Source organism: Clostridia bacterium, from assembly GCA_017405765.1.
GTDB lineage: Bacteria > Bacillota > Clostridia > Oscillospirales > RGIG577 > RGIG577.
In genome coordinates this window covers 1-87,591 of record JAFQZS010000007.1, presented here as the reverse complement: position 1 = coordinate 87,591, position 87,591 = coordinate 1, and the positions used below count along the sequence as shown (strand labels likewise).

Genomic DNA, 87,591 nt, shown 5'->3' with positions numbered 1-87,591 from the left:
GCCGCCGCCCTTGACATGCATTCCGTTCCCGCTTATACTGCAAGAAAGGGAGGCCGGAATAATCCGCCCTCCCGCAATATATTATTTTTGCTCTGTTTTACACCATGCTTCGGGCTTTACACAAATTTTGGGACAGACCCTACGCAGAGGAAGAGCGCTCCTCTGCGTGTTTTTTGTTTACGTATATAATTCTAGTTTACTGCGCTGCCGCAGTATTCGCAGCAGTTCGAAGCTGTAGGCACGGTCTGAGCGCCGCAGGCGGGGCACTTTACGGGGCCCTTGGGAGCAGCATCCTCGCGGGCGATGTTTCTTACCTCGGTGAGGGCTTCCTTTATCTCCTTTGCCATATCCTGAAATTCGCGGTAATCAAGGTTATTCTGCGGATCGGGCGCGCGGTCGGCAGTTACGGGATTGTCGGGATTTATATCAATGCTCAAGGGGTTCAGCCTGAATCTTATAGTATCGAAGTAAGGCGTGTTTACTCGTATTATCATATCGAAATCATAGCTGTATGTAAAGCGCGGAGGAACATAGCTTACAAGCTTTCCCTCTCTGTCCTTGCGTTTTTCCTCGCTGCGGTGCTCGTTTATATCAAGGTCGCAGCCCGTCACCTGAGAAAACGATATAACGTCGGGATTTGCTTTTATCAAATCTCTTTCGCGCGTTACGACAAACTTTTTTGCGTCCTCGTCTATAATAAGCTTCGTATTGACGCCGAATGTGCGCGTAGCGTTGAATGCGGCCACGGCCTCTTTGTTTGCCTCACGATAGGCAAGCTGCTCCTCGATCTCTGCAACGGTGCTTCTTCTTCTGTCGGAGAACCACGGCGAAAGCTTTGCCGCGCAGTTTTTGCACATATTTCCGTCTTCCAGCTTTCTGTTGCCCAAAAGGCCTATCTCGCCGCCGCATATAGAGCACGATTTCTTACTGAATAATCCCATTTTAATATCTCCTTTCTTTTTTGCATATAGTATTATTCTCTGTATTCGTAAAGTATGCTTCTTATCTCATATAAGATCCCCGTCCCGCTTTCGGGGAATTCTTCATCGCTTGAAAGCACGGTTTCTTTGCCGTCGGCAACAAAAGTTACGCAGATCGTAGGCGCATCCAAAGCGACGAACTCGCTGTCACCAAGCTCTCCCCAGAGGGGTACTTTGCGCTCGGCGTAAACAGCCTTTATCCTGCCAAGCGCCTCATACGGTACAACAAGCGTCTCGTTTGTCTCCTCGGCTCCGTTGAAGAGTGTTTCATGAACGGTAAGAAGCGCCTGCCCGTCGGGCGAAGGCTCAAGCATTATGTCGATATCCTCGCCCTCCATGCCGCCGTAAACACGGTATTCGACTTTAAAATCTTTTATATCTTCCGGCGAAATTTCGGGCGTTTTAAGGAAGTTTACCGCTGCAAGGGCGGCCGCAATGATAATGAGCGCAATAAAGACTGTCAAACATATTCTTTTAGCTTTCGATTTCATGATATCATCTAAGTCCCAAAAAGCTTTATTTTTCGCTTATGTGCTTTCTTTTTCTGTATTTGTTTAAAAGCTTATATGTATCTTCAAATATCTTTTTCTTGCCCTCGGGAAATACCATATTGCTGTAAAACGTGGTGCGAACGTAAGGCGTTTCAAACTTCACCATTTCGGTAGGCGCATTATCGTCAGGCTCCTCGCTGTAGGACAGATTGCCCCAGCTCTCCACATCGTAGGACGTATAAAGATGCTTGAATTCGTCCATTACCTCAAGAGGGAGGTGATAGCTTTCGTATATTTCGCGTCCCGTTTCTTCGTCTATGCCATGGGCATTCAATATGAAGTCATAGTCAAGAGTACGCTTTAAGCTTATCTCAAAGTCGCGCTTATCGGGGCCGCCGTGTATCGTATATTCGCATAAGTTTATATCGAATTCGTCTACAAGCGGCTTGAACTTGAGCAATCCCTTTGCCTTGAGAATTGCGGCTGCGGCAACAATTATGCCTACTACGATAAGAATGTTTAGTACGGCTTGATTCATTTGTTTATGCTCCTCCTATTTTGATTTATTCATAAACTGTGAGATCGTATACGTATTTAAAATCAGAGACGGTAACGACACGGCCGTCCATAAGGCTTATAGACGGACTCCACACAAGCGTTTCGCCGTCGGGCGCAAATATGCTCACCTGCGTGTCGGGCATTATGTCGCTTGCGTTGCACTTTAAGAGAAACGGCGCGCCGTTTCGGCTTTCATATATCATTTCTCCGACCTCGCCCTCAGAACCGTTTTCTTCGCCGATATAAAGCTCGTTTACCGCAACGGGCGCATCCGGGTCGCACGGTATCACAAGATAAAGCTCTTCGCCGTCGGGCGTACATACGAAATGATCGGCGGGAACGGATAAGAGAAATTCAAAGTCGTCGGCATATCCGCTTTCGGTAAACAGCGAATTGTAATAAGCGCGGTATGCATCGAGATCGTTTGCCTCTCTGTCAACGCCTCCCAAGTAGACTACTCCGCACATACATCCCTCGTCGAATATAGCTTGGCGCTGTATAACGACCGGGTTCCACTGCCCGCCGGAAAGATCGCTTCCCTCGCTTGTTTCGTCGTCCTCATATTCAGGGAAATACGGCGCAAATACCGCATTGGCAAGCGCATCGCCGAAATAATTTCCGTCGCTCTGAGTTTTAAAGTTTGCTCTTACGACCGTCTTGTTATCGGACAAGCAAAATTCGCTGTATGTCTCGTCGTCTGTTCGAACGCGCGTCACAATGTCGCCCCTCTCAAGCGTCATGGTTTCCGATTCCTTGCCGCTCGTCTCATCTATGACAGAGACCGAAAGAGCAGAAAGCACCTTATAGCTGTCGGGCAGTGTTATCGTAAAGAAGCCGTTCTGAGCCTGCGGCATACCGTTTTCGTCTACAGAGAAAACATCCCAGCCGCGTCCCATCGTTATATCATAAACTATCGTATCGAGCCTGAGGGCGCTCGGGTCAGTCGGTATCTCGTCCATTTGACGGTATATTTCATCATCATCGGCTTCGGCTCCGGAGTATATCGCCGCAAATCCTAATGTCGCTTCTTCAACTTTTTTAGGCTGACTTGAGGAAACATCATATATTACGAGCGTCGGAAAGCCGTCAAGCGTATTACCGAACATGTAAATATAATTTTTGCCCTCGCCCGTGTGCATTAAAACGGGATCCCACGAGTAAGACTCTATATCTTCAGTCACGCTTTGATCGTCAAGCGTCAGCATAAAGTCTGTGTATGAGCCGTATTCATTGGTATCGCCGGTCACAGTGATCGTATTGAGCGCGCCGTCGCCGTCCGTGTCAAAGTAGAAAGTCTGGTATTCCACAAGCTGCACGGCGTAAGCGTCGGGCGTATTCGTGTATTCGCTTTTAACGAGATCGGGATACTCGCAAAACGGCAGCTTTACCGTGATCTCGCCGTAGGCGTAGGGCGCTATCTCGTAGGGCGAGAAGTATAGCGTTACGGCGTCGTAATCCAATGTCCACGAAAGCGTATCGATATGCTCTGCAACGTAATCGCCTATTTCAAGGTCGTCGAAAAACTCGGCGTCGCCGCATTGCTCGCTCATCTTTTCGCGCACGGCGTCGGGAAGAAGTGATGTATCGGCAATAACGTCGGTCAAATTAAGCTCCTCGCCGCTTTCCGGGTCGTAGTTCACGCCGTAGTAGGCGTACATGCCGTGTGCTCCTCCGGTGTAGGAATAGGCAAAGCAAAGAAGGCTTAAAGCACGGCTGTCCGCGCGGCGCACGTAGAATTCGTTTTTAGTCTCGTTTCTGTAAAAGTCGTCGCCTAAAAGTTCTATGAGCTCGAGCGCCATTGCGATATTGCTTTCATATTCGCTCGCCATGTTTTCTTTCATAAGCTCGTTGTTCTTTGAAAGGGAGGCCGCAAGCTTCGGATAGGCGGCGGCGCATTCGTCGGTAAGCGCGGGCAGAGAATACTCGCACGTTGCAAGGACGGTAAAATAATCGTCGCTCCATTCAACGAACGAAAAGCTTTCGCTCGTTATATGAAGAAGCTCGTCGAACGAAGGCTCTGCGGAAGCCGACATGTCCGGCGCGTCTTCGCTTTTCGTATCGCCGCCGGAACATGATGCAAATAAAAAGATCATGAAAGCCGCAAGCATAATAAGTGATATAGTTTTTTTCATAATAAGCCTCTCTATGATTTGCTTCGTTTGCAGGAAGCTTTTTTTCGCGTGATTTTGCACAGAAAATACTTTATTTATATAGTAATATAAATAAAACGTATTATCAAGTGCGACTTTTATCGGGCAGAGCATGAAATATATTATTTTATATTTGACAAGATTTTCGGGAGAGGCCTCTGTAGTGGAATCGGGTTCAAAAAGCGTAAAGCCGTCCGTGGGCATGACGCTGCATGACAGCGACGTCATCTCTACGGGAAGGGATGCTCAGGTTTATATCAGCCTGGGAGAGAAAAATGTGGTGAAATTGTCTGAAGGAAGCCGCGCAAGCGTTAAAAAGAGCTAAAATAAGCTTAAGCTTATGCTTGAGACAGGCAATATGTACAAGGGACTTGAAGCCTCCGAGCTTAGCGGCATAAAGACAGCGAACACAATAACGTGAGTGCGCGGATAAGAAAGATAATGCAATTTTGCCGATAAACAGCGGGGGGCTGCAGCGATTTTTTATTTCGCTGCAGCCCCTTTTCTCAGTTCTGCGTCTTTGCGCGTCGGATCGGCTTTATTTCAGCGTGATGTCCGCGCACCATACGCCGTTTTCATCCAGATAGATTTTGTTCACGGTCATGGTCATCGACGACGCACTGGAATCCTCCCCCCATGTGAAGGTATAGGAATCACCCGGCAGATACAGATCATCGTCGCTCGCCAGGGCAAGCCTATCGTCTCCCAGCGTGTCCCGTCCGTTGTTTTGGATGAGCCGGATCAGGGCATTGTCAAGATGATTGCTGCGGTTGGATGCTTCGAAATAGCTTGTTGACGAGATATATTCTTCCGACAGCTTGCCTCTGACATGGTATATAACAAGGCCGGGTTTTGAGAAAAGCCCTGTTTTCTTGTCCTTGAAAGCTTCGTTGACTCCCTCCGGCGTATACAGCGACACGGTGTAGTACTCCTTGAAATAGCTCTGCTCTTCATCGGGGGAAATGATCAGCGCGTCACCGGTCGTCGTATAGGACCGAAGTTTCAGATGCTCCTGAGGGCTTGCGTAGTCAAAAGCCGGCTGGATCCAACCGAGGATCATCTTCGACAGCGGGTCGTGGTCTCCCAAATTGGAGCACATCATCATCGTATCGCCGGTCGGGTTGCACGTGTTGCCGTACAGGTCCTCGAGTCCAAGCGCGTGGCCGGTTTCGTGGATAAGTGTTCTGCAGTTCAGCGCAACGCCGTCAGTATCCTCGGCAGGCGCATTCGTCGCGCTTAAGGTCCAGAAATCGCGCAGGAAGGTCTCCTCGCTGATCCAAATGTACTGATCAAGCTTTTTCCCGTCAAACTCTCCTCCGACAGTATAACTGGAGTAGCTCCACCAATCGCTCCACGAATCGACGAGCGGAGCGTCATAAACAAGATAGACGCAATCGATATTGCCGTCTTCGTTCTGGTCATACCGGGAGTAATCAAACCCCTCGCTGTCAATGTGTGCTATTGCCAGCTTTGCGATCTCTCCCGGCATGTCATACTGGTAGGTGCTTTTGGCGGTTTTCGTATCCATCCCGGTCTCAAAGGGCGACGTGATCGTGGCGTTTAAACGGAGTTTGCCAAAGGATACCTCCTCATAATACTCCCGCAGCGAGTACCAGCCGGTGGAGTGGTCTGTTGAATTGAACGCGGTTTCGAGATCGACGTCATACGCGGGCGAATCGTTGAACCGAATCGGAATGACCAGAATGTTCACGTTTTTATCGGCGGGGAGGCTCGCTCCCGGATATATCCCCTGATATTTCAGATCCTTCAGTGTGTCCGCGGCCATTTTGTCCAGATACACCCCGTCTTTTGCGTCGAGTATCCGGATCGTGCAGCTAAGTTCGATCCCTTTGTATACCACGCGGACTTCATAGTCGCCGGGCGTTTCGGGATCAAAGCCGCCGGGGCAGTCGTAATCCAGTTCAAGGACGGGCGTTTTTTCACCGCTCCCGCTCTTGTGTTCTACGGCAACACCGGCGAGCGCTTCCTTAAGAGTAGTCTCTGAGTTCGACCGTATCGTTAGGACGGCGGGGGATATGATGAGAGCCGGTCCGTCGGACTTTCGGTACTGGGTTTCGTGGATGGGAGCGAATACGGAGCTGTCCATAAGAAGGATGGACGTAAAGTCCAGTTCGCACACGGATCCGCCCGAAGCTTCGAGCAGTTCATGGACATATGCGCGAAGCTCAGTCCGGAACCGCGCGGCATTCCCATCCGGATACTGCTGCGCCGTGTCGGGATCGCCGAGGTAGAGGAAAGCCTCATGTCCGTACGCGTCGCTGACACAGAGCATATAATCCGCTTTTTTTAGTTCCTCTTCGTCCGGGATATCCGGAACGACCAGACACGTAAAGTCCACCAGATCGAAACCGGATTTCGTCAGAGACTCCAGATCGTCGCCGGAGGTCGGGATACCGTAAAGATAACCGTAATAAGCTTCCGCCAAATCGGGATCGTCGACTGCGATAACAGGTACGCCGCCGCGGAAGCGGCCGCAGTCGACCGTGCCGATCAGATCCAGGCAGTCTCCGATCTCAATAGAGGAGGGATCGATCCCTTCGATATACACTGGGATCACGCGATTGGTCTTGTCTATCAGGATGAGGCAGTTATCCATGAAACCGATGATATATCCGGAGAAAGAAACCGTCATACCGTCTATCGATTCACCCTTACGCCAGCTGTCCAACAAATCGGCAGCCGTGATAGTTACGGCATAGTTTTCGGGGAAATCGAGTGCGACGTTTTCAAAGTCGGAGAATTCGAAAGTGTCGGTATGGGTCGTGGTACCGTTCCACACCTCGTTTGTATAAGAGAGGAACATCGCGCAAACGCGTCCGTCCTTCACCTGGATCCGGAAGTCTTCGACCGTGTAAGTTCCCGCTTCGTATTTGTCCGACAGATACTTTATCACACGGGTGGCTTCATCGTTTCGCGACGACTCTGACGCCTGATACCATCCGTCCCCGATATCTGCATAGAGAGAAGAATCGATATCCGACGGGAAAACGGGGAAATCGAAGCGGGTGTACTTAAAAGCCAACTCGTCCATTAAGCACCACGTACCGAACTTGTTTATCAGACCGTATTCCAGTTCACCGCTGTCATTCCTGAAGAAGTACTTTTCCTCCGAAAAATCGTCGTCGCTGTGATAAACAGCGCGTATGAACTGCCCGTCATAATCATAGTCATACTGTTCCACCGACGTTTTGTAAATCAACACGTTTTCCCGTGTATCCTTAAGATGGTAGTTGGTCTGCTCTTTGACCAGCTTCCGATAGGCTGCCGTCAGCTCGTCGACAGGATCTTCCGGCTTCGGGGGCCAGTCAGACGGAAGCCCCCCGCCTCCGCCGCCCCCGGAGTATGTCGAACCAGACGTCAGATTTGAGGGCTATACCGAAACGGGGAGGGTGATGTTCTTTCGCAGGGGCTTATCGATGATCCGAGTCAGTATAGCCGCGACCTCGCTCCTCTTCACATCGGAATATGGAGCGAATGTTCCCGCTTCATCGTTCCCGACCATGATCCCGGCGCGATACAGCCGATAAACCGCCGGTCCGAAGACATCGTCCGCAGCCACATCCGGGATCGATCCGTCCTTTACGCTGTTGATCGCCTCATATTCTGTCTGAGGCAATGCCGCGCAGAGAATTTCGGCGACAAGACCGCGCGCGGCGGGGGCGTTCATTTCCTCCGGAAGAGAGGAGACGATCCCGTTCTCCACACAGTACGCGGCATAACAGGCATACCACGGATCCGTCGGAGCGAAAGCGTCGCTTCCCGTATGGTAAACCGCATGCAGGCGAGCGGCTACGGTCAGTATTTCGGCGACGCTGACACTGGCGGAGGGGGCGAAACTTCCCTCTCCCTTACCGACCATCAGACCGTATTCATAGACTGACCGGATGTTTTCGTTAAACCAGTCCGTTTCCGCCACATCATCAAACAGGGAATCGTTCCAAACGTTATTCTTTGCAAAATTTCCGAGACTGCCGGATCCGTCCGCGGCGACAGCGGAGACCGAAACGAACCCGAAGCATAGGCAGAGGGCCAAAAACAGGCTGAGTATTCTTTTGAAATGTGGCATAAATACCTCCTGAATCGTTTCTTTCGCGCTTTCCTATACGAAACCCGAACAGCGCCGGAAAGCAGAATTATGTTTTTTATATTTTATCACATTCCACAAGAATGAATCAAGTTCTTGTAAATATCCACTTCAAATCACGATCCCGGCTATGTATCCGATCGTTTGCTTATGCCCGTCAACAATGCGGTTTTCTCGCGTGTACTGAACATTTCTGACCGGTCGTGCGGGACAAAAAACCGGGAGCGATGGACTAATATATTTAGTCCTGTTTAAAGATGATTTAAAACTCTTTATGAAAATGCACTGACATTTTCATCGTTCGCCTTTTTTGAAAGCCAAAGGCGCAGGAACTTTCCTGCGCCTCCCGCATTCGCTTTGTTATTTAGACAGGCTTTCCTCGTAAGCCTGTATCATCTTCTTGACCATCTGGCCGCCGATAGAGCCGGCCTGTCTTGAAGTAAGGTCGCCGTTATAGCCCTGATTTAAGTTTACGCCGACCTCGTTTGCCGCTTCCATCTTAAATCTGTTCATGGCGTCCTTGGCCTTCGGGACCGAAAGCTTATTGCTGTTGTTACGGGACATAATATCTCCTGTCCGCCCTTTTGGGGCTTTGTTTCAAACATATTATTTAATCCGTCATCGGATTACACGCATATTATCTGCGCGAAAAATAAAAGATATGCTTGGAAATATATATCGAAAACGGGGGAAAAGCGGATTTTGCCGAGGTCTAGGCCGACAAAGCGAGCGTATTTTTAATATTCTGCGTATGTATATGCAAAAACGGAATTATTCGGTATAATTATTTAAAGATACAAACATACCCCAGAGGAGGCTTCCCCATGGAATTTATAAAATGTACGATGCGCGAGCTTGCGGCCGTGTCCGATTTATACGAAAAGACGCTTTCGCATCTTGAGGCGACGGTAAATTACCCGAAATGGACAAAGGAATATCCGAGCATTAAAAGCGTAGGCGAAGCCATATCGCGCGGCGAACAGTACGCCTGCACAAAAAACGGCGAGGTGCTGGGAGCCGTTGTATTAAACGACGACCCGCGGGGAGATTACGGCGCGGGCGACTGGAGCCGCGAACTTAAAGAGGGCGAATATCTTGTCATACATACGCTGGCCGTTTCGCCGCAGGCTTCGCGCAGGGGCATAGGCGCTTATATGGTGGACTGCGCCGTTATAGAGGCGCGCAATGCGGGATACAAAGCCATACGCATAGACGTCGTGCCCGACAATACTCCGGCGATAGCGCTTTACATGAAAAAAGGCTTTAAGTTTGCGGGAGTGAAGGACCTTAAAAGAAATATTAAGGAGATACCGCTGTTCGCCCTGTACGAATTGAATATTTGACATTGTTTGGCGAAAAAATACGTCCGTATAAAAAAATACGGACGTATTTTTTTATATTTTAAAATTTTCCTTGCTTTTTTTAGAATATGGGAGTAAAATGCTATTTAACACGACTACTTATTATCAGAGTCAAGTTTTATCAGAGTCAAGTTTTAAACTGATAAAGTGTTAAAGTAAAAATAAATACAATGGAGGGCATGACATGCCGCAGATAAAATTCTATAAGCGCGACCCTATACCGGTCGAGATGCACAAGGTAAAGATAGTACAGAAGCTCGAGCTGCTTCCCGCAGACCAGAGGCTTAAAAAGATGTACGACGCCGGATTCAACACGTTCCAGCTCCACAACGGAGATATTTTTATGGACATGCTCACCGACTCCGGCGTAAACGCGATGAGCGACAATATGCAGTCTGCTATGCTTCGCGCCGACGACGCTTATGCGGGAAGCGAGACGTTCTTCCGCATGAGGGACAAGCTGGAGGAGATATTCGGAATAAAATACTTCCTGCCCGCGCATCAGGGACGCGCCTGCGAGAATATTTTGGCAACGTACTTCGTAAAGCCCGACAGCTGTGTCATAATGAATTATCACTTCACGACTGCCAAGGCTCATATAACGAGACTTAAGGGGCGCGTTGAGGAGCTCGTAGCAGACGAAGGGCTTATCGCAAAGAGCGATCTGCCGTTCAAGGGCAATATGGATCTTGATAAGCTCGAGGCCTGCATAAAGAAGGAGACGCCAGAAAACGTGGCGTTCATACGCATAGAGGCGGGCACCAACCTTATCGGCGGACAGCCCATATCGTACGAGAACATGAAGGCTGTGACGGAGATAGCAAAAAAATACAACATAGTCACCGTAATGGACGCTTCGCTTCTTCAGGACAACATATACTTCAATAAAATACGCGAGGAAAGCTTAAAGGACAAGACGCCCGCCGAGATATTAAGAATGATAGCCGACCTTTTTGATATAATCTACTTCTCGGGAAGAAAATTCGGCTTTGCGCGCGGCGGCGGCATACTCGTGCGCGACGAGGCGCTGTTTCACTCAATGGAGGACCTCGTGCCCATGTTCGAGGGCTTCCTTACATACGGCGGTATGTCCGTAAAGGAGATGGAAGCCATGACGGTAGGCTTCGACGAGTCGCTCGATATGGACGTGATCTCCCAGGGCCCGCAGTTCATAGATTACTGCGTAAGAAAGCTCGACGAATACGGCGTGCCCGTTATAACTCCCGGCGGCGGCCTGGGCGCGCATCTTAACGCGATGGAATTCGTCGGTCACATCCCGCAGCAGCAGTATCCGGCAGGCGCGCTCGTATGCGCTATGTATCTGTGCGGCGGCATACGCGGTATGGAGAGAGGCACGCTTTCCGAAGAGAGAAACGCCGACGGAAGCGAGCGCTTCGCGTCGATGGAGCTCGTTCGTCTTGCTCTGCCGCGCAGAGTGTTCACGCTTTCGCAGACAGAATATGTTATCGACCGCGTGAAGTGGGTGTATGACCACAGAGAGATGATAGGCGGCCTCGAATTCGTTCACGAGCCGGCGACGCTAAGGTTCTTTACGGGAATATTAAAGCCCGTATCCGATTGGCCCGAAAAGCTCGTTGCGGCTTATAAGGCTGAGTTCGGTGACGATCAATAAGAGGAAAGAAATTTAGGGACGGGTATTTCCCGTCCTTTTTTTTTATAAATACTGACAAATTGAAATTTTTAAGGTATAATAAAGCAAATGCCGTATTTACTGCGAAGGGGTGTTTTAAGTGAGAAAGATATTATTGATCGCTTTTTTTGTTCTTTCGGTGATGCTTTGCGGTTGTACGGACAGCGAAAAAAACGACGTGCCGGGTAAAAAGGATAACGACAGCCTTATACAGGAAAGCGCAGGAGACTTCCTTCCCGTAAACGATACGAAAGACGGCGTGATCATCGATGACCTGATAGGCTGCGGCAGCCTATTGGGGCTTACCGCCGACGAAGCGGGCATACCGCGCGCGGTGATCGACGATTCTTCGGGGACGATCATAAAAACATATGCCGACGGTAATATTTTCGGAGTCAAGGATTATGCGGTCATATATTTTGAGCGCGGCACGGACAATGACGATCATATCATATCCTCGATATGGATACATATAAAGGGCGTTGGCTTTGATAAGTGCAAAGAGGAGCTTTCGGCGCTTTACGGCGAGCCGTACTCACAAGGCGAGGAACCGTATGTAGAGGCAAACGGCGGCGCGGTGATGTGGGCGGATTTTAGGGACGGAGACACGTTGATACGTCTCTCCAATGCAAGCGAACGCGAATATGACGAAATAGAGTTTTATAAAGCCGTGCAGTAAGATCTAAAATGTGCGGAACAAAAAATACATATTATATTCTAACAGTATAAAACGCCTTTTTGGTCTATGGCTTTGAGGCGTTTGAATAATAACAAAAAAGGAGAAAAACATATGAAAAAAGTAATTGCATTAGCGGTGGCGGCGCTTATGCTCGCAGGGCTTCTTTCGGCCTGCAGCTCCGAGTCGTCGTCTGTATCGGCCGAATCGACCGATGAGAACACCATTATGTTCATCGCCGAGAACGGCAGCGTTGATTCTTCCGTGAACGGAAACATCACGGTTTCGGAGGGCGAAATTCTTGTCATCGCACCTAATCTTACCGAGGGCAAGGTAAACATAACCGTATCGCGCGAGGGCAGCGAAAGCGAAATGCCTTCGATAGAGTGGGAATTTGAGGGTGTGGAGCCTACGGAGTATATGCCAAATGAGGGCGAATATGAAGTGGTATTCACAGTGACACAAAAGGCAAACGGCATTATAGAGATCTACACAAAGTCGGGAAATGAAAACATGACGGGCATGCCCAATCCGTGGAGGGAAGCCGACGCGGCGGAAGCAAACGGCACGGTCCCGCGTCTCTTTAAAGCTCCCGACGGCGCCGAAGGCGAGCATTGGTCGATAATGAACGCTCAGACGGGAGAAGACGAGCTCGTAGAGCTTGACTTTGCTAAGGACGGCATATCTTACAACGCGAGGGCACAGGTGACGGGCGACGACTATGCGGATATTTCCGGCATGTACTACGAATGGGGCGAACCCGAGGAAGTATCGCTTCCCGCATGGGGATTCGGCAATATGACGGGCAAAGTGTATACGTTCGACAACGGCGACGAAGCGGCTAAGCTCTGCACCTGGTACGACGTTGAGATAGGCATAAGCTACAGTCTTTCCGTGGCGGCAACACCCGAGGATATTGCCGCCGGGAGTATTTCCATCGAGGATATTGCCGCCGTTGATATTGCGGCCATGGCAAATTCCATGTACGAGCCTGCAAACGAGCCTCTTTCGGATATGCCCGACGAGGAGTAAGGCTTATAGCCATAAACGAAAAAAATTATGAACCTAAAGGAGAAGAAAAATGAGGAGAAGAAAAATGGGACAGAGCGAAAATAAATCCGGCAGCAGAAAAATGCTTAAATTCTTCGGCGTCCTCGATATTATTTTCGGTATATTGGGGTTGATATTCGGTATTATAGTGGCGGCAACCGGCGGTATAGGAGCCGCGGCGCCCGAAACGGCGGCAGATACTTCGCTTCAGATGGGTGTAGCGGCTTTGCTCGTGATAGGCATATTCCTTATCATTGCCGGGCTTATAGACCTTATCGTAGGCATACTCTCCGTGAGAGCGTCGAACAATCCCAAGAAGATAGGACCCGTTTGGATGCTTGCGCTTATATCACTTATTTTCAACCTGATAAGCGTTATCTATACTATCGCACAGGGCGGCGGCTCAAATGTGTGGTCCGCTATAGTAAGCCTTGCGATAGCGGCTATCGTATTCTTTGTTGCAAACAGCGTAAAGAAGGAAGCGCAAAACCTATAACCACTTAAAGCGTAATAAAAAGCAAAAAAAGCCCGAGCGGCGTAGGTTCCGTTCGGGCTTTTTATAAGGCACGACAAAAGAAGGAGAAATCTCAATGGAGGAAAACAAAAAAGCAAAAAAGCCGAAGCATAAGCTTGCAAACAGGCATCCGTTCATAGCAAGCGTGCTGTTTTCGCTTGTAGCGTTTTTTGCGATACAGTTCCCGCCGATCGTCGCGGGAAGCGTCGCGGGCAATACTGATATAGGCATGATTGCCGCGGCCGCCTTTTCGTTTATAGCGATGGCGGTATATAAATTCCGGTTCAGGCCCGATTTTGAGGGTATGCTTCGCGGCGGACGGCCGCTTTTGGGCTTTTGGCTGCTTTCGCTCTTTTTAGTCGTTTGGGCGCTTCATATCGTCGGCACGCTCGCGCTTGGCGAGGATGGGCTGATCCCTCCCCTTACGGGCTTTTGCATCGCGCTCATGGCGGGTTTTTGCGAGGAGACGGCTTTTCGCGGCATAGGCTTATCAATTCTTCTGCGCGGCATGAGAAGCGAAAAAAGGATACTTCACGCGCTTTTGTTCACGTCGGCGGTATTCGCCGTCGTTCATGCGGCCAACGCCGCAGCCGGCGCTGACATAAGCATGACGGCGGTTCAGGTAGCGGCCGCGTTCTGCATGGCGCTGCTTTTGGGCGCGTCGTATATACGAAGCGGAAACATATTGCCTGCAATAATATGTCACGTACTAAACGATGTAGTCGCCTTTATGGGGAATCCCGATACCGCGTCAAGCGGTATTTATACGGAAAGCGCGACGTGGACGTCGCTCGTCGGTCTTTCTTTGTACGCCGTTATGGGCGTGATAGGCCTGTGGCTCGTGCGTCCCGAAAAGCGCGCTGAGATACGCGCTCTGTGGGCAATGAAATGGAACGAGCAAAGCGAGGCAAATTCGTGTGACGAGGTTTTATAAAAAAGCGTATATCCGACCGCAAAGAAGAAAAAACATACGCTTTGCGGTCTTTGTTTTTTCAGTCTGCAAAAAACTTTTTGCGATGGTGGAAAAACGTAAGATTCTCCATTATAATAAGCATTAAGGATAATACTTTTTCCGCAAAAGGGAGGATCAAAATGGCTTCTGATAAGAAAAATGAGAATTTCAAGCTCGGCTTCGGGCTTATGCGCCTTCCGAGGCTTGAAAACGGCGAGATAGACGTAGTACAGACTTCTGAGATGATTGATCTTTTCATGGCGGCGGGCGGCACGTATTTTGATACCGCATACGTTTATCCCGGCTCGGAGGAGGCGGCGAAGAAGGCTCTCGTGGAAAGATATCCGAGAGAAAGCTATACTCTTGCGACAAAAATGATCATAAATCCCCAGATAACGGACAAGGACAGCGTGCTCAAAGAATTTGAGACAAGCCTTGAGCGCACGGGCGCGGGCTATTTCGATTATTATCTGCTCCATGCTCTCCAGGTGGCCAATTACAAAAAATACGACGAATACGGCCTTTGGGATTTTGTGAAGGAGCAAAAAAAGAAGGGACTTATAAGGCATTACGGCTTTTCCTTCCATGCCGATCCGGATATTCTTGAAGAAGTGCTTTCGAAGCATCCCGACGTTGAATTCGTACAGCTTCAGATAAATTACGCAGATTGGGACAATCCCGGTGTAAATTCAAGAAGGAACCTTGAGATATGCCGTGCTCACGGCAAAAAGGTAATAGTGATGGAGCCCGTGAAAGGCGGTATCCTTGCCGACCCGATAGACAGTGTAAAGGAGATATTCGACCGCGAAAACAACGGATTTTCCTATTCGTCGTGGGCGATAAGGTTCGCCTCAGGGCTTGACGGCGTATTCATGGTACTAAGCGGCATGAGCAATACGGCGCAGATGAAGGACAACCTAAGCTTTATGAGCGATTTTAAGCCGCTTTCCGAGCATGAACACGAGGTCATAAAGGCGGCGCAGAAGGCGCTCGGCGAAGACAAGTCCATACCGTGTACGTCGTGCCGTTACTGCACGAAGGTATGCCCGAAGAATATACCGATACCGGATATATTCACCGTTGAGAACAGAAAAAAGGGCAGCCCCGAATTTCGCACGATACGCGAATATACGATAGCTACCGTGGGAAAGGGCAAAGCAAGCGACTGTATAAAGTGCAAAAAGTGCGAGGAAGCCTGCCCGCAGCATTTAAAGATCACGGACCTTTTGGAAAAGTGTCTGTGGATGGAACAATAGGCGCTTACAATAATTCCGATAAAGAAGCGAGGTTCTAAAATGGCGCTTGCATGGAAGGATTATGAGCTTTCGCCCGAAGCGGTGGAGGAAATATCGGCTGATCTGCAGTCGTATATTTCGTCTCTCGGCGCCAAGCGGCGCGAGATACTGCGTATACGTCTTACGGTCGAGGAGATCCTCATCCGCATAATGGAGGGGAAAGAGGATACGCCGCAGATAAAGGTCGGCATGGGAAAACAGTACGGCAGGTACGCGCTGGATATACGATACGGAGGGGAGCCGTTTGACCCGACGGAGTCGGAGGGCGACGAGTGGAGCGGAAAGATCCTTTCCGCCCTGGGACTTTCGCCCGCATGGTCATACAGACGAAAAGCGAACAGGGTAACACTTACCCTAAAGGAGCGCGGAAAGAAAAGCACGCTGTTTTATCTTATCACGGCCATTGCCGCCGCGGTCGTTTTGGGCTTTTTGGGGCGCTTCATACCCGAAACGGTGACAGCCGCGCTTGACGTACAGCTAATAACGCCGCTCATGACGGCGTTCTTGGGACTTTTAAATACCTTTGCGGGCTTTATGATAGCCTTTACTGTCTGCAGCGGCGTTATGGGCGTGGGTGACTCGTCCGCTCTGGGCAGAATGGGCAAAGGAGTAATACTGCGCTTTCTTTCGCTTTCAGCCCTGGCAAGCGTATTTGCAATGCTTTTTTCGCTTCCGTTCGTAGCTCTTAAGATCTCCGTATCTTTGGACAGCGCCCTGTCTCAGATAGACAAAATAACGGGAATGATATTCGGCATACTGCCAACCGACCCGATATCGCCGTTTTCGCAGGGCAACACGATGCAGATAATCGTAATATCCGTATGCGTCGGAGCGGGGCTTTTGTCGCTGGGCGAACGCACAGCACACATCCGCACGTTCATCGAAGAGGGAACGCTTATTTTGCAGCGCATAACGGAGGCCGTATGCTCGCTTATACCCGTGTTCGTATTCGCCGCACTGCTTCATCAGTTCTGGGCGGGAGACGCGTTGCTCATACTGTCGGTTTGGAAGCCCATATGCCTTTGTGTTGGGCTGTCGCTCGTGTGGTCGGCAGCAATGTACATTTTCGCTGCTGTAAGATTGGGCTGTTCGCCTGTGCTTTTGCTTAAAAAGACGATGCCGCCCTTTTTTGTGGCGTTTTCAACGGCGTCGAGCATGTCTGTATTTACGATGTGCATGGACATATGCCGAAAAAAACTGGGCGTAGGCGACGCACTTGTAAAATTTGCCTATCCCATCGGCATGGTAGTATATAAGCCGGCGTTCGTTGTGGAATTATGCGTTTTTTCGTGCGTGTTCGCACAGACGTATTCGCTTGATGTAAGCGTGCCGTGGCTTGTTTTGGCCGCGCTTACGGCCTTGTTCTTAGCGGTTGCAGTGCCGCCTATACCGGGCGCGGCGCTCATAGTATACAGCGTGCTGTTTGCGCAGCTTGGCATACCGGCGGAGGCGCTTTTGCTGGCGGCCACGATTGAAATACTCATGGACCATGTAAATACGGCCTTCCACGTGGGATTTCAGCTTGTGGAGATCGCGCGTATGGCGAAGGTCATGGGAAATATCGACCGCGACGCGCTTCTTCGCAGGGAATGAGACGCGCGGAAAATATCGTTTATAAAAAAGGAGGAATTATTGTGACTTCGGATTTTAAGCGTATGGTGACGATGGACCCGTCGGGATTCGTGCTTTTGTCGGATTACGTGCCGGGGATATTGCAGGAGATAAGATATTTTTCCACATACAATTTTATCGGGGACCGTATAGACGGAGACGAGGAGCCGTGCGCGCTTATAACGAAAGAAGCGGCAAGAGCTCTTAAAGCCGTGAGCAACGAATTGAACGTGCGCGGATACAGGCTGAAGGTGTTCGACGCTTATCGCCCCGTAAGCGCGGTAAAGCAGTTCGTTTTATGGGGGATAGAAGATACGGATATACGCATGAAGCCGTATTTTTATCCGGAGCTTGAGAAAACGGCGCTTTTTAAAACAGGATATATAGCGGCTCAGTCTACGCACAGCAGAGGCAGCGCGGTCGATCTTACGCTTCTTGATATGGCGACGGGCAAGGAGGTAGATATGGGAAGTTCCTTCGACTTTTTCAGCGAGATATCTCATCCGACGTACAGGGGAATAACAGAAGAACAGTATGAAAACAGAATGATATTAAGAAACGCCATGATTAGAAACGGTTTTAAGCCTTACGAGTGCGAATGGTGGCATTTCTCACTGAACGAAGAACCCTTCCCGGATACGTATTTTGAATTTCCCGTATCTTCAGCATATCTGAAGAGATAAAGTATGCGGGATCTTAACCTTAAAACGGAGGTTTCGGTGCAGTATATTTATTATTACGATTCGCCTTTGGGAGGAATAACGCTTCGATCGGACGGGGAGGCCCTTACGGGACTTTGGTTTGACGAGGAGCTGGGAATTGCCGAAGAGATGAAAACGGGCGTCTTAAAAAAGCTGCCCGTTTTTCTGGAAACGGGAAAATGGCTCGACATTTATTTTCAGGGCAGAGAGCCTGACTTTACGCCGAAGCTTTGCCTTAAAGGAAGCCCGTTTCAAATGACTGTATGGGAGACGCTTCTCGGCATACCCTACGGACGCACAAAGACGTATAAAAACGTGGCCGAAGCCGCAAGGGAGCGCATGGGCGCGCTGCGAATGTCGGCGCAGGCCGCAGGCGGCGCAGTTGGAAAAAATCCCGTTTCGATAATCGTGCCTTGCCACCGCGTCGTAGGCTCGAACGGAAGCCTTACGGGATATGCCGGAGGCCTTTTTAGAAAGGCCGCGCTTTTGCGGCTTGAGGGGAACGATATGACGCGGCTGTTTATGCCGAAAGAGCGATAATAACAAGCGGTATGCATTGCCTGAGGGCAGCACATACCGCTTTTATATTTATGCGCCGTATCCTTTTAATACTTCTATCGAAGCGGCAAATTTTTTCTGTTCGTCGGGCGTAAGGTGGTACGTCACAAGTTCCTTTATTCCTTCCAAAGCGACGACTGCCGGAACTCCGGCGTATATGCCGGACACGCCGTATTCTCCGCGAAGCATACACGAAACGGGGAGCACCTTGTTCTCATCGAAAAGTATCGCGCGGATGACCTGCGCCGTAACAGAGGCGATGCCGTAATAAGTGGCCCCTTTGCCCGCGACTACTTCGTAGGCGATATGCGCGATCTCGCTTTGTATATTGTCAAGGTCAACATGGCCGAACCGCTTAGGATCGTCGGCAAGGATATCGAGAAAGGGCTTTCCGCCCACGGTCGCCTGGCTCCACGGTATCATCTGCGAATCGCCGTGCTCGCCCATGCACAGCGCGTTCACGCTTCTGGGGTCAACGTCTAAAAGGTCGGCAAGATACATCCTCAGGCGCGATGAGTCAAGAAGCGTGCCCGTGCCTATAACTTTTTCATACGGAAGCCCCGACCGCTTCTGTATATACTGCGTCATAAGATCAACGGGGTTTGAAACGACGACAAAAATACCCGAAAAGCCCGAAGCCATAACGGGCGGTATTATCATGTCTATAACAGCGCGCGCCTTTTCGTACATATCGAGGCGCGTCATGCCTAGCTTATAGGGCGCGCCTATCGTTATAACAATAATGTCGGCGTCGGAGCAGTCGTCATACTCGCCGTCGTGTATATATACCTTGCTGTTTGAAAAACCAAGAGAATGTTTAAGGTCGGTCGCCTCCGCCCAAACTTTTTTCTTGTTTATGTCTATTAAAAGAAGCTCGCCGCAGAGCTGATTGGAAACGATATTGTAAGCAAGCGTGGAGCCTACGCTCCCACATCCGATAACGGCCACCTTCGTTCGGCCTAAAGACATTTAGCTCATCCCCTTTTTTATGTTTCTTTTATTCTATCATATCACAGCGTATATCTGTTATGAATTTTTATAAAGAGACGTATTTTATTAAACGACGTTTTTTTGAATGCGAGACGTTTTTTGGTTGAACGCCGCGCCGCGTGATCGTATAATTAAAAACAGATATTAAATCGGCAGACGGACTTCATTACAATACATACGGAACAATACATACAGATCAAAAAGGAGGAAACGATATGAAACATTCTTATCGGATAAAGGCGCTTATGCTGGCGTTCTGCCTGCTTGCGGCGATGGCCGCGCCGGGTGCGGCTGCGGCGCCCGATGTGTGGGACGGGAGCGTTGCCTCATCATTTGCCAAAGGCTCGGGCACTGAAAGCGACCCGTATCAGATAGCCGACGCGGCGCAGCTTGCGCTCCTTTCTAAGCTTGTTAACGAAGGGAACGAGGATTATAACGCCGCATGCTATGAGCTTACGGCGGACATCGACCTTGGCGGGAGCGAGGACAACCAATGGACGCCGATAGGCAAAGATGAAGGGTCGGATTATTGTCCGTTCCGCGGCCAGTTCGACGGTAAGGGCCACAGTATCACGGGACTGTATATAAGCGGTTGGGATGACAATGTCGGTCTCTTTGGATGCACCGCACGCAGTACGGTTCGGAATGTCACCGTCGGCGGTTTTGTCAGAGGCAAAGCCAACGTAGGCGGTATTGTCGGAAAGAACGCGACCGGTAAGGTGATCAACTGCCGAAACGACGCCGCTGTGGACGGCGCTTATCAGGTCGGCGGAGTGGTGGGATATAACCATGCGCAAAATGCTTCGGGAGCGGTTGCCGAAGTGACAGAGTGCGTGAATACCGGCTGTGTGACCGTATCAAGCTCTAAGGCAGGCGGGGTAGTCGGAGAAAACTATACCTACAAGGGAGCGTCAAGAGTTACCCGGTGCGTAAATACCGGACAGGTGGCCGCAAAATCCTCGAGCTGTCAATACATAGGCGGTGTTGTGGGTTACAGCTCTGCCGACAGCTATGGCACAGCAGAGGTGGCAGACTGCTATAATACCGGCGTTGTCGCCCGCCTTGACCGCACGGGACTTCCATACGGCAAATATGTGGGCGGTGTAGTGGGACGCAACCGTGCGACAGGGTCATCATACGTTTTTTCAAGCGGATACGTCAGAGCCGCCGCATCCGTAGTGAACTGCTACAACGTCGGCGTCGTGGAAGGCGGGGATTATGTCCGCGGCGTGATAGGCTCCACATCATTTAATTCGGGCGTAGTTGACGGATGTACGGTTAAGGGATGTCGTTTTCTTAAAACAGATTCCATAAATGCCGACCTTACCGCCCTGTACCGAAGCGGCGGTACAGGCAGTGTAAAGGTGGACGATGAGACAGGTCCGATCTCAGAAGCGGAATTCGGAACTTGGGACAGCTTCGTAAACTGGGACAGAGACATTTGGACGATGGGAACGGACCTTGATCCCGGGATCAGCGGCGTCACCGCTCGACCTGTGCTCATAAGCGTGGACGAGCCCGAAATGTCGGTGCCCGTAACGGGCGTGTCAATAGACATAGAAGAGCTTACGCTTATTTCAGGCGAGACCGCAGTACTTACAGCCGAGGTTACGCCCGAGGACGCCTCGGACAAGACCGTTTCGTGGGAAAGCAGCGCCCCCGACGTCGTCAAAGTGGATGAAAGCGGCAGACTTACAGCCGTTGCTTCGGGCAGCGCCAAGATAACCGCTTCGGCCGGAGGGAAGAGCGCATCATGTGATGTGACAGTGGTATCTGCAAAGATCGAGGGGCTATCTTATTCTCAAGGGAAGGCTGCCGTGCGCGTCACTTCATCTGATCCCGCAACCGCAGTCTTCGCCGCATATGAGGAAGGACGCTATATCGGCGGGATGGTAAAGATGCTCTCTGCCGCGACTCGGACGGAGCTTTCGTTTGATGTGCCAGAGGGGGCGGATACCGTCAGGGTATTCGTGCTTGACAATGATTATAGACCGCTCATCCTCTGCGGAGAGCTTTCGGTTAAGTAAACACAGGACCGCAAAACAAATGTGACAGCGGGATATAAAAAACAGATCATTTTGAAACGCAACAGGAATAAACTTATCCGTACATTGAAAACGCATATAGGATAGAGTATAATTGCAATATGTAGAAAAATCGGAGGGGCAGCGTTTATGCTTCGATACAGCAAGCTGCCAAAGAGCCGGATCGTGCTGTTTCCGGACGAACAGATATCTCCGGAGCAGACAAAAGGCGTCAAGAAACTGCGTAAGACGCGCCTCATAGACGGCTTTCTCCACGCCTCGATCCTAAAGCAGTGGGGGTATCTTGCGGATACCTTGGAATCAATTTGAAAGGTTGTGTCGCAAATGAAAGGAAAAAGAGCGTTTTCTCTGCTGCTGTCTTTCTGCCTGCTCTTGGGGCTGCTGCCTGCCCTGACCGCGCCGATGGCCGCCGCCGCAGGCACTGTGGAGGTTTCGGATATGGAGACCTTCAAGCAGCTCATGACGCAGGACGGGGACGTGGATATCCGGCTGACCACCCATCTCTTCGAGCAGCACGGCTGGGTCCAGTCCTGGGGAGGCGACCTGCCCTTATGGGCGGAGATCCTGTTCCCATGGTTCATGGCCATCGAACACTCGATCCCGAAATACTACGACCCGAGTGGGGAAGTGGTCGCCTGTCCGACGGGAGAGCGCAATGACGATTACGGTTACAAGCTGCCCTACTGGCTGATCGTCGGCAGCGGCACGAAAAAGGTGGATCTGAACGGGTTTTCTATCGTCGTAGACTATCCCAATATATACGAAGGCACGTCCACCATGTTCCGCATCGACGAGGGGACGTCCCTCACCATCAACGATTCCACCGGCCAGGCGGGCTACATCCACTATGAGGGCTATATTTTCGACGTGGAGGACTACAGCAACGAGATCTATTATTTCGCCACCGACATGACCCGCCACCTCTTTGAGGTGAACGGCGGAAACCTGACGATCAATGGGGGCACTCTGGAGGCGGGCCGCTCCAAAAAGCAGTGGATCACCAACGCCCACCCTCGGGAGACGCACGGACTCAACGAACACTGGATCAATCAGAACAAGTCCTACACGGGCAACGTAACCAAATCCGTGAACGGCGACGCGATCATTGTGCGTTCCGGCGCTCTGAGGCTAAACGGCGGCGTGCTCCTGGGCAGGGGCGAGTATCGTGAGGTCATTTGGGCAGGCCGTGGGACTGTTCAGATCGTAGAGGCCAACCTGGATGCCCGGGGAGGCGCCGACTGTCTCAGCGTGTTGCAGGATGCGGAGCTTACCATCTTTTCCGGCGTTTTCTGCATCCACGCGAACGACGTCGTTTACGAAGGCCGCAGCACGGGTATTGAAGGCTATCCCTACGTCTATCACTATGGGAAGGCAGGCGCCCTTGGTTTCGGCAAGGAGGATTTCAACTACGATCAGGTGAGCGTATCTTTCATGGACCCCAATCCGCCACGCCATTGGATGGTGCCCAACAGCATCGTCAAGGGGGATGGCTTCGATCTCTGGAATGCGCTTGTGTCCCCCGGTCAGGAGACCTTCATGATGGTCAAGCCGGTGTCGCACGAGGCGGATATCGATTTTATGGCCGACCCCGGGCATTTCCAACCGACACTCAATACCGACAGCGTCGTTGTGAAGACCAATTATACGCCGCTTTTCGGGGAGGCCGCCGAGGCCCGGAACAAAGAGGTGTACGTCTGGTGTTTCTATGACGTATATGAGTTCGAGACCATGACGGTGCTCGGTCACTGCAACGCTCCGGTCAATGCCGCGGTGGATCTTTGCGAAGTGATGCCGGGCCTGTCGGAACAATTCGAAGAGGGCAAGACCTATGCCGTCTTCGCGACGGTCATCGAGCAGTACGAGGGCGCCTGCCGCTACGAGCCCAGGACGGTATGCTGCAATCTTTTCAACGCTACAAGTCACCGGCCGATCACGATCACAAAGCAGCCGGACACGGTAAGGTATGTGGCGGGCCGCAAGGGCGGACAGGTGACACTCACGGCGGAGGCCGCAAACGCGACGGACGCTTACTGGGAGATGACCGCGCCCTATTACAGAAAGCTTAAGCCCACGACCTTCCAAAACGGCAAGGCCACGCTGACCGTGCCGGTGGAATATGAGGCGACGTACCGCTGCCAGTTTACAAATCCGTATTATTACAGCGCTGTTCACGATACCTACACCTATATACCTACGAATGAGGCGGAAGTGGCCTATATGCCGGCCTTTGAGTTGGGGTACGACCAAACGAATGACCAGTTTGCGGTCCAGGGCTACGATACGGAGATCGTTCTTTGGCATAACGGCCAGGAAGACAGAGGGCAGCCCTTTTACGGCTGGGACTACGGGCAGGCGGGCATGTATGCCTGGTATAAGGACGGCGAAAAGCTGACGATGGACGGAACGCATTACGAGGCGGTTGCCTACTGGGGCGGCGGCCTGGGATTAAGGATAAAAAACGTTACCAAGACAGATGCCGGCATGTACGAGTGCAGGTGCGGTCTGGAGGATATGCCGTTCGGAAGCGGCAAAGTAGATCTAGATGTTTTGGAGTCAGCCGGCTGGGTCTATGACGTCTCGCTGACAGGCATGAAGGACCGCTATGTGGGTGATCTGCCGCCTGAGGCAAGCACGATACGGACGAACGATATACGGGTCGGAGTGACCGACGTCGAGTGGGCCAACCTGGACGCCGGGGGACATATCACTGCGGAGTCGTACTACACCATAACTGTTGAAGCAAAGTACGGGGCGACATTCGACGAAACGATGACCTGGAACATGGACGGCAGTTACATGGACGTTGCGCTCGTTTCTGCGGACGGCAAGGAAGCTTTGCTCGTGGACACCCACAAATACGAGGGCCGAGGCGATTATGTCGAAGAGGACGATACGGTCGTCCTCAATCAGACTTCGTTTACGGTCTATCAGGGCCTTTACAGCCCGCTGAACGGACAGTTCAGGGTCAGCAGGTTCATCTGTCCCTCTGCGCATTCTTCGGTGCTGGGTCATACGCACGAGATCGGCAGCGTGGAATTGGCGAAAGGCTCCCTCCCGTATGGGCTCAAATTCCTGCACGACGGCTTCTGCGGACAGGTCTTTGCAGATCCTGGGGTCTACAAGGCTACGCTCCGCTATGCTATCGTCGACGCCGACACCGGGGAAAAGCACAACAGCTGCGACGTTGAGATCACCTTCAATGTGATGCCGGCGCAGGGCGACCCAAGCGAACCCATTGAGCATATCCATGACTTCTGCGATTGGACATCCGACGGTCCGAATACCCACTCCGCCGTCTGCATTGACTGCGGCGAGAGCATGTGGTTCCCCCATGACTGGGACGAGGGGACCGCCACGAAGATCCCCACACGAAGCACGGACGGTATAATGACCTACACCTGCTCGATCTGCGGGGAGACTCGAACGGAGGCCCTGCCCTATGAGGATTATATGCCGCCCTTCCCCGAGGTGGGAGAAGTGAGCTATGAGGACGGCACGCTGCAAATCAGCCTGACCGAATACAGCGGCGACGCCGCCGACGTCCGGCTCTGCATTGCCGCCTATGATCAGAGCGGCAAGCTGCTGCGCGTCATCATCACCACACCTGACAAAACCGGCAAATTTGAGACAGAGCTGGGCCTTGGCGCGAAGCGCATTTCCGTTTTCGTCCTGGATAAGACGACCTTTACGCCGCTTACCGACCTCTTCTCCAAGACCGTGGGCTGATCCCTATCCGGTTGACGGAAAAGAGGTAAAACACGCCATGACAGAAGAAAGAGTACTCCTCTTCTCGTTTATTGCAAAAAATGCGGCGCTCCCGCAGGCTTTGACATCATCTGGCAGACCTACCGCTGCGCAAGCTGCGGCGAGGTGATCGGGATCGCGGAGGCAAAGGAGCAGGCATATCACCGGAGGGGACGGCGGTCAAAATTTCTCGCCGGTTGGACGATCAGGAGCTCAATGACATGGAGCCCTATGACCGATCGGCGGCGCAGCCCATTGAATATGGTTTTATCGCCGGCAGCGGCGCCGCGATTTTGATGTGATGCTGCCCGTGAGACCGAGGGTATCTTCGCTGGCCGGAAGGATATTACGCTCAAGGATGGGAATATGGTTTGCAGCGACTGCACAAAGAAGGTGCGGATCCTTTTATCCCCTGCGCAGTGTCAAGACGTTTGTGTAATCCGGGTCTTGTTTTGGCTATACATACATCGGGGGGAAAAGTGTGCCGAAAAGAGGATGGATCAATTCGCTGGAAGGACTGACGCTGGAGGAACTCAAAAAGGCAGAGAGGGACGTGCAGCAGGCGGCGCTTTAAGCAAAAGTCCCCCAAAAAAACAAACAGACCGAGGAGGCTTAAAAAAGCCGCCTCGGTTTCTCTGTTTGATTTCCGCAGGGGTTTGAAAATGACGGCCAAATGATTTACAATAATACGTGTATGATAAAATACGCGGCGCGCTTCGCCCCATACGGCAAAGCGGCAGATCTTATCTGAGCCTTCAAAGGACGCGCGGACGTTTGTCCCTGCATAGTTCGAAGGGGAACTAAATAGATCTGATTTGGGACGAATACGGTTTTTTGGAAAATAATTTTTGAAAGGATAATTCTTATGAAAAACAAAGGCAGGTATATTGCGGCGGTCGTCTTCGGCGTACTCACGGTAATATGGATAATTCTTGTTCGCGCCGTTGACGTGCAGGCGATCGGTCCGGAGAATACGAGCATAGGACTGTCGCACTTGAATCAGTATATCTTTGATTCGCTCGGAGTAAACATGACGTGGTACAAAGTCACACAGGGGCTTGGCGTTTTAGCTATCTTGATTGCGCTTCTTTTCGTATTGGCGGGAGTACTTCAGTTCATCAAAAAAAAGAGTGTCGCCAAAATCAACAAGGACCTTCTTGCTCTTTACGGACTTTACGTTTTGGTGATATGCGTCTATATCCTGTTTGAAGCCGTGATCGTTAATTACAGACCCATAATCATGCCGGACGCCCTGCATCCGGAGGCGTCGTTCCCGTCCTCGCATACGATGCTTGTCTGCGTCGTCATGGGCAGCGCCGCGGCGTTTGTCGGAAGGCACTTTAAAAGAAAGCCGCTGTGCGGCGTACTTAAGATCGTCTGCGTCGTTATCATTGCAATAACCGTGATAGGAAGACTGCTTTCGGGCGTTCATTGGTTTAGCGATATAATCGGAGGGATACTGATAAGCCTGACGCTACTTTCGCTGTATTTGGGATTTACGAAAAAAAGACGCAACCTCAGTCAACGGGAGCGCTCTTTGAAAAAGAAAGGCGCTTGACGGCCGACAGTCTTCACAGAGGAAACGCTGGAGGCGTCCGTTTTTGCAAAATGTGTCGATATATGATACAATATAATATAAATCTTAATTTGAATGGAGAACGTATGATAGCGATAATTGATTACGGCGCCGGAAACTTAAAGAGCGTACAGAAGGCGTTTTCATATTTGGGCTTCGAGTCTGAAATTACGAGCGATCCCGAAAAGATACTTTCGGCTTCGCACGTGATCCTGCCGGGCGTGGGCTCGTTCGGAGAGGCCATGAACAAGCTGAACGCGGCGGGACTGCCGCCTGTGATACATAAAGCGATAGATGCGGGCGTGCCGTTTTTGGGCATCTGCCTCGGACTTCAGCTCCTCTTTGAGGAGAGCGAGGAGTCGCCGGGCGCAAAAGGTCTCGGAGTATTTCGCGGCAGGGTGGTAAAGATACCGCCGAAGGCGGGCTTTAAGATACCGCATATGGGATGGAATTCGATAAAGATAAACGACGCCTGCCCTCTTTTTTCGGGGCTTTCGGGCGAGCCGTACGTATATTTCGTTCATTCGTATTATCCCGACGCGGAGGACGACGGGGTCGTATGCGCGCGCACGGAATATACGGATACGCTCAAAGTGGGCGCGTGGAGAAAGAACGTCTTTGCCGTGCAGTTCCATCCGGAGAAAAGCTCCGACGTGGGGCTTATGATGCTTAAGAACTTTGCTGGACTTAAAAAGGGGGAACTTTGATATGCACGCGAAACGTATCATACCGTGCCTTGACGTACACGCCGGGCGCGTCGTCAAGGGCGTGAATTTCGTTAATCTTACAGATGCGGGCGACCCCGTGCTCATAGGCGCGGCCTACGACAAGGCGGGCGCGGACGAGCTGGTGTTCCTCGACATTACGGCTTCAAGCGATAATCGTTCGATAGTGCTCGATATGGTGCGACGAGTGGCCGAAACGGTGTTCATACCGTTCACCGTGGGCGGCGGCATACGCACGGTCGAGGATTTTCGCGATATTTTAAGAGAAGGAGCGGACAAGATATCGATAAACTCTACGGCCGTTAAGAACCCGCAGCTCATAACGGACGCGGCGCGCATTTTCGGCAGCCAGTGCGTCGTCGTTGCGATAGACGCAAAGCGGCGCGATGCGGGCGGCTGGGACGTTTACGTTCACGGCGGCCGCACGAATACGGGCATAGACGCCGTAAAGTGGGCGAAGCGCGCCTGCGAGCTCGGCGCGGGAGAGATACTGCTTACGAGTATGGACTGCGACGGCACGAAGGCGGGATACGATATCGAGCTTACGCGCGAGATCGCCGAAACGGTCAGCATTCCCGTCATAGCCTCCGGCGGCGCCGGCACGATGGAACATTTTAAAGAGGCTTTAACAGACGCGAAAGCGGACGCGGCGCTTGCCGCATCGCTGTTTCACTACAAAGAGATGGAGATAATGGATCTAAAGCGATATTTGAACGAAGCGGGCGTGCCCGTAAGGATATAAAGGGAAGAGGAGAGATCAAAATGAAGCACGAGCTTGTGATAGTTCTCGATTTCGGCGGGCAGTATAATCAGCTAATTGCGCGCCGCGTAAGAGAAAACAGCGTTTACTGCGAGATAAAAAGCTATAAAACTCCTATTGAGGAGATACGCGCCCTTTCCCCCAAGGGCATAATATTCACGGGCGGTCCGAACAGCGTTTACGACCCCTCGTCGCCGCACATCTCGAAGGAGATATTCGAGCTGGGAGTGCCGATCCTTGGCATATGCTACGGCTGCCAGCTTATGGCGTACACGCTCGGCGGCGAGGTCTCGGCCTGCGAAAAGAGCGAATACGGCAAGATAGACGTGACGGTAGACGACAGGGAAAGCCTGCTGTTTCGGGGGATACCCGCTCACAGCATCGTATGGATGAGCCATACCGATTACGTAAGCCGCCTGCCCGAGGGCTTTAAGGCGTCGGCCCATTCGGCGGACTGCCCCACGGCGGCTTTTGAGAATGAGGAGAAAAAACTCTATTCCGTGCAGTTCCATCCCGAGGTCACGCACAGCGAATACGGTAAGGAGATACTTCGCAACTTCCTCTATAACGTATGCGAATGCCGAGGCGACTGGGTGATGGACGATTTCATAGAAACAACGGTCGAAAAGCTGCGCGCGCAGATAGGCAGCCGCAAGGTAGTGCTTGGACTTTCGGGCGGCGTCGATTCGTCCGTTGCAGCGGGGCTTTTAAGCCGTGCCGTGGGCAGTCAGCTCACGTGCGTATTCGTCGATCAGGGACTTATGCGAAAGGACGAGGGCGATTTTGTAGAAAACACCTTTACGAAGCTGTTCGACATGAAATTCGTGCGCGTTAATTGTGAGGAGCAGTTTCTTGAGAAGCTGAAGGGCGTCACCGATCCCGAGGAAAAGCGAAAGATCATAGGCCGTGAGTTTTACAAGGTGTTCTGGGACAAGGTGCGCGAGGAGGCGGACGGCGGATTTTTCGCGCAGGGTACGATATATCCCGACCGAATAGAGAGCGGCAAGGGCAACGAGGCCGGAAAAGGCAGCACCGCGACGATAAAGACGCATCACAATATGGTTGAGAAGCCTGCCGATATAAAATTCGACGGCACTATTGAGCCGCTAGGCGATCTCTTTAAGGATGAGGTGCGCGCCGTGGGCGAAAAGCTGGGCATCCCGCGCGAGCTCGTATGGCGCCAGCCGTTCCCGGGGCCGGGGCTAGGCGTTCGCATTATAGGCGAGATAACAAAGGAGAAGATAAAGGTGCTGCAGGAGGCCGACGCCGTATTCCGCGATGAGATACGAAAGAGCGGCATCGAAAGCGAGCTTAAGCAGTTCTTCGCAGTACTGCCCGACGTTAAGACCGTCGGCGTCATGGGCGACCACAGAACGTACGACCACCTTATAGCGATAAGAGCAATAACTACAGACGACTTTATGACGGCCGACTGGGCGCGCATACCGTACGACGTGCTCGCGCGCATCTCGAACCGCCTCACGAACGAGGTGGAGCACGTAAACAGGGTGGTATACGATATTACGTCCAAGCCTCCCGGAACAGTGGAGTGGGAGTGATCATCAGACGCCTTTTTCACGAAAACGTGCCCCCGGCCTGTTCTGCGGCGGCGGTTCTCGCAGCAGGCAATATTGCAGATGCTGTCGTTACCGGGTAATGTCTCTAAAAAACAGTAGAAGCTGCTGAATACATCACGCTCAAGGTCTGGTCCATGGGCGCAGGGGTCGTGTTCTATAAAGAACACGTTGCGGCGCCTTTCCGGGCAGTCTGCTTCCCGAACAGCACGCACATACCGGTCAGCGATCACCCTGAATAGTTTGCCAAAGAAGTCAAAAAAACGCTGCGAAACAATAAATAAAGGAGAATGACAAATGAAAAAACTGCTCGCACTTATCCTTGCCTTATCCATGATCTTCGCCCTCGCGGCCTGCGGCAGCAACGACAGCGGCGAAAAAAACGATTCCCCGGCAGAACAGACACAGGATCAAGTAAGCGAAACTTCAGGACCGGCAGAAGATTCTCTGGAAAGCAAGCCAAAGATCGTTGTGCTGGCGACGGGAGGAACCATCGCCGGAGTTGGCGAAGCAGGAAAAACCGCAGGGTATAAACCGGGTTCTCTGACGGCAGAAGAATTGCTTTCTGCGGTGCCGCAGCTGGCAGATGTCGCTGAAATTGAAGCGATCCAGATCTGCAACGTCAATTCCGACGATATCACAGCGGAAGTTTGGATCGAGCTGGCCAATACGATCAATGAAATGGCTGCAGATCCGGATGTAAAGGGCTTTGTGATCACCCATGGAACCGACACGATGGAGGAAACCGCTTATTTTCTGAATCTGACGGTGAAAACAGACAAGCCTGTGGTGCTGACCGGCTCCATGCGTCCCGCAACCTCCATCTCAGCCGACGGCCCCATGAATCTGTATGAATCCGTCTGTGTCGCCGCTTCGGATGAAGCGGCAGGACAAGGCGTACTGATCGTTTTCTCCGATCGGATCTACGCCGCCCGTTCCATGACAAAAACCAGCACCTACAGCGTGATGGCTATCTCAGCCGGAGAGACCGGCAGCATCGGCATTGTTCGGGACGGAGAGGTCTATCTGTATGAGCATGCGTCCCAGAAACATACGACAAACTCTGAGTTTGATGTGTCAGGGCTTACGACCCTTCCGAAGGTATCGATTATCTATTTTGCCGTGGATGCGGACCCTGAACTGCTGCGCTACGCCGCCGAGCATTCCGACGGCCTGGTGATCGCCGGAGCCGGGGCAGGCGAATTCAGCGAGGAATGGATAGAGATCATCAAAGGCCTTCAGATCCCGGTCGTCATTTCCAGCCGGATTGACGACGGCGTCATCACAAAAGGAAATCTGCTGTGCGAAAACACAGTCGCCGCGAACAACCTGTCTCCCCAGAAGGCGGCCATTCTGCTGCGGCTGGCCCTGACGGGTGAGGTAAGTCAGGAAAGGCTGGAAGAACTGTTCCTGCAATACTGATTTATGATTCCCAAAGGACGATATCCCAAAACAGTGAACGGAGAAATATGTGTGTTGAGTCATAAGACTGTCTGCAAATGTCGGCAAATCGTGTTTTAAGTGAGAAAAAACAATGCAGAAATTGCTGTTCACTTTTTTGCTTTTGTTCTGATCGCGGTGAGCGTTGTCTCTATAGGCTGAAGAAACGATTGTGCAGTTTTTGCCCATGTCGGTGAAAGTATTGCTGCTTCCCAAATTTGAGATCGGTGAAATGGCCGGTGATTTTCCCGGCGAGGCTCAGTATTACGCGGCACGAAATTAAGCGGCTTTGGGATAAACCGTCCTGCTGCGGGTCGCTTAAGAAAAGACCTGTGAATGAAATGTAAAAAAGCGTAAAGCCGAAAGCGGAGGCTTGAAAACATGAAAAAAATCATCGTATCCATCGTTCTTATGCTCTGCATGAACGCAGTATTCTGCCTGCCGGTATATGCGGCGGACACAGTCGCCGGCGGGACGTGCGGCGCGGACGGGGACAATGTGGTCTGGACGCTGGACAGCGACGGAAAGCTGACCATCAGCGGCAGCGGCGCGATGGCGGATTACAATTATTATACTGAGTGCCCTTGGTATGACTACAGAAGATCCGAAATCTCCATAACCTCCGTTGAGGTGATGCCCGGGGTCACGAGTATCGGGGATCATGCTTTTCAGTACTGCTTTAACATGGAAAGCGTGTCGCTTCCTTCCGGCATCACCAAAATCGGAGATAACGCCTTCGAGAGCAACTTTTACGTGCGGGAGATCACTATCCCTGACGGGGTCACGTCCATCGGCAAAGAAGCGTTTTACAAATGCGGAAGTCTGGAAAGCGTCACTGTCCCGGACAGCGTCGTCACCATAGGCGTATCTGCGTTCAACGAATGCTACGTACTTAAGAGCGTTACGCTTCCGAATACGCTCACGACCCTGGAATCCAAGCTTTTCAGGCAATGCTGGGAGCTTAAGCACGTCACGATCCCCGACAGTCTCACCTCGATCGGAAGTTATGTGTTCTATGAGTGTTTCGAGCTTACCGATATCCATATTCCCGATGGAATGAAGACGATCGGGAATGGAGCCTTCTATGCCTGCCTAGCGCTGGACGGTATAACATTGCCCGACGGACTTGAATCGATCGGAGAAGAGGCTTTCTGCGATTGTAAAAGCCTGACGGAAATCGACGTGCCGGACAGCGTCGCTTCTCTTGGGGAAGACGCTTTCCTCGGGTGCGAATCCCTGACCCGCGCGAAGGTATCTAATCAGATCACTGCGCTTAACGGGACATTCTATGCCTGCAGAAGCATGACCGATGTGACGATCCCGGACAGCGTCACCTATATAGGGAACGGGGCATTCAGCGAATGCGACAGCCTCGAGCATGTGGATCTTCCCGCTCATCTTGAGACGATCGGAGCAAACGGGTTCTCCGGATGCGATAGCATTACGGAGATCTCTTTTCCCGAAAGTCTTACTCTCATAGGAAATTATGCTTTTGCCGGCTGCTCGAATCTGACCTCCGTTATCCTTCCGGAGGGCCTTTGGAAGATCGGCTACAGAGGCTTTTTCAAAAACGAAAGCCTGCACACGGTCTATCTTCCGGAAAGTCTTGAGGTGATCGGGGAAGATGCTTTCCGGGGATGCGGGCAGCTTGGCGGGATCGTTATTCCCAAAAACGTGACCGATTTCGGAGATTATGCTTTTGCGGACTGCAGCAGTCTGTCCGGCCTTACGCTTTCCGACGGGCTTAGGACCCTCGGCAAAGCTGCATTCTGGAATTGCGTAAGCCTAAAAAACGTAACGATCCCGAACAGCTTCTCAAAGCTTCCGGTTTCGGCGTTCAATAACTGCATTTCGTTGACCACCGTAACGATCCCCGACACTGTTACCGTCATCGGCCAAAGGGCATTCAAGGACTGCGGCCGCCTGTCCGACGTTTATTACGGCGGAGATGAGGACAAATGGGCCGAGGTTTTTGTCGATACCGATAATGAACCGCTTAATAGCGTCGTGATCCACTATAACTCATCTGCACATACCATGTCGGAAGGCATAGCTGCCGTTACGACGGTCTCCGGTTCTGACGTAAAGCGCATAGTGGAAGATATTCAAAAAGGCGAAAAGCTTGTTGTGGACGTGAACGTTTCGAGGAAGGCATTCTGTTTTGCGGCAGTCTGCGATTCGAACGGCAGGCTGCTCGCGCTGCGAATGGCGGAAGCGGTCCCATATGACAGCGGAATGACGCTCACATTTACGTTTGATAATGCCTTCGGGGCAGCATCCCTTAAAGTGATGCTCCTTGATGAAACCATGAGGCCTTTGACAGAATGCTTCGGTACTGCCGGATAGTCGGTACGCCGACCGATCCCGAAGTGGAATTTGTTTTGCGCTTTAAACATTACTTATTCACGATGGATTTAAAATTACAAACAAAATGAGCCTGTGAGGGAGTAAGCTGCCGAAACGACATTGCAAACCGAAATTATGCCTTGCAGCTGCAGGAAGCTGTAGCTGCAAGGCTTTTTTATATCCTGACGCCTTGAAAATACCCAAGGAACGACACTAACGTAACGCCGCTTATCGGGCTATAAGGGTTCAACGAGAATGTCATTTTGAACTTGAATTATGTTCAATTATGTACTTGCGCAGAAAAGCGAAAAAATCATACCACATCTCAAAAAATCCCCGACCATCACAAGAACAACGAAAAAACGCCGTCATAGCCGCGGCAGTTAGCCAAAAAGCTTTACAATGCGGGTCTTGGTACGCTATAATCAGATTGTATCATTATCGGGAGGATATACTTTGGCATCATCATATAAGGCAGCCCTGTTTTCGCAGGGGATAAAAGACGGAACATCTATTTGCATAGGCTACTTTTCGGTAGCCTTTGCTTTTGGCATTTTTACGGTAGCAAGCGGGCTTTCTCCGCTTCAGGCAACGCTCATATCCGCAACGAACGTCACCTCTGCGGGGCAGCTTGCCGCAGTGCCGATAATCCTTTCGGGCGGAACGCTGTTCGAGCTTGCAGTCGCGCAGTTCATCATAAATCTAAGGTATGCGCTTATGAGCATATTGCTTTCGCAAAAGTTTGACGAAAGCATAAGGCTTTCAGACCGCTTTATCATAGCGTTCGTCAACACGGACGAGGTGTTCGCTGTCGCGTCGTCGCATGAGTCGGTCAGTCGGCAGTATATGTTCGGGCTGATACTTACGCCGTTCTTGGGATGGACGGCGGGAACGGCGGTCGGAGCATTTGCGGGCAGTATCCTTCCGACGATGGTGATATCCGCGCTGGGGATTGCGATATACGGCATGTTCATAGCCATCGTCGTTCCTCCGGCGAAGGAGAACAGGCACATCCTTTTCTGCGTTTCGCTCGCCGTAGCTCTTTCATGCCTGTTTAAGTTCCTGCCGCTTCTTTCGGGCGTGCAGACGGGCTTTGTGATAATCATATGCTCGGTGATCGCGGCGGCTGTAACGGCGGCATTTTTCCCGATAGAGCAAAAGGAGGACAGCCATGGATTTTGATGCGTTTCTCCCTTACCTTATCACAATGGCGCTGGTTACATACTTTATCAGAGCCGTGCCGCTCGTTCTATTTAAGAAAAAGATAGAGAACCGCTTCGCGCTCTCGTTCCTTCATTATATGCCATACGCAGTCTTGAGCGTTATGACCGTCCCCGCCGTTTTCTTTGCAACGGATCACGTGCTCTCCGCTGCGGCAGGCGTCGCCGCCGCGCTCGTGCTTGCGCTTATGAAGCGGAGCCTTATTTTGGTCGCCGTAGGCGCGTCGGCCGGCGTATTTATAGCGGAGCTTGCAATACGCGCAGTCGGCGGGTAGATCTCATGTTCTGAGCTGCATTTTGTCGGCAATGAAAACAAAGATCAAAATAACGCCGGCTTTAGAACGCTTGAAGCATGATCTTTGGGCGAAAATCGAATATTGTGAAAGAGTCTTGTGCCGCAATTAAGAACGCGCCGCAAGGCTTTTTTATACATTGACGTTTTATAATATGCAAGGCGCGCTTTTTTGCAAAACGGCCGCAATATGCGTCATGCCATTTTCGGATTCAAAAGAGGCCGTATTTTCGTTGATATTAAACTGTCGATATGGTATAATATGCGCGTAAAGCCTGCCCAAAGAGCAGCCTTTCGGCGCGGACGCGCCGGCCATACTTGCGTATGGCACGCTTTATTGAATCACGTCGCAAAAATGCCTTTGCGAGCAAGCATTTTTGCTTGCGGTATAATGGCTTGATCAAATGCAATCTCTTTGCTCGGATGATTTTAAAGAAACCGTACAGTTGGCTTTTAGATCCGGGACAAAGATATGCGTGTCTGTTGGGGGGCAAGGATGAAGCCCTTTTAATAGTATTTAAAAACGCATCGAGTCATGAAGAACATACAGCCCCTAAAGCGAGAATCGCAAATCAGGCAAATAAAGGGGAGGCCTTATTTATGGTTGGACAGCAGGAAAAAACAAAAGCTCTGGACAGGTATCTTTCACCGCTGGACGTTTGGGCAATGGCGTTCGGCGTTATGGTCGGCTGGGGTGTGTTTGCCATGCCCGGAAATACGTTCCTGCCTGTTGCCGGACCGGCCGGAACGCTTATTGCCATGGTCATAGGAATGGCTATCATGTTGATAATAGGCAGCAATTTCTCATATCTCATGGGCCGCTCATCGATAACGGGCGGCATATATTCATATACGAAAGAAGCCTTTGGGCGCGATCATGCCTTTTTGAGTTCATGGTTTCTTTGTCTTTCGTATCTTACTATCGTATTCTTAAACGGCACTGCTCTGTTCTACATAATTAGGATGCTGCTTGGAAGCACACTGCAGACAGAGTTTCACTATACGATAGCGGGAAACATAATATATCCCACGGAGACGCTTGTGTCGGCGCTTGTGCTTGGCGGCGTTGGCGTTCTTTTCATAGTGGCAAAGCCGCTGCTTCAGCGCCTCCATACTCTCCTTGCGCTTTTGCTTCTTGCCGGTGTTATCATAACGGCAGTCATATGTTTGCCTCATGCCTTTTCAAGCGGAGCGCTTACATCATTCGGAACGAGCGGCGTAAGCAAGGGATACGCAGTTTTCAGCCTTGTGATACTTGCACCGTGGGCATTTGTCGGCTTCGAAGTCACATCCTTTGATACGGCGCATTTTAAGTTCCCGATAAAAAAGTCAAGCCTTCTTATCGGACTCTCGATCATCGTAGCTGCTATTGCCTATCTGTCCATGGCGATTACGAGCGTGGCTGCCGTTCCTGACGGTTTCGATTCGTGGCAGGAGTATATTTCTTCTATAGATACGCTTGGCGGAGTCACCGCAGTACCGACTTTTTATGCCGCAGGACATTATATGGGCACTGCGGGGATATTTATAATGGCTATAACTGCAATTTCCGCAATATTGACGGGTATAATCGGAGGTTATCGCGCCACAACGAGAATATTGTCCACCATGGCGGAGGACAAGATACTTTCGGAGAAGTTTTCAAAAACGACCTACAGTATTTTGTTCATCATGCTGATCTCTATCATAATAGCATTTCTCGGCCGAAACACGCTGACGTGGTTTGTCGATATTACCTCTTTCGGAGCTATCGTGGGATTCGGATACACATCTGCCGCCGCATGGAAGATAGCAAAAACAGAAGGAAAGAACAAAAGAGTCGTGCTTGGCATAATAGGCACGGCGGTTTCCGTTCTGTTTGCCATTGTGCAGCTCGTTCCCAGGCTTACGGCTATGGAAGCCATGAACAGCTGGGCGTTTCTTCTCTTGTCGCTTTGGTGCCTTGTAGGTTTTGTATTCTACTGGCGCACCGTGCGTCACAGCACATTGACTGAATACAGCGGTATTTCCACTTCTGGTGTCGTGCTGTTCGCGCTGCTTATATATTCCTCGCTTATGTGGCTTGCAAAACGCATTGTTTACGCCGAAAGTATGGAAGAAGTGCGTTCTTCTCTTGTATGGGGCGGAGCAATACTTATGATAATAATCTTTGTCGGTATGACGGTAATGCTGTATGTGCAGAATTTTGTGCGTAAAAAGCATGAGACGGCAGAACGCGAAAAGATACGCGCCGTAGAAGGAAGCCTTGCAAAAAGCCAATTTTTATTCAATATGTCTCACGATATTCGAACGCCGATGAACGCTATCATCGGCTATACGAACCTTGCTTTGAAGGAGCCTGCGTCAAAGAATGTACACGAATACCTTGGGAAAATAGAGCTTTCCAGCCAGCATTTGCTTGCTTTGATAAATGATATTCTTGAGATGAGCCGTATTGAGAGCGGAAAAATCGAGCTTGAATATATACCCACCGATCTGTGTGCGGTATTCGATGGTATGAGAGATCTGTTTTCGGAGCAGATGAAACAGAAGCAGATAAGTTTTGCCGTACACACCTCTCAAGTGAAGAACCGATACGTCTGGTGCGACAAGAAGAACTTAAACAGGGTGCTTTTGAATATTATAGGCAATGCTTATAAATTTACTCCGACCGGAGGCGAGATCTCCGCTGCGTTATGGGAAATAGGAAACGGTGAGGACGGCTACAGCTCTTATGAAATGCGTATCCAGGATAACGGCATAGGCATGTCAAAGGAATTTGCGGAAAAGATGTTCAATGCTTTTGAGCGGGAACGCACATCCACCGACAGCGGTATAGAGGGCACGGGTCTGGGCCTCTCTATCACAAAGAGCATAGTGGATCTTATGGGAGGTACCATTGAGGTTATGACCGCTCCGGGAAGCGGAACGGAAATGATAATACGCTTAAAGCTTCGGCTGGCAGAACAGGGTGATATCTCCGAGGCTTCAATGTCGGATACTCATGAAGAAAGCTATGATTTTGCAGGTACGCATATTTTGCTTGTAGAGGACAACATGATAAATATGGAAATTGCGACCATGATCCTGGAGCAGCTTGGCTTTGAGGTCGAAAAGGCTGAAAACGGACAGATAGCCGTTGAAAAGATAACCTCTTCCGAGCCGGGGACGTATGATCTAGTCTTAATGGATATTCAAATGCCCGTTATGGACGGCTACACCGCCACAAAAGCGATACGCGCGCTCGATAACGTGGAGCTTTCGGGTATCCCTATTATAGCAATGACTGCCAATGCTTTTACCGAAGATGTTCATGCGGCAAAAAAAGCAGGCATGGACGGACATATCGCAAAACCCATCGATATAAAGGTGGTGCAGAAAACCATTGCGGACGTATTAAACAAACGACATAAGAATTGATCCGGCACAAATAACCTGCCGGGTAAGAATTGCAGGGAGGACCATAATGGACAGTATTATTGCGCGAGTCGCCACAGCTTTGCTTATCGATTACTAAGTGTTTATTACATAGACTTAAAATCGGGCAGATATGAATGTTACAGCACGAATTTAGGCTACCAGAAGCTGGACCTTCATTCTTCGGGAGATGATTTCTTCGGCGACTGTCAGCGCGACGTGCTTACCGCAGTTTATATCGACGACCAAAAGATGGTGTCTGAAGCGCTGAAGAGGGAATCTCTTTTGCGGCAGCTTCGGGATAACGCCACTCTTTCCATTGTTTACAGGCTTATGATCGGCGGCAGGCCGGTATATCATACCATGCGCATTTTAAGAGACCCCTCCGATGAGGAGGACAGCCTTGTTTTGGGCGTGCTGAATGTTGACGAGTCTATAAGGACAGAGCAATCGACAAGAACATACAACGCCATTGCGAAAACTTTGGCGAACCGCTATGCCACGATATATTATGTAGACCTCTCCTCGAACCATTATGTTGAATACTCTTCAAGCAACGATTACAGGGAGCTTGAGGTGCCTCAGGAGGGAAGCGACTTTTTTGAAGAGACGCGCAAAAACGTTATGCGCGTTATACATCCGGAAGATCTGGAAAAGGTGCTGCACATATCAGATAAAGATTTTATGATATCGGTGACCGGGCGCGGAAGAAAGTATATTTTAGAGTATAGGCTTATTATGAGCGACGGAGCTCACCATGTACGTTTGATGGCCGTGAGGGTAGACGATGATAAACACCTTATAATCGCGATCGAGAATATCGACGAAGAGATAAAAAGCCAGGAAGCGATGAAGGATATCTCCGAGAAGAATATGATATTCTCGCAGATAGCGGAGAGCCTTGCAAAGCAATACGGCATGATATATTACATAGACACCGAGACTAACAGCTATATTGAGTTTACCGCATACGATGAATACAAAGATTTCAACATAAGCCCCGTAGGCAGCGATTTTTTCGGCACGTCTCAGCGCAATGTGGGCCCATTGTTCATCCCGACGACCGCGAACAGGTGTTTGAAGCGCTCGACAAACAAACGATGCTTAAAGCCCTTGAACAAAACGATACCTTCACTATGACGTACAGGCTCCTCATGGGGGGAGAAAGCTGTTATACAAGGATGACGGTCTTTTGGGCAAACGACAGAAAGCACCTTATAATGGGCGTTATGAATATCGAACGCGAGATACAGAAGGAAAACGCCATAAAAAAGACTCTTGCCGAGAATGCGACCTTCTTCCAGATTGCAACAAGTCTTGCAAACCAGTATGACACAATATACTATGTCAACATGCTGAACGACCATTATATAGAATTCTCTTCCACGGATACTTATAAGAGTCTTGATGTGCGCCCGTCGGGAGACAATTTCTTTAAGGAATCTCTCATAAATATCGACAGGGTAATACATCCTGAGGACAGGGATGCTTTTCACAGAATACTTGAAAAGCCGACGATGATACAGATGCTGCAGGGAAAGCATATGATCACACATACATATCGCCTGATCGTAGAAGGAGGCGTCATGTATGCGCGCCTGTCCGTTATCTGGGCTTCGGACAACAAGCATCTTATCATAGGCGTTATAAATATCGATCAGGAGATCAGAAAAGAGCAGGAGATCGAAAAGAAGCTAAGCATTGCAAACGAGAAAGCCTATCGCGACGAAATGACGGGAGTAAAGAACAAAGCCGCTTTTATCGAATATATGGAAAATCTGAATCAACAGGTGCGTAAAGGACGGATAAGTGAATTTTCTGTTGTTATATGCGACGTAAACGGTCTGAAAAAGATAAACGACAGCCTTGGGCATATCGAAGGAGACGCATATATAAGAAGCGCCTGCCAGATCATCTGTCATAATTGGGAGCACAGTCCCGTGTTCCGCATAGGAGGCGATGAATTTGCGGCGGTGCTTCAGGGTTCCGACTATGAGAAAAGACATGCCTTAAGCGTGCGCTTCAAAGAGCAGATACGGGAAAACCTCAGAACAGGAAAAGTTGTGATAGCGCTGGGAATGGCTGACTTTGACGCCGCTTTGGATACCTCGGCAGACGAGGTGTTCGAGCGCGCCGACAATCTTATGTATGAAGACAAAGCGGCGCTTAAAGGTTAACGCCTGAAAGCCGCACACTGCTTTTGACAGTAAATACTAAATGCGAAAAAAGACAGGAGGCAAAAGAACTATGCCGGAAATAAAAGCAAGATTCCGACCTTCCGTTGAAAAGAGAAGGATATTACTGATAGAGGACGAACTTATAAATCAAGAGATCCTTAAGATGTATCTTGAGGACGTTTATGAGGTCATAACGGCGGAAACGGGCAAACAGGCTTTGGAGATGATCTACACTCACTTTGAAACGCTCAGCCTTATACTTCTCGACTTGAATCTGCCCGATATCCACGGCCTGGATGTGCTGCGCGAGGTCAAATCCGACATGCGGTATGCACGTCTTCCCGTAATAGTAATGACGGCGGACAGTGACGCGGAGGTGGAATGCCTTACGCTCGGGGCGATAGACTTCATTCCGAAGCCATACCCTCAGCAGGAAGTCGTTCTCGCGCGCATACTGCGCACTATCGAGCTTACGGAAGATCGCGATATACTTCGCTGGACCGAGCGCGATCAGCTTACCGGACTTTATAACAAGGACTTTTTCTACCGTTATGCCGTTCAGCTCGACGCCCATCACAAGGACTTCCCCACAGACGCGATCTTTATGAATATTAACCAGTTCCACACGATAAACGACCGCTACGGCAAGTTGTACGGGGACGAGCTTTTAAGGCGCATAGGTGAAAGGACGCTTGAAATAGTTCAGGAAACAGGCGGTATCGCATGCCGCAGCGAAGCGGACACCTTCCTTATTTACTGTCCTCACCGCACAGATTACGATTCGCTGCTTAAACAAGTGTCTGTGTGCATGAACGATGAAGACAATACTCCCGGCGAAAGCCTTGTCAGAATAAGAATGGGCGTTTACGCCGGAGCCGACAAGTCGCTTGATATCGAGCGGCGTTTTGACCGCGCAAAGATAGCTGCAAATACAGTAAAGGGAAGCTTTTCTCGCTCCATAGGTATTTACGACGACTCCATGCATGAGGCGGAGATCTTGGAAGCGCAGCTTATCGAGGATTTTCCGCGCGCTATACGAGAAAAGCAGTTTGAAGTATATTATCAGCCCAAGTTCGACGTGCGTCCCGATAAGCCGGTACTAAGCAGCGCAGAAGCGCTGATACGCTGGCGTCATCCGAAGCTCGGCATGGTGAGCCCGGGAGTGTTCATTCCCATTTTTGAAAACAACGGCCTCATATACCGTCTTGACAGCTATGTCTGGTCGGAAGCCGCAGCCCGGATACGCGACTGGAAAACAAGGCTGGGTATAAGCTTGCCTGTGTCTGTCAATGTTTCGCGTATAGACCTCTATGAACCGAGAATTGTAGATATGCTGGGTGAGATCATAGAGAAAAACGGACTCAGTCATCAGGAGCTGCTTTTGGAGATCACCGAGTCTGCGTATACGGAGGATTCCACGCAGATCGTCGAGAAGGTGCTGCATCTGCGCGAAATGGGATTTCGCATTGAGATGGACGATTTCGGTTCGGGATACTCCTCTCTCAACATGCTGTCCACGCTTCCCATAGACGCGCTGAAGCTTGACATGCATTTCATACGAAACGCCTTTAAAGCAAGGAAGGACACGCGCCTTCTTGAAGCGATGATACAGCTTGCCGACTCCTTTGAAGTGCCCACGATCGCAGAGGGCGTTGAAACAGCCGAGCAGGTATTCACGCTAAAAACGATGGGATGCGATATTATACAGGGATATTATTTCTCGCGGCCGCTTCCTGTGGCGGAGTTTGAGAAATTCCTTTTGGAGAACAAGCCGAATCCTGCTAAAGTTTCTATAAAGGAGACAAAATTCAGGAGAGACAGATTTACATATAACGCTCTGCACGACTCCCTGACGGGCCTTTATAACTACAGCGCGTTTGATATTCTGTTTCATGATTCTGACCATGACCACATCGCGGTCCTTATCGCGCAGATAGACGAATATGAGGAAATTCGCCAAAAGCACGGACGCGAGTATGCAGACCGTATAGTATGCCGCGCCGCAGACGTGTTAAGAAAGAGTTTCCGCTCTGTGGATCATATTTGCCGTTTGCGCGAGGACGAGTTTGCCGTGATAATGACGCGCGTAACAAGTGCGAAAAAGGGCTTGGTTTCCGCAAAGATAGAACAGGTGAACCGTGCGCTTCAGGAAAAGAAAGAGCCGATGCCGTCAGTTCTTTTGAACGTGGGCGTTGCTTTTTCCGACAGAGAAGCTCCGATAGGCGATATTTTTGAGGACGCAGACGCCGCGCTGAAACGACTGAAGAACAAAAAGCAGACGGGTTATGCGGTTTTCTAAAGAAGAATAAAGATTTTGATATAATAGGGCGCAATACAAAACAGGCTCCATGCGTGTTTCCGACACAAATTTTATGGCGGGAGGTAACGATATGAACGCAAAGAAAAAGAAAGACCGGATCTATATACAGAACTTAATATGCGTCATCTTGCTTATTTGCGGTATCGCACTCTCGTTCGTTTTTTTCTATCGTTCAAATGTGACGCGCATTTCGCACCAGAACGAAAACTATATTGCGGATATCGCGACGCAGCGAACGTCGCTTATAGGCGATATGTTCAAAGAAAATATAGCTTATATCGAATCGTCAGCCCTTGTACTTGAAACTGCCTTTCAGAATTACGGTGTGGACACCTCTAAGCTGAATGTAAAGAGTGATGAGGATATAGACCCTTCTGAAGTGGATAAAGTAGGGCAAATACTCAGAGATTGCGAAAACCGCTTTGCATTTAATTATCTTAGGTTCATCGACCTTAGGGGACGCGACTACACAACGGGAGATAAAATTATCGCGGCAAATGTAGCGGAGCGCGCGTATTTCAAGGAAGGCATAAGCGGCAAGACGGGAATGACGTACATTCTTGATTCAAAGGTAACTAGCGAACGTCAGATAGGGTTTTACAGTCCTGTATATCAAAATGATGAGCTCGTCGGGATCGCAGTGGGATTTTACGGAGAAGATTTTATAGACAATCTGCTCGAGGTATCCGTATTTGGGCAAGATTGTGATGTTCTGCTTTGCGATAAGGACGGCACTATCATATACAGTACGGATGATGATATAGGCGCCTCGAATTTTTTGGAGGACCTTTCCGCATTTTCGTTTTCACATGAAGAAGATGAAAAGAATGTGCGCGAGGCCTTTTTGCAGCGCGACAACACGCTTTACAGTTATCTGGTAAACGGGGACAGGACCGTAGGGATAGTATCTTATATAGGCGGGTATTCCGATTTCTTTCTGGTGCTGAATTTCCCCGCACAGACATATAAGAGCATGATTAGCAACGCGAGTATGAACGGCGCCGTTTTGCTCATCTGGCTCATCGTGCTGTTCGTGTCTGTCGGAGTGTTCTACATAGTCAGGTTCTTCCTTCAGAAAAAAAGACTTTTGGAGGAGACAAAAAACTCAAACGATATACATTTTGCAATGTCGAGGCTCTTTGAAAACTTTGTCATCGTGAACGCCGGCGCGCGCACCTATCATTATATCGAGGGCATGCCCGACGTAGGACATATCCCGAACGACGGCGCATACAACGTCTTTGCCGACGATTTGTTAGACCGCTTCCCAAATGAGGATGAACGAGCGGATGCGGCTAAGCTTATCGACTTTGACAGGCTGACAGAGCAGATGAACAGCGGGCGCGATATAATCTCCTGCAATCTGCACGCGCCTATCCGTGAGGAGGAGTGGTTTACATACAACTTTATCGTAGTTTCTCGCGATAAGGCAGGCAAGGTGTCGGAATTTATCATTGCCAGACAGGATATAACGGCGCTCCAGAAAAAGGAGGAGGAAACAAGAAGGATATTAGAGCATGCAAGAGACGAGGCCGAAAAGGGCAACAGGGCTAAAAGCAACTTCCTCTCAAGCATGAGCCACGACATAAGAACGCCGATGAATGCCATAATCGGTTATACCAACATCGCCCTTGACAAGCTTAACGACAAAGATATGGTAGAGGATTCTCTTAAAAAAATTGCGGCTTCGAGCCACTATCTTTTGTCTCTTATAAACGACGTGCTTGATATGTCAAAGATAGAAAGCGGAAAAATACAGCTAAACGAGAACATGTGCGATATTGGCCGGATCTTTGAACGTATCGCCGATCTTACCCGTTCACAGGCAAGCAAGAAGTCTTTAAGCCTTTCTTTCAACACGGATAAGGTCGCTCATCCGTGCATCATTGCCGACGAATTGAGACTTGAACAGATCTTAATAAATATAATCGGAAACGCAGTCAAGTATACGCCGAACGGCGGGTCTGTCTATATTGCTGCGGAAGAGATAGAGGAGCTTTCGGACAATAAAAGCAGATACTGTTTTTCAGTGCGGGATACCGGCATCGGCATGAGCGAAGACTTTCTGCCGCACATTTTCGAGAGCTTCTCGCGCGAGACCAACTCCACCATAAACAAGATACAGGGTACCGGCCTCGGCATGGCGATAACATCGAGGCTTGTTAAGCTTATGGGCGGAGAAATATCGGTTGAAAGCAAGCTTGGCGAGGGCTCGGTATTCTTTGTCAATTTAGAGTTTGCCTACCGGGAAAATACGCCAAAGAGCGATGTTGCTTCTTCGGATGAGGAGGCCTTTGATAAAGACGAGCTTGCAGACAAAAAAATACTTCTTGTAGAGGACAACGACATAAATGCGGAAATTGCAACGCTTGTGCTTTCCGAATACGGCATCGAAGTAGAGCGGGCGTCAAACGGGCAGGAAGGCGTAGATATGCTTGTAAAAAAGGGCAGCGGTTTTTATGACGCTGTGCTTATGGATATTCAAATGCCTATAATGAACGGCTATGAGGCGACAAGGCGTATCCGCAGCCTTGACAGCGAATATGCAAAGCGACTGCCTATAATTGCCATGAGCGCCAACGCATATGAGGAGGATGTACGCGAATCGCTTGCATCCGGCATGAACGGACACATTGCCAAGCCGTTTGAACCGCAGATGCTTGCTTATGAGCTGTATAAAAAAATAAATGCGAAGTGAAAAAACTGCGCCGTCAACTGATATGAGGGGGTGAAAGAGTATGACATACTCAATTATCGGAATATTGTCAACTATACTGCTTCTTATTACCAACCGTGAGCTTATCTGGAGCAGAGAAGTAAAAAAACTTACGAAAACACAGCGCGAATACCGCGGTTTTCTTCTGGGGATAATGGCATATCTCATAACAGATATGCTGTGGGGCATTTTGGAATCGCATAAGCTTACGGCTGTTCTTTACGCCGATACGTCGGTGCATTTTATCGCCATGGCGGCAGCCGTCATGCTCTGGACTCGATATGTCGTATCATATCTCGGTGAGAAAAATGTATTTGCGCGGTTTCTCTCATATGCGGGCATACTTTTTCTTTGCTATGAGGCGATAGTCGTTGCGATCAATTTTTTCCGTCCCATACTGTTCTGGTTTGATGAGAGCGGAGCGTACTATGCCGGTACGGCAAGGTACGTTACGCTTGCCGTACAGATAGTTTTATTCGTTTTGACGTCTGCATATACGCTGTGGGTCACCGCAAAGGAGAAGGGCGCGGCAAGGCGGCGTCATCTTACGGTAGGCCTGTTCGGTATCGCCATGGCTCTGTGTATCGCCATACAGGTGTTTTATCCGCTGCTTCCGTTTTACGCTATGGGATATATGCTGGGAACAAGCCTTCTTCACAGCTTTGTTATGGAGGACGAGAAGGAAGAATACAGAAAAGGTCTTGAAGAGGCTGTTGCAAGGGAACAGCTGCAGAAAGCCGAGCTTGCCGAAAGCAGGGAAGCGCTTAAGGACGCTCTTGCTTCGGCCGAACATGCAAACAGGGTGAAAACCGCGTTTCTCTCCAATATGAGCCATGAGATACGCACGCCGATGAACGCTATAATAGGGCTTAACAATATCGCTATGAACGATCCGACGGCAAGCGATAAGGTGAAGGAATATCTTGAGAAAACAGGCGCCTCCGCGCAGCATCTGTTAGGTATCATAAACGATATTCTCGATATGAGCCGCATCGAATCGGGACGCATGACGATAAAAAAAGAGGAGTTTTCTTTTTCCAAAGCTCTGGAGCAGGTAAATACCATAATAAGCGGTCAGTGCAGAGACAAGGGACTTACATTTGACTGTCATATAAAAGGTCACGTCGACGATTATTATATCGGCGATGTTATGAAGCTTAAGCAGGTGCTTATAAATATTTTGGGAAATGCCGTAAAGTTTACCCCCGAAGGAGGTACGGTACGGTTCATTATTGAAGAGGGACCGAGATTTGACAAGAAGGCAACTCTGAAATTTATAATAAGCGACACAGGCATAGGCATGAGCAAGGAATACCTGCCTCATATTTTTGAAGCCTTCAGCCAGGAGGATTCGTCTTCCACGAACAGGTACGGAAGCACGGGACTCGGTATGCCTATCACAAAAAGCATTGTTGAGCTTATGAACGGCCATATCGAAGTGGAGAGCGAGAAGGGCAAAGGGTCTGTCTTTACGGTAACGGTGACTCTCGGCGAATCCGAAAGAAAAAGCATAAATACGGAAGACGGCGACTTGAACCCGCACGAACTGAGCGTTCTTGTAATTGACGACGACCGCATCGCGCTTGAGCATGCCGAGATCATTTTGGGACAGATAGGAATCGGCTGCGATACGGCGGAATCCGGCTGGGAAGGCGTGGACAAGGTGAGGATACGTCACGGGCGCAGAGAGGATTACGATCTCATTCTTATCGACTGGCGAATGCCCGAAATGGACGGTGTTGAAACGACTAAAGAGATACGCTCCATAGTCGGAAACGATACGCCAATAATAATCCTTACGTCGTTCAATTGGGATGATATAGCCGATGAAGCAAAAGCGGCGGGCGTAGATACGTTCGTAGCAAAACCGCTCTTTGCAGGAAACGTTATGGACGAGTTTAGAGAGGCGTTTAGGCGCAAGAACGAAGCGCTCGAGAAGAAGACGGCAGACCTCAAAGGCAAACGTGTTCTTCTTGCGGAGGACGTGGCGATAAACGCGGAGATCATTATGATGGTGCTTTCCATGCGTGAGATGGAAACAGACCTTGCACAAAACGGTAAAATAGCCGTGGAATTGTTTAAAAACCATGAAGTCGGCTACTATGACGCTGTTCTCATGGATATGCGTATGCCCGAAATGGACGGACTTGAGGCTGCGCGGCGCATTCGTTCGATGGACAAAGCAGACGCAAAGTCTATACCTATTATTGCGCTGACTGCCAATGCATTTGACGAAGACGTTCAGCGAAGCATGCAGGCGGGGCTGAATGCGCACCTGAGCAAGCCTGTGGAGCCCGACGCTTTATTTGAGACGCTTGAGTCGCTTATAAAGTGATATGCGATCAAAAGAGCGATATTACGGAATTTTTTAATAAGAGAGATCGTCGCGCGCAGATTTGTGCCGTCGCGTACAGAGGTGATCACACAGTGAAACAATATATAGTAGACGCATTTTCCGATAAAGTATTTAAAGGGAATCCGGCTGCCGTATGCGTAATGCAGCGGTGGCCGGATGATGATTTGATGCAGAAAATAGCGATAGAGAACAATCTTTCCGAAACGGCGTTTGTTGTTTGGGAAAAAGATCGTTATCGTCTGCGCTGGTTCACGCCACATGCAGAGATAGATCTTTGCGGACACGCCACCTTGGGAGCGGCATTTGTACTTGCAAATTTTTATAAGCCTGAAGAAAACATATTTGAGTTTGATACCATGAGCGGAAGACTCACCGTTGCAAAAAAAGACGATCTTTATGAAATGGATTTTCCTTCGCGCATGCCAGTTCCCGTGGAAGTGACCGAAGATATAATAGACGCGTTAAACGGGCAGAAGCCGATGGGCGCATATCTTGGCAGGGATCTAATGCTTGTGCTGCCGGATGAAAAAAGCGTTCGAGATTTTACACCTGATTGGAATAGAATACGCGCTGTTTCAAAAGGGATGGGATTTCTTATAACGGCCAAAGCCGACGGCGGAGAGTATGATTTTGTATCAAGGTGCTTTTTCCCGAAAATCAATGTAAATGAAGACCCTGTAACAGGATCCGCACATTGCAATTTTGTACCTTATTGGGCCATGAAATTGGGAAAAGAAGAAATGACGGCGCATCAGATTTCCGCACGAGGCGGCATACTTTATTGCCGCAACGATAAAAACAGAGTGATACTCGGCGGAAGAGCCGTTTTATTTTGCGAGGCCGAACTTCACATTTAAACAAAGATCGCGTGGTTGCGTTTGCAAAATGAAGAGGAACTTGCAAAACGAGGATTTGAGCTGCCGCCAGCGCCTCTTATGAGGTGTTTGAAGCCTAGCTTTTGATGCGCGCAGCAGGCGGCCGACGATTCTATTTCGCATTTTTGAAAAAATATTGATTTTGCGAAATAGAATGGGGTATAATATAGATGAGGTGATATACCATGCGGCTGATCGAACGAGATTTCTACCTGAACAAACTGAAAGATGTGATGGGAACTCCGGATATTAAAGTAATTACCGGTGTCAGACGCTGTGGAAAATCCAAGCTTTTGGAGTCGTTCATGTCTTATGTTCGTGCCAACGATCCGAACGCGAGCATTATTCATATCAATTTTAACCTAAATGTGTATGAGGATTTGACAGAGTATCATGCGCTGAATGATTATATTGAAAAGGCTTATATCCCGGGGAAAAGCAACTTTGTTTTCATAGATGAAGTTCAGATGTGCAAAGGATTTGAGAAAGCTATCAACAGTTTGCACGCATCCGAAAAATATGATATCTATATCACCGGTTCCAACGCTTTTCTTTTGAGCAGCGACCTTGCAACGCTGTTTACGGGACGTACCTTTGAGATAGAGGTTTTTCCTTTTTCGTTCGCGGAATTTATGAGGTATTTCGCGCTTACGGATCAATATGCCGCTTTTAACCGCTATATCCGTGAGGGCGGCATGTCCGGCTCTTATCTTTATAAAACGCCGGAATCGAAATATGACTATATCTCCGATGTGTTCAATACATTGATCGTTCGGGATATCCGGCAAAAATATCGCGTGCGCAACATGCCCTTGATGGAACGCCTCTGCGATTTCCTAATAGACAACATTTCAAATCAGACTTCCACTCGCAGCGTTGCCGCGGCCTTTACAGGGGAGCATGTAAAAACAAATGATCGTACCGTCAGCGCATATATAAAATACCTTTGCAATGCGTTTGCGTTTTACAAGGTCCGAAGATATGATATTCAGGGCAAACGGTATCTTTCGTCGAATGACAAATATTATCTTTGCGATCATTCCTTCAAGTATGCGAAGCTGGGCACGAAAAACGCCGATCATGGCAGGATGATAGAAAATATCGTTGCCATTGAGCTTTTGCGCCGAGGATACGAGCTGTATGCCGGCGTGCTGTATAAGAAGGAGATCGACTTTGTTGCAATAAAACGAAGTGAAAAGCTGTATATACAGGTTTCCGGCAGCATAGACGACCCCGACACCTTCCGGCGCGAAATAGATCCGCTGCTAAAGATCAAGGACGCATATCCCAAAATGATACTTACCCGCACCCGACAGGAAGCTTATCAGCATGAGGGCGTGCAGATCGTCGATGTGGCCGATTGGCTGATAGAAGGCAATGCTTGAAGTGCGTAGCTGATATGATTAAGTAACGCGAGATTATATAATAACCGGGAGTACGAAAGCAACTGATAGAACGTTCGATTCCCGAAAACGAAGCCCCCATACTGCGCATTGACATTGCGCTCCAATGGTAATATCGTTAAATTGTTGACATAATATGTAAAAATAGCAGATGCCGCAAAGGGACGACCGTGCATAGACAAAGGAGATATGATAATGGGCTTTATATATTTTACTAAGGGAAAATACCCAGCATTTTTAACAATAAACAAACTTAATGCTGTGTTAAAAGAATTGGAGCGTTTAGGTTTATATGACCCTAATAATACGTTTGAGTTATTTGGCGGAAAGGAAGTAAATGCAGTAAATAAAACCATTATTGGTTATCTAAAAAGACTTGAAAAAGTGGATATAACTTCTTATTTAGAACTATTCTATGAATTTGAATGTGAGGGTAAAGAAGCAAAGGATAATTTGTTTGCGTTATTGGATTCGGCTGCATGTGTGCATAAGTTTTTTGGGTTTCAACAAACCGAATCAAGTATGTTTGATGTGCGGTTCCCTATGGGGCAAAGGTATACTTATGTTATTTCCAGGTCAAGAAAAGGAGATGTGTTATTAGATATTGATACAGACGAATTGATTGCGTTTAAGGGTAATTTGAATTGCTTTGTTATTCTGTTTCGAACATACTGGGTTATAGTTGATCATGGAAGTATACGCATTCATATAATTTCCGAAAACGATTCAATGGAAAAAAACAACAATAAAGAGATATCTGTGCTTGATTTTTGGGAGTAATGCAGTTTAAGATAAATATCCTAGACGTTTTGCAAATATATTTACAAAAACTATAACAAATTATAACAACGAAAAGCGACAAATATATCCGATGAGAAGCGCATTGTCGCAGATTGAGAGAACTCTTGCATCTGTGTGAGAAGTTGAAATGAGGTGAGTGTATATGCCCAAGAGCCAGATCATTAAAGATATTGTTGAGGAAAGAGTTGCTCTTGAACAATCCTTGAATAGATTATATATACTTGCTGTTGATGTTAAAAATGAAACGCTGGCAAGATGGGTTAAGAAAGAATTAAATGGATATAGTACCGCAGATGACTTGCCAGAATACCGCAGAAAAACTGGATTAGAGCTTAAATATTCAGGAATAAACGGAAGCTTGCAAGTTACGAATCAACCATTGCCACTGTATTATGTTCGAGAAAATCATCGCGAGAAACTTAAAAGAATAGATTTACACGATGGAATTCGGTATATATCCGAATTGGCATCTGCGAACAGTCCATCAATTAGGGATGTAAGTTATTTAGCTAGTGATGTTGCAGAAATCACAAATAATGAAGTGCAATGTATTTCAATTAAGCAAATCATTTCCCAATCCGTATTTCAGAATGTCTGCGCTAATGTGAAGCACTTAATGATTCAGGCCTTGTTAGAGCTTGAAAGCAAATACGGAAATCTGGATAAACTTGGTATTGATATTTCAGGTAAAAGGCCAGAACAAATTGAAGCAAATAATGAAGAACTCAATCGAATAGTGTTTAACATAAATATCTCTAGAGCAGCTGCTCAAAAAGAAAAATTGACAAGCAAAATTGTGTGGAAAATTTTATTCCCGATTTTTACCGCAGTAGTTGGAGCTATAATTAGCGCAGCGGTTGTAACACATTTGGGACTTGGTTAATTCCAATAAAGTCAATCTGACCCAAATAATCAGTCGCACCCCTCACCCCCCATATTTTCATTGACAATACCCCGCTTCGGTGATATCGTTATAATATTACAGCAAAAAATCTGCGGACGCCGCGTATGACGCTCGGCGTCCGCGTGAACATACGGAGTAAGACGATGATATACAACAACATTCTTGACGCGGTGGGCAATACGCCGCTTATACGCTTAAACCGCATGCCCGAGCCGGACAGCGCGGAAGTGCTCGTAAAGATGGAGGCCTTGAATGCGGGCGGCTCCATAAAAACGAGAACGGCGCTCAACATGATAGAAGCGGCCGAAAAAGACGGCCTTATAAATAAAGATACGATAATCGTCGAGCCGACGAGCGGCAACCAGGGCATAGGCCTTGCGCTTGTGGGCGCGGTGAAGGGATACCGCACGATAATAATAATGCCGGACTCCGTAAGCGAGGAGAGAAGAAAGCTTGTTCGTCACTACGGAGCGGACGTAAAGCTTATCCACGACGCGGGCGACATAGGCGCATGCATAGAGGAATGCTTAAATACCGCGCTTCGTATGCAGAAAAAGGATCCGAGAGTTTTCGTGCCTCAGCAGTTTTCCAATATAAACAATGTCATGGCGCATAAAAAGCATACGGCGCTTGAGATAATGGCGCAGGCGGCAGGCCCGATACACGGCTTTTGCTCCGGCATAGGCACGGGCGGCACGCTTACGGGCATTGGCGAGGTATTGAAGGCGCAGTATCCCGAGCTTGTTATATGGGCGGTAGAGCCGGAGAACGCCGCGATACTTGCGGGCGGCACGATAGGCACGCATATGCAGATGGGCATAGGCGACGGCATAATCCCCGATATTTTAAACCGCAATATCTACGACGACATCTACGTCGTGAACGACGACGAGGCGATAAATACGGCCAAGCGCCTTGCGCGCGAGGAGGGCCTTATGGTGGGCATTTCGAGCGGCACGAACGTCGCCGCCGCGCTGAAGCTTGCAAAGAAGCTCGGCCCCGGAAAGCGCGTAGTGACGATACTGCCCGACACGGCGGAAAGATATTATTCGACGCCGCTTTTCGGAGAATAAACTAAAAACGGAGGCAGACAGGCTGCTTCCGTTTTTTTGCGCGACGCACGGTTTGACGGAATATGTAAAGTATAGTAAAATTAAAATAAAAAAATGAAAGGCGGTTTTAAAATGAAGGTTGCGGTCCGCTATTATTCGCGCGGAGGAAATACGAAGAAGCTTGCGCTTGCCATAGCCGAAGCCGTGGGCGTTGAGGCGCTCGGCATGGATGAGCCTCTTACGGAGGACGTTGACATTTTGTTCATAGGAAGCGCAGTTTATGCTCACGGCGTGGACGAGGCCGTAAAGCGCTTCGTGCGCGGCATAGACGTAAAAGTGGGCAAGGCGGTGAATTTCAGCACTGCGGCCATCGTGAGATCCACGTATAAGCAGGTGGGGAAGCTTCTTTCGGAGAAGAATATACCGCAGGCGGCGGAGGAGTTCTACTGCCGCGGCGCGTTCGGAGCGATGCATAAGGGCAGGCCGAACGCCGACGATCTAAAGGCGGCGGCGGAATTTGCAAAGAAGATAATAGGATAGGCGTTCGATAAGGGAACTGAAATGGAACGGGATCTGAGGGAAAGGACCATCATAAAAACGAGCGTCACGGGAATAGTCGTAAACGTGCTGCTTGCGGCATTCAAGGCTTTGGCGGGCATTATGTCCAACTCCATTGCCATCACGCTGGACGCCGTGAACAATTTAAGCGACGCGCTCTCGTCCGTGATCACCATCGTGGGTACGAAGCTTTCGGGCAGAGCGCCCGACAAAAAGCACCCCTTTGGCTACGGCCGCATCGAATATTTAAGCGCGATGATAATATCGGTCATCGTGCTTTACGCAGGTATAACGTCTCTTGTGGAGTCGATAAAGAAAATAATATCGCCCGAGCCGCCCGATTACGGCGCGGTTTCGCTTATAATCGTCGCCGTGGCCGTAGGCGCAAAGGTGGCGCTTGGGATGCACGTGAAGCGCACGGGCAAACGTGTAAATTCGGAGTCGCTCGTAAACTCCGGGGCGGATGCGCTGCTCGATTCCGTAATATCGGCCTCCACGCTTGCAGCCGCCGCAATTTTCATATTCACGGGGCTGTCTATAGAGGCGTATTTGGGCGCTGTCATATCGGCGTTTATTATAAAGTCGGGCATAGACATGCTTAGAAGCACCATAAGTCAGATATTGGGAGAACGCGCGCAGAGCGAGCTTTCGCTTGCGATAAAAAAGACAGTCGCATCTTTCGACGAGGTACACGGGGCGTATGACCTTGTACTGAACGACTACGGCCCCGAAACGCATATCTGCTCCGTCCATATCGAGGTGGACGACACGATGACGGCCGCCCGCATAGACGAGCTTACACGCAGGATAACGCGCGAGGTATACGATAAGCACCGCGTTATAATGGCGGCCGTGGGCGTATATTCGATGAATACGCTCGACACGGGTGCGGTGAATATGAGAAACGAGATAAGAAAAACAGTTATGTCCCACGACGGCGTACTTCAAATGCACGGCTTTTATTTGAATGAGGCCGAGAAAACGATCACGTTCGATGTGGTGATAGACTTTGCCGTAAAGGAGCGCGAAGCGCTTTATCGAAAAATATACGATGAAGTCAAACGGGCTTATCCCGATCATAAGGTAACTATAGTTCTCGACACGGACGTAAGCGATTGACAAGCGAGGAAAAAATGAGGCGTTTTAAGATCATAAAGGCCGTATATTTCAGCCCGACGGGAGCGACTGAGATGACGGCAAAGCTTTTGGCCGAGCGTTTGTCCGCAGAATTGGAAGTCCCCTATGAAACGGCGTCTTATACGCTGCCGGACGAACGAAGGCAGGGCTTTTCATTTGGCCGAGACGAGCTCGTAGTATGGGCGACGCCCGTTTATGCGGGTAGAATACCGAATAAGACGCTTGAATACGTTAAAGGAGCCATAAAAGGCGACGGAGCGCATATTATAGCCGTGGCGGTGTACGGAAACAGGAGCTTCGGCGATGCGCTTTGTGAGATGTGCGGTATAATAAAAGACGGCGGATGCCTGCCCTTGGCCGGGATCGCGGCCGTGGCGCGCCACGCCTTCTCGGATACGCTGGCCTTGGGCCGTCCCGACGAGGCGGACATGAGTAGGCTTACGCTTTTTGCCCGTAAGATCGCGCAGAAACTTAAAAGCGGGGACGATATCGCGCCCGCAGCAGTACCGGGATGCGAACGCCTGGAAAAGTATTACACGCCTTTGCGAGAGGACGGCGCGCCCGCGAAGTTCTTAAAGGCCGCGCCAAAGGTGCGCGCCGAAAAATGCACGCGCTGCGGCTTGTGCGAAAGCGTCTGTCCGATGGGAGTAGTGACACTGGACGATCATCCGAAGGTCGTCGGCGCGTGCATAAAATGCATGGCCTGTGTGAAAAAATGCCCCGAAGGCGCGCTGTATTTCGACGACGGCGACTTTCTTTCACATATAAGGATGATAGAGAAAAGCTTTGCCGAAAGAAAGGAGCCGGAGCTGTTTTTATAAATATGGATCACATAACGCGGCAAAACTGCCGCGTTATGTTCATTTTCATATAAAAAACCGCGTCCTTTCGGACGCGGCTTCGGATCAAATTTTATGCGTTGTCTTTATGATGCGCTGCCGGTGGCGTCGATGTGCATAGCTTCGGTTTCGGGCGCGTAGTCGCTGTTGTCAAGTAAGAATACGGCGCACGTGCCCTTTTTTCCGGACGCGTGAGTATCGAACGAAACGGTTCGGTCTTCACCGATAGTCACAGCCTGTATCGAGAAGCCCGTCATGCGTCCCTCTTGGTCGTAAACGGCGATGGCCGCTTTATACGTGCCCGCCGAAACGTCTGAATATGTCACGGTGACCGACGCCGGAATACGCGAAAGCGTCACCGAGGCGTTGCTCGGCAAATTAACGGCGCTTATGCGGGAAAGAAGCTTTTTCCACGGCGTGCTCCATGTGCTGTAATTGGGGAGAGTGCCGCTGCCGCCGGGGATCGCGGCTACGGTAAGATCAATGGGCTGACCGATGACGAGCGTCTGAGCGCCGTAACTTCCCTGTATCACCTGCCACGTGAGACCGCCCAAGCATACGCCGTAATTTTGGGGCGTTTTTTCCTGCCATACGTTATCAAAGAAGGAGCAGTTTTTGAATATCTCACCTTCGGTATACGGGCCGCTTTCGTTTATAAGGGCATACGAGTAATTATTGAAAATCTGCGAATCCTCCACTACGAACGACGGCTTGTGAGTAGTAAGGTAATTGTAAAGCCTGAAGCAGGTCTGATCGCTTGCCTGCCCCGCCTCACTGCCGTTGTAGCTGTAATACGAGTTGCCGCTGAAAACGCAGCGTGTGAAGGTCGCCTCGGTGCTCGTTGATAAGACTGCGTTTTTCATACAGTCGCGCACGACGGTATCGCTTACCTTCACGCCGTCGCAGGAGCTGAATGCAAAGCCTATGACGCCGCAGCCCCACAGATCGCAGCGGGTGACCGTGAGATCGTGAACGCCAAACGCTTCGAAAACGTAGGCCTCGCCGTCGCACCCCGCGGTGCTCCTTGCGGCAACGTGGCCCATTATAAGGCCGTCGACGTTTATGAAGCGGCAGGGAAGCGAATTCGGGTAGTCGAGAGAGTTGCTTGCCGAGATAACGGGAGCGTTGTTTGCTCTCAGCACAAGCTCGGCCATACCGGGATTCTCCGCCTCAAGGGAGAAGTCGTACACGCCTCTCATATAAAGCGTGCTTTGAAGCATATATATGCCGTCCGCAAGGATCACGCGGCGGTTGGGAGCTATGGCTGCTCTTATCTCGGCCTCGACTTGCGACTCGCTTCGTTCGCCGCCCGCAGGCTCGATGCGGATGACGGTCACTTCGGCGCGCCGACCCGTTAATTCGAAGTTTAAGCCCATTTCAAGCGCGTACATATGGGCGTAAGTCATCTCGTCGACCGAGTATACGGCGGCGGGGCTTTCCTCGGCGTAACTTCGTACAGACGTAAGCGACGCGGGTAGGTTAATACTTTCAAGCGACGTGCAGCCCTCGAATGCAAAGCTGTTTATAAGAGTCAGTCCCTCGGGAAGCTCGATTTTACGGGCTTCGTTAAGTCCGTAAAAGGCGTATTGTCCTATCGAGATCACGCCGTCTTTTACGACGACATTTGTGATAATGTCGTGCCATTTATACCACGGAACGATATTGCTGTAACGGGCGCCGTCCTTCATCGTGCCCGTGCCCGATATCGTAAGCACGCCGGAGGCGTCCACCGTCCAGTGGAGTTTGCCGCTCACCGTACCGGAGGTCTCGTCGCCGCCCCAGTCGCCCTCGTCTATTATGCCGGTGACAATGTAGGGCTCAAGCGTATATGCGTCGTCCCATGCGGTGCCCGTCCAAAGTATCTCAAGATAAGAGGGATAGCGGACGGTAACGGATTTTCCGCCGGGGAAAAGGGCGGACGGGTCGCTTATCTGCGGCGGACGCGATGCAAACGTGACCGTTTTGAGCGCAGGAAGCTCTACGCCGTCGGAAGCCGATATCGTAGTGAGCTTATCTGAAAACGTGATGCTTTTAAGCGACTCGCAGTCCTTGAGAGCAGAAGTGGTGAAAGAGGTTATGCTGCTTGGAACATCGAGAGATTCCAACGCGCTGAAGCCTTTAAGCGAGTAAATGTACGTCATCGTGTCGGGCAGCACGAGCTCTGTTATCGTATTTGCCGAAAAGCCCGTCGGGTATGTGCCGTAGTCATTAAGCTTCGTCATGGACTTGGGGAGTATAAGCTTTTTAAGATAGGGGTGATCTTTAAACGAGCAGCCAAAGCTCGTAGTGCCCTCCAAAAGCTCGTACGTATCGCCCTCGCGCATGGCGGGATAGCATACGATACTTTGGCCGGAGTCGCGCTTTTCATATACTACGCCGTCATCGGAAAAATAATTCTCGCCGCCCTCGGCTACGTCCACGCGGCGAAGGTTCGTCATCTTTTCAAAATCGGAAGCCGAAAGAGAGGTGAGCGTATTCGGAAGAGAAACGGTTTCAAGCGCGGTGCAGCCGTTTATTGCGCCTTTAAGATAAGTTATGTTTGCTTCTACATTTATGGACTTAAGGCTTGTGCAGTCTCGGAAAATGTTTTCGCCGAGGCCCTCCTGCGTAACGGAGGCGGGAATAGAGGCCGAAACAAGGCTTTTGCATTCGGAAAAAGCGCCGCTTCCGATCTCGGAAATGCCGTTGGGGAGTTTTATTTCCGTTATGGCTGTATACGAAAAAGCGCCGCTTCCTATGGTTTTAAGAGTCGAGGGAAGAGATACCTCCGAAAGCGCATGCTGCCATCTGAACGTATCGTCTCCGATGCTTACGAACCCTTCGCCGAAGGTCACGCTCTCTATGTTTTTGCAGTCATTGAAAAAGTCGCGGTCTATAGATTTAAGACTTCCGGGCAGACGGATACGGGTAAGCTTGTTGCACCCGTAGAAGGGCATCTCACCAAGCGTTGTCGTGCCATCGGCGATCGTAATATTCGTAAGACCGCAGTTTGCAAATATGCGGCCGCCGACATTAACAAGCGTAGACGGCACGCTCACATCCGTAAGATCCTCGCAGAGGTAAAAGGCGAGGCCGCTTATATCGGTGACGCCCTCGGGGATTACAATTTTTGTAAGGCCGCTGCCCCTGAACGCTTCCTGCCCTATGCTTTTGAGCGTCGACGGCAGGGAAACGGACGTCATCGATTCAAAGTGGTAAAAGATCTCGTCGGGAAGCGAGGTTATGCCCTCGCCTACGACGACGTTCTTAACGTCTCTGAAATTGTAGTCGCTTTCGTACCACGGCCAGCCGTCCTCGGGCTTTACGATATCGCCCGTGCCGGTTATGGTAAGCGTCGTCTCGGTCATCGACCAGTGAACGGAGCCGAAATCGCCGCTGTTTACGCCCTCAGCAAGCGACTGCACATTAAGCGACAGAACGATAAGAAGAAAGAGAACAAATGGAATAAGCTTTTTCAAAACGTGATACCTTCTTTCTTTTAAGTGTGTATGGGATATGACGTCCGCTTTTTATAACGACTCGACGGATGCGCCCTTCATTTCGTAGCCTTCGTCTGCTATGACGGCCGCAAGCTTCGCCTCGTCGAGTTTTTCTTCGGAGATTATTTCCGTAGCGCCGTTCTTATGGGATGAAACGACTTCTTTTACGGAAAAGTTTTTATTCACCGCGCGGTTTACGTGCGCCTCGCACTTTTCACACATCATACCTTCAATTTTTAAAGTGGTCTTAAACATTTTTGCCTCCGTAATTTATTATTTGCATATATTGTACCACAAAATGACGATATAGGAATATATAATCTATTGACTTTTGATAAAAACGTGATAAAATACAAAGTACAAAGCCATATGAAGGGGCACACCACCTCGGGTGTGAACTTCATATGGCTTTTTTGATTATCAGAAATAAAAATACGGGAGGCGATATCGTGATATTCATTAACGGGAAAGAAGAGTCGTTTGCGGGCGCGACTGTTGCACAGTGCCTGAAGGCTCTTAACTATTCGACGGATCGCATCGCCATAGAGTATAACGGCGGCATACTGCCGAAAGCGCTGTATGATTCGACCGTGCTTTGTGACGGCGACAAGATAGAGATAGTACATTTTGTGGGGGGCGGCTGACAATGGTACCTACTAAAGAAGAACTGCTTGCCGCTGCCGACAGCAGATTCACGCCCGAGATACACGAAAAACTTCAAAACGCGCGCGTCGCCATAGCGGGGCTAGGTGGCTTGGGATCTAACGCCGCCGTGATGCTTGCGCGCTGCAATGTCGGGCATATGCTGCTCGTCGATTTCGATGAGGTTGACATGACCAATCTGAACAGGCAGGCGTACGGCATAAAGGATATAGGACGAAAAAAGACGGACGCGCTTTTTGAGATAATAAAGGAGATAAACCCGTATCTTGATATAAAGACATGCTGCGTCAGGGTGACGCGCGAGAACGCGGCGGAGCTTTTCGGGGATTATCCCATAGTCTGCGAGGCGTTCGACCGCGCTTCGGAGAAGGCCATGCTCGTAAATACGCTGCTGGAGCAGTGCCCGCGCACACGCATAGTTTCCGGATCGGGACTTGCGGGCTACGGCGACAGCAACGAAATAAGAACGAAAAGACGGTTTAAAAATCTTTACGTCTGCGGAGACGGTGAGAGCGACGTTGAACGCGGCATTGGGCTTATGGCTCCCCGCGTTGCGATAACCTCGGGACACGAGGCCAATATGATAATAAGAATGATCTTGGGAGAAGAATAAAGGAGTGAAAATGATGCAAAAAGAGGATAAGTTCATTTTGGGCGGACGTGAATTCACGTCGAGATTTATTCTGGGCTCGGGAAAATACGATCCGGAGCTTATAGACGCGGCCGTTAAGCACGCGGGCACGCAGATGATAACGCTTGCCGTGCGCCGCGCGAACAGCCGCGGCGACGGAAATATAATCGAGCACATACCGAAGGGTGTAACGCTCCTTCCTAACACCTCGGGCGCGAGGAACGCAGAGGAGGCCGTGAGGATAGCGAGACTCGCGCGAGAGCTGGGATGCGGCGACTTCGTAAAAATTGAGGTAATACACGACTCGAAGTATCTTTTGCCCGACAATTACGAAACGATAAAGGCGACCGAGATACTTGCGCGCGAGGGCTTTTTAGTTATGCCGTATATGTACCCCGACCTAAACGCCGCCCGTGCGCTTCGCGACGCGGGAGCCGTATCCGTAATGCCGCTTGCGGCTCCGATAGGCTCGAACAAGGGTCTTGCGACGCGTGAGTTCATCCAGATACTCATAGATGAAATAGACCTTCCTATCATCGTTGACGCGGGCATAGGCCGTCCGAGCCAGGCTTGCGAGGCGATGGAGATGGGCGCGGCGGCCATAATGGCGAACACTGCCATAGCGACGGCGGGCGACATTCCGGCGATGGCCGGCGCATTTAAGGCCGCAATAGAAGCGGGACGCGCGGCTTATCTGTCGGGGCTCGGCAGGGTGATAAGTAAAGGCGCCGTGGCGTCTTCGCCGCTTACGGGATTTTTGGAGGAATAGGAGCGTATCGTGATGGAAAAAAGAACGAATCATATGGAATATATGCCGGGTATGGAGATAATAGATTCCGATATAGGCGACAGGGTGATTGCGGCGATGAATAATTACGACCCGGATGCATATACGGCTGCGGACGTTAAGCTCGCGCTGTCAAAGGACAGCCTTTATCCCGAGGATTTCGCCGCGCTCTTATCGCCGGCCGCAGATGCGTTTTTGGAGAAGATGGCAGAGCGCGCCCGCGAGGAGACGAGAAAGCATTTCGGCAACGCCGTATATCTTTTCACGCCGATATATATTTCAAACTACTGCGAAAATTACTGCATCTACTGCGGATTCAACTGCCGAAATAAGATAAAGCGCGCAAAGCTCGATTTCGAGGCGATAGAGCGGGAGATGGCCGCCATTGCAAAGACGGGTCTTGAGGAGATACTCATACTTACGGGCGAGAGCCGCAAAATGTCGGACGTAAAATATATAGGCGAGGCGTGCCGCATAGCCCACAAGTATTTCAAGAACGTAGGTATTGAGGTATATCCCATGAATACCGACGAATACGCGTATCTTCACGAATGCGGTGCGGACTTCGTGACCGTGTTCCAGGAGACGTACAACTCCGATAAATACGAGAAGCTACACCTTGCGGGACATAAGCGCGTGTTCCCGTACCGCCTGAACGCGCAGGAGCGCGCCATTCGCGGAGGTATGCGCGGAGTGGCGTTCGCGGCGCTTTTGGGACTCGATGATTTCAGAAAGGACGCCTTCGCCACGGGCATGCACGCGTATCTTATACAGAGGAAATATCCCCATGCAGAGATATCGTTCTCGTGCCCGCGCCTTCGTCCCATCGTGAACAACGACAAGATAAATCCGAAGGACGTTCACGAGCGTCAGCTTCTTCAGATAATGTGCGCCTACCGCATATTCATGCCGTTCGCCGGCATGACGATATCGACGCGCGAGCGCGCCGAGTTTCGCGATCACGTTATCGGCCTTGCCGCAACGAAGATATCGGCGGGCGTCAGCACAGGCATAGGCGAGCACTCGAACGACGAGGCGCAGGGCGACGATCAGTTCGAGATAGCCGACGGCAGAAACGTGGACGAAGTTTTCGCGCGCATACGCGAGATGGGGCTTCAGCCCGTTATGAACGATTATGTCCTCGTTTAAGCTTATAGCAATATCGAATAGGACGCAGTGCCCGGACCTTGCGGCGCAGATAAGGCGCATCGCCGCATTAAAGCGGCCCGATATGCTAATACTTCGCGAAAAGGATCTTACACAGGCCGAATACGAGGCGCTTGCGCGAAGGGTGATCCACCTATGCGAAGACGAGGGCATAGAATGCGTGCTCCACACGTTCATCGGCGCGGCGCGTCGCCTTGGCCATAAAAAGATACATTTGCCCATGCCTCTGTTAAGAGAAAACTACGATATTCTTAAAGAATTTTCGATTCTCGGCGCGTCGGCGCACGATATAGAGGAAGCGCGCGAGGCCGAAGCCCTGGGTGCGTCGTATATAACGGCGAGCAACGTATTTGAGACCGACTGCAAACCCGGGATGCCGAAAAAGGGCACGAAGTGGCTTGAAACGATATGCGAAAGCGTAAAGATACCCGTTTACGCGCTCGGAGGCATAAACGAGGGAAATCTGGAGCTTATAAAAAAGACTTCCGCGGCGGGGGCCTGCATGATGTCGGGATATATGAAGATGTAATAAAAAGCGCCTTGTTTTTTCTAATAAAGCAGAAAGAACAAGGCGCTTTTTTTATTGGATCGTTTTGTTTTCGATTTAGATTTTTCGGGGCGTTTATTTATTTTTGAACTGCGGCTCGCGTCTTTCCAGAAAGGCGCGCATGCCTTCCTTTGCGTCGTCGGAAGAATACGCTATGGCGAGGGCGTTCGCCTGCATCTGCGCGGCCGCCGCCTGACCCGTAGTTACGTCGGAGAGCATGACCTGCTTTGCAAGTCCCATGGCGATGGGCGCGTTCTTTGAAAGAAGCGCGGCCTCCTCAAGCGCGCGCTCGAGCACTTTATCTTTGGGCGCAAGATAATTTACGAGACCTATGCGCTCCGCTTCGGCGGCGTCAACGTTACGGCCCGTGAGAAGTATCTCCTTTGCGCGTCCGAATCCCACGAGACGGGCAAGTCTTTGCGTACCGCCGTAGCCGGGGATTATGCCCACCTTCGTTTCAGGCAGGCCGAAAACGGCGCTTTCCGACGCTATTCTTATGTCGCAAGCCATCGCAAGCTCAAGCCCGCCGCCGAAGGCATAGCCGTTCAATGCGCAGATATAGACCTTTTGCGAGTTTTCTATCGCACGGCATACTTCTATGCCCATAGCCGAGCAGGCGCGCTCCTCGACAACGGAAAAGCTAAGCAGCATATTGAGGTCGGCTCCGGCGGCGAACGCCTTGCCTGTCGCCGTTATTATGACCGAGCGGATCTCGCGGTCGGCCTCAAGGTCTCTTACGATCACTGAAAGCTCCGCCATAAGCTCATTAGTTATCTGATTTCTCACCTCGGGGCGGCAGAACGTGATTATCGCCGTTCTTTCGCGCTTTTCAAGCGTCATGTACTCATATGCCATTATTACGCCTTCTTTCATTATATTATTGAATATCGAGCTCCATTATGTAGTCGTCCATATAAAAGCCGCCGCCTATGTCGGTCTTTACGCTGTCTATGGTCTTAAAACCGAGCGCCGTATATACGTCCTTTGCGAAGTTATATTTATTCACCGTAAGATAAATGGAGCGAAGTCCTTTTTCTTTGCATATTCCTTTATATTTATCAACGGCCTTTCGGGAGATACCCCGTCCGCGCGCCTCTTTTTTTACGTAAAGCTTACTAAGAAAGAGCCTGTCGCCGTGAACGGCTATGCCGGAATATCCGACGTATTCGCCGTCCCATTTAAAAAGATAGTAAATATAGCCTTCGCTTTCCCTCTGGCGCTTCATCGCGGTGAACGACTGGAACTTGTCGAGCATATATAATACCTGATCGCGGCCTATTATCGGCGTAAAATGCTCGTGCCATATTTCTTCGGCAAGCGAGGCGACTGTTTTCAGTTTTTCGTCGGAAGAAACTTCTTCTATTATAAGACTCATTTTAAACACATCCTTTTAAAAAAGCTCCATTGTTTTAAGCTCGGGCGATACCTTTATCGGCGCTTGTGTCGCAGCCTTTACGTCTTCTATACTCACGCCCGGAGCAAGCTCCGTAAGCGTAAGCCCGTGCTCGTGATCGACATCTATAACGCAGAGGTCCGTTATTATCATATCCACCTCGCGCGCTGCCGTAAGCGGAAGCGTGCATTTTTTAAGTATCTTGGGTCTGCCCTTTACAGTATGCTCCATTGCGACGATTATGCGCTTTGCGCCGACTACGAGATCCATTGCGCCGCCCATGCCGTTTACGCTTTTGCCGGGTATCATCCAGTTTGCTATGCTTCCGAACTCGTCCACCTCGAGAGCGCCCAAAACGGCTGTCTTCACTCTGCCCGAGCGTATCACGGCGAACGACATGGTGTTATCGAATACCGACGCGCCGGGAATAGCCGTGATAAGCGCGCCGCCCGCGTTAGTATAAGTATCGTCGGCGTTGTCGGATGTGGGCGCGGGGCCTATGCCCAGCATACCGTTTTCCGATTGGAATATTACCGTAACGCCCTCCGGCACGTAATTTGCCGCAAGCGTGGGAGTGCCTATGCCAAGGTTTACAACGTCGCCGTTCTTAAGCTCTTTCGAAACGCGCCTTGCTATTATTTCTTTTTTGTCCATTTTACTCGTTTCGCTCATTTCAATCACCGACCTTTACAACTGCATCAACGAAAATACCGGGTACTATGACGTCGTCAGGCGATATTTCTCCGGCTTTTACTATATGCTCAGCCTCGGCTATAACGAAATCGGCCGAATACGGCATAACGGCGTTGAAGTTGCGCTTCGTGCCTCGAAATACCAGATTTCCCATCTCATCAGCCATATATGCGTGAACTATGGCAAAATCGGCGCGTATTGGAAGCTCCAAAAGATAGTCGCGCCCGTCGATATTTATCTTCTGCTTCCCCTCCTCGACGAGCGTGCCTACGCCCACGGCCGTAAGTATTCCGCCGAGACCCGTGCCGCCCGCGCGTATCCGCTCGGTAAGCGTTCCCATGGGAAGAAGCGTCACTTTTTTCGGGTCGTTAAGTATCATATTTATGCTCACCGGATTGAAGCGTATATAAGAAGCTATGATCTTAGATACCTGCCCCTGGGTGAACACTCGGTAGAGCTCGCTTTTTTCGGTGCCGGTGCACATGGAGATTATCGTAAGATCGCGAACGCCCATATCGGCAAGACGCCGTTCAAGCATCGAGGGACGGCCAGAGTCCAAAAAACCGCCGACCATTATCGATGCGCCGTCTTTTATGTCTTTCATTGCGTTTTCAAGCGTTGTTACTTTATTTATCATTTTATAATGCGTTTCCTCCGTGTTTACAGTCATTGTCATTATGCGCTTATAATTATACAGAAACGACGCGCCTTTTTCAATTATTATCAATAATTTTTTAAAATGACTTTACTTTAAATAAAAAAGGGTGTATCATTAAGAAAAATCCTTTAAATCGGTCCCGTGAGGCCGATAAGGCTGTTATACAAACGCTTCTTTGCGTGTCTTTGCGGATGTTTAACCCCTTGTTCCTTGCGGACAAGGGGTATTATTTTATGAGGGAGGCGAAGTCGTGGGCGAAAAAATATTGATGGACGCTCAGGCGATAGACCGCGCCGTAACGAGAATATCGTATCAGATAATAGAAAAGAACCGCGGAGCTTCGGGCCTTTGCCTTATAGGTATATACAGCGGCGGAGTGGCTTTGGCGAAGATGCTTGCCGAGCGCATATCAATAAGCGAGAACACCTCCGTAATGGTAGGAACTATAGATACTACGATGTTCCGCGACGACATGAAAGGACGCAGCGTGCCGAAGGACACCAATACGAATATTGCTTTCGATATAGACGACAAGACGGTAATACTCGTGGACGACGTGCTTTCGACCGGACGCACGGTGCGCGCGGCGATAGACGCCGTAATGCATCTGGGAAGACCGCGTCTCATTCAGCTTGCGGCCCTTATAGACAGAGGACACAGGGAGCTTCCCATTCGCGCCGACTTTGTGGGAAAGAATGTGCCAACGTCGGCGTCGGAGGACGTAAAAGCGTATCTTTTAAAGGACGGCGAAATGAACAGAGTGGAACTGAGATCATAAAAAGAAGGAGGGCTTTATATGACTATACTTATCAAAAAAGCGCGGGTCATAGACCCTACCCAGAAGCTTGACCGCATTTCCGATATTTTCATAGAGGACGGAAGGATAAAAAAACTGGCGGCTTCGATAAACGAAAAGGCAGACACGACGATAGACGGCTCCGACTGCATAGCCGCGCCGGGCTTTATCGATATGCACGTGCATTTCCGCGATCCGGGATTTGAATATAAAGAAGACATTTATTCGGGCGCCGAGGCGGCATTAAAGGGCGGTTTCACCTCGGTCGCGTGCATGGCGAATACAAAGCCCGTCATTGATACGCCGGAGCTTGTAAAATATATAACGGATAAGGCGGCGGACACGCATGTACACGTTTATCCCGTCGCCGCGATGACGAAGGGCTTAAAGGGTGAAGAGCTCGTCGACATAAAGGCGCTCAAAGAGGCGGGCGCGATAGCCGTGTCAGACGACGGACGCCCCGTTGAGAACTCGAAGCTCATGCTCGACGTATTAAAGGCGGCGGACGCGAACAACATTCTGTCGATAGCCCACAGCGAAGACCTTGACCTTGTTGACGGCGGCGTTATAAACGAGGGACGCGTGTCTTACGAGTACGGACTTAGAGGAATGTCACGCATGGCCGAATATATGGCGGTGATGCGCGACGTAATGCTTTCTCTGCCGAAGAAAAACAGGCTCCACATCGCGCACGTAAGCTGCAAGGAATCCGTTGAGGCTGTACGCTGGGCCAAGAAGATAAATCCGAATATAACGTGCGAGACCGCGCCGCATTACGTTTCGCTTACGGAAAACGCGGTTGTGAAGTTTGGTGTGAACGCAAAGATGAATCCGCCGCTTCGCACCGAGGAGGATATAGACGCGGTAATAGAGGGATTGAGAGACGGAACGATAGACGTGATAGCGACAGACCATGCGCCTCATTCCGTTGAAGACAAGGGCGAGCTTAAAAAAGGCGCGTTCGGCATAGTGGGACTTGAAACGGCGCTGCCCGTATGCTATACGTACCTCGTTGCGGCGGGGAAAATGAGCATAAGAAAGCTCATTCGCCTTATGAGCACGAATCCCGCGGCCATTTTGGGCATAGAAGGCGGCAGCCTTACTACGGGAAGCCGCGCCGATATAGTTTTGTTCGACACGGAAGAATATAAGGTAAATAAATCAAGCTTCGCGTCAAAATCGAAGAACACGCCGTTCGACGGTATGACGCTTCGCGGCCGTGTTCTCTGCACGATATCAAACGGAGAAGTAGTATATAAAAGTGATTTTATTTAGGAGGACATATGTCGGCAGATATTCTTATCAAAAAAATAAAAGAGAAAAAGAATCCCACAGTCGCCGGACTTGATCCGCTTCTTTCATATGTGCCCGAGCATATAATAAACGAATGCTTCGAGGCGCACGGAAAAAATCTTGAAGGCGCAGCGGCGGCCATATTCAAATTCAACACCGCGCTTATAGACGCGCTTTGCGGCGTGGTGGCGGCAGTCAAGCTTCAGTCGGCGTATTACGAGCTTTACGGCTGGCGAGGAGTGAAGGTGCTTGACGAGACGATAAAGTATGCGAAAGACAAGGGCCTTTACGTTATAGCGGACGTTAAGCGAAACGACATAGGTTCTACCGCGAAGGCATACGCGGGCGCTTATCTTTCGGGCGCAGACGTGGGCGGCGAGAACGTGGCCTCGTTCGACGCCGACAGCGTGACGGTGAACGGATATCTGGGAACGGACGGCATAACTCCGTTTGTCGAGGCGTGCCGCGAGCATAAAAAGAGCATCTTCGTGCTCGTTAAAACGTCGAATCCCTCATCCGGCGAGCTTCAGGACAAAAAGATAGGCGGTGACGCCGTTTACGAGGTCATGGCCGATATGGTGAACGGCTGGGGAGAAGGGCTTATAGGCGAGAGCGGCTATTCTTCCGTCGGCGCGGTAGTGGGAGCAACGTACCCCGAAATGCAGAAAATATTAAGAAAGCGTATGCCCAAGGCTTACTTCTTGGTGCCGGGCTACGGCGCGCAGGGCGCGGGCGCGGCCGATATAGTGAACGCCTTTAATAAGGACGGCCTGGGCGCGGTGATAAATTCTTCGCGCGCCATAATGTGCGCCTACAAAAAAACTGGCGACGATATAAACTTTGCCGAGGCCGCGAAAGCTGAGGCGATACGCATGAGAGACGAGATAACGGCGGCGATAGGCTGAAAACTGACAGCCCGCCTTATATAAGTATAAAAGATATAAAGGAGTGTAAACGGTATGCAGGCGGTTTTAGTGCTTGAAAGCGGAGAAAGATTTTACGGCCGTTCATTCGGAGCGGAGAAAAATGCTGTAGGTGAGCTTGTCTTTTATTCCGCAATGGCAGGATATCAGGAGATTTTGTGCGACCCTGCTCATCAGAACAAGCTGGTGATAATGACTTATCCCATAATCGGAAGCTACGGCGCCAATGAAGAGGACGGTATGGATTTTTGCGCAACGGCTCTTGTAGTTAAAGAATACGTTGACTTTCCGAGCAACTTCCGTTCGGAGCGCACATTGTCCGATCTGATGAAGGAAAAGGGCATTGTCGGGATAGAGGGCATAGATACGCGCGCGCTTGTAAAGCGGCTGCGCAGCGGCGACCGCATTCGCGCAGCGGTACTGGCTACGGACGATAAGATAGATTACGAGGATGTAGGCTTTGTTTTGGAATGTACGCCGCTTGATTTCGGCGTGCTTGGAGCTACGGGCATATTCCCCGAGGTATATAAGCCCGAGGGCGAAACGAAATACCGTATAGCGCTCTATGATTTCGGCACGAAAAAGAGCGTTATAAAGGCGTTCACCGAGAAGGGAGCCGAGATCACCGTTTATCCGCCGAGAAGCGACGTCGCGGATATAGCCCGCATGAATTTTGACGCAGTCATAATTTCGGGCGCGGCGGGAGAGCTTGAGGAGAATATAAAGAAATATACGGGCAGAGTAAAGGAGCTTACAGAGCTAGGCCTTCCCATGCTGGGCATAGATATGGGTCATCTTATGATAGCAAGCGCGCTGGGCGGCAAAACGGAGCAGATGAAAAAGCCGCACAGGAGCGCGTCGTGCACCGTGCGCGACAATACGATATCGCGCGTTTATCCCACGCAGCAGAGCCACGTATACGCAGTAAGCGCGGATGCGCTGCCCGAGGGCGCGAAGGCGTCGTTCATATGTCAGAACGACGGTACAATAGAGGGCCTCGATTATCCCGATAAGAAGATAAGGACAGTGCAGTTCTATCCCGACGCTTATCCCAAGGAATACGGTACAGGCTATATTTACAGTGAGTTTTTAGATTCGCTTAAAGGTTAGGAGGAAAGAAAAATGCCACTTCGTAAGGAACTTAAAAAAGTGCTCGTTATCGGCTCCGGCCCGATAATCATAGGTCAGGCGGCGGAATTCGACTATGCCGGCACTCAGGCGTGCAAGGCGCTCAAAGAGGACGGCATCTGCGTTGTTTTAGTAAACTCCAATCCGGCCACGATAATGACGGACAAGCATATGGCGGATAAAATATATCTTGAGCCGCTCAATATAGATGTTTTAAAGCGCATAATAGAGATAGAAAGCCCCGACGCCGTACTTTCAAATCTCGGCGGCCAGATGGGACTTAACTTAAGCATAGAGCTTGCCGAAAGCGGATTTCTTGACGCACACGGCGTTAAGCTGCTTGGTGCAAAGGTAGATACCATAAGAAAGGCGGAGGACCGCCAGGCATTCAAGGACACGATGGAGGAGATAGGCGAGCCGTGCATCGCGTCGAAGGTCGTAACGACTATAGAGGACGCCGTCGAATTTGCCGGCGAGATAGAATATCCCGTAATAGTGCGCCCTGCGTATACGATGGGCGGCACGGGCGGCGGCCGCGCGAACGACGAAGCGCAGCTTAGAGAGATATCGGAAGCCGGCATCCGCGCAAGCCGCGTAGGCCAGATACTCATAGAAAAGTGCGTGGCAGGCTGGAAGGAGATAGAGTATGAGGTCATGCGCGACAGCGCGGGAAACGCGATATCCATATGCAATATGGAAAACGTGGACCCCGTAGGCGTACACACGGGCGACAGCATTGTAGTTGCTCCCACGCAGACGCTTTCCGCCGTGGAATGCGCGCGTCTTAGGGCTTCGGCGCTCAAAATAGTGTGCGCTTTGGGCGTTGAGGGCGGCTGCAACGTACAGTTCGCCGTAAATCCCGACAGCTTTGAATACGCCGTGATCGAGGTAAATCCGCGCGTATCGCGCTCAAGCGCGCTTGCATCGAAAGCTACGGGCTATCCGATAGCCAGAGTCGCGTCGAAGATAGCCATAGGCTATAACTTGGACGAGATAAAGAACTCCGTAACGGGTACTACGTTCGCATCAAGCGAACCGTCGATAGACTACATCGTTTTGAAATTCCCCAAATGGCCGTTTGATAAATTTGTTTACGGCGACAGAACGCTCGGAACGCAGATGAAGGCTACGGGCGAGGTAATGTGCATAGCCGACAGCTTTGAAGCGGCGCTTATGAAGGCTGTAAGGTGCATTGAGTTAAAGCTTGACCGCATGTATATGCCGCACATCGAAGAGATGGAGCTTCCCGATATAATCGAGGACATTAAAAAGTGCAACGACGAGCGCATATTCTACATCTGCGCCGCTTTGAGACGCGGTGTGAAGATCGACGAAATATACGATATAACGAAGATGGACCGCTGGTTCATAAACAAGCTCCAGGGCCTTATCAATATGGAATACCTGCTTGAGGAAGAGCTTTTAACGCCCAACATTTACCGCGAGGCAAAGAAGATGGGCTTTTTGGACAGCACGATAGAGGCGCTTTCCGGCGAAAAGATAAAGACCCCGATAAAGCCCGTATACAAAATGGTAGACACCTGCGCCGGTGAAATAGAGGCGAAAACGCCGTATTACTACTCAACATATGACGAGGACAACGAGGCGCGCCCCTCCGATAAAAAGAAGATACTCGTATTCGGTTCGGGTCCGATAAGAATAGGCCAGGGCATAGAATTCGACTACTGCTCCGTACACTGCGTATGGGCGCTTAAAAATCTGGGATATGAGACGATAATCGCAAACAACAACCCCGAAACGGTATCTACGGACTTCGACACCTCCGACAGGCTCTATTTCGAGCCGCTCACGCGCGAGGACGTGCTTTCCATTCTCGAAACGGAGAAGCCTGACGGCGCGATAGTACAGTTCGGCGGTCAGACGGCCATAAATCTTGTTCAGCATATAAAGGATTCCGGCGTAAAAATCCTTGGCACTCAGCCCGATATGATAGACGCGGCCGAGGACAGAGAGATATTCGACGGCGTGCTTGAGCGCTGCGGCATACCGAGACCGAAGAGCGCAAGCGTATATAAGCTTGACGAGGCGCTCGCGGCGGCGAACGATATTGGATATCCCGTGCTCGTGCGTCCGTCATACGTGCTGGGCGGCAAGGGCATGGTCATCGCCTACAACGATGACGACGTAAAGGAGTTCATGGGCATTATAAACCGCGAGGTACAGGAGCATCCGATACTTATAGATAAGTATATGATGGGCAAGGAGGTCGAGGTAGACGCCATAAGCGACGGCGAGGACATTCTTATCCCCGGCATAATGGAGCATCTCGAGCGCGCCGGCGTCCATTCTGGCGACTCCATATCGGTATATCCGGCGTACAGCCTCTCTGACGAAATAAAGAAGACGATAGTCGAATATACGGCCAAGCTTGCAAAAGAGCTGAAAGTTTTGGGACTTATAAATATTCAGTACGTCGTATATAACGGCGAGGTATATGTTATCGAGGTAAACCCGCGCTCGTCGCGCACGGTTCCGTATATCTCCAAGGTAACGAACATCCCGATGATAGAGCTTGCGACGCGCTGCATCTTGGGCGAACCGTTAAAGAGCCTCGGCTACGGCACGGGCATATATAAAGAGAGCGATTATTTTGCGGTCAAGGTACCGGTATTCTCGTTTGAGAAGCTTCACGACGTTGATACGCAGCTCGGCCCCGAGATGAAGTCGACCGGCGAGGTTTTGGGTCTTGCGCGCACGTTTGACGAGGCGCTCTTAAAGGGACTTACGGCAAGCGGATATAAGCTTAACAGTAGCGGCGGCGTTCTCTTCTCGATAAGAGACAAGGACAAGCCCGAGCTTCCCGAGCTTGCCCGCAAATTCGTTGATATGGGCTTCGCGATCTACGGCACAGGCGGTACGGCGAGATACCTTCGTCAGAACGGCATTGACGCCACCAGCGTAAAGAAGATAAGCGAGGACAAATACGACAATGTCTTGAATTTCATCGAGAGCGGCAAGGTAAATTACGTTATCAGCACCTCGACTCACGGCAGACAGCCCCAAAGAGAGGGCGTGCGCATCCGCCGCAAGTCGGTAGAGCGCGGCGTTGTATGCCTTACGTCGTTCGATACGGCCAACGCCGTAGTCGAGTGTCTGAAGCTCGACAAGAAGGCGCATGAGCTTGAAATGGTGAATATCGCGGACGTATAAGATGTGAAAGACAAACTCCCCGAACGGAAAATTCCGTTCGGGGAGTTTTTTGTTTATGTAGAAATGGGGAAAAAAGTATACTTTAGTCACCACTTAAAACTGACTATATTTTGACAATACGAGTATAGCACACTACTACTTGTTGTGCAAGAAAGCGTGGGGAAAAAAGTATACTTTTTTCCCCACCTTTTTATGGTAAAACAATAGGAAAACGAGGGAAAAACGGGCTTTTTTCTGTCGAAGAACAGTAAAGAGAATTAAAAAATGGGGGGCCGAAAACACTGCTTTTTTGTGAATTTGCGTTAAACAGCCCTTTTGGCGGCAGGGTAAGGTAAAAGCTGTCGTCTTGCGCATCAGAGAAGCGGCGCGGCAATTTGCACCCGCTCTCCGGCCGCCCCAAGACGCGGCGATCCGTATTCCCCAGCGCCATCCCGTGCGCCTCCGTCCTTTGTCATCCTGGGCTTCTTTTCAGTGTCATCCTGAGCGAAGCGAAGGATCTTTCAGCATTAAGATCCTTCGTCGCTTTGCTCCTCGACAGTGATATAGGGGGCAGGCTGATCTAAAAAACCGGAAAACAACGGCGAGTATTCGCGTTTATATAGATAAATAAAACAAGGAAGGAATGAGCAATTTTGAAAAAGAAGATATTGAGCCTTATCGTGGCGATAGTCATGGTCATAACCATGCTGCCCATGATGGGCTTGGCGGCAGACGGCACACAGATAACGGCGCAGCTTCGCCCTGATTTTACGATAATTATAAATGATGAAGTTAGGACGTTTACCGATGCAAATAATACAGTCGTATACCCTGTATTATATAACGGTACGACATACCTACCGCTTCGCGCAGTTGGCAATTCGCTCGGCATGGATGTAGGATGGGATGGCGCGACACAGACAGTAACGCTCGTTTCATCCGATAAGAAGAAATCTACGTCTGCTGCAGCATTTGATTCTGCAATAAGCAATACACAGATAACGGCGCAGCTTCGCCCTGATTTTACTATAATCATAAATGGCGTGATACAAGAGTTTTCCGATGTGAACGGCAATGTCGTATACCCCGTATTATATAACGGTACGACGTACCTGCCGCTTCGCGCGGTTGGCAATTCGCTCGGCCTGCACGTGGACTGGGACGGTGCGACGCAAACCGTGGTTTTAAGCGGAGAGATTCCAGAGTTTCACACAAATATAAAGACCTCGGCTCAGACATATACGAGCAGACTTTACAGCGCGTCTAAAAAAGAACTGATAGATACCTCAGAACTCACTATGTCATATTACTGTCAAAAATACGATGTTAAAGAGGGAGAACGCTTGCACGTTATAGGATATCAGCCGAGCTCAAGCGCATATGACCTATATACCATACTTGACAGCAATAATAATATTCTGGTTCGCGGAAACTATCTTCCGGATTGGCATGAAAAAGAGGCTTACATCATAATACCTAAAGATGCAGCGATAATGTACGTAAATGGCGCAGTTGGATATTCTGCAAGCGTTATTGAGTATGCAGCGGGAAGTGAGATAACAGAGATAATGCCAAAAGCAGCTCTGAGCGCAAAAAGGATTCAGGATGGCATTATTGTCACAGACGGCGATTTCACTTTTACATGGCGCAAGTGGGGATATAACAATATAATGAATTTTGCAGGTGCGGCGTATAAAGGTAATACGCTGTTTTCCACAATGACTGACTGGATAGGCCCGTATGATTTTAGCGCGGAAAACAATGCGGATGGCGACAGGCTCAACCCCGCGAAGGGTGTTATAACGTCAAATACGACGGGAGGCAATCATAATATATACACAGATACGCCTAAAAATGGAACACCGACAGCGCGTACCATTTCGTGGGAAGTCTATGCAGATGGTATAGAAACGAACGAAATCGACATTGAGGGAAAAGTCATTGAGATACGATGGGTAAACCGTGTACAAGCAGGCAATACAGCGAAGCTTGATAAAAATGAAAATGGATACGGTACGGGACGCGAGTGCTTAGAGGAACACGGTTTTGCAAGATTTTTAGGCGATGGCCTTATAGAAGTGGGCGTAGAGTTTACTCCACTTGAAGATATCCGTATGAATTGGTATTCGGGACTGCAATTTGCGGGAAGCTCGTTTGCACCTGATATTTATATTCCCGAATATAATAAGGAGACTATGACGACGGCAGAGATAGACACATATAAAAACGCCGCAGTCGTAGAATATGCGGTGGCGAAAGGTAGAGAGGTATGCCTCGAAATGTATCTTGACAGAAATTTCGGTTGCGGCAAAAACGTAGTGGATTACTACTACGACGGGAATGGGCTTAAGGGTTATTTCGTTTTGTTCAGCAGAGGCAATCCTTCGGTTGATATGATCGCAAATGAAAAGTATGCTTGGCGTGGGCATTACAGGTTTTATTTGACTGAGTGATACGATTAGTGTAAAAAAGAGACGAATATGACCATTGCAGGTTAATGAAAAATAAAACTTTTACAGAGCAGCGGGACTGAGATTTAGCAGTCCCGCTTTTGCGATTATATTCCCCCGCATATCTTCCCGTATAAAAGCGTACATATTAAAAACCCTGCCGCCCGAACCCTATATTTTGTGCGTTTCGCCAAAAAGATGCGTCGATATTGCAAAGCGCAAAGCTTAATGATATGCTTATTAAGGCAAAGAGCATACTTTGCTTTTTTGTGAAGGGAGTTATCCGTTTAATGTCAAAATCAACATATAACGCAGAGATCGCGGCAAAGCGGTGGCATGCGGGAAACATCTATGAAATAATAATCGAATGCGAGAATCTTGCAAAAGAAGCGCATGCGGGACAGTTTGTGCAGGTGGCCTGCGGCGACGATACTTTTTTAAGACGACCGATAAGCATACACGATGTGAACGGCTCGCGCGTGAGCATGATATTTGAAGTAAAGGGGCAGGGCACGCGATATCTTTCGCAGCTGAAATCTGGCGACTTTTTAAATGTGCTCGGTCCTTTGGGCAACGGTTTTAATACGGATATACAGGGCGACGTTCTGCTTATAGGCGGGGGACTCGGCGTGTTCCCGCTTTACATGGTGGCAAAGGCAAAGGGAAATTCGTGCGACGCGCTGCTCGGATATAAGTCGAAGCGCGTGCTCGTGAGCCACAACAGATTTGCCGACGTATGCCGCGAGGTAGTAATAACTACAGACGACGGCTCATACGGTATACAGGGCACCGCGGTAGGAGCGGCGCACAGCCTTGTTGTTAATCATCATTATAAGGCGATATATGCATGCGGCCCGCTGCCGATGCTCAAGGCCGTTCATACGCTCGCGTGCAAATACAACATACCGGCGTGGATATCGCTTGAGGAGCGCATGGCCTGCGGATTCGGCGTATGCCTTGCCTGCGCCGTAAAAAGCGCCGAAAATGAAAACGAATATCTGCATGTATGCAAGCACGGCCCCGTATTCAACTCAAAGGAGGTAATCCTGTGAGCAAGTTAAATACAGCGGTAAACATAGCCGGCGTAGAGCTTAAGAACCCGATAGTCACGGCTTCGGGCACATTCGGCTTCGGCCGCGAATTTTCGGAATTTTTCGACCTTTCCCAGCTCGGAGCCGTATCGGTAAAGGGACTTACCCTTAAGCCGAAGGCGGGCAATCCGCCGCCGCGAGTTGCCGAATCCGCCTCGGGTATGCTCAATTCCGTGGGGCTTCAAAATCCCGGCGTTGAAAGCTTTATAAAAGACGAACTTCCGTTCCTTCGCGGGTTTGACGTAAAAATAATCGCCAACATGGCGGGCAATACCGTCGAGGATTATGTGGAAATGGCGCGCATCCTTTCGGACGCCGACGTCGATATGCTTGAGGTAAACATCTCCTGCCCCAACGTAAAGGAGGGAGGCGTTGCCTTCGGCGTGGACGAAAGGGCCGTATACGAGGTGACGAGCCGCGTAAAAGCCGTTTCAAAGAAGCCTGTGATAATAAAGCTTTCGCCGAACGTTACTGATATTAAAAAAATAGCTAAAGCAGCCGAAAGCGGCGGCGCGGACGCGCTTTCTTTGATAAACACGCTGCTCGGCATGAGAATAGACATAAAAACGCGCAGACCCATACTTAAAAACAATACCGGCGGCCTTTCGGGTCCGGCAGTCTTCCCGATAGCGGTGCGCATGGTACACGACGTATATGAAGCCGTGAAGCTTCCCATAATCGGCATGGGGGGAGTAGCGCGCGGGGAGGACGCCGTGGAGCTTATGATGGCGGGAGCCTCGGCCGTAGCCGTGGGCAGCGCCGCGCTCGTAAATCCTTTGGCGCCTATCGAGATAAAGCGCGGACTTGAGAAGTTCATGGAGGACAACGGCGTTGCGTCCGTATCGGAGCTTACCGGTTCGGCGAAAATGTGGTGAGCGTATTATGACGAGGATATATCTTATACGTCACGCCGAAGCGTCAGGCAATACGTCGATGCGCTATCACGGCCATTACGACAGCGAGATCACAAAAAAGGGGAGGATCCAGCTTGAAAGGCTGGGCGAACGCTTTAAGGATATCGTGATAGACGCGGTCTATTCGTCTGATCTAAAGCGCGCATATGAGACGGCCAGAGCAGTTGTCGGAGACAGGGATATACAGATAATCCGCGACGCACAGCTAAGAGAGCTTAACGGCGGCGAATGGGAAAACCTCGAGTGGAAGGAAATAATGGAGGACCGAAAAGAGGAGTTTAAAAGATTCAACGACGCGCCCGATATTATAAGCACTCCGGGAGGCGAGAGCGCCTCGGACCTTCAGATACGCATAGCGAATAAAATCTTTGAAATAGTAAAGAATAATCCCGAAGCATCCGTATGCATAGTAAGCCATGCCATAGCGATAAAAACGTTTTTATGTTATGCGCGCGCCATACCCGTAAAGTATATGGGCTTTCATGTGTGGTGCAAAAATACGAGCGTAACGACTATGGATATTGCCGAAGACGGCCGCATTCGCATTTTGGCCGAGAACGACGCAAGCCATTTGATAGGCCTGGAATAAATAATTTTCGGACAGTTTGTACTTTTTATCTAAAAGCGAGTTGACGCTTTTCGTTTGGTGTAGTAAAATATAAGCGTAAACAAGTGATGCTTGGGCCTTTTGCGGGAGGTAAGAATAATGAACGACGATTTTGGCAATGATTTTATTACGCTGATAGACGAGAACGGCGAAGAGGCCGAATATGAGCATCTTGATACGCTTGAGTTTAACAACAATACGTATTTTGCAATGGTAAAAGCCGATCTTGACGAGGAGGATGTGCTCGCGCAGGAGGATCTGCTTCTTATATTGAAGCTTATGGTCGATGAAAGCGGCGATGAGATACTTGCCACTATCGAGGACGACGACGAGTATGAAGAAGTACTGTCCTTGTTTGAGGAGAGATTGGCCGATTATTATGAGCTTGAAGATCATTACGATATAGAGCATTGAAAAGTGAATAAAATATCCCTGCCTGGCGCGTGATAGTCGTCATATTTTTGAACCTACACTTCAAAAATACGGGATTCCGGCTCTGTCGGTAAGATGTAGACCTCCCGCTTTGCGGACGAAGGGAACGTGGCGACCACAGGAGGATACCCACCTGCAATTAGCAGGGTCAAAGAAATGATGATTACACGGCGTGGCGGGGTATTATTTGAGAAAAAGCGATGAAGCAAAAGCTTCGTCGCTTTTTTGTTATGTAAAAGCAAGAAAGTCGTACAGCACAGGATGTTTTATAAACGAAAAAGGAAACAGCGAGGGCCATAGAAGGAAATAAGCGAGGGTCTTTTGTTGCTGCGCGCCCCGGCATAACCCACCCACACAGAAAAGCAGCCCCGACGTGCGGTCGGGGCTGTGTTTGTCATGTATATACCTTGAACGTGGTCATACGGTCTATTATTCGGACATTTCCTTTATGCAGTCTTCGCATACGATCTTATTCTTGAAATTGGTAACATTCTTTGCATTGCCGCAGAATATGCAGCCCGGCTGGTACTTTTTGAGGATTATGGTGTTGCCGTCAACATAAATCTCAAGCGAGTCCTTTTCGGCGATGTCGAGCGTGCGGCGCAGCTCGATGGGGAGAACTATGCGTCCCAGCTCATCGACCTTTCTAACAATACCTGTAGATTTCATTTTTTTGTCCTCCTATGATAAATATGAAAAATCAACGAAAATTTTCGATATGTGTCTTTTCTTATGTTATTTTAGCATACATTGGAAATTCTGGCAAGTACTAATCAATGTGGTATGTATCAGCAAGATTTTTACAAAAAAGCATATTTCTAACCACATGACATATATAATACTATATATATTCGGGGGCGATGCTATATGATGAATAAGCTGTTCGCCGCTATGATAATCATGGGGTGCGCCGTGGGCTTTATATGCGGGCGCGGCGCGGCCGTGTCAGAGGCGGTCTTTAACGGCGCGTCAGAGGCGGTAAGGCTTTTAATAACGATAGGCGGCGCGGTCTGCCTTTGGTCCGGCCTTATGCGCATAATCGAAAGGTCGAATATGCTGGGCGGAGTGTGCCGTGTTATTTCTCCCGTGATGAAGCGGCTTTTTCCCGACATACGGCCCGAAAGCCCTGCCATGTCAAGCATTGTTATGAATATAGCGGCAAACCTTCTGGGGCTTGCAAACGCGGCGACGCCGATAGGCATAAGGGCAATGGAGCAGATGAAGGAGCAGGGCGGCGGAAGCGACACGGCCGACCGCTCTATGATAATGTTCGTAGTTATGAATACGGCTTCGTTTCAGCTTATGTCGTCGTCGCTTATTGCGCTTAGGATAGAGGCGGGATCCGAAAATCCGTTCGAGGTGACGGCTCCCATATGGCTCGCCTCCGCCATATGCCTTTTTAGCGCGATACTTACGGCAAAGGTGTGCGGAGCGGTGAAAAAATAACGCGGAGGTGCAAAAAAATAAAGATACTCAGCGAAAACATTATGGCGGCGCTCGTCGCTGCCGTGATCATATACGGCATATATAAAAAAGTGCCCGTATTCGACGAATTTTTAGAGGGAGCGAAAGAGGGCATTTATACGTTAAAACAGATACTTCCGTCGCTTTTGGGGCTTTTGTTTGCGATAGAGATATTTAAAGCGTCGGGCACGCTCGACCTTCTTACGTTCGCGCTCGAGCCGGTCTTGTCAAAGCTCGGGATACCGAAGGAAGTGGTGCCTTTGGGGCTTTTAAGGCCCGTGTCGGGCAGCGGCTCGCTTGCCATAGTGTCGGATATTTTTGAAAAATCGGGCCCCGACAGCTTTGCGGGACGATGCGCCTCCGTTATGATGGGCTCGACGGAAACGACGTTTTATACGATAGCTGTTTACTTCGGCGCGGCAAAGATAAGAAAGATATCATATGCGCCGTTCGCCGCGCTTTTGGCCGATTTTGTCGGCTTTGCGGCAAGTATAGTAATAGTAAGCCGCTTTTTCGGAAGATAAAAGGCTGCGGCGACTGCCGCAGCCTCGAAAAGCTATTCCTCTATAAGTCCCTGCTGTGTCAAAATATCCTGACACTTGTTTATTGAAGCGCGGATAAGATTGCCGCATGAATAACGCTCGTCTTCGCGTTTCAGCTTTAAAAGCTTTCCGCAGGTCGAGGTGCCGTATTCCGCCTCGAACCAGTTGTCAAGCTCTCTTACCATCGCGCCTGTTTTCGGCGCGTCCCAAAGCCCCAGAAGAAGCGCCCCGCCTGCAAGCGCGCCGCACGTCTTCTGATTTTGCATACCGCTGCAAAGCGTACGCGCCGCGCGAACCATTTGAGGATTTTCCTCGCCGCGTATCTCAAGCCCTGCGTTTAAAACGATCTGCGCACAGCACATGCCTGATTTGCGAAGCTCGCCCACCTTGTTGTCATAGTCTATTCGTTTCATTATTTGACCCCCTTCGGTTTTACAGTATCTATATCAGCGCAAGCTGTTTTAATATGAATACAAAAACAAATATAGTGATTATCGACAGAAACGCCGAAAACACAACAAGCTCTCCCGCAAGCTCGGCGTCCGCGCCCATTTGCTGTGCCATAGTGAACGAGGCTATGGCGATGGGAGACGCGAATATCGACAGGCATACTACGAGATCCACGCCGCGAAAACCGAGAGCGGCCGCTATGGGAAGCATTATCGCGGGCACGGCTATAAGCTTTGCCGCAACGCCGAATATAAGGGCGCGTTTGTTCTTTTTTGCCGATGAAAACTTAAAAAGTCCTCCTAACACGACGAGCGAAAGCGGGGTCGCCACGGCGGCAAGGTCGTCTGCGACGGAAATAATAAGCTCGGGCAGCTTTACGCCCGTTATAAGCATCAGGACCCCGAAAAGCGAAGCCAGCACGAGCGGGTTTTTTGCCACCTGTAAAAGCGTTTTCTTTAAGCTGAACGTACTCTCAGAAAACAGCGAAAGCACGAATACCGACAGCACGTTATACATCGGTACAACGAGCGCGCTCGTTATCGCGGGAATGCCGGCGCTTGCCTCGCCGCAAAGCGATATGGCTATCGGTACGCCGAATATCACGAAATTGCTTCTGAATATCGCCTGTATCATAACGGAGCGGCGGCGCCGCTGTTTAACGAAGAAGCCCGTTATGAAAAAGGCCGCGGCAAATAAACATAATACGGCGACAAAGGCAAAGAGAAGAAGCCGCGGATTGAATACCGTGCTTATATCCGCCTTGTAAATGCTTACGAACAATAAAAGCGGCAAAAAGACGTGAAAACAGACGCGATTTATCTTTATAAGCACGTCGTCCGTGACCATCTTCAAAAGCCTTACGATATATCCTATCGCCAGCATGATAAAAAGGGGAAGCACTACCTCAAACGATATTATCAAGCTTTGCATTTATCTGCCACCTTTGAAAAAATCCATTTTTATTGTAAATCACGAAGCGGTTAAAGTCAATAAAATGCGCCCCGAAAAGACGCCGGTCCTTTCGGGGCGCGGAGCGTTTAAAGATCATTCTCTGCTTGAAACGAGCATCGTTGCCGTGTCCGCGTCGTAATCGACGTCGAAGCCGAGCGCCTCGCCCATCTCGCGCAGCTTAAAGAAGTTGTTGCCGCCGATGTTATAGGCTGTAAGCGCGGCTGCCTGCCCGTTTATAATTACCGTCTGCGAGCTTGAAACGGCAGAAGCCGAATTGTCCCTGCCGGTGACAAGCTCTCCGCCGACAGGTGAATACGGCGCGCCTGTTACAACGGTAACCGCATTTTGCGAAGAGTCGAAATCAACGCTGAATTCGCTTCCCGTGCCGTTTAAAAGCATTGCGATATCGCGCAGCTTGAAGAAATTGCTGCCGCCAATGTTGTATATCTCCGCTTCCTTTGACTCGCCGTTCACTTTGAGATTTTGGCGCGTGAGTATTACTTTTGCGCCGCTTTGCGGCTGAGGCGCTATAGATCCCGCCACGGTGAACTTAACGTCTTTTTTAACTCCGTTCGAGAATACAACGCCTATCGTATGCTCACCGCCCGAGAGCGCGTCGGCGTTAAGCGTATACTTAAGCGGATAGTTGGAAACGGCATGGACCCACTTTCCGTCGAGGTACCACGACGCGCTTATACGCTCCGAAGAGTAAGTATAAGCCGAAAGCTCTATTCTGCCGGAAAGGTCACTTTTCACGCTTTCAAGCGGAGTATAGAACTTTGCATTGCCGCGCACGCTGTGAAGAAGCGCCGCGTTGCCGCTAACGCCCTTGTCAAAGGATTGTGTCATCGTGGTATTGTTGTATATCGTATAGTCGCGCGGACCGCCGCCGAAGCTGGAGTCGGAGTAGACTATCGCCTTTATCTCGGGATAGAGCATGGGAAGATAGGCCATCGCCTTCTCGACCTGTTCGGATGCGAAGGCCGTAACGTCTGCGCCGTTTATCGTATGCGCCGAGCCGCCCTCGGTCGCGATGAGCGGCTTTTTATGGATGCGCGAAAGATTAACACCCTGCTGCACATTGAGAAGCGCGCTGCCGTAAACGCCCACGCCGTAGAAGGCGTCGCGCGCCGTATCGCCGTTTACGCTGTAGCGGTCATAATAGAGCGACACGCCGACCCAGTCGACAACGTCGTCGCCGGGATAGAAGCTGTCCATATCGAGCTTATACGAGCTTGAATAGTTGGGCGAAAAGACGAGTGCGACGTTGGGGCTAAGCTCGCGCGCGAGAGCGGCGATATGGCGGTAGGCGTCTATGTATTTTGAAGCAAGCGCCGAAGGCGCAGTCTCCGCCTCGCCCCATACGTTCATCTCGCCGCCGATGCGCAAAAACACCGGCGTATCGAGCGTAGAGAGGAACTTAAAATCAGCTCTTAGCTGCTCGTCATACGTGCCGTTTGAAACGGCTGTGCAGTCTTCGCCCTCGCGCTCAAAGTTCAGGTTTATAAGCAGGGCGCGGTTCCCGTCGGAAACATGGCTTCCAAAGAGATACGACCAGTATTCAAGCGAATATGCGTTTCCCAAGCTGTAATAGAACGAGATAATGGATTCGTCTGCAAATTCGCCCGCATTGACAACGCCGTAGCTGCCGCCGGGCAGCGTGCCTGAGGCGAGTATCCTTCCGAAATATACGCCCGACGGCTCATGCTTTGCGCCGAATACGGGATAATTCGGCCCGGGAGCGTCGGTAACGGCGTAGATCTCGGTATTGGGGCTTATGTCCTTATATGCTGTTTGAAATGTGGTTGTAGAGTCGTTGGCAGATGCGGGGAAGTAAAGGGCGCATAATATGAGCGCTGCGGCAATAAGACTTGCTAAAGTTTTTTTCATAATGTCAGCTCCCGAAAAAAGAGTCGTTATTTTAAATATTGCGCGCCCCGTAAAACGAGGCGCGCATATACCGTTTGATCTTGAATTATCGCAATGATCAAAGCTCAATGGGCTTTAATGCGTCTCTGTAAAGCTGCTCTATATCAGCGGCCGTAGAGGTACGAGGATTCATACGCCAGCTGCTTACCTGGCTGCCCTTCATGGCGTCAAGAGCCATTGCGGGGATGTGCGTCTCGTCAACGCCCACCTTGGAGAGCGACTCCGGTATGCCTAAGGATTTTGCGAGGTCTACAACTTCCTCAACGAGCATGGACGGCTCGAAGTATCCTATATCGCTGTTCGATACGCGGATAAAGTCGTATATCCTGCGATAACGGTTGTCCTTGTCGGCGATGGCGTTGAATTTTAATGCATGCGGCAGAAGAATTGCGTTTGCAATACCGTGCGGCACGTTGTAGTATCCGCCGAGCGGGTGAGCCATCGCGTGAGCCATGCCGAGATAGCCCCACGAGAAAGCTATGCCTGCGAAGTTGCTGGCTATCATCATGCCGGATGCGGCCTCGATATCGGAGCGGTCGGCAACGAAGCGGCGAAGGTACTTGCCGATATATTCCATAGCCTTCTGACCCATAGCGTCGGAGAAGGGCGTTGCGCCTCTCGAAACGTAGGACTCTACCGCGTGGGTGAGCGCGTCCATACCGGTGGAAGCGGCAACAAGCGGCGGAAGCTTAGTGATAAGCTCGGGGTCCAAAAGTATAATGGACGGCGTTAATTTGCCGGAAACTATCGAATATTTGAAGTTTGTCTTTCTGTTTGTGATAACGGCGAAAATAGTGTTTTCGCTGCCGGTGCCTGCCGTTGTCGGGATCGCAACGATGGGAGGAATGGGATTTTTAAAAAGATCCACACCGCCGGCATAATCCTCGGGACCGCCGGGATTGGTAGCCATAACTGCCGCCGCCTTGCCGGTGTCCATCGGGCTGCCGCCGCCCAAGCATACGATGGTTTCAAGCTTATTAGCCTTGAATACCTCGGCAGCTTTGAGCACGGTCTCGGAGGACGGATTGGGCTCAACGTCTAAAAACTTTTCATACGTTATGCCCGCGTTTTTAAGTATCTCTTCAACGGTACCCACTACGCCCGCCTTTTCAAGACCGCGGTCAGAAATGAGAAGCGCACGGTTCATATTCTTTGCCTTCAGTCTGTCGCCGAGCGACTGGATGCAGCCTGCGCCGAACGAAACAAGGCCGGGAACGGCAAAATTGAAGTTTTTCATGATGTTTATTCCTCCTTTATTGATGTGTTTTATATTTAGATAAAAATATTCTATATTGAATTATAACCGGATTTTACGTTTAAAGTCAACATTTTGTCCCGAAAATATAAAAAATGATGAAGCGAAAACGATTTCTTTGTATAAAAAACTGAATGATCATAAGAATACGAAAAGGTTTGAGTAAAAAAAGGGAATAAAAAACGTGTCCCGAAGGCGCTGGTCCTTTATGTTGCGGTCTTTTTGTCGCTTAGTCCTAAAATATAATCGGTCGATACGCCATAATAATCGGCGAGGGCGATAAGATGGCGTATAGGAAGTTCGTTCGCGCTCGCAGCGGGCATACATTGTTTGCGACGTGACTCAGAATTGCTGTAATATGCATTGCATAAAAAAATATATAAAGAGAGAGAAAAGCATACATTTTCCCCGCTTTATCTTGTACAAGATGTATTGTTATGATATCCTTGTATTGTCAAGATGCAGATAATACAGTGGTGGTGAAAAAGCGTAAAACGGGGAGGATAATATGAAAAAGAAGTTAATATGCTTCGTTATCGTGCTGTGCATGGTGTTTTCCATGCTGCCTGTGACGGGCTTGGCGTTGGGAGATAGAAACGACACACCTTATGCTATGACGGGAGGCAATATTTATTATGAGGTGTCGTTTTCGGGTAATGAGATTATCATAACCGGCGGGGATTCTTCGATAAAGTCGGCGAATATACCCGAACAGATAAACGGGAAACCAGTAACGACAATAGGAAGTGATGTGTTTCGGAATTGTTATGGACTTACGTCAGTAACGATACCGTCAAGCGTTAGGGTCATCGCCCAAAGCGCATTTCAAAATTGTACCAGTCTTACAGAGGTAACGATTCCTGAGGGCGTTACAACCATAGCTCGCCAGGCGTTTAAGGACTGCAACAGACTCACTTCGGTAACAATACCGTCGAGCGTGACATATATAGGAGATTCTGCGTTTTCTCATTGTAGCGGACTCACTTCGGTAACGATACCATCGGGTGTGACATATATGGGAGATTCTGCGTTTTATCACTGTAGCGGGCTCACTTCGGTGACGATTCAATCAGGTGTGACGAGAATAAGTAGTTCTGCGTTTTCTCTCTGTAGCGGGCTCACTTCGGTAACGATACCGTCAAGTGTGACAACCATAGATAGTTATGCTTTCTTTGTATGTAGTAGCCTTACATCCTTGGAGATACCGTTGAGTGTTTCAAGTATAGGCGACTATGCCTTACCTCTTGGAATAGATATATACTACACTGGTACAGAGGCACAGTGGAAGGCTTTATTTAATGAGAAACTTACTGAAAACTCGAGGATTCATTATAAAAATAAAACGGCGCCTACAGCTGTAAGTATAACCAATATAAGCCGTGCGAAAGGAGCAGTCAGCCTGAATTGGGACGCAATAGAAGGTGTAGACGGCTACCGCATATTTAGAAAGGCCGAAGACGGCAACTGGATGGTCATCGTAGACAGGCAGCTCGCGACCACGTATGTGGACAGCACCATTGAGGAGGGCGAAACGTATTACTACGCCGTAAGCTCATTGCTTGAAGGTATGGACAACGGTGAGAGGGTCAAAGTTTCGGGGGGCATTACAGTGCCGTATACGCCGAAACCCGTAACCATTGGCTCCGTTGAGGCAGAAAACGGTAATGTAACAATCAACTGGAGCGCTATGCCCGGCGCGGACAGCTACAGCGTTTACAAAAGAGTGCGAGGCGGCATTTGGACGACTGTTGTAAGCAACACGACGTCCACCAACTATATTGACAGCAGCGTGGAGCCGGGCAAAACATACGAATACACAGTCCGCTCCTGTGTAAACGGCGTATACAGTACGAGCTACGATGATACTGCAGAAAGCATAACCGTACCATATGATCCCGTTCCGATAACGATAAGCGATATTTCATACGCGAACGGCGAGGTAACGCTTTCGTGGACGGGAGTCACCGGTATGGACGGCTACCGCATATACAGAAAGACCGGCTCGGGCAAATGGACCACGATTGTTGCATCGACGACGGCGACGAGTTACACCGATACGACCGTGACCGAGGGAACAACGTATTCGTATACGCTTCGCTCGAATGTGGGCAGCGCATGGAGCAAGGGATATGACGCGACGGCTGCGACTATCACGGCAAATCCGCCCGCTGACCCGCAGCCCGTGACGATTACCTCGATAAGCTACGCAGACGGCGCGGTAAGCCTCGCATGGCAAGCGCAGGACGGCGTGGACGGCTACCGCATATACAGAAAGACCGGCTCGGGCAAATGGACCACG

75 protein-coding genes and 1 other RNA gene are annotated in these 87,591 nt (G+C 50.0%); 55 read left to right on the top strand and 21 right to left on the bottom strand.

What is annotated here, in order from left to right; translation table 11 throughout:
• Nucleotides 1–191: 191 nt before the first annotated feature.
• From IJG50_02095 to IJG50_02080, 4 genes are read right to left on the bottom strand one after another with little or no spacing between them, the layout of a single operon-like run.
• On the bottom strand, nt 192–941 hold the full coding sequence (locus IJG50_02095) for a DUF4428 domain-containing protein (GenBank protein MBQ3378638.1): 750 nt from the start codon (nt 939–941) through the stop codon (nt 192–194).
• A gap of 32 nt (nt 942–973) precedes the next feature.
• Nucleotides 974–1,444, bottom strand: a complete 471-nt coding sequence (locus tag IJG50_02090; protein MBQ3378637.1) for a hypothetical protein — start codon at nt 1,442–1,444, stop codon at nt 974–976.
• Between the two features lie 52 nt (nt 1,445–1,496).
• Nucleotides 1,497–2,009, bottom strand: coding sequence for a hypothetical protein (locus tag IJG50_02085; protein MBQ3378636.1), 513 nt, complete (start codon nt 2,007–2,009; stop codon nt 1,497–1,499).
• Nucleotides 2,010–2,034: 25 nt separating this feature from the next.
• Nucleotides 2,035–4,161, bottom strand: a complete 2,127-nt coding sequence (locus IJG50_02080) for a DUF3298 domain-containing protein (protein ID MBQ3378635.1) — start codon at nt 4,159–4,161, stop codon at nt 2,035–2,037.
• A gap of 181 nt (nt 4,162–4,342) precedes the next feature.
• Here IJG50_02080 and IJG50_02075 point away from each other — a divergent pair, with 181 nt between their 5' ends.
• On the top strand, nt 4,343–4,504 hold the full coding sequence (locus IJG50_02075; protein ID MBQ3378634.1) for a hypothetical protein: 162 nt from the start codon (nt 4,343–4,345) through the stop codon (nt 4,502–4,504).
• Nucleotides 4,505–4,717: 213 nt separating this feature from the next.
• Here IJG50_02075 and IJG50_02070 read toward each other — a convergent pair whose 3' ends face one another.
• From IJG50_02070 to IJG50_02060, 3 genes are all read right to left on the bottom strand, one after another.
• Nucleotides 4,718–7,402, bottom strand: coding sequence for a hypothetical protein (locus IJG50_02070; protein MBQ3378633.1), 2,685 nt, complete (start codon nt 7,400–7,402; stop codon nt 4,718–4,720).
• A gap of 168 nt (nt 7,403–7,570) precedes the next feature.
• Nucleotides 7,571–8,266, bottom strand: coding sequence for an S-layer homology domain-containing protein (locus IJG50_02065; GenBank protein ID MBQ3378632.1), 696 nt, complete (start codon nt 8,264–8,266; stop codon nt 7,571–7,573).
• Between the two features lie 378 nt (nt 8,267–8,644).
• Nucleotides 8,645–8,848, bottom strand: coding sequence for an alpha/beta-type small acid-soluble spore protein (locus tag IJG50_02060; GenBank protein ID MBQ3378631.1), 204 nt, complete (start codon nt 8,846–8,848; stop codon nt 8,645–8,647).
• Nucleotides 8,849–9,108: 260 nt separating this feature from the next.
• Between IJG50_02060 and IJG50_02055 the strand changes: the two genes are divergently transcribed.
• The 10 genes from IJG50_02055 (at nt 9,109) to IJG50_02010 (ending at nt 18,635) form a co-directional block, all read left to right on the top strand.
• Complete coding sequence (locus tag IJG50_02055; GenBank protein ID MBQ3378630.1) at nt 9,109–9,627, top strand: GNAT family N-acetyltransferase; 519 nt, start codon at nt 9,109–9,111, stop codon at nt 9,625–9,627.
• A 202-nt stretch (nt 9,628–9,829) separates the two neighbouring features.
• Nucleotides 9,830–11,278 (top strand): tryptophanase, encoded by a 1,449-nt coding sequence (locus IJG50_02050; GenBank protein ID MBQ3378629.1) that lies wholly within the window; start codon nt 9,830–9,832, stop codon nt 11,276–11,278.
• A 118-nt stretch (nt 11,279–11,396) separates the two neighbouring features.
• Complete coding sequence (locus IJG50_02045) at nt 11,397–11,975, top strand: hypothetical protein (GenBank protein ID MBQ3378628.1); 579 nt, start codon at nt 11,397–11,399, stop codon at nt 11,973–11,975.
• A 111-nt stretch (nt 11,976–12,086) separates the two neighbouring features.
• Nucleotides 12,087–13,004 carry a hypothetical protein gene (locus IJG50_02040; GenBank protein MBQ3378627.1) on the top strand — a complete coding sequence of 306 codons (918 nt, stop codon included), beginning with the start codon at nt 12,087–12,089 and terminating at the stop codon, nt 13,002–13,004.
• Between the two features lie 49 nt (nt 13,005–13,053).
• A complete protein-coding gene (locus IJG50_02035; GenBank protein MBQ3378626.1) occupies nt 13,054–13,518 on the top strand; it encodes a hypothetical protein in 465 nt (154 codons plus the stop codon).
• A 94-nt stretch (nt 13,519–13,612) separates the two neighbouring features.
• A complete protein-coding gene (locus tag IJG50_02030; protein ID MBQ3378625.1) occupies nt 13,613–14,470 on the top strand; it encodes a CPBP family intramembrane metalloprotease in 858 nt (285 codons plus the stop codon).
• Between the two features lie 158 nt (nt 14,471–14,628).
• Complete coding sequence (locus IJG50_02025) at nt 14,629–15,744, top strand: aldo/keto reductase (GenBank protein ID MBQ3378624.1); 1,116 nt, start codon at nt 14,629–14,631, stop codon at nt 15,742–15,744.
• A 39-nt stretch (nt 15,745–15,783) separates the two neighbouring features.
• The gene (locus IJG50_02020) at nt 15,784–17,376 is read left to right on the top strand and encodes a cation:dicarboxylase symporter family transporter (GenBank protein MBQ3378623.1); all 1,593 of its coding nucleotides are present in this window, start codon (nt 15,784–15,786) and stop codon (nt 17,374–17,376) included.
• Nucleotides 17,373–18,077, top strand: a complete 705-nt coding sequence (locus IJG50_02015) for a M15 family metallopeptidase (GenBank protein MBQ3378622.1) — start codon at nt 17,373–17,375, stop codon at nt 18,075–18,077. Before IJG50_02020 ends, IJG50_02015 begins: the two co-directional genes overlap by 4 nt.
• Nucleotides 18,078–18,113: 36 nt before the next feature.
• A complete protein-coding gene (locus IJG50_02010; GenBank protein MBQ3378621.1) occupies nt 18,114–18,635 on the top strand; it encodes a methylated-DNA--[protein]-cysteine S-methyltransferase in 522 nt (173 codons plus the stop codon).
• Between the two features lie 48 nt (nt 18,636–18,683).
• Here IJG50_02010 and IJG50_02005 read toward each other — a convergent pair whose 3' ends face one another.
• Entirely contained in the window at nt 18,684–19,622 is a 939-nt protein-coding gene (locus tag IJG50_02005) for an L-lactate dehydrogenase (protein ID MBQ3378620.1), read from the bottom strand.
• 236 nt (nt 19,623–19,858) lie between these two features.
• Here IJG50_02005 and IJG50_02000 point away from each other — a divergent pair, with 236 nt between their 5' ends.
• Together IJG50_02000 and IJG50_01995 are read left to right on the top strand one after the other, a co-directional pair.
• Nucleotides 19,859–21,670 carry an Ig domain-containing protein gene (locus tag IJG50_02000; protein ID MBQ3378619.1) on the top strand — a complete coding sequence of 604 codons (1,812 nt, stop codon included), beginning with the start codon at nt 19,859–19,861 and terminating at the stop codon, nt 21,668–21,670.
• A gap of 147 nt (nt 21,671–21,817) precedes the next feature.
• Complete coding sequence (locus tag IJG50_01995; protein MBQ3378618.1) at nt 21,818–21,997, top strand: hypothetical protein; 180 nt, start codon at nt 21,818–21,820, stop codon at nt 21,995–21,997.
• A gap of 819 nt (nt 21,998–22,816) precedes the next feature.
• Here the strand turns inward: IJG50_01995 and IJG50_01990 are convergent.
• Nucleotides 22,817–23,143, bottom strand: coding sequence for a hypothetical protein (locus IJG50_01990; protein MBQ3378617.1), 327 nt, complete (start codon nt 23,141–23,143; stop codon nt 22,817–22,819).
• Nucleotides 23,144–23,224: 81 nt separating this feature from the next.
• On the opposite strand from IJG50_01990, the gene IJG50_01985 reads away from it, so the two are divergent.
• The 23 genes from IJG50_01985 to IJG50_01875 all read left to right on the top strand — a co-directional run bounded on the left by IJG50_01985 (nt 23,225) and on the right by IJG50_01875 (nt 55,881).
• Complete coding sequence (locus IJG50_01985; protein ID MBQ3378616.1) at nt 23,225–25,414, top strand: immunoglobulin domain-containing protein; 2,190 nt, start codon at nt 23,225–23,227, stop codon at nt 25,412–25,414.
• Between the two features lie 883 nt (nt 25,415–26,297).
• Entirely contained in the window at nt 26,298–26,990 is a 693-nt protein-coding gene (locus IJG50_01980; protein MBQ3378615.1) for a phosphatase PAP2 family protein, read from the top strand.
• Nucleotides 26,991–27,094: 104 nt separating this feature from the next.
• The gene (hisH, locus tag IJG50_01975) at nt 27,095–27,715 is read left to right on the top strand and encodes an imidazole glycerol phosphate synthase subunit HisH (protein ID MBQ3378614.1); all 621 of its coding nucleotides are present in this window, start codon (nt 27,095–27,097) and stop codon (nt 27,713–27,715) included.
• 1 nt (nt 27,716) lies between these two features.
• The gene (hisF, locus tag IJG50_01970; GenBank protein ID MBQ3378613.1) at nt 27,717–28,475 is read left to right on the top strand and encodes an imidazole glycerol phosphate synthase subunit HisF; all 759 of its coding nucleotides are present in this window, start codon (nt 27,717–27,719) and stop codon (nt 28,473–28,475) included.
• A 20-nt stretch (nt 28,476–28,495) separates the two neighbouring features.
• Nucleotides 28,496–30,052 (top strand): glutamine-hydrolyzing GMP synthase, encoded by a 1,557-nt coding sequence (gene guaA, locus IJG50_01965; protein MBQ3378612.1) that lies wholly within the window; start codon nt 28,496–28,498, stop codon nt 30,050–30,052.
• Between the two features lie 348 nt (nt 30,053–30,400).
• On the top strand, nt 30,401–31,489 hold the full coding sequence (locus tag IJG50_01960; protein ID MBQ3378611.1) for an asparaginase: 1,089 nt from the start codon (nt 30,401–30,403) through the stop codon (nt 31,487–31,489).
• Between the two features lie 399 nt (nt 31,490–31,888).
• Nucleotides 31,889–33,853 carry a leucine-rich repeat domain-containing protein gene (locus IJG50_01955; GenBank protein ID MBQ3378610.1) on the top strand — a complete coding sequence of 655 codons (1,965 nt, stop codon included), beginning with the start codon at nt 31,889–31,891 and terminating at the stop codon, nt 33,851–33,853.
• Nucleotides 33,854–34,255: 402 nt separating this feature from the next.
• Nucleotides 34,256–35,035 carry an AzlC family ABC transporter permease gene (locus IJG50_01950; protein ID MBQ3378609.1) on the top strand — a complete coding sequence of 260 codons (780 nt, stop codon included), beginning with the start codon at nt 34,256–34,258 and terminating at the stop codon, nt 35,033–35,035.
• A complete protein-coding gene (locus IJG50_01945; GenBank protein MBQ3378608.1) occupies nt 35,025–35,348 on the top strand; it encodes an AzlD domain-containing protein in 324 nt (107 codons plus the stop codon). Before IJG50_01950 ends, IJG50_01945 begins: the two co-directional genes overlap by 11 nt.
• Nucleotides 35,349–35,965: 617 nt before the next feature.
• Complete coding sequence (locus IJG50_01940; protein MBQ3378607.1) at nt 35,966–38,764, top strand: amino acid permease; 2,799 nt, start codon at nt 35,966–35,968, stop codon at nt 38,762–38,764.
• A gap of 216 nt (nt 38,765–38,980) precedes the next feature.
• Nucleotides 38,981–39,901 (top strand): hypothetical protein, encoded by a 921-nt coding sequence (locus tag IJG50_01935; GenBank protein MBQ3378606.1) that lies wholly within the window; start codon nt 38,981–38,983, stop codon nt 39,899–39,901.
• The gene (locus IJG50_01930; protein ID MBQ3378605.1) at nt 39,898–40,938 is read left to right on the top strand and encodes a GGDEF domain-containing protein; all 1,041 of its coding nucleotides are present in this window, start codon (nt 39,898–39,900) and stop codon (nt 40,936–40,938) included. Before IJG50_01935 ends, IJG50_01930 begins: the two co-directional genes overlap by 4 nt.
• 70 nt (nt 40,939–41,008) lie before the next feature.
• On the top strand, nt 41,009–43,237 hold the full coding sequence (locus IJG50_01925) for an EAL domain-containing protein (GenBank protein MBQ3378604.1): 2,229 nt from the start codon (nt 41,009–41,011) through the stop codon (nt 43,235–43,237).
• A 91-nt stretch (nt 43,238–43,328) separates the two neighbouring features.
• Entirely contained in the window at nt 43,329–45,956 is a 2,628-nt protein-coding gene (locus IJG50_01920) for a response regulator (GenBank protein MBQ3378603.1), read from the top strand.
• 40 nt (nt 45,957–45,996) lie between these two features.
• Nucleotides 45,997–48,309 (top strand): response regulator, encoded by a 2,313-nt coding sequence (locus IJG50_01915; GenBank protein MBQ3378602.1) that lies wholly within the window; start codon nt 45,997–45,999, stop codon nt 48,307–48,309.
• Nucleotides 48,310–48,401: 92 nt separating this feature from the next.
• The gene (locus IJG50_01910) at nt 48,402–49,187 is read left to right on the top strand and encodes a PhzF family phenazine biosynthesis protein (protein ID MBQ3378601.1); all 786 of its coding nucleotides are present in this window, start codon (nt 48,402–48,404) and stop codon (nt 49,185–49,187) included.
• 203 nt (nt 49,188–49,390) lie between these two features.
• Nucleotides 49,391–50,590 carry an ATP-binding protein gene (locus IJG50_01905; protein MBQ3378600.1) on the top strand — a complete coding sequence of 400 codons (1,200 nt, stop codon included), beginning with the start codon at nt 49,391–49,393 and terminating at the stop codon, nt 50,588–50,590.
• Between the two features lie 213 nt (nt 50,591–50,803).
• Nucleotides 50,804–51,388, top strand: a complete 585-nt coding sequence (locus IJG50_01900) for a hypothetical protein (GenBank protein ID MBQ3378599.1) — start codon at nt 50,804–50,806, stop codon at nt 51,386–51,388.
• 163 nt (nt 51,389–51,551) lie between these two features.
• Nucleotides 51,552–52,292, top strand: coding sequence for a hypothetical protein (locus IJG50_01895; GenBank protein MBQ3378598.1), 741 nt, complete (start codon nt 51,552–51,554; stop codon nt 52,290–52,292).
• Nucleotides 52,293–52,456: 164 nt separating this feature from the next.
• Nucleotides 52,457–53,386, top strand: a complete 930-nt coding sequence (cysK, locus tag IJG50_01890; GenBank protein MBQ3378597.1) for a cysteine synthase A — start codon at nt 52,457–52,459, stop codon at nt 53,384–53,386.
• 111 nt (nt 53,387–53,497) lie between these two features.
• Nucleotides 53,498–53,905 carry a flavodoxin gene (locus tag IJG50_01885; GenBank protein ID MBQ3378596.1) on the top strand — a complete coding sequence of 136 codons (408 nt, stop codon included), beginning with the start codon at nt 53,498–53,500 and terminating at the stop codon, nt 53,903–53,905.
• 21 nt (nt 53,906–53,926) lie between these two features.
• The gene (locus tag IJG50_01880) at nt 53,927–55,042 is read left to right on the top strand and encodes a cation transporter (protein ID MBQ3378595.1); all 1,116 of its coding nucleotides are present in this window, start codon (nt 53,927–53,929) and stop codon (nt 55,040–55,042) included.
• 14 nt (nt 55,043–55,056) lie between these two features.
• Complete coding sequence (locus IJG50_01875; GenBank protein ID MBQ3378594.1) at nt 55,057–55,881, top strand: EFR1 family ferrodoxin; 825 nt, start codon at nt 55,057–55,059, stop codon at nt 55,879–55,881.
• A gap of 104 nt (nt 55,882–55,985) precedes the next feature.
• Here IJG50_01875 and IJG50_01870 read toward each other — a convergent pair whose 3' ends face one another.
• Nucleotides 55,986–59,357 (bottom strand): leucine-rich repeat protein, encoded by a 3,372-nt coding sequence (locus tag IJG50_01870; protein MBQ3378593.1) that lies wholly within the window; start codon nt 59,355–59,357, stop codon nt 55,986–55,988.
• 51 nt (nt 59,358–59,408) lie between these two features.
• Nucleotides 59,409–59,633 carry a cation transporter gene (locus IJG50_01865; protein MBQ3378592.1) on the bottom strand — a complete coding sequence of 75 codons (225 nt, stop codon included), beginning with the start codon at nt 59,631–59,633 and terminating at the stop codon, nt 59,409–59,411.
• Between the two features lie 194 nt (nt 59,634–59,827).
• Between IJG50_01865 and thiS the strand changes: the two genes are divergently transcribed.
• The 5 genes from thiS to IJG50_01840 are packed head-to-tail and all read left to right on the top strand — an operon-like array spanning nt 59,828 to nt 63,155.
• A complete protein-coding gene (gene thiS / locus IJG50_01860) occupies nt 59,828–60,022 on the top strand; it encodes a sulfur carrier protein ThiS (GenBank protein ID MBQ3378591.1) in 195 nt (64 codons plus the stop codon).
• 2 nt (nt 60,023–60,024) lie between these two features.
• The gene (gene thiF, locus IJG50_01855; protein ID MBQ3378590.1) at nt 60,025–60,654 is read left to right on the top strand and encodes a sulfur carrier protein ThiS adenylyltransferase ThiF; all 630 of its coding nucleotides are present in this window, start codon (nt 60,025–60,027) and stop codon (nt 60,652–60,654) included.
• Nucleotides 60,655–60,667: 13 nt separating this feature from the next.
• On the top strand, nt 60,668–61,441 hold the full coding sequence (locus IJG50_01850; GenBank protein ID MBQ3378589.1) for a thiazole synthase: 774 nt from the start codon (nt 60,668–60,670) through the stop codon (nt 61,439–61,441).
• 12 nt (nt 61,442–61,453) lie between these two features.
• A complete protein-coding gene (thiH, locus tag IJG50_01845; GenBank protein ID MBQ3378588.1) occupies nt 61,454–62,608 on the top strand; it encodes a 2-iminoacetate synthase ThiH in 1,155 nt (384 codons plus the stop codon).
• Nucleotides 62,595–63,155 carry a thiamine phosphate synthase gene (locus tag IJG50_01840; protein MBQ3378587.1) on the top strand — a complete coding sequence of 187 codons (561 nt, stop codon included), beginning with the start codon at nt 62,595–62,597 and terminating at the stop codon, nt 63,153–63,155. Before thiH ends, IJG50_01840 begins: the two co-directional genes overlap by 14 nt.
• Nucleotides 63,156–63,248: 93 nt before the next feature.
• On the opposite strand, the gene IJG50_01835 is transcribed toward IJG50_01840, so the two are convergent.
• The 4 genes from IJG50_01835 to IJG50_01820 are packed head-to-tail and all read right to left on the bottom strand — an operon-like array spanning nt 63,249 to nt 65,896.
• Entirely contained in the window at nt 63,249–64,028 is a 780-nt protein-coding gene (locus tag IJG50_01835; protein ID MBQ3378586.1) for an enoyl-CoA hydratase/isomerase family protein, read from the bottom strand.
• Between the two features lie 22 nt (nt 64,029–64,050).
• Nucleotides 64,051–64,548, bottom strand: coding sequence for a GNAT family N-acetyltransferase (locus IJG50_01830; protein ID MBQ3378585.1), 498 nt, complete (start codon nt 64,546–64,548; stop codon nt 64,051–64,053).
• Nucleotides 64,549–64,563: 15 nt separating this feature from the next.
• The gene (locus IJG50_01825; protein MBQ3378584.1) at nt 64,564–65,220 is read right to left on the bottom strand and encodes a 3-oxoacid CoA-transferase subunit B; all 657 of its coding nucleotides are present in this window, start codon (nt 65,218–65,220) and stop codon (nt 64,564–64,566) included.
• Nucleotides 65,221–65,239: 19 nt separating this feature from the next.
• A complete protein-coding gene (locus IJG50_01820) occupies nt 65,240–65,896 on the bottom strand; it encodes a CoA transferase subunit A (GenBank protein MBQ3378583.1) in 657 nt (218 codons plus the stop codon).
• Nucleotides 65,897–66,167: 271 nt separating this feature from the next.
• Between IJG50_01820 and pyrR the strand changes: the two genes are divergently transcribed.
• From pyrR to carB, 5 genes are read left to right on the top strand one after another with little or no spacing between them, the layout of a single operon-like run.
• Nucleotides 66,168–66,695 (top strand): bifunctional pyr operon transcriptional regulator/uracil phosphoribosyltransferase PyrR, encoded by a 528-nt coding sequence (pyrR, locus tag IJG50_01815; protein ID MBQ3378582.1) that lies wholly within the window; start codon nt 66,168–66,170, stop codon nt 66,693–66,695.
• An 18-nt stretch (nt 66,696–66,713) separates the two neighbouring features.
• Nucleotides 66,714–67,988 (top strand): dihydroorotase, encoded by a 1,275-nt coding sequence (locus IJG50_01810; GenBank protein ID MBQ3378581.1) that lies wholly within the window; start codon nt 66,714–66,716, stop codon nt 67,986–67,988.
• An 8-nt stretch (nt 67,989–67,996) separates the two neighbouring features.
• Nucleotides 67,997–68,911: an orotidine-5'-phosphate decarboxylase gene (gene pyrF, locus IJG50_01805; GenBank protein MBQ3378580.1), complete on the top strand. Its 915-nt coding sequence runs from the start codon at nt 67,997–67,999 to the stop codon at nt 68,909–68,911.
• A 54-nt stretch (nt 68,912–68,965) separates the two neighbouring features.
• Nucleotides 68,966–70,039 carry a carbamoyl phosphate synthase small subunit gene (locus IJG50_01800; protein ID MBQ3378579.1) on the top strand — a complete coding sequence of 358 codons (1,074 nt, stop codon included), beginning with the start codon at nt 68,966–68,968 and terminating at the stop codon, nt 70,037–70,039.
• Nucleotides 70,040–70,051: 12 nt separating this feature from the next.
• Nucleotides 70,052–73,228 carry a carbamoyl-phosphate synthase large subunit gene (carB, locus tag IJG50_01795; protein MBQ3378578.1) on the top strand — a complete coding sequence of 1,059 codons (3,177 nt, stop codon included), beginning with the start codon at nt 70,052–70,054 and terminating at the stop codon, nt 73,226–73,228.
• A gap of 190 nt (nt 73,229–73,418) precedes the next feature.
• Here the strand turns inward: carB and IJG50_01790 are convergent, their stop codons facing one another.
• The gene (locus IJG50_01790; GenBank protein MBQ3378577.1) at nt 73,419–73,658 is read right to left on the bottom strand and encodes a hypothetical protein; all 240 of its coding nucleotides are present in this window, start codon (nt 73,656–73,658) and stop codon (nt 73,419–73,421) included.
• A 202-nt stretch (nt 73,659–73,860) separates the two neighbouring features.
• Between IJG50_01790 and IJG50_01785 the strand changes: the two genes are divergently transcribed.
• The 6 genes from IJG50_01785 to ssrS all read left to right on the top strand — a co-directional run bounded on the left by IJG50_01785 (nt 73,861) and on the right by ssrS (nt 78,886).
• The gene (locus IJG50_01785) at nt 73,861–75,660 is read left to right on the top strand and encodes a hypothetical protein (GenBank protein MBQ3378576.1); all 1,800 of its coding nucleotides are present in this window, start codon (nt 73,861–73,863) and stop codon (nt 75,658–75,660) included.
• 287 nt (nt 75,661–75,947) lie between these two features.
• The gene (locus IJG50_01780) at nt 75,948–76,709 is read left to right on the top strand and encodes a dihydroorotate dehydrogenase electron transfer subunit (GenBank protein ID MBQ3378575.1); all 762 of its coding nucleotides are present in this window, start codon (nt 75,948–75,950) and stop codon (nt 76,707–76,709) included.
• Nucleotides 76,664–77,623, top strand: a complete 960-nt coding sequence (locus IJG50_01775) for a dihydroorotate dehydrogenase (protein MBQ3378574.1) — start codon at nt 76,664–76,666, stop codon at nt 77,621–77,623. Before IJG50_01780 ends, IJG50_01775 begins: the two co-directional genes overlap by 46 nt.
• A 7-nt stretch (nt 77,624–77,630) precedes the next feature.
• Complete coding sequence (locus tag IJG50_01770) at nt 77,631–78,251, top strand: histidine phosphatase family protein (GenBank protein MBQ3378573.1); 621 nt, start codon at nt 77,631–77,633, stop codon at nt 78,249–78,251.
• Nucleotides 78,252–78,368: 117 nt separating this feature from the next.
• Nucleotides 78,369–78,683 (top strand): DUF1292 domain-containing protein, encoded by a 315-nt coding sequence (locus IJG50_01765; protein ID MBQ3378572.1) that lies wholly within the window; start codon nt 78,369–78,371, stop codon nt 78,681–78,683.
• 12 nt (nt 78,684–78,695) lie between these two features.
• Nucleotides 78,696–78,886, top strand: a non-coding RNA gene (ssrS, locus tag IJG50_01760) — 6S RNA.
• Between the two features lie 244 nt (nt 78,887–79,130).
• Here ssrS and IJG50_01755 read toward each other — a convergent pair.
• Complete coding sequence (locus IJG50_01755) at nt 79,131–79,370, bottom strand: AbrB/MazE/SpoVT family DNA-binding domain-containing protein (protein ID MBQ3378571.1); 240 nt, start codon at nt 79,368–79,370, stop codon at nt 79,131–79,133.
• A gap of 198 nt (nt 79,371–79,568) precedes the next feature.
• On the opposite strand from IJG50_01755, the gene IJG50_01750 reads away from it, so the two are divergent.
• Together IJG50_01750 and IJG50_01745 are read left to right on the top strand one after the other, a co-directional pair.
• Complete coding sequence (locus tag IJG50_01750; GenBank protein MBQ3378570.1) at nt 79,569–80,147, top strand: hypothetical protein; 579 nt, start codon at nt 79,569–79,571, stop codon at nt 80,145–80,147.
• A gap of 41 nt (nt 80,148–80,188) precedes the next feature.
• Nucleotides 80,189–80,689 carry a spore maturation protein gene (locus IJG50_01745; protein ID MBQ3378569.1) on the top strand — a complete coding sequence of 167 codons (501 nt, stop codon included), beginning with the start codon at nt 80,189–80,191 and terminating at the stop codon, nt 80,687–80,689.
• A gap of 32 nt (nt 80,690–80,721) precedes the next feature.
• Here IJG50_01745 and IJG50_01740 read toward each other — a convergent pair whose 3' ends face one another.
• The 4 genes from IJG50_01740 to IJG50_01725 all read right to left on the bottom strand — a co-directional run bounded on the left by IJG50_01740 (nt 80,722) and on the right by IJG50_01725 (nt 85,274).
• Nucleotides 80,722–81,120 carry a C_GCAxxG_C_C family protein gene (locus IJG50_01740; protein ID MBQ3378568.1) on the bottom strand — a complete coding sequence of 133 codons (399 nt, stop codon included), beginning with the start codon at nt 81,118–81,120 and terminating at the stop codon, nt 80,722–80,724.
• A gap of 28 nt (nt 81,121–81,148) precedes the next feature.
• Complete coding sequence (locus IJG50_01735; protein MBQ3378567.1) at nt 81,149–82,087, bottom strand: AEC family transporter; 939 nt, start codon at nt 82,085–82,087, stop codon at nt 81,149–81,151.
• 114 nt (nt 82,088–82,201) lie between these two features.
• Nucleotides 82,202–83,998, bottom strand: coding sequence for a hypothetical protein (locus tag IJG50_01730; protein MBQ3378566.1), 1,797 nt, complete (start codon nt 83,996–83,998; stop codon nt 82,202–82,204).
• Between the two features lie 97 nt (nt 83,999–84,095).
• Nucleotides 84,096–85,274, bottom strand: a complete 1,179-nt coding sequence (locus tag IJG50_01725; GenBank protein MBQ3378565.1) for an iron-containing alcohol dehydrogenase — start codon at nt 85,272–85,274, stop codon at nt 84,096–84,098.
• 526 nt (nt 85,275–85,800) lie between these two features.
• On the opposite strand from IJG50_01725, the gene IJG50_01720 reads away from it, so the two are divergent.
• A partial coding sequence (locus tag IJG50_01720; protein MBQ3378564.1) for a leucine-rich repeat protein occupies nt 85,801–87,591 on the top strand: 1,791 nt, incomplete at its 3' end.

Bases quoted from the DNA above. Each gene is read 5' to 3' on its own strand.
- IJG50_01825 (MBQ3378584.1), bottom strand. From the start codon at position 65,220: ATGGACAAAAAAGAAATAATAGCAAGGCGCGTTTCGAAAGAGCTTAAG.
- IJG50_02055 (MBQ3378630.1), top strand. From the start codon at position 9,109: ATGGAATTTATAAAATGTACGATGCGCGAGCTTGCGGCCGTGTCCGAT.
- IJG50_01925 (MBQ3378604.1), top strand. From the start codon at position 41,009: ATGCCGGAAATAAAAGCAAGATTCCGACCTTCCGTTGAAAAGAGAAGG.
- guaA (MBQ3378612.1), top strand. From the start codon at position 28,496: ATGAAGCACGAGCTTGTGATAGTTCTCGATTTCGGCGGGCAGTATAAT.
- thiF (MBQ3378590.1), top strand. From the start codon at position 60,025: ATGGTACCTACTAAAGAAGAACTGCTTGCCGCTGCCGACAGCAGATTC.
- IJG50_01885 (MBQ3378596.1), top strand. From the start codon at position 53,498: ATGAAGGTTGCGGTCCGCTATTATTCGCGCGGAGGAAATACGAAGAAG.
- IJG50_01955 (MBQ3378610.1), top strand. From the start codon at position 31,889: ATGAAAAAAATCATCGTATCCATCGTTCTTATGCTCTGCATGAACGCA.
- IJG50_01765 (MBQ3378572.1), top strand. From the start codon at position 78,369: ATGAACGACGATTTTGGCAATGATTTTATTACGCTGATAGACGAGAAC.
- IJG50_01875 (MBQ3378594.1), top strand. From the start codon at position 55,057: ATGAGGCGTTTTAAGATCATAAAGGCCGTATATTTCAGCCCGACGGGA.
- IJG50_01985 (MBQ3378616.1), top strand. From the start codon at position 23,225: ATGATGGTCAAGCCGGTGTCGCACGAGGCGGATATCGATTTTATGGCC.
- IJG50_01930 (MBQ3378605.1), top strand. From the start codon at position 39,898: ATGACGTACAGGCTCCTCATGGGGGGAGAAAGCTGTTATACAAGGATG.
- IJG50_02080 (MBQ3378635.1), bottom strand. From the start codon at position 4,161: ATGAAAAAAACTATATCACTTATTATGCTTGCGGCTTTCATGATCTTT.
- thiH (MBQ3378588.1), top strand. From the start codon at position 61,454: ATGGAAAAAAGAACGAATCATATGGAATATATGCCGGGTATGGAGATA.
- IJG50_01905 (MBQ3378600.1), top strand. From the start codon at position 49,391: ATGCGGCTGATCGAACGAGATTTCTACCTGAACAAACTGAAAGATGTG.
- pyrF (MBQ3378580.1), top strand. From the start codon at position 67,997: ATGTCGGCAGATATTCTTATCAAAAAAATAAAAGAGAAAAAGAATCCC.
- IJG50_01790 (MBQ3378577.1), bottom strand. From the start codon at position 73,658: ATGGCGCTGGGGAATACGGATCGCCGCGTCTTGGGGCGGCCGGAGAGC.
- IJG50_02065 (MBQ3378632.1), bottom strand. From the start codon at position 8,266: ATGCCACATTTCAAAAGAATACTCAGCCTGTTTTTGGCCCTCTGCCTA.
- IJG50_01880 (MBQ3378595.1), top strand. From the start codon at position 53,927: ATGGAACGGGATCTGAGGGAAAGGACCATCATAAAAACGAGCGTCACG.
- IJG50_01800 (MBQ3378579.1), top strand. From the start codon at position 68,966: ATGCAGGCGGTTTTAGTGCTTGAAAGCGGAGAAAGATTTTACGGCCGT.
- IJG50_01830 (MBQ3378585.1), bottom strand. From the start codon at position 64,548: ATGAGTCTTATAATAGAAGAAGTTTCTTCCGACGAAAAACTGAAAACA.
- IJG50_02030 (MBQ3378625.1), top strand. From the start codon at position 13,613: ATGGAGGAAAACAAAAAAGCAAAAAAGCCGAAGCATAAGCTTGCAAAC.
- IJG50_01945 (MBQ3378608.1), top strand. From the start codon at position 35,025: ATGGATTTTGATGCGTTTCTCCCTTACCTTATCACAATGGCGCTGGTT.
- IJG50_02020 (MBQ3378623.1), top strand. From the start codon at position 15,784: ATGGCGCTTGCATGGAAGGATTATGAGCTTTCGCCCGAAGCGGTGGAG.
- IJG50_01745 (MBQ3378569.1), top strand. From the start codon at position 80,189: ATGGCGGCGCTCGTCGCTGCCGTGATCATATACGGCATATATAAAAAA.
- IJG50_01900 (MBQ3378599.1), top strand. From the start codon at position 50,804: ATGGGCTTTATATATTTTACTAAGGGAAAATACCCAGCATTTTTAACA.
- IJG50_01995 (MBQ3378618.1), top strand. From the start codon at position 21,818: ATGCTTCGATACAGCAAGCTGCCAAAGAGCCGGATCGTGCTGTTTCCG.
- IJG50_01750 (MBQ3378570.1), top strand. From the start codon at position 79,569: ATGATGAATAAGCTGTTCGCCGCTATGATAATCATGGGGTGCGCCGTG.
- IJG50_01840 (MBQ3378587.1), top strand. From the start codon at position 62,595: ATGTCCTCGTTTAAGCTTATAGCAATATCGAATAGGACGCAGTGCCCG.
- IJG50_01820 (MBQ3378583.1), bottom strand. From the start codon at position 65,896: ATGATAAATAAAGTAACAACGCTTGAAAACGCAATGAAAGACATAAAA.
- IJG50_01730 (MBQ3378566.1), bottom strand. From the start codon at position 83,998: ATGAAAAAAACTTTAGCAAGTCTTATTGCCGCAGCGCTCATATTATGC.
- IJG50_02050 (MBQ3378629.1), top strand. From the start codon at position 9,830: ATGCCGCAGATAAAATTCTATAAGCGCGACCCTATACCGGTCGAGATG.
- IJG50_01915 (MBQ3378602.1), top strand. From the start codon at position 45,997: ATGACATACTCAATTATCGGAATATTGTCAACTATACTGCTTCTTATT.
- IJG50_02040 (MBQ3378627.1), top strand. From the start codon at position 12,087: ATGAAAAAAGTAATTGCATTAGCGGTGGCGGCGCTTATGCTCGCAGGG.
- IJG50_01780 (MBQ3378575.1), top strand. From the start codon at position 75,948: ATGTCAAAATCAACATATAACGCAGAGATCGCGGCAAAGCGGTGGCAT.
- IJG50_02000 (MBQ3378619.1), top strand. From the start codon at position 19,859: ATGAAACATTCTTATCGGATAAAGGCGCTTATGCTGGCGTTCTGCCTG.
- IJG50_01950 (MBQ3378609.1), top strand. From the start codon at position 34,256: ATGCGGGTCTTGGTACGCTATAATCAGATTGTATCATTATCGGGAGGA.
- IJG50_02025 (MBQ3378624.1), top strand. From the start codon at position 14,629: ATGGCTTCTGATAAGAAAAATGAGAATTTCAAGCTCGGCTTCGGGCTT.
- IJG50_01980 (MBQ3378615.1), top strand. From the start codon at position 26,298: ATGAAAAACAAAGGCAGGTATATTGCGGCGGTCGTCTTCGGCGTACTC.
- IJG50_01895 (MBQ3378598.1), top strand. From the start codon at position 51,552: ATGCCCAAGAGCCAGATCATTAAAGATATTGTTGAGGAAAGAGTTGCT.
- IJG50_02060 (MBQ3378631.1), bottom strand. From the start codon at position 8,848: ATGTCCCGTAACAACAGCAATAAGCTTTCGGTCCCGAAGGCCAAGGAC.
- IJG50_01865 (MBQ3378592.1), bottom strand. From the start codon at position 59,633: ATGTTTAAGACCACTTTAAAAATTGAAGGTATGATGTGTGAAAAGTGC.
- IJG50_01990 (MBQ3378617.1), bottom strand. From the start codon at position 23,143: ATGGCGTGGCGGATTGGGGTCCATGAAAGATACGCTCACCTGATCGTA.
- hisF (MBQ3378613.1), top strand. From the start codon at position 27,717: ATGCACGCGAAACGTATCATACCGTGCCTTGACGTACACGCCGGGCGC.
- IJG50_02035 (MBQ3378626.1), top strand. From the start codon at position 13,054: ATGAGGAGAAGAAAAATGGGACAGAGCGAAAATAAATCCGGCAGCAGA.
- carB (MBQ3378578.1), top strand. From the start codon at position 70,052: ATGCCACTTCGTAAGGAACTTAAAAAAGTGCTCGTTATCGGCTCCGGC.
- IJG50_01850 (MBQ3378589.1), top strand. From the start codon at position 60,668: ATGCAAAAAGAGGATAAGTTCATTTTGGGCGGACGTGAATTCACGTCG.
- IJG50_01960 (MBQ3378611.1), top strand. From the start codon at position 30,401: ATGATCTTCGCCCTCGCGGCCTGCGGCAGCAACGACAGCGGCGAAAAA.
- IJG50_01835 (MBQ3378586.1), bottom strand. From the start codon at position 64,028: ATGGCATATGAGTACATGACGCTTGAAAAGCGCGAAAGAACGGCGATA.
- IJG50_01810 (MBQ3378581.1), top strand. From the start codon at position 66,714: ATGACTATACTTATCAAAAAAGCGCGGGTCATAGACCCTACCCAGAAG.
- cysK (MBQ3378597.1), top strand. From the start codon at position 52,457: ATGATATACAACAACATTCTTGACGCGGTGGGCAATACGCCGCTTATA.
- IJG50_01775 (MBQ3378574.1), top strand. From the start codon at position 76,664: ATGCAAGCACGGCCCCGTATTCAACTCAAAGGAGGTAATCCTGTGAGC.
- IJG50_01735 (MBQ3378567.1), bottom strand. From the start codon at position 82,087: ATGCAAAGCTTGATAATATCGTTTGAGGTAGTGCTTCCCCTTTTTATC.
- IJG50_01725 (MBQ3378565.1), bottom strand. From the start codon at position 85,274: ATGAAAAACTTCAATTTTGCCGTTCCCGGCCTTGTTTCGTTCGGCGCA.
- IJG50_01755 (MBQ3378571.1), bottom strand. From the start codon at position 79,370: ATGAAATCTACAGGTATTGTTAGAAAGGTCGATGAGCTGGGACGCATA.
- IJG50_01920 (MBQ3378603.1), top strand. From the start codon at position 43,329: ATGAACGCAAAGAAAAAGAAAGACCGGATCTATATACAGAACTTAATA.
- IJG50_02005 (MBQ3378620.1), bottom strand. From the start codon at position 19,622: ATGTCTTTAGGCCGAACGAAGGTGGCCGTTATCGGATGTGGGAGCGTA.
- IJG50_02085 (MBQ3378636.1), bottom strand. From the start codon at position 2,009: ATGAATCAAGCCGTACTAAACATTCTTATCGTAGTAGGCATAATTGTT.
- IJG50_01770 (MBQ3378573.1), top strand. From the start codon at position 77,631: ATGACGAGGATATATCTTATACGTCACGCCGAAGCGTCAGGCAATACG.
- IJG50_01740 (MBQ3378568.1), bottom strand. From the start codon at position 81,120: ATGAAACGAATAGACTATGACAACAAGGTGGGCGAGCTTCGCAAATCA.
- IJG50_02095 (MBQ3378638.1), bottom strand. From the start codon at position 941: ATGGGATTATTCAGTAAGAAATCGTGCTCTATATGCGGCGGCGAGATA.
- IJG50_01940 (MBQ3378607.1), top strand. From the start codon at position 35,966: ATGGTTGGACAGCAGGAAAAAACAAAAGCTCTGGACAGGTATCTTTCA.
- hisH (MBQ3378614.1), top strand. From the start codon at position 27,095: ATGATAGCGATAATTGATTACGGCGCCGGAAACTTAAAGAGCGTACAG.
- IJG50_02015 (MBQ3378622.1), top strand. From the start codon at position 17,373: ATGAGACGCGCGGAAAATATCGTTTATAAAAAAGGAGGAATTATTGTG.